Annotated in this window: 122 protein-coding genes and 5 tRNA genes (1 of these 127 only partly in view); 14 read left to right on the forward strand and 113 right to left on the reverse strand. The window is 55.7% G+C overall.

What is annotated here, in order from left to right:
* Positions 1–62: 62 nt before the first annotated feature.
* Genes lpdA through KGZ89_01850 form a run of 4 tightly spaced genes read right to left on the reverse strand, consistent with a single transcriptional unit; the run spans position 63 to position 5,522 of the window.
* Positions 63–1,463 (reverse strand): dihydrolipoyl dehydrogenase, encoded by a 1,401-nt coding sequence (gene lpdA / locus KGZ89_01835; protein ID MBS3973596.1) that lies wholly within the window; start codon positions 1,461–1,463, stop codon positions 63–65.
* 20 nt (positions 1,464–1,483) lie between these two features.
* Positions 1,484–2,362 (reverse strand): methylenetetrahydrofolate reductase, encoded by an 879-nt coding sequence (locus tag KGZ89_01840; protein MBS3973597.1) that lies wholly within the window; start codon positions 2,360–2,362, stop codon positions 1,484–1,486.
* Complete coding sequence (locus KGZ89_01845; GenBank protein MBS3973598.1) at positions 2,359–3,045, reverse strand: methylenetetrahydrofolate reductase C-terminal domain-containing protein; 687 nt, start codon at positions 3,043–3,045, stop codon at positions 2,359–2,361. Before KGZ89_01845 ends, KGZ89_01840 begins: the two co-directional genes overlap by 4 nt.
* Positions 3,042–5,522, reverse strand: coding sequence for a homocysteine S-methyltransferase family protein (locus KGZ89_01850; GenBank protein ID MBS3973599.1), 2,481 nt, complete (start codon positions 5,520–5,522; stop codon positions 3,042–3,044). Before KGZ89_01850 ends, KGZ89_01845 begins: the two co-directional genes overlap by 4 nt.
* Positions 5,523–6,450: 928 nt before the next feature.
* Here KGZ89_01850 and KGZ89_01855 point away from each other — a divergent pair.
* The 4 genes from KGZ89_01855 to KGZ89_01870 all read left to right on the forward strand — a co-directional run bounded on the left by KGZ89_01855 (position 6,451) and on the right by KGZ89_01870 (position 11,402).
* Entirely contained in the window at positions 6,451–8,238 is a 1,788-nt protein-coding gene (locus KGZ89_01855) for an ABC transporter ATP-binding protein (protein MBS3973600.1), read from the forward strand.
* Entirely contained in the window at positions 8,238–10,037 is a 1,800-nt protein-coding gene (locus tag KGZ89_01860; GenBank protein ID MBS3973601.1) for an ABC transporter ATP-binding protein, read from the forward strand. The genes KGZ89_01855 and KGZ89_01860 overlap by 1 nt, the downstream gene beginning before the upstream one ends.
* Before the next feature lie 141 nt (positions 10,038–10,178).
* On the forward strand, positions 10,179–10,736 hold the full coding sequence (locus KGZ89_01865; protein ID MBS3973602.1) for a PadR family transcriptional regulator: 558 nt from the start codon (positions 10,179–10,181) through the stop codon (positions 10,734–10,736).
* A gap of 57 nt (positions 10,737–10,793) precedes the next feature.
* A complete protein-coding gene (locus tag KGZ89_01870) occupies positions 10,794–11,402 on the forward strand; it encodes a flavodoxin family protein (protein MBS3973603.1) in 609 nt (202 codons plus the stop codon).
* Between the two features lie 27 nt (positions 11,403–11,429).
* On the opposite strand, the gene KGZ89_01875 is transcribed toward KGZ89_01870, so the two are convergent.
* A complete protein-coding gene (locus KGZ89_01875) occupies positions 11,430–12,614 on the reverse strand; it encodes a cofactor-independent phosphoglycerate mutase (GenBank protein ID MBS3973604.1) in 1,185 nt (394 codons plus the stop codon).
* 43 nt (positions 12,615–12,657) lie between these two features.
* Here KGZ89_01875 and KGZ89_01880 point away from each other — a divergent pair, with 43 nt between their 5' ends.
* The gene (locus KGZ89_01880) at positions 12,658–14,205 is read left to right on the forward strand and encodes a threonine synthase (GenBank protein MBS3973605.1); all 1,548 of its coding nucleotides are present in this window, start codon (positions 12,658–12,660) and stop codon (positions 14,203–14,205) included.
* Between the two features lie 27 nt (positions 14,206–14,232).
* Here the strand turns inward: KGZ89_01880 and KGZ89_01885 are convergent, their stop codons facing one another.
* Genes KGZ89_01885 through KGZ89_01910 form a run of 6 tightly spaced genes read right to left on the reverse strand, consistent with a single transcriptional unit; the run spans position 14,233 to position 19,574 of the window.
* Complete coding sequence (locus KGZ89_01885) at positions 14,233–15,276, reverse strand: glutathione synthase (GenBank protein MBS3973606.1); 1,044 nt, start codon at positions 15,274–15,276, stop codon at positions 14,233–14,235.
* The gene (locus KGZ89_01890; protein ID MBS3973607.1) at positions 15,273–16,085 is read right to left on the reverse strand and encodes an N-formylglutamate amidohydrolase; all 813 of its coding nucleotides are present in this window, start codon (positions 16,083–16,085) and stop codon (positions 15,273–15,275) included. The genes KGZ89_01885 and KGZ89_01890 overlap by 4 nt, the downstream gene beginning before the upstream one ends.
* A 17-nt stretch (positions 16,086–16,102) precedes the next feature.
* Positions 16,103–16,891, reverse strand: a complete 789-nt coding sequence (pstB, locus tag KGZ89_01895; protein MBS3973608.1) for a phosphate ABC transporter ATP-binding protein — start codon at positions 16,889–16,891, stop codon at positions 16,103–16,105.
* Positions 16,885–17,748 (reverse strand): phosphate ABC transporter permease PstA, encoded by an 864-nt coding sequence (pstA, locus tag KGZ89_01900; protein ID MBS3973609.1) that lies wholly within the window; start codon positions 17,746–17,748, stop codon positions 16,885–16,887. Before pstA ends, pstB begins: the two co-directional genes overlap by 7 nt.
* A complete protein-coding gene (gene pstC / locus KGZ89_01905) occupies positions 17,745–18,671 on the reverse strand; it encodes a phosphate ABC transporter permease subunit PstC (protein ID MBS3973610.1) in 927 nt (308 codons plus the stop codon). The genes pstA and pstC overlap by 4 nt, the downstream gene beginning before the upstream one ends.
* 12 nt (positions 18,672–18,683) lie before the next feature.
* Positions 18,684–19,574 carry a PstS family phosphate ABC transporter substrate-binding protein gene (locus tag KGZ89_01910; protein ID MBS3973611.1) on the reverse strand — a complete coding sequence of 297 codons (891 nt, stop codon included), beginning with the start codon at positions 19,572–19,574 and terminating at the stop codon, positions 18,684–18,686.
* A 202-nt stretch (positions 19,575–19,776) separates the two neighbouring features.
* Here KGZ89_01910 and KGZ89_01915 point away from each other — a divergent pair, with 202 nt between their 5' ends.
* Both KGZ89_01915 and KGZ89_01920 read left to right on the forward strand, forming a co-directional pair.
* Positions 19,777–20,487 carry a response regulator transcription factor gene (locus KGZ89_01915; protein MBS3973612.1) on the forward strand — a complete coding sequence of 237 codons (711 nt, stop codon included), beginning with the start codon at positions 19,777–19,779 and terminating at the stop codon, positions 20,485–20,487.
* A 16-nt stretch (positions 20,488–20,503) separates the two neighbouring features.
* Positions 20,504–22,270, forward strand: coding sequence for a GHKL domain-containing protein (locus tag KGZ89_01920; GenBank protein ID MBS3973613.1), 1,767 nt, complete (start codon positions 20,504–20,506; stop codon positions 22,268–22,270).
* Here the strand turns inward: KGZ89_01920 and KGZ89_01925 are convergent.
* From KGZ89_01925 to KGZ89_01955, 7 genes are all read right to left on the reverse strand, one after another.
* On the reverse strand, positions 22,235–22,924 hold the full coding sequence (locus tag KGZ89_01925) for a phosphatase PAP2 family protein (protein ID MBS3973614.1): 690 nt from the start codon (positions 22,922–22,924) through the stop codon (positions 22,235–22,237). The two genes, KGZ89_01920 and KGZ89_01925, sit on opposite strands and share 36 nt — an antisense overlap.
* An 8-nt stretch (positions 22,925–22,932) precedes the next feature.
* Positions 22,933–24,558, reverse strand: coding sequence for a putative manganese-dependent inorganic diphosphatase (locus KGZ89_01930; GenBank protein MBS3973615.1), 1,626 nt, complete (start codon positions 24,556–24,558; stop codon positions 22,933–22,935).
* Between the two features lie 44 nt (positions 24,559–24,602).
* Complete coding sequence (locus KGZ89_01935) at positions 24,603–26,750, reverse strand: UvrD-helicase domain-containing protein (GenBank protein MBS3973616.1); 2,148 nt, start codon at positions 26,748–26,750, stop codon at positions 24,603–24,605.
* Between the two features lie 327 nt (positions 26,751–27,077).
* Positions 27,078–27,887, reverse strand: a complete 810-nt coding sequence (aroF, locus tag KGZ89_01940) for a 3-deoxy-7-phosphoheptulonate synthase (GenBank protein MBS3973617.1) — start codon at positions 27,885–27,887, stop codon at positions 27,078–27,080.
* Positions 27,884–28,171, reverse strand: coding sequence for a chorismate mutase (locus tag KGZ89_01945; GenBank protein MBS3973618.1), 288 nt, complete (start codon positions 28,169–28,171; stop codon positions 27,884–27,886). The genes aroF and KGZ89_01945 overlap by 4 nt, the downstream gene beginning before the upstream one ends.
* A gap of 82 nt (positions 28,172–28,253) precedes the next feature.
* Positions 28,254–29,804, reverse strand: coding sequence for a glutamine-hydrolyzing GMP synthase (gene guaA / locus KGZ89_01950; GenBank protein MBS3973619.1), 1,551 nt, complete (start codon positions 29,802–29,804; stop codon positions 28,254–28,256).
* A gap of 10 nt (positions 29,805–29,814) precedes the next feature.
* A complete protein-coding gene (locus tag KGZ89_01955) occupies positions 29,815–30,984 on the reverse strand; it encodes a GuaB3 family IMP dehydrogenase-related protein (GenBank protein ID MBS3973620.1) in 1,170 nt (389 codons plus the stop codon).
* 150 nt (positions 30,985–31,134) lie between these two features.
* Between KGZ89_01955 and KGZ89_01960 the strand changes: the two genes are divergently transcribed.
* A complete protein-coding gene (locus KGZ89_01960; protein ID MBS3973621.1) occupies positions 31,135–32,823 on the forward strand; it encodes an N-acetylmuramoyl-L-alanine amidase in 1,689 nt (562 codons plus the stop codon).
* An 8-nt stretch (positions 32,824–32,831) separates the two neighbouring features.
* Here the strand turns inward: KGZ89_01960 and ychF are convergent, their stop codons facing one another.
* Positions 32,832–33,896 (reverse strand): redox-regulated ATPase YchF, encoded by a 1,065-nt coding sequence (gene ychF, locus KGZ89_01965; protein MBS3973622.1) that lies wholly within the window; start codon positions 33,894–33,896, stop codon positions 32,832–32,834.
* 76 nt (positions 33,897–33,972) lie between these two features.
* Here ychF and KGZ89_01970 point away from each other — a divergent pair, with 76 nt between their 5' ends.
* Positions 33,973–35,124 carry a glycosyltransferase gene (locus tag KGZ89_01970; protein ID MBS3973623.1) on the forward strand — a complete coding sequence of 384 codons (1,152 nt, stop codon included), beginning with the start codon at positions 33,973–33,975 and terminating at the stop codon, positions 35,122–35,124.
* A gap of 74 nt (positions 35,125–35,198) precedes the next feature.
* Here KGZ89_01970 and groL read toward each other — a convergent pair whose 3' ends face one another.
* From groL to KGZ89_02010, 8 genes are all read right to left on the reverse strand, one after another.
* A complete protein-coding gene (groL, locus tag KGZ89_01975; GenBank protein MBS3973624.1) occupies positions 35,199–36,827 on the reverse strand; it encodes a chaperonin GroEL in 1,629 nt (542 codons plus the stop codon).
* A 59-nt stretch (positions 36,828–36,886) separates the two neighbouring features.
* A complete protein-coding gene (gene groES, locus KGZ89_01980) occupies positions 36,887–37,180 on the reverse strand; it encodes a co-chaperone GroES (protein ID MBS3973625.1) in 294 nt (97 codons plus the stop codon).
* Positions 37,181–37,431: 251 nt separating this feature from the next.
* Positions 37,432–38,976 carry a cell wall-binding repeat-containing protein gene (locus KGZ89_01985; protein MBS3973626.1) on the reverse strand — a complete coding sequence of 515 codons (1,545 nt, stop codon included), beginning with the start codon at positions 38,974–38,976 and terminating at the stop codon, positions 37,432–37,434.
* Between the two features lie 130 nt (positions 38,977–39,106).
* Positions 39,107–40,663, reverse strand: a complete 1,557-nt coding sequence (gene tsaD / locus KGZ89_01990; GenBank protein MBS3973627.1) for a tRNA (adenosine(37)-N6)-threonylcarbamoyltransferase complex transferase subunit TsaD — start codon at positions 40,661–40,663, stop codon at positions 39,107–39,109.
* On the reverse strand, positions 40,660–41,433 hold the full coding sequence (gene tsaB / locus KGZ89_01995) for a tRNA (adenosine(37)-N6)-threonylcarbamoyltransferase complex dimerization subunit type 1 TsaB (GenBank protein MBS3973628.1): 774 nt from the start codon (positions 41,431–41,433) through the stop codon (positions 40,660–40,662). Before tsaB ends, tsaD begins: the two co-directional genes overlap by 4 nt.
* Complete coding sequence (tsaE, locus tag KGZ89_02000; protein MBS3973629.1) at positions 41,430–41,939, reverse strand: tRNA (adenosine(37)-N6)-threonylcarbamoyltransferase complex ATPase subunit type 1 TsaE; 510 nt, start codon at positions 41,937–41,939, stop codon at positions 41,430–41,432. The genes tsaB and tsaE overlap by 4 nt, the downstream gene beginning before the upstream one ends.
* Positions 41,936–42,544: a uracil-DNA glycosylase gene (locus KGZ89_02005; protein MBS3973630.1), complete on the reverse strand. Its 609-nt coding sequence runs from the start codon at positions 42,542–42,544 to the stop codon at positions 41,936–41,938. Before KGZ89_02005 ends, tsaE begins: the two co-directional genes overlap by 4 nt.
* Before the next feature lie 4 nt (positions 42,545–42,548).
* Positions 42,549–43,064: a nitroreductase family protein gene (locus KGZ89_02010; protein MBS3973631.1), complete on the reverse strand. Its 516-nt coding sequence runs from the start codon at positions 43,062–43,064 to the stop codon at positions 42,549–42,551.
* Between the two features lie 127 nt (positions 43,065–43,191).
* Between KGZ89_02010 and KGZ89_02015 the strand changes: the two genes are divergently transcribed.
* Positions 43,192–43,569 carry a hypothetical protein gene (locus tag KGZ89_02015; protein ID MBS3973632.1) on the forward strand — a complete coding sequence of 126 codons (378 nt, stop codon included), beginning with the start codon at positions 43,192–43,194 and terminating at the stop codon, positions 43,567–43,569.
* On the opposite strand, the gene KGZ89_02020 is transcribed toward KGZ89_02015, so the two are convergent.
* The 14 genes from KGZ89_02020 to glmS all read right to left on the reverse strand — a co-directional run bounded on the left by KGZ89_02020 (position 43,566) and on the right by glmS (position 57,945).
* Positions 43,566–44,213: a V-type ATP synthase subunit D gene (locus KGZ89_02020; GenBank protein ID MBS3973633.1), complete on the reverse strand. Its 648-nt coding sequence runs from the start codon at positions 44,211–44,213 to the stop codon at positions 43,566–43,568. The two genes, KGZ89_02015 and KGZ89_02020, sit on opposite strands and share 4 nt — an antisense overlap.
* A gap of 15 nt (positions 44,214–44,228) precedes the next feature.
* A complete protein-coding gene (locus tag KGZ89_02025) occupies positions 44,229–45,626 on the reverse strand; it encodes a V-type ATP synthase subunit B (protein MBS3973634.1) in 1,398 nt (465 codons plus the stop codon).
* Between the two features lie 37 nt (positions 45,627–45,663).
* Positions 45,664–47,415: a V-type ATP synthase subunit A gene (locus KGZ89_02030; protein MBS3973635.1), complete on the reverse strand. Its 1,752-nt coding sequence runs from the start codon at positions 47,413–47,415 to the stop codon at positions 45,664–45,666.
* Complete coding sequence (locus KGZ89_02035) at positions 47,415–47,747, reverse strand: V-type ATP synthase subunit F (protein ID MBS3973636.1); 333 nt, start codon at positions 47,745–47,747, stop codon at positions 47,415–47,417. The genes KGZ89_02030 and KGZ89_02035 overlap by 1 nt, the downstream gene beginning before the upstream one ends.
* Positions 47,740–48,837, reverse strand: a complete 1,098-nt coding sequence (locus KGZ89_02040; GenBank protein MBS3973637.1) for a V-type ATPase subunit — start codon at positions 48,835–48,837, stop codon at positions 47,740–47,742. Before KGZ89_02040 ends, KGZ89_02035 begins: the two co-directional genes overlap by 8 nt.
* Positions 48,834–49,412: a V-type ATP synthase subunit E gene (locus KGZ89_02045; protein ID MBS3973638.1), complete on the reverse strand. Its 579-nt coding sequence runs from the start codon at positions 49,410–49,412 to the stop codon at positions 48,834–48,836. The genes KGZ89_02040 and KGZ89_02045 overlap by 4 nt, the downstream gene beginning before the upstream one ends.
* A gap of 43 nt (positions 49,413–49,455) precedes the next feature.
* A complete protein-coding gene (locus KGZ89_02050; GenBank protein ID MBS3973639.1) occupies positions 49,456–49,791 on the reverse strand; it encodes a hypothetical protein in 336 nt (111 codons plus the stop codon).
* A complete protein-coding gene (locus KGZ89_02055; protein ID MBS3973640.1) occupies positions 49,788–51,776 on the reverse strand; it encodes a hypothetical protein in 1,989 nt (662 codons plus the stop codon). Before KGZ89_02055 ends, KGZ89_02050 begins: the two co-directional genes overlap by 4 nt.
* Positions 51,777–51,826: 50 nt before the next feature.
* On the reverse strand, positions 51,827–52,195 hold the full coding sequence (locus tag KGZ89_02060) for a hypothetical protein (GenBank protein ID MBS3973641.1): 369 nt from the start codon (positions 52,193–52,195) through the stop codon (positions 51,827–51,829).
* A gap of 135 nt (positions 52,196–52,330) precedes the next feature.
* On the reverse strand, positions 52,331–53,446 hold the full coding sequence (alr, locus tag KGZ89_02065) for an alanine racemase (protein ID MBS3973642.1): 1,116 nt from the start codon (positions 53,444–53,446) through the stop codon (positions 52,331–52,333).
* Positions 53,447–53,455: 9 nt separating this feature from the next.
* A complete protein-coding gene (locus KGZ89_02070; GenBank protein MBS3973643.1) occupies positions 53,456–53,920 on the reverse strand; it encodes a CBS domain-containing protein in 465 nt (154 codons plus the stop codon).
* Positions 53,921–53,940: 20 nt separating this feature from the next.
* On the reverse strand, positions 53,941–55,500 hold the full coding sequence (locus KGZ89_02075) for an NAD(P)H-hydrate dehydratase (protein ID MBS3973644.1): 1,560 nt from the start codon (positions 55,498–55,500) through the stop codon (positions 53,941–53,943).
* 12 nt (positions 55,501–55,512) lie between these two features.
* Positions 55,513–56,097: a holo-ACP synthase gene (gene acpS / locus KGZ89_02080; GenBank protein MBS3973645.1), complete on the reverse strand. Its 585-nt coding sequence runs from the start codon at positions 56,095–56,097 to the stop codon at positions 55,513–55,515.
* Positions 56,098–56,121: 24 nt separating this feature from the next.
* Complete coding sequence (gene glmS, locus KGZ89_02085; GenBank protein MBS3973646.1) at positions 56,122–57,945, reverse strand: glutamine--fructose-6-phosphate transaminase (isomerizing); 1,824 nt, start codon at positions 57,943–57,945, stop codon at positions 56,122–56,124.
* Between the two features lie 270 nt (positions 57,946–58,215).
* On the opposite strand from glmS, the gene KGZ89_02090 reads away from it, so the two are divergent.
* Positions 58,216–58,419, forward strand: a complete 204-nt coding sequence (locus tag KGZ89_02090) for a cold shock domain-containing protein (GenBank protein ID MBS3973647.1) — start codon at positions 58,216–58,218, stop codon at positions 58,417–58,419.
* A gap of 56 nt (positions 58,420–58,475) precedes the next feature.
* On the opposite strand, the gene KGZ89_02095 is transcribed toward KGZ89_02090, so the two are convergent.
* From KGZ89_02095 to rplJ, 46 genes are all read right to left on the reverse strand, one after another.
* Entirely contained in the window at positions 58,476–59,810 is a 1,335-nt protein-coding gene (locus tag KGZ89_02095; GenBank protein ID MBS3973648.1) for a phosphoglucosamine mutase, read from the reverse strand.
* An 88-nt stretch (positions 59,811–59,898) separates the two neighbouring features.
* Complete coding sequence (rpsI, locus tag KGZ89_02100; protein ID MBS3973649.1) at positions 59,899–60,300, reverse strand: 30S ribosomal protein S9; 402 nt, start codon at positions 60,298–60,300, stop codon at positions 59,899–59,901.
* Positions 60,293–60,739 carry a 50S ribosomal protein L13 gene (gene rplM / locus KGZ89_02105; GenBank protein MBS3973650.1) on the reverse strand — a complete coding sequence of 149 codons (447 nt, stop codon included), beginning with the start codon at positions 60,737–60,739 and terminating at the stop codon, positions 60,293–60,295. The genes rpsI and rplM overlap by 8 nt, the downstream gene beginning before the upstream one ends.
* A 162-nt stretch (positions 60,740–60,901) precedes the next feature.
* Positions 60,902–61,690 carry a tRNA pseudouridine(38-40) synthase TruA gene (gene truA, locus KGZ89_02110; GenBank protein MBS3973651.1) on the reverse strand — a complete coding sequence of 263 codons (789 nt, stop codon included), beginning with the start codon at positions 61,688–61,690 and terminating at the stop codon, positions 60,902–60,904.
* A gap of 22 nt (positions 61,691–61,712) precedes the next feature.
* Positions 61,713–62,435 (reverse strand): energy-coupling factor transporter transmembrane protein EcfT, encoded by a 723-nt coding sequence (locus KGZ89_02115; protein MBS3973652.1) that lies wholly within the window; start codon positions 62,433–62,435, stop codon positions 61,713–61,715.
* Between the two features lie 71 nt (positions 62,436–62,506).
* Entirely contained in the window at positions 62,507–63,367 is an 861-nt protein-coding gene (locus KGZ89_02120; GenBank protein ID MBS3973653.1) for an ATP-binding cassette domain-containing protein, read from the reverse strand.
* Complete coding sequence (locus KGZ89_02125) at positions 63,364–64,170, reverse strand: energy-coupling factor transporter ATPase (GenBank protein ID MBS3973654.1); 807 nt, start codon at positions 64,168–64,170, stop codon at positions 63,364–63,366. Before KGZ89_02125 ends, KGZ89_02120 begins: the two co-directional genes overlap by 4 nt.
* Positions 64,171–64,288: 118 nt before the next feature.
* Entirely contained in the window at positions 64,289–64,642 is a 354-nt protein-coding gene (rplQ, locus tag KGZ89_02130; protein ID MBS3973655.1) for a 50S ribosomal protein L17, read from the reverse strand.
* A 13-nt stretch (positions 64,643–64,655) separates the two neighbouring features.
* Positions 64,656–65,594 (reverse strand): DNA-directed RNA polymerase subunit alpha, encoded by a 939-nt coding sequence (locus KGZ89_02135; GenBank protein ID MBS3973656.1) that lies wholly within the window; start codon positions 65,592–65,594, stop codon positions 64,656–64,658.
* Positions 65,595–65,626: 32 nt separating this feature from the next.
* Positions 65,627–66,253, reverse strand: a complete 627-nt coding sequence (gene rpsD / locus KGZ89_02140) for a 30S ribosomal protein S4 (GenBank protein ID MBS3973657.1) — start codon at positions 66,251–66,253, stop codon at positions 65,627–65,629.
* A 20-nt stretch (positions 66,254–66,273) separates the two neighbouring features.
* Positions 66,274–66,675, reverse strand: coding sequence for a 30S ribosomal protein S11 (rpsK, locus tag KGZ89_02145; protein ID MBS3973658.1), 402 nt, complete (start codon positions 66,673–66,675; stop codon positions 66,274–66,276).
* Between the two features lie 3 nt (positions 66,676–66,678).
* Positions 66,679–67,053 (reverse strand): 30S ribosomal protein S13, encoded by a 375-nt coding sequence (gene rpsM / locus KGZ89_02150; GenBank protein ID MBS3973659.1) that lies wholly within the window; start codon positions 67,051–67,053, stop codon positions 66,679–66,681.
* 14 nt (positions 67,054–67,067) lie between these two features.
* Complete coding sequence (rpmJ, locus tag KGZ89_02155; protein MBS3973660.1) at positions 67,068–67,181, reverse strand: 50S ribosomal protein L36; 114 nt, start codon at positions 67,179–67,181, stop codon at positions 67,068–67,070.
* A gap of 58 nt (positions 67,182–67,239) precedes the next feature.
* Positions 67,240–67,461: a translation initiation factor IF-1 gene (gene infA, locus KGZ89_02160; protein ID MBS3973661.1), complete on the reverse strand. Its 222-nt coding sequence runs from the start codon at positions 67,459–67,461 to the stop codon at positions 67,240–67,242.
* 87 nt (positions 67,462–67,548) lie between these two features.
* Positions 67,549–68,295 (reverse strand): type I methionyl aminopeptidase, encoded by a 747-nt coding sequence (map, locus tag KGZ89_02165; protein MBS3973662.1) that lies wholly within the window; start codon positions 68,293–68,295, stop codon positions 67,549–67,551.
* Between the two features lie 9 nt (positions 68,296–68,304).
* Entirely contained in the window at positions 68,305–68,934 is a 630-nt protein-coding gene (locus KGZ89_02170; protein ID MBS3973663.1) for an adenylate kinase, read from the reverse strand.
* Positions 68,935–68,973: 39 nt separating this feature from the next.
* Positions 68,974–70,227, reverse strand: a complete 1,254-nt coding sequence (gene secY, locus KGZ89_02175) for a preprotein translocase subunit SecY (GenBank protein MBS3973664.1) — start codon at positions 70,225–70,227, stop codon at positions 68,974–68,976.
* Entirely contained in the window at positions 70,224–70,670 is a 447-nt protein-coding gene (gene rplO, locus KGZ89_02180) for a 50S ribosomal protein L15 (protein MBS3973665.1), read from the reverse strand. The genes secY and rplO overlap by 4 nt, the downstream gene beginning before the upstream one ends.
* A 41-nt stretch (positions 70,671–70,711) precedes the next feature.
* On the reverse strand, positions 70,712–70,894 hold the full coding sequence (rpmD, locus tag KGZ89_02185; protein MBS3973666.1) for a 50S ribosomal protein L30: 183 nt from the start codon (positions 70,892–70,894) through the stop codon (positions 70,712–70,714).
* A 6-nt stretch (positions 70,895–70,900) separates the two neighbouring features.
* A complete protein-coding gene (gene rpsE, locus KGZ89_02190; protein MBS3973667.1) occupies positions 70,901–71,410 on the reverse strand; it encodes a 30S ribosomal protein S5 in 510 nt (169 codons plus the stop codon).
* A gap of 10 nt (positions 71,411–71,420) precedes the next feature.
* On the reverse strand, positions 71,421–71,789 hold the full coding sequence (rplR, locus tag KGZ89_02195; GenBank protein MBS3973668.1) for a 50S ribosomal protein L18: 369 nt from the start codon (positions 71,787–71,789) through the stop codon (positions 71,421–71,423).
* Between the two features lie 47 nt (positions 71,790–71,836).
* A complete protein-coding gene (rplF, locus tag KGZ89_02200) occupies positions 71,837–72,373 on the reverse strand; it encodes a 50S ribosomal protein L6 (protein MBS3973669.1) in 537 nt (178 codons plus the stop codon).
* 32 nt (positions 72,374–72,405) lie between these two features.
* Positions 72,406–72,804: a 30S ribosomal protein S8 gene (gene rpsH, locus KGZ89_02205; protein MBS3973670.1), complete on the reverse strand. Its 399-nt coding sequence runs from the start codon at positions 72,802–72,804 to the stop codon at positions 72,406–72,408.
* 94 nt (positions 72,805–72,898) lie between these two features.
* Positions 72,899–73,084, reverse strand: coding sequence for a type Z 30S ribosomal protein S14 (locus KGZ89_02210; protein ID MBS3973671.1), 186 nt, complete (start codon positions 73,082–73,084; stop codon positions 72,899–72,901).
* 30 nt (positions 73,085–73,114) lie between these two features.
* The gene (gene rplE / locus KGZ89_02215; GenBank protein ID MBS3973672.1) at positions 73,115–73,669 is read right to left on the reverse strand and encodes a 50S ribosomal protein L5; all 555 of its coding nucleotides are present in this window, start codon (positions 73,667–73,669) and stop codon (positions 73,115–73,117) included.
* Between the two features lie 73 nt (positions 73,670–73,742).
* On the reverse strand, positions 73,743–74,066 hold the full coding sequence (gene rplX, locus KGZ89_02220) for a 50S ribosomal protein L24 (protein MBS3973673.1): 324 nt from the start codon (positions 74,064–74,066) through the stop codon (positions 73,743–73,745).
* 13 nt (positions 74,067–74,079) lie between these two features.
* A complete protein-coding gene (rplN, locus tag KGZ89_02225) occupies positions 74,080–74,448 on the reverse strand; it encodes a 50S ribosomal protein L14 (GenBank protein ID MBS3973674.1) in 369 nt (122 codons plus the stop codon).
* A gap of 73 nt (positions 74,449–74,521) precedes the next feature.
* Positions 74,522–74,797 carry a 30S ribosomal protein S17 gene (gene rpsQ / locus KGZ89_02230; protein MBS3973675.1) on the reverse strand — a complete coding sequence of 92 codons (276 nt, stop codon included), beginning with the start codon at positions 74,795–74,797 and terminating at the stop codon, positions 74,522–74,524.
* Positions 74,798–74,800: 3 nt separating this feature from the next.
* A complete protein-coding gene (gene rpmC / locus KGZ89_02235; GenBank protein MBS3973676.1) occupies positions 74,801–75,016 on the reverse strand; it encodes a 50S ribosomal protein L29 in 216 nt (71 codons plus the stop codon).
* Positions 75,017–75,442, reverse strand: a complete 426-nt coding sequence (gene rplP / locus KGZ89_02240; GenBank protein ID MBS3973677.1) for a 50S ribosomal protein L16 — start codon at positions 75,440–75,442, stop codon at positions 75,017–75,019.
* Complete coding sequence (rpsC, locus tag KGZ89_02245) at positions 75,443–76,147, reverse strand: 30S ribosomal protein S3 (GenBank protein MBS3973678.1); 705 nt, start codon at positions 76,145–76,147, stop codon at positions 75,443–75,445.
* Positions 76,148–76,150: 3 nt separating this feature from the next.
* Entirely contained in the window at positions 76,151–76,492 is a 342-nt protein-coding gene (rplV, locus tag KGZ89_02250; GenBank protein MBS3973679.1) for a 50S ribosomal protein L22, read from the reverse strand.
* A 5-nt stretch (positions 76,493–76,497) separates the two neighbouring features.
* On the reverse strand, positions 76,498–76,773 hold the full coding sequence (gene rpsS / locus KGZ89_02255; protein ID MBS3973680.1) for a 30S ribosomal protein S19: 276 nt from the start codon (positions 76,771–76,773) through the stop codon (positions 76,498–76,500).
* A gap of 30 nt (positions 76,774–76,803) precedes the next feature.
* Entirely contained in the window at positions 76,804–77,634 is an 831-nt protein-coding gene (rplB, locus tag KGZ89_02260) for a 50S ribosomal protein L2 (GenBank protein MBS3973681.1), read from the reverse strand.
* A gap of 141 nt (positions 77,635–77,775) precedes the next feature.
* A complete protein-coding gene (rplW, locus tag KGZ89_02265; GenBank protein MBS3973682.1) occupies positions 77,776–78,063 on the reverse strand; it encodes a 50S ribosomal protein L23 in 288 nt (95 codons plus the stop codon).
* A complete protein-coding gene (gene rplD, locus KGZ89_02270) occupies positions 78,064–78,687 on the reverse strand; it encodes a 50S ribosomal protein L4 (GenBank protein ID MBS3973683.1) in 624 nt (207 codons plus the stop codon).
* Positions 78,688–78,746: 59 nt separating this feature from the next.
* On the reverse strand, positions 78,747–79,364 hold the full coding sequence (rplC, locus tag KGZ89_02275) for a 50S ribosomal protein L3 (GenBank protein MBS3973684.1): 618 nt from the start codon (positions 79,362–79,364) through the stop codon (positions 78,747–78,749).
* A gap of 103 nt (positions 79,365–79,467) precedes the next feature.
* Positions 79,468–79,776 carry a 30S ribosomal protein S10 gene (gene rpsJ / locus KGZ89_02280; GenBank protein MBS3973685.1) on the reverse strand — a complete coding sequence of 103 codons (309 nt, stop codon included), beginning with the start codon at positions 79,774–79,776 and terminating at the stop codon, positions 79,468–79,470.
* A 45-nt stretch (positions 79,777–79,821) separates the two neighbouring features.
* Entirely contained in the window at positions 79,822–81,006 is a 1,185-nt protein-coding gene (gene tuf, locus KGZ89_02285) for an elongation factor Tu (GenBank protein ID MBS3973686.1), read from the reverse strand.
* Positions 81,007–81,011: 5 nt separating this feature from the next.
* Positions 81,012–83,111 (reverse strand): elongation factor G, encoded by a 2,100-nt coding sequence (gene fusA, locus KGZ89_02290; GenBank protein MBS3973687.1) that lies wholly within the window; start codon positions 83,109–83,111, stop codon positions 81,012–81,014.
* 89 nt (positions 83,112–83,200) lie between these two features.
* A complete protein-coding gene (gene rpsG, locus KGZ89_02295; GenBank protein MBS3973688.1) occupies positions 83,201–83,671 on the reverse strand; it encodes a 30S ribosomal protein S7 in 471 nt (156 codons plus the stop codon).
* Between the two features lie 67 nt (positions 83,672–83,738).
* Positions 83,739–84,110 (reverse strand): 30S ribosomal protein S12, encoded by a 372-nt coding sequence (rpsL, locus tag KGZ89_02300; protein MBS3973689.1) that lies wholly within the window; start codon positions 84,108–84,110, stop codon positions 83,739–83,741.
* Positions 84,111–84,303: 193 nt separating this feature from the next.
* Positions 84,304–88,719: a DNA-directed RNA polymerase subunit beta' gene (locus KGZ89_02305; protein ID MBS3973690.1), complete on the reverse strand. Its 4,416-nt coding sequence runs from the start codon at positions 88,717–88,719 to the stop codon at positions 84,304–84,306.
* A gap of 3 nt (positions 88,720–88,722) precedes the next feature.
* The gene (locus KGZ89_02310; GenBank protein MBS3973691.1) at positions 88,723–92,253 is read right to left on the reverse strand and encodes a DNA-directed RNA polymerase subunit beta; all 3,531 of its coding nucleotides are present in this window, start codon (positions 92,251–92,253) and stop codon (positions 88,723–88,725) included.
* Between the two features lie 211 nt (positions 92,254–92,464).
* Positions 92,465–92,848: a 50S ribosomal protein L7/L12 gene (rplL, locus tag KGZ89_02315; protein MBS3973692.1), complete on the reverse strand. Its 384-nt coding sequence runs from the start codon at positions 92,846–92,848 to the stop codon at positions 92,465–92,467.
* A gap of 81 nt (positions 92,849–92,929) precedes the next feature.
* Positions 92,930–93,451, reverse strand: a complete 522-nt coding sequence (rplJ, locus tag KGZ89_02320) for a 50S ribosomal protein L10 (protein ID MBS3973693.1) — start codon at positions 93,449–93,451, stop codon at positions 92,930–92,932.
* A 312-nt stretch (positions 93,452–93,763) separates the two neighbouring features.
* On the opposite strand from rplJ, the gene KGZ89_02325 reads away from it, so the two are divergent.
* The 3 genes from KGZ89_02325 to KGZ89_02335 are packed head-to-tail and all read left to right on the forward strand — an operon-like array spanning position 93,764 to position 96,286.
* On the forward strand, positions 93,764–94,462 hold the full coding sequence (locus KGZ89_02325; GenBank protein MBS3973694.1) for a cobalamin-dependent protein: 699 nt from the start codon (positions 93,764–93,766) through the stop codon (positions 94,460–94,462).
* On the forward strand, positions 94,450–95,589 hold the full coding sequence (locus tag KGZ89_02330; protein MBS3973695.1) for an ABC transporter permease: 1,140 nt from the start codon (positions 94,450–94,452) through the stop codon (positions 95,587–95,589). Before KGZ89_02325 ends, KGZ89_02330 begins: the two co-directional genes overlap by 13 nt.
* Positions 95,582–96,286, forward strand: coding sequence for an ABC transporter ATP-binding protein (locus tag KGZ89_02335; GenBank protein MBS3973696.1), 705 nt, complete (start codon positions 95,582–95,584; stop codon positions 96,284–96,286). Before KGZ89_02330 ends, KGZ89_02335 begins: the two co-directional genes overlap by 8 nt.
* 1 nt (position 96,287) lies before the next feature.
* Here the strand turns inward: KGZ89_02335 and rplA are convergent, their stop codons facing one another.
* The 26 genes from rplA to KGZ89_02465 all read right to left on the reverse strand — a co-directional run.
* Positions 96,288–97,001 (reverse strand): 50S ribosomal protein L1, encoded by a 714-nt coding sequence (gene rplA, locus KGZ89_02340; protein MBS3973697.1) that lies wholly within the window; start codon positions 96,999–97,001, stop codon positions 96,288–96,290.
* Between the two features lie 79 nt (positions 97,002–97,080).
* Complete coding sequence (rplK, locus tag KGZ89_02345) at positions 97,081–97,506, reverse strand: 50S ribosomal protein L11 (protein ID MBS3973698.1); 426 nt, start codon at positions 97,504–97,506, stop codon at positions 97,081–97,083.
* A gap of 72 nt (positions 97,507–97,578) precedes the next feature.
* Positions 97,579–98,109, reverse strand: coding sequence for a transcription termination/antitermination protein NusG (gene nusG, locus KGZ89_02350; protein MBS3973699.1), 531 nt, complete (start codon positions 98,107–98,109; stop codon positions 97,579–97,581).
* A gap of 2 nt (positions 98,110–98,111) precedes the next feature.
* A complete protein-coding gene (gene secE, locus KGZ89_02355) occupies positions 98,112–98,342 on the reverse strand; it encodes a preprotein translocase subunit SecE (protein ID MBS3973700.1) in 231 nt (76 codons plus the stop codon).
* Positions 98,343–98,418: 76 nt separating this feature from the next.
* Positions 98,419–98,496, reverse strand: a tRNA-Trp gene (locus tag KGZ89_02360).
* Positions 98,497–98,519: 23 nt separating this feature from the next.
* Positions 98,520–98,669: a 50S ribosomal protein L33 gene (gene rpmG, locus KGZ89_02365; GenBank protein MBS3973701.1), complete on the reverse strand. Its 150-nt coding sequence runs from the start codon at positions 98,667–98,669 to the stop codon at positions 98,520–98,522.
* 169 nt (positions 98,670–98,838) lie between these two features.
* Positions 98,839–100,023, reverse strand: a complete 1,185-nt coding sequence (tuf, locus tag KGZ89_02370; protein ID MBS3973702.1) for an elongation factor Tu — start codon at positions 100,021–100,023, stop codon at positions 98,839–98,841.
* 130 nt (positions 100,024–100,153) lie between these two features.
* A tRNA-Met gene (locus tag KGZ89_02375) sits at positions 100,154–100,230 on the reverse strand.
* Positions 100,231–100,257: 27 nt separating this feature from the next.
* Positions 100,258–100,333, reverse strand: a tRNA-Thr gene (locus KGZ89_02380).
* Positions 100,334–100,372: 39 nt separating this feature from the next.
* A tRNA-Tyr gene (locus KGZ89_02385) sits at positions 100,373–100,457 on the reverse strand.
* Between the two features lie 194 nt (positions 100,458–100,651).
* A complete protein-coding gene (locus tag KGZ89_02390) occupies positions 100,652–101,278 on the reverse strand; it encodes a hypothetical protein (protein MBS3973703.1) in 627 nt (208 codons plus the stop codon).
* 193 nt (positions 101,279–101,471) lie between these two features.
* Positions 101,472–101,546 (reverse strand) — tRNA-Thr (locus KGZ89_02395).
* Between the two features lie 39 nt (positions 101,547–101,585).
* Positions 101,586–102,233 carry an RNA polymerase sporulation sigma factor SigH gene (gene sigH, locus KGZ89_02400; GenBank protein MBS3973704.1) on the reverse strand — a complete coding sequence of 216 codons (648 nt, stop codon included), beginning with the start codon at positions 102,231–102,233 and terminating at the stop codon, positions 101,586–101,588.
* Between the two features lie 136 nt (positions 102,234–102,369).
* Positions 102,370–102,894 (reverse strand): NYN domain-containing protein, encoded by a 525-nt coding sequence (locus KGZ89_02405; GenBank protein ID MBS3973705.1) that lies wholly within the window; start codon positions 102,892–102,894, stop codon positions 102,370–102,372.
* Positions 102,891–103,628, reverse strand: a complete 738-nt coding sequence (rlmB, locus tag KGZ89_02410) for a 23S rRNA (guanosine(2251)-2'-O)-methyltransferase RlmB (GenBank protein ID MBS3973706.1) — start codon at positions 103,626–103,628, stop codon at positions 102,891–102,893. Before rlmB ends, KGZ89_02405 begins: the two co-directional genes overlap by 4 nt.
* 6 nt (positions 103,629–103,634) lie before the next feature.
* Complete coding sequence (gene cysS / locus KGZ89_02415) at positions 103,635–105,137, reverse strand: cysteine--tRNA ligase (GenBank protein MBS3973707.1); 1,503 nt, start codon at positions 105,135–105,137, stop codon at positions 103,635–103,637.
* Positions 105,134–105,778 (reverse strand): serine O-acetyltransferase, encoded by a 645-nt coding sequence (cysE, locus tag KGZ89_02420; protein ID MBS3973708.1) that lies wholly within the window; start codon positions 105,776–105,778, stop codon positions 105,134–105,136. The genes cysS and cysE overlap by 4 nt, the downstream gene beginning before the upstream one ends.
* Positions 105,778–106,281, reverse strand: a complete 504-nt coding sequence (locus KGZ89_02425) for a 2-C-methyl-D-erythritol 2,4-cyclodiphosphate synthase (protein ID MBS3973709.1) — start codon at positions 106,279–106,281, stop codon at positions 105,778–105,780. The genes cysE and KGZ89_02425 overlap by 1 nt, the downstream gene beginning before the upstream one ends.
* A complete protein-coding gene (ispD, locus tag KGZ89_02430; protein MBS3973710.1) occupies positions 106,278–107,009 on the reverse strand; it encodes a 2-C-methyl-D-erythritol 4-phosphate cytidylyltransferase in 732 nt (243 codons plus the stop codon). Before ispD ends, KGZ89_02425 begins: the two co-directional genes overlap by 4 nt.
* Positions 106,999–108,081 carry a PIN domain nuclease gene (locus tag KGZ89_02435; GenBank protein ID MBS3973711.1) on the reverse strand — a complete coding sequence of 361 codons (1,083 nt, stop codon included), beginning with the start codon at positions 108,079–108,081 and terminating at the stop codon, positions 106,999–107,001. Before KGZ89_02435 ends, ispD begins: the two co-directional genes overlap by 11 nt.
* A complete protein-coding gene (gene disA / locus KGZ89_02440; GenBank protein ID MBS3973712.1) occupies positions 108,078–109,163 on the reverse strand; it encodes a DNA integrity scanning diadenylate cyclase DisA in 1,086 nt (361 codons plus the stop codon). Before disA ends, KGZ89_02435 begins: the two co-directional genes overlap by 4 nt.
* Complete coding sequence (locus tag KGZ89_02445; GenBank protein ID MBS3973713.1) at positions 109,156–111,708, reverse strand: ATP-dependent Clp protease ATP-binding subunit; 2,553 nt, start codon at positions 111,706–111,708, stop codon at positions 109,156–109,158. The genes disA and KGZ89_02445 overlap by 8 nt, the downstream gene beginning before the upstream one ends.
* 100 nt (positions 111,709–111,808) lie before the next feature.
* The gene (gene lysS, locus KGZ89_02450) at positions 111,809–113,335 is read right to left on the reverse strand and encodes a lysine--tRNA ligase (GenBank protein ID MBS3973714.1); all 1,527 of its coding nucleotides are present in this window, start codon (positions 113,333–113,335) and stop codon (positions 111,809–111,811) included.
* Between the two features lie 2 nt (positions 113,336–113,337).
* Positions 113,338–113,811, reverse strand: a complete 474-nt coding sequence (gene greA, locus KGZ89_02455) for a transcription elongation factor GreA (protein ID MBS3973715.1) — start codon at positions 113,809–113,811, stop codon at positions 113,338–113,340.
* 146 nt (positions 113,812–113,957) lie between these two features.
* Complete coding sequence (gene tatA, locus KGZ89_02460) at positions 113,958–114,215, reverse strand: twin-arginine translocase TatA/TatE family subunit (GenBank protein MBS3973716.1); 258 nt, start codon at positions 114,213–114,215, stop codon at positions 113,958–113,960.
* A 106-nt stretch (positions 114,216–114,321) separates the two neighbouring features.
* Positions 114,322–114,333, reverse strand: partial view of a redox-sensing transcriptional repressor Rex gene (locus tag KGZ89_02465; protein ID MBS3973717.1) — the 3' end only. 636 nt of this gene lie beyond the right edge of the window; the window shows 12 of its 648 coding nt (coding positions 637–648); its start codon lies beyond the right edge, outside the window; the stop codon is at positions 114,322–114,324.

Raw genomic sequence — 114,333 nt, forward strand, 5'->3', positions numbered from 1 at the left:
CTCACCTGAGAGCGGGGACCCGCCACGAATGACGATTGAACGCATCGGCTTCCTTTCCACGGTCATATCTTGCTTGAGCAATCGATCGCTGCCACCTTGAGAGCCTCGCTGATCGTCGGATGGGCGTGAACGGTGGCGGCAAGACTTTGTACAGGAAGCCCGTTACGCATGGCAACCGCAATTTCATGGACGATCTCGACCGCGTGTGCTCCCGCTATCTGGGCTCCCACGATCTTGCCGCTCCCCTTCTCGGCAACGATAGCGACAAAACCATAGGGCTCTCCCTCGGCCAGAGCCTTTCCATTCGCTGTCAGTTTGGAGATGGCTTGTACGACATCGATGCCCGATGCCCTGGCTGACTCCCGGGTAACTCCAACAGAAGCGGCCTCCGGGAAGGTGTAAACGCAAGCTGGTATGAAATCCGGCTCGAGCCTCGATGACGGCTCGATACCCTTGAGCGTATCCACGACGTTACGCGCGGCCAAAACGCCTTCTTCCTCGGCGACGTGCGCAAGCATCATTCCGCCGATCAAATCGCCGATTGCCCACACACCCTCAACCGATGTCCGAAAGTACTCGTCGACCTTGAGGGCTCGGCCGCGCATCTCAAGGCCGAGTTGCCCGACACCGGCGGCTGCGATGTCGGGTACGCGCCCAGCCGCATTCAGCACGACATCGGTGAGCAACTCCGAGCCACCCGCGAGTGTGACGCGCACTCGCCCTTCATGGTGCTCCACGAGGCTGACGGACTCCCGCAAGCGAAATGTCACTCCCGCGCGCTCAAGCCCTTCGAGCACAACTCGGGATGCTCGTCTGTCGATCCCGGGGAGGATCTGATCCATCATCTCGACAACGATAACCTTCGAGCCGAAGGCAGCATACGCGCATGCGAACTCGAGACCCACGGCTCCAGCGCCGATAACGACGATGTCTTTGGGGATCTCGGCAAGGTTCAGTGCGTCATCGCTCGTCCACACTCGCGGAAGCGACTGATCGACGCCGGGTAACTCAAAGGGCTTCGATCCCGTCGCCAGGATCACTGCGTCGCCCTCGACACGCTCGAGCGCACCGTTGGCAGAGGCGACTTCAACGCTGTTTGCATCGATCAGCCTGCCTTCGCCGCTAACTATGCGGACTCCCGCGCGCCTTAGCTGCGCTTCGGCCTGCCCGACAAGCTCGTCGACCACCGACTCCTTGCGAGCCCTTAGCCTGTCGACATCAACCCGGGCCGGCGGACAATCCAGGCCGAGCTCCTCAGCGTTGCGCGTATCAGATGCGACCTTCGCGGAGCGCAGAAGCGTCTTCGCCGGTATGCAGCCGCGATTCAGGCAGGTCCCCCCGAGCCGGTCCTTCTCGATCAGGGTGACTTGGGCGCCTGAAGACGCAGCCTCCAGCGCCGCGGCCATGCCGCCGGGACCGCCGCCTATCACTGTGATTCTCATCTTCGCCTTCCCATCCCTCACTGTATATATTCTCCCGAGACCTAACGCCTCTCCTGGCTATCAACGCCGAGAATATCGGGCATCACCGAGTCCAGGCCCAACAACATCACATGCACGCCATCGCATATCTCTCGACACGCAGCGACCTGCTCGGTAGCAAGCGCCACAGCCTCGGTGAGCGGATCTTTTGCGCCCTTGATCCTACGTTCGATGTGCGAAGGAACCATCAGTCCCGCAAGTCTGGCATTGATAAAGTCGATAACCCTCGGGCTTTTCAGTAGTAGTATTCCCGCGATAACCCATGCTCCCTCGCTGCGAAGATCCTCTGTCGCCCTTGCGAGCTTGTCCATATCGAAGATCGCCTGAGTCTGAAAGTAGCGAGCGCCCGCCGCAGCCTTCCGGCGAGCTCGTAGGATCTGCGCCTCGTACGGCTCAGCCTCGGGAAACGCCGCCGCGCCGATGAAAAACCCGGTCCGCCCGGCAATATCGCGTCCCAACATGTCTTGGCCCGCGTTCATCTGGGAAGCGATCTGCAACAACTGGGTGGAGTCCAGGTCAAAGACGCCCTTGGCGTGCGGATGATCGCCACTACGCGGATCGTCGCCCGTCACCACAAGCAGGTTTTCCAGACCCAGTGCCCATGCGGCCAGCAAGTCCGACTGCAGGGCAAGCCTATTGCGATCTCGGCAAGTCTGCTGGAATATCGGCTCGAACCCTAAATCCATCACGAGCTTGGCGGCCACCATCGAGGACATGTGCAGAGTCGCACCCTGGTTGTCGGTGACGTTGAGCGCGTGACAGTAAGGGCCGAGAGCGGCGGCGCTGGCATAGATCGCCGACATGTCCGTGCCCAAAGGCGGCGCCAGCTCTCCGGTGACGACGAAGTGGCCGCTTTCAAGGGCCTGCCGAAGGCGGCTCACCCAAGATCACCCGTCCGCGGAGCCTTGGGTTCACGCCTCGCTCGCGAGATGATCGATCCGGGCTTTAGCTTGTGCGAGAAGTCCTTCGGCGGCAACACGGCAACAGCTTCGCGCTGTTGGCGGGAGAGCCTCTCGATTATTCGGACGTGCACGCACTCACGATCCGAGAGCACCTCGCACTTGTTTTCCCACATGCCGCCGCATGGTCCGTTCAAAATACCCTTTGGGCATGTGGTGACAGGGCAGATGCCAGCGGTCACATCGAGCACACAATCGCCGCACATCTGACAGCGCTCCTCAAAGACTCCGTGCCTTACAACATTGCCGAGAAACACCGACTCCAACCCTGGGAGCACGGCAACATCCACATAATCCGCCACAGCTTGCACTCCGGCTCCGCAGGCGAACACGACAACAGCGTCGGCTTGCTCAATCGCCTCTCTGTGCTTGCGCATGGTCAGCCTGATATCTCCGAGATGACACGCGACCTCTCCGACAATCCATCCGGTGACCTCGATACCGGCGGCCTCCAGCATCGCTTTTGCCGCCAGAACCTCCTTCTCTCCGCCGGTTTCAACCGTGGTGGCGCACTGGCCGCAACCTGTCAGAAACAGCTTGCGCGCGCCAAAAGAGTCGATCGCGTCTGTCAGGCGTTGCCACTCTCGTGGCTTCGTAATAATCATCTGGCGCCACTCTCCTTCCTTGAGGCAAGCACCCTGCGCACCTCGGAAACACACCCCGGCGCGTCAGCGGAGTATCCCGCGCCAATCGAGCGGGCCCACTCGCCGGTGACCACCGCGCCGCCCACCAGTACCGGTACGGCGGCCGCGCGCTCGGCTACAAGCGCAACCGTGCGCTCCATCGCTGAGAGCGTGGTTGTCATCAGGGCTGACAAGCACACCACATCTGCCTGGCTTTCGACAAGCGCCTCTAAAACGCTTTCCGGCTCCACGTCGACTCCCAAGTCAACGACCTGAAAGCCCTGGCTTTCCAAAAGCGATATGCAAATATCCTTGCCGATCGAATGAATGTCGCCTTTGACTGTAGCGAACACGACCTTTCCTTCCGAGGAAAACTCTCCCTCGGGAAGGTGCTCTTTGACGCGCGTCATGGCCGTCTTCATCGCATCCGCCGCCACGAGGAGCTGCGGCAAAAAGACTTCTCCTCGGCCAAACGCGTCGCCTAGGCGCTGAATCGCCGGAGCGAGCAAGGAGAAGATCACCTCGTGCGGCGCAACGCCCCCGTCTATCACAGCGTCGACCAGCGAGGGGGCCTGCTGGGCGTCTCCGCGCCTGACCGCAGCGACGAGTCTTTGCTCGGGCGAGAGCGTCTTTCCACCGTCGTGGCCAGCGGAAACGCCCTCGGACGCTGCCTCGGATCCACCTTCGCCACCTGCGGCGGCTATCACCAGGGCCTGCTCGTACGCGGCATCCCAAGCATCCCATGCCCTGCCGTGGCTTTCGATATCGACTCCCACGCCTCTTGCGATGTTCGCCAGGCGAAGCGTCTCGGTTACCACAGGATCAGAGGGATTCACGATCGCACAGTCCATGTCCGCTGCGGCGGCCACGCCTGCAAATGCGGCGTTGAGCGCCGGGCGCGATGGAAGCCCGTGGCTTACATTACTGACGCCGAGAACTGTCGAAAGCCCCATCGCCTTGACTGCGGCAAGGGCCCCCACGGTAATCCTTGGAGCATCCTTGTCGATAGCGGCGGTCATCACCAGCGTGTCCACGACGAGGTCCGCATCGGTCAGACCGGCGCGATAAGCCTCCTCTCGGACGCGTTCGACCACAGCTACGCGACCCTCCACGGTATCCGGAATGCCCGAGTCGTCCAGCGCCAGAACCACCACAGCCGCACCATATGTCTCGGCCAATGGCAGCACGGTGGCCATAGAATCGGCCCCTCCGTTTACGGAATTGACCAGCGCCCGGCCGGGATAGACCCTCAACGCAGCCTCCAGCGCCTTGGCGTTTGTAGTGTCAAGGACTAGCGGCAGATCACTGCAGGCACTGAGCGCGAGCACCGCTTCCCGCAAAGCTTTCTCCTCGTCGATGCCGGCAACGCCTACGTTGACATCAAGGAGATCGGCACCTGCGGCCGCTTGCTCTTCGGCGAACTGGCGCACCAGGGACATAGAGCCTGATTTCAGCGCTGCGGCCAGCTCCGGCTTGCCCGTCGGATTGATTCTCTCGCCGATCAGGCGCACAGGATGTCCTTCGCCGAGCACTGACACGCCTCTGGGCCCGGCCAGGGCCGTCCCTTTCAGGCCGAGACGAGCGCCTGGCATCGGCACGCTGCGCGCAAAGTCGCTGATGGCTCCGGTAAACGCCGGAGTCGAGCCGCAACATGAGCCGACGAGCGACGCGCCCGCTTCGACAAAGCGCGCCGAGTACTCCCCCATCTCATCCGGAGTGCCCGGGAAAACGGTGACGCCATCGACCACGCGCGGAATGCCGGCGTTGGGCTGCACGATCAGCGGAAGCCGGGTCGCCGCCGCCATCTGCCGAACTAGCGGAAGGGTCTGCTCGGGACCGAGCCCACAGTTGATTCCAACCGCCTCGGCGCCGGCGGCCTCAAGGATGACAGCGGCGGTAGCCGGATCGGTCCCCGAAAGCTCCATGCGCCCGGAAACGCCAAAGGTGCAGGTGACAAAGACCGGTAGATCGCAAACGCTCCGCGCCGCAAGTACCGCACAGCGAGCCTCGGCGATATCGGTCATCGTCTCGATCAATATCGCGTCCGGACCCGCCGAGAAAAGCGCGCTTATCTGTTCGGCAAAGAGCTCGAATGCGTACTCGAAGTCGGCCTCGCCGAGCGGTTGCATCACCAGCCCGGTCGGTCCCACGTCCGCCAACACATGCTGGGCGCCAGACGATTTGGCGATCTGCACGGCGGCTCGGTTCAGCTCCTCGACCTGATCCCCGAGGCCGTATTCGGCGAGCTTGACTCGCGTGCCGCCAAACGAGTTGGTGGTAACGCAATCGGCGCCCGTGATCACAAAATCGTGATGGATTCCCGCCACGATATCTTCAGCGATCACGTTGAGTTGCTCCGGACACTGTCCAGCAATGAACTCGTGCTTGTGAAGCATCGTCCCAAACGCCCCGTCGAGCACGAGTAAATCTCGGCCTAGCCGCATACGAATGTCAGGCATGAAAACCCCTCACGCTATTGATCGAGCAGTTAAATAACGAAAAGCCCAAGCGACTGCCCCTTATTGCCTAGGCACGGAAGCTCCAGACCCGCTAGCTGGTCTTGCAATTCCGATACTTAGAGAGAAGCGTTTCGCTATCGACATAATTTATACCTTCTTCGACAGCGACACGATGGTGAAACGCACATTTTTTGCAGATATGCAATTTGTTTTCATAATCCGGTGAGGGAGATCCGTCGCACAGCGTTCCCGAAATCACCCAGCAGGACCTGCCCCCGTTTTTCCCGCCATTGTGGCCGTCCAGTGACATCGCCGATGCTGAAGGACACATGCTATTGCCAGCAGCATCACCGTTAGGTCCAAACCCGCAACCTTGATACTCCCAGCAATTGAGTCTGCGCATAACCATACGGGCAAGTTCTCCTTCGTGAAGCACGGAGGCTCTGTTGCTCTTATGCAGCCCTGATGAGCACAAATTATGCCAACTTCATTCATCGTTTCTCCATAACCTTTACACATCTACTACTGATTGTTCGTGAATAATGGAGGTGCAAAATAATTTGAAGGGGTGATTCAAATAGCTACCTGGATATCAATAGCACTGCTTCTGTCAGTATTCGCTCTCTTGACCTGGATGGCCGCGCGAACCGTACCCCACCTCGTTTACCCACACACGCCGAGCCGAGCCAAGTCTCCTGCCGAAGGCGCAATCTCTATTGCGAGGAACAGGCTCCTCGCCGGTGAGATAGACCGCAGCGACTTCGAAAGGATCGCAAGGGTTCTGTCCAGCTAAACGACTGAACTTCCCAATCCTCGCCTCCCTTCCCGGGAAACAGGGCTCGCAAGAGCCCTGTTTCTTTTTGAAAGTCTTGGAGTCACATAAAATTCCTGTGGCCACATAAATTGAAGTTGCCTATTCTTGATGCCAATGGGTAAATCACTTCTGCGCTCATTGCGCTTCATGCGTGAGTATCGGCTCGCTGTTATCGGCGCGGTGATGGCCGTACTTGCAGCATCCGCTACAGAACTAGCTGCGCCACAAATCCTAAGACAGCTTGTCGACGAAGGTATCGTTCTCGGAAATACGACCTATATATGGTATGCCTCGGCCGCGCTCGTAACCTTGGCGCTGCTTGGTGGAGCGGCTGGTTTCCTGCAAGGTCACCTGTCCGCAAAGGTCAGTCACAACGCCGCGTTCAACATGCGCAACGAAGTTTTTGGCAAAGTGCAGCGCCTGTCTTTTTCCTATCACGACCGCGCCGAAACCGGCCAGCTCATAACCAGGGTCACTAGCGATGTTGATCTTGTAAGGGATTTCATCGGCGGGGGCCTGATTCAGGTAATAAGCGCGGTTTTGATATTGATTGGGTCGGCAGTTTTTTTGATCTCCATGAACCTAACGCTCGCGATCATCGCGCTCTCGGTTTTTCCAGCCACCATACTCATACTTTACTTTTTTGTCCGGAAGCTCGGGACGATGTTCAGGCGCTTCCAGCAGCAGCTTGCGCGACTAAACACAGTACTGCAGGAAAATGTGGCCGGTGTGCGCGTTGTTCGCTCTTTCGCAAATGAAGAGTTCGAGCACTCCCGTTACCAAGCGGCCAATCAGGAGCTGCTCAACAGCGGCCTTGAGATTCGGCGCTCGATTGCCAACGCCTTTCCGTTGCTGTTCAGCGTAGGGTCATTTGGTCTGGCAGTGGTCGTATGGATCGGAACCCGCCAGATCGTTGAAGGGACCCTTACCGTAGGAGAGCTGGTCGCTTTCGGCTCCTACCTCGCCTTGATGCTTCAGCCGCTCTTCGTCCTTGGCTTTGGGGCGCAGCAGATTGCTCGCGCAGGCGCAGGCGCGCAAAGGCTGTTCGAGATACTCGATGCCGAGATCGAAGTTCAGGAGAAAGCTGACGCCGTACACCTTGAAAAGCTAAACGGCGTTGTCGTATTCGACAACGTCTACCTGCGTTATCCCGGCGATGATCGCGATATCCTCAAAGGAGTCAGTTTTTCAGTGGAGGCAAACACCACAGTCGCGATTGTCGGAGCTACCGGCTCCGGCAAATCCACCCTCGTCAACCTGATCGCACGCTACTACGACGTTTCGCAGGGAGCGGTCCATGTCGACGGGCACGATGTTCGCGACCTTACTTTGAGCTCGCTTCGGCGAAATATAGCCGTGGTGATGCAGGAGCCCGTTCTTTTCAGCGGATCTATCAGGGACAACATCGCGTACGGCAGACCTGATGCCGCTTTGGATGAAGTAGAAACCGCTGCTTCACTAGCCCAAGCCCATGAGTTCATATCGGCGCTGCCAGATGGGTACGCCACCGAGATAGGTGAACGGGGCGTCAAGCTCTCAGGAGGCCAACGGCAAAGGATAGCTATAGCTCGTGCACTGCTGGTAGACCCGAAGATACTGGTTCTCGATGACTCCTCGGCAAGCGTCGACCCAATAACCGAGCGCGCGCTGCAAGAAAGCTTGGAGACACTTGTCGGAGGTCGGACCACGATTGTTATCGCTTCCAGACTGTCATCGGTGCGCCTGGCCGACAGAATAGTGCTGCTCGACGAAGGACAGATCGTCGACCAGGGCACGCACGACGAGCTCCTCGGACGATCGTGCCTTTACGCCGAGATCGCGTCGACCCAGCTTGCTGGTGGCTCTACGGTTGACGCGCCCGCCTACTGCAAGCTCCCGCCCACACCTGAGGGAGAGTCCTGATGTCTGCCCGTAGCGGATTATCATTGCGGACACTGGCCGAGGGAGCGAAGCCCGAATCCGGCATGAAGACTTTTACCCGACTCGCCAGCTATCTCCTTCCGTATAAACGCAGCCTGCTAGTCGCAACTATCTGGCTGATCGTGTCTTCCGCCTCTACTGCAGCGCTACCCGCGCTCATCGGTTTTGCAATTGACGTAGCCGTCGCCCAATCCGCGGGCGCAAGAGACATAACGGCCCTGAATACACCCATTGCGCTGCTGGTAGTCGCAACAATCGCTGGCTGGTATGCCCAGAGGGCCCAAATATTGGCTCTGGGGGCTGTAGGTCAGCAAGCACTCTTTGAGCTACGCGGTGATGTCTTCTCGGCGATTGGCAGGCTACCTGTCGCATACTTCGAATCAGCGCTCTCGGGCGACATCATGAGCAGGCTCATCAACGACGTCGAAACCGTCAACTCCTTTCTCTCGCAGGGTCTGCGGCGGCTGATCAGCTCATTTCTTGCGACCATCGCAACGGTCGCCGGTATGTTCTTTGTCGAGTGGCGCCTAGCTTTGGTCACCTTGGGCGCTGTGCCTTTGATGCTCTTAATTACGCGACTCTTTGCCCATGTATCGCGGAGCGCGTTTCGCAGGCGTCAGCAGACCATCAGCGATGTGAGCTCGGCGCTAAGCGAAGAGATTGCCGGGATAAAGGTCACGCAGGCATTTGATCGAACCGAGGAGAACCGGGAGGCGTTCGATGCCCGCAACGCGGCAAACCGTGACGCCAACGTATCTGCGGCGACGGTCGCTGCGGCTTTCACGCCAACCCTGGCCCTGCTGACAACAATCACAACAGTACTCGTGGTGGCCTATGGTGGATCGCTTGTGTCTATGGGAGTCGTGACCGTTGGTATCGTTGTCGCGTTCATCAGCTACTCTCGACAGTTCTTCAACGCGGTTACCCAGCTATCCAGTCTCTATACCGAAACCCAATCCGCGCTGGCCGGTGGCGAAAGAGTTTTTGCGCTCGTGGATGCTAAAAGCGAAGTTGCCGAGGCAAAAGATTCAATCGACCTCGGGCGTATACGGGGAGAGGTCGAATACAAAGGTGTGCACTTCCAGTACGAGTCTGGGCCTGAGGTTCTCACTGACATCAATCTCACCATAGCGGCAGGACAGACAGCCGCAATTGTCGGAGAGACAGGTGCCGGTAAATCCACATTGATGGATCTGATACCACGCTTTTACGACGTGACCAGGGGTGCCATACTCATCGACGGGATAGATGTTCGCAATATCAACATGAAGTCGCTACGCAAAAATCTCGGAATCGTTGGGCAGGAGCCCTTCCTCTTCGCCGGCACGATCCACGAGAACATTCGCTACGGTCGCCTCGATGCGAGCCATGCCGATGTTGTCTCGGCGGCCAAAGCGGCTGGCGCGCTCGAATTCATTGAGGAGCTTGAAGAAGGTTTTGACACGAAGATACAGGAGCGTGGGCGGACGCTGTCGGCCGGAGAGCGTCAGCTGATCTCCCTGGCAAGGGCCATCCTTTCAGATCCCGCAATGCTGTTGCTAGATGAGGCTACCGCATCTGTGGACACCAGAACCGAGGCGTCCATCCAGTCCGCGCTAAAGCACCTGCTGACCGATCGTACCGCCGTTATAATCGCCCATCGCCTCTCGACGGTTCGCCGTGCCGACATGATCGTGGTTCTCAGCAAGGGTCGAATCATCGAAAGCGGCACCTACGATGAGCTTGTAGCCGCAAACGGACACTTTGCAGCGCTCGCGCTGGCCCAATTCTCCGAAATATAAACACTAAACTCGAACTTGAATCTAATTCGAGGCCTCTACCTGCTCATTTACCCAAAGTCTAATGTTATAGTTCATAGTTGCAATTTATATATGATTTGTCTATTATATGTTTTATCATATACCACTTTTACGGAGAAAACTGTGTCCTTGGATCATGCGATACTCGGTCTCCTCCGAGAAAACGACATGTCTGGATACGACCTGAAAAGACAGGCGTTTGATGGCGGGGTTTCCCACATCTGGAACGCCGATCAGGCCCAAATCTATCGAACACTTGAGCGTCTGAGCGCGCGCAAATTTGTCTCGGCAAAGCGCGTTCGGCAAAGCTCTCGCCCTGATAGAAAAACCTATCGGCTGACCGACAGTGGCCGGAAGGAGCTCGAAAAGTGGTTGGCGACTCACCACTCCCATCCAGCCTCGCGCAACCCGTTTATGCTGCAGATGCGATTTGCGGAAGACCTCCCTGATCAAGCCCTGTCAGAAGTGATCCTCCTCGAAAGAGATGTGCTCCAACGGCGCCTGGACGATTTGCGCGCTATCAAGGCCGATCATGCGCGCATGTCCCCTGAACCCCTCACGCGTCGGCATGTCTTGCATCAGATGACTCTCGACGGTGCAATTGCGCAGATCAGATCGAAGATAGATTGGCTCGATGACTGCATGGAGCTTCTTGGTGGCTCCTGTTTTGATGACCCCTAGTAGAAAGGCTCTTTACAAATAGATTTCCTTCAGCCATCGTACGTGGAAGGAGGCGTCATGAAGATCATCGCGATCGACGCAAGCAGGCGATATGGAAGGATTGCCCGCTCGGTTGAAGCCGCTGCTTCGGCCGCTGAGTCGACCGGCGCTATGGTAGAGCGAGTGCGGCTGTGTGATTTAGACATTCGGACCTGCACAAACTGCCACCTTTGCTACGCCACAGGGGTCTGCAAGATCGAAGACGACCTACCGCAACTGGCCTTTCGCATATCCGAGGCGAACGCCATAATCTTTGGGATACCACTCCGCTCCATTCGCGCCAACGAAACGACTCGGGCCGTTCTTGACAGGCTCGCCGGCTATTTTTCCGATGCCGGACAGATGCACCTTCCCGGACTCGGTCAAAAGGATGTCCCCTGCAGCCCGGCGGCTCGCCGCATCAAGCGCGCCATAGTCATCACGGCATGCCGAACACCCGAGCCTTTTGCGTCCTTCTTCGGCCACTCGGTCGGCCCCATCAAGTCATTACGCGCGGCCCTGGATCAAAGCGGTATACGCACAGTAGGGTCGCTAACGCTTACAAGAGGATGGCAGAGCCAGCAAAATCCCGAGCTGGAACACGGACAGGCCTGCAGTCTGGGGCGGATCCTCGCCGGAAAGATATAGCCGAGCCACCTTGCCACCTTGGATCACTCACCGCTCAAGCAGCAACTCCATGATCTTATGCCCCGGATCGACCATCAATCCACTCTTCTCGGCGGAGGACTCATCGAACCTGTAGTCACCGTTGGGCTCGACGCCAGCCCCCCACAGCAGAAATGGAACTGGCTCTCCGACATGCGTTTTCAGCTCGATTGGGGTCGCATGATCCGGCATCGCCAGGACCCTGACGTCATCGGGGATTTCCCTGATTCTCGAGAGAATTTCGCGATCAATCGCCTCGATCGCCTCAATCTTCGCCGAGAGGTCACCTGCATGACCGGCCTCGTCCGGTGACTCCACGTGAACGACGACGAGCTGATAGTCGCTCAACGCCGAGATAGCCCCGAGCGCCTGAGCACGATAGTCGTTATCGGGTCCATCGGTGACCCCCGCAATGGTCAGGCGATCCATGCCGGTCAACTTGGCAAGGCCGCCGAGCAGGTCAACGCCTGATGTCATCGCCGCTGAAATACCAAAGCGGTCCGAAAACGATGTGAGCTTGCCTGGTTTCATGCCGGGCCAAAATGGCCATACATCCGTGATCTCAAGCTTGCCTTGCGAAGCTCGCAGCTTGTTAGCCTCGCCGCGATGAAGGATTAGCTGAGCGCGCGTCATGTAATCGAGCAGCATCTGCACTCCCGCTCCTTTGGGGAGATACTCCGCAATCGGCTTGTCGGATATGTCGTGCGGAGGCGTATACTCGCAACCGAGCAACTCCGGCCGGCCGCTCACAACAAGGATGTGCCGGTAGGAGACACCAGGATAGAGCCTGAAGCTATCATCATCGAGCTCAGCGGCCAGCTCAGACACGATAGAGTGGGACTCCGCCGTGGAGATGTGCCCGCCGGAATAACTCTTCATCACGCCATCTTCAACAGCAACGAGATTCAATCTCAGCGCGACCTCATCCGGCTGCAGATCAATGCCGAGACTCGCTGCCTCGATTGCTCCTCGGCCAATATACTCGGCCACAGGGTCATACCCCAGTATCGACATACACGCCGCCGAGGAAGAAGGCTCAGTCCCTGAAGGGACGGTACTGGCAAGACCAACGATGCCTTCGCTCGCCATGGAATCGAGGTTCGGTGTTGATGCCGCCTGAAGACAGGTTCGAAAGCCCAGCTCCGGTATCGGCCAGTCGGAAGCGCCGTCCAATATCACCACCATATACCTCATGGATTTAGTCCCATCCGTCGCGACTTTCAGGTACGATGCACACATGAAACATCATACATCTTACCTGGATACACGCGGACTGGACCACTCGCTGCCCGCCTTCTCCCGAGCCGTGCTAAACGGCATCGCTTCCGGTGGCGGACTCTACGTTCCAGAAACGATGCCACAGATGTCACTGGCCGAGATAACCGCGCTTAGCTCTCGCCCGTATTGGCAAAGGGCGGCCGTGGTTTTTTCTCTCTTCGGAATCGACATGGATGCCTCCGTCATCGAAGAGCTTGCGCAGCAGGCCTACGGAGCCCAGTGGGCGAACAGCAGGATCGCACCCGTAGTCGAGGTGCAGCCCGGCACTCACGTTTTAGAGCTTTGGCACGGCCCGACCGGCGCGTTCAAAGATATGGCGCTGCAGTGTATGCCCCTGCTCTTCTCCAAATCCATCCAACTCAGCCGAGAGCGCGGTGAGACCGCCGAGAACTACTTGATATTGGTGGCGACATCCGGTGACACCGGCAAAGCCGCACTTGAGGGCTTTGCGAACCGCGATCACACATGGATAGCTGTTTTCTACCCCGCCGAAGGGGTATCTGACATCCAGCGCAAGCAGATGGTCACTCAACATGGATCCAACGTGTGTGTTTTAGGCGTTCATGGCAACTTCGACGACTGTCAAAATACAGTCAAGGAGCTCTTTGGCGACGAGCACTTCTCAAGTCTTCTGCTCGACAACCACAACCTGAGACTCTCATCGGCAAACTCCATCAACTGGGGACGTCTGATGCCGCAGATCGCCTACTATGTGAGCGCCTACTCGGACATGGTCGCAAGCGGCGGAGTCAAGGCCGGCATGCCGATAGATGTCTGTGTGCCGACAGGAAACTTCGGAAACATCCTGGCTGCATACTACGCCAAGCTCATGGGTGTCCCCATCGACAGGCTCATCTGCGCGAGCAACGAGAACAATGTGCTCTCCGATTTTATCGAAACCGGCATCTATGACATCTCACGGCGCGGCTTCGTGAAGACGCCTTCGCCTTCGATGGATATCCTGATCTCAAGCAATCTTGAGAGGTTACTCTACCACCTGGCAGGCGCCGAGAAGGTCGCACGGTGGATGGATGAGCTCTCCTCGGCGAAGCGCTTCGAGGTCGATCACGCCACGTTTGCCGCAATTCATCAGACGTTTGTATCCGGCTGGGTCGACAATGACACCGCGCTTTCCACGATCAAGCGCGTCTTTGAAGCCCACAAATACCTCATTGACCCCCACACAGCTGTGGCATGGGAGGTCGCGGAGCGCATGCGGGGTGACAACCCCGTGCTTGTGGTTTCCACAGCGGCGTGGGCCAAATTTGGCGACGATGTCCTCAAAGCATTGCTGGAGGTGCCTTATGAGGGCTCTTTGCCCGGCCAATACCGGGGCCTGTCCGGCTTCGAAACGCTTGCTGCCGTAACGTCAATAGCAAAAGGAAGCGCAGAAGTGCCCACCTTCCTGAAAGATCTGGAAAGCGCCGAGGAGAGGTTCCCTGAAACGGTCCCGGCTGAACGCGCCTCAGTCGAGCGCGCTTTAACGAGCTGGCTGAAAGAACAGTGAGCCTGCAAGAAGGTCCTGTCCCGCAGGCTAGAGCGTAGCCATCTGAACGTTGGAGAATCGCCTGCGGTAAGACGCCATATAGTCGACCTTGCGCTCAATAGCCTCAATCACCGCGTTCGAAAAATTCACCTTCTCGAACTTTTGAGCGCTCCCCAATCCGCCCGGGGAAAAGACGTTGACCTCCATGAGCTTGTCACCAACGATGTCCAGCCCCACCAGGAACATTCCGTCAGCCACCAATTTTGGTCGTACGATCTCGGCGATCCGCAGATGCGCGTCGGTTATCTCGGCTGGCGCGATCGTGCCTCCTGCATGAACATTCGAGCGTATGTCATCCCCTGATCTGACACGCCTGAATGCTCCGTACTTGCCCTTGTGGCGCAGTGGCTGCCCGTTCATCATGAAGAGTCGAATGTCCCCCTCCTCGGCGTCGGGCAGATACTCTTGCACTATAACGTAGCCATCCCTGGTGAGCGCATCGATCATCTGGTTGAGGTTGCGCGTGGTGGCATGGTCAACCAGAAAGACCCCCTTGCCGCCTGAGCCTTGAAGGGGCTTTATAATCGCGCGACCATTCTCCTGCTTGATATACTCCTTGATCTCATCGCGATCACGGGTTATCAGCGTGCGTGGGCGAACTTCCTCCGGAAACTGCTGGAAATACATTTTATTCATGGCCTTGCCGAGCCCGTTTGGATCGTTGAGGACTATGACGCCGTGGCGCATTGCCAGACGGCCAAAATCAATACCTGCGTTCTGCTTCCATGGATCCTCGGTATCCTGAGATGGATCGTTCCTCAGCATAAGAACGTCGAGGTCATCAACGGTGATCCTTCGGGTTCGGGCCTTGCTGGAGCGAAGCCCAGCCAAATAGGGCTCACCGGACTTGTACTTGTCTTTCGGAGCATGGCGAGCGCGGGCCCGAATCTTCTCGTCCGGATCGTACGCGAAATCACCTGGAGTCATGACCCATGCCTCGTAGCCCTTGTTTATGGCAGCCATAGCCAGTCTGGTAGTGGTGTAGCCCGCTTGTTCCGTCTCTATGTCGTTGACGAGAAAGCCTATCTTCATTTGGCTGACCGAGCCCTTTCTTTGATCCCGGAGTTCACGGGCTCCATCAAAGCAAGTGTATTTTCTATCGCCCGAGATGCTTGTATTAGAACTTCTTTCCTTCTTTCCAGCTGATGCATATCCACTTTACCCGTCCACTCATCCATAAAAGACTTCTTAAACTCAATCGCCAAAGCGCACGCCCTGCCGGGATACCTTTCGTTTACCCAGGTCGGAAAGTGGCCGCCTTTGAATTTGACGTTTTCCCTGACGTCGAAGCCTGCGTCAGCGAATGTCCGATTAAAAGCGCTTACCACCGAAGCCCATCTCGCACTGTCTACTGAGCGGGTGCCTACATTTACATCCGGGTTTTCAGTCGGATTCGCGGGGGGAGCAAGGATGCCGCCGCGCCGATGATTATAGGAGTGCAGATCAAGCACGACAATACGTCCATGCTTTTCGATTGCGGCGTCTAAAACATTTTCCGCAACTCTATAAAACTCATCGTAAACTTTCATTGACTCTTCGATCATCGATTCGGTCAGTGGCTGACCCCAGATCATCAAACCCCAAGCATCTTCGGGGCCTGAGTAAACAGCGTTTTTGCGATGCCTATTCAGGTCCACCTCGAACCTTGAACGAGACGCCACAATGGTAGTGACGCCCATATCTCCGAGGTAATCGGTGTGGGGGTCTTCTTCACGTCTGCGTTGTTCGGGTTCGAGTATGCAATTCTCTTGCAGCTCATCCCTCAAGTATGAGCCTGCATGCAGGGCGACCGCGATTACGGGCGTGCCCAAGTCCGTGACTTTAGCGATGCCGTTTTCCATAGGTGGCAGCGTGACGACTAACCGAAGCGGCCGGTGATGTAAGCTTCCGTACGACTGTCGGAAGGATTCGTGAACATCACTCGGGTCTCGCCCATCTCGATCAACGATGCGGGTTGCTCCATGCTCTCTCGCAACATAAACGCAGTCTGATCGGAGACCCGGGCGGCTTGCTGCATATTGTGCGTGACGATGACTATGGTTACGGATTCTTTTAGCTGAGCGATAGTGTCTTCGATCTGCTGGGTAGAGATCGGATCCAGTGATGAGGCTGGCTCATCCATAAGAAGCACCTCGGGTTCGGTCGCCAGAGCTCTGGCGATACACAGCCTTTGCTGCTGTCCCCCGGAAAGCTCAAAGGCGTGCTTTCGCAGCAGATCCTTTACTTCCCTCCAAAGCGCGGCACGTTTTAGTGACTCTTCGACGATTTGATCGAGATCCGATTTGCCACGAACTCCGTGTGTCTTTGGACCATAAGCAACGTTGTCGTATATGGTCATGGGAAACGGATTTGGTTTTTGAAATATCTGGCCGACTCGCTTACGTAGCTCGACAGGATCAACCGCGCGACTGTCATAGATGTCGACGCCGTCAAGCAAGATATTCCCGCCAACCGTGACATTGCCGATCTCATCATTCATGCGGTTCAGGCAGCGAATCAAGGTGGACTTGCCGCAGCCTGAAGGACCAATCAAGGCAGTGACCGATTCTGCGGGTATTTGCATGGTGACACCGGCAACAGCCATGTCGTTCCCATAGCTAACCGATACATCGGTCAGCTTAAAAGAACCGAGATTGTTGCTTACCATCTGATCTTTCTCCTCTGATTGGAACGCCAAATCGAAACAACCACATTTAGTATGCTCACACCCGCAACCAAGACAAACGCTGTGCCCCAAACCATGTGTGGAGCATCTTTTGTTGCCTGGGTAGCCATGATAAACAGGTGGTAAGGCAAGGCCATCGTCTGCGACATCGGAGAAGCCGCCAGTGGCGCAAAAAATGCAACTGCGGTGAGCAGTATTGGTGCCGTCTCGCCTGCCGCCCGTGAGAGCCCCAGGATAGAGCCGGTCACGATTCCGGGAGCGGCGGCGGGCAGAACTATGCGCCCAATCGTCCTAAGCTTGGTAGCACCCAAGGCGAGTGACGCTTGGCGCAAATCGGTAGGGATCTGCCTCAGAGCCTCTTCCGTAGCAGTGATGATCACGGGGAGCGTCAAGCATGCAAGAGTGGCGGCCCCCGCCAGGATCGATCGTCCCCAGCCAAACACACTGACGAACATTGCAAAACCAAAGAGCCCGTAGACGATCGAAGGAACGCCTGCCATGTTTGCTATAGCAAGCCGAATAATTCTGGTAGTTCTGTTTCTCGGCGCGTATTCGGAAAGGTATATACCCGCCATCACGCCAATAGGTATCGCGAGAAGCGCGGCGCCCAAAGTGAGATAGAAAGTACCAACAATCGCCGGAAATATACCACCTTCGGTCATGAAAGCCCTTGGTGGTTGGGACAAGAACTCCCAGTTTACGAAGCCGAAACCTCTTACCGAAATGTATCCTACAAAAAGTAGGGCGATCCCGAGCGAAACGCTCGCGCAAATCCCCAATGCAACCTTTGCAATTGCCTCATACGCCCTTGCGCGCCTGATCCGTGCCCTGACCTTCATCTTCGCCACCTCCGACGCTGACGCTCAAGTACAACATCGGCGGCCAAATTGATTAAAAAGGTCACGGTGAAAAGGAAGAAGCCCATGACAAAGAGCGCCGAGAAGTGAAGTCCACCCCTGACGGTCTCTCCCATTTCATTGGCGATGGTCCCTGGAAGCGTTCTCACTGCCATCAGAGGATCCGGGGGGATAATTCCAGCATTTCCGGCAAGCATTAGCACGACCATGGTCTCACCTATCGCCCTACCTAATCCCAGCATCACCGCTGCGAAAATACCCGATGAAGCGGCAGGGATGACTACTTTGAATGTTGTCTGCCAGCGAGTGTTCCCCAATGCGGCCGAGCCCTGGCGAAGCTCGTTTGGCACCGCATGAAGCGCATCCTCGGAGATAGAGATGATCGTCGGAAGGCACATAAATCCAACCATCAGTCCGGCCGTCATCGCGGTGAGCCCGGTCTGAGTTCCAAACGCCTCTTTTACCCAAGGAGCCAGAATCGCGAGTCCTATGAGTCCTAAGACCACAGAGGGGATCGCGGCCATGAACTCAATGATCGATTTGGCGATATCCTTTATGCGTTTGCCGGCAAACTCTGAAATGAACACCGCAGATAGTATTCCAAGCGGAACAGCCACTGTCAGTGCAACCAGAGTCGCCCAGGCTGAGCCAACGATCGCAGGAAGAAAGCCGAACTGCTGATTTTTCGAGGTCGGAAACCAACTCTCTCCAAACAGCATGTTTATCAGGCCGACCTCTTGCATTGCCCGCATTCCGTTTAGAAACAGGAATATGGCGATGCTGGCGAGCACCAATATGGCCGTCCACCCGGAGATACCTATCAATATTTTGATGAAAATCTCGACCGCCTGGGAAGTACCCAGGCGGTCGAGGCGTCGCTTAGCGCGAGCTGTAGAATCGGGCATTAATCTCAATCTCTACTGAACCGACACGAAACCCTGGTCCGTTATGATAGCACTTCCATCTTCACTTAGCACCCAATCCAGGAAAGCCTGGATTACGCCGGTGGGCTGGCCGTTGGTGTACATGTAAAGATAACGAGCGAGCGGGTAGCTCTGATCCATTGCGGTCTCCACGCTGGCCACCACGCCATCGATGGCTAGCACTTTAGTGGCCTCCGTCAAATAGCCAAGACCTACATAGCCAATGGCTGCTTCGTTCTGAGTTACCTCATTGACGATCGCCTGAGTAGAGGGCAACAACATGGCCTCTTTGGCGAACTCGGCATTCTCGTCCTCTACAGCGACAACCTCTTCCTTGAAAAACTCAAACGTCCCTGAAGCACTGTCCCGAGAGACCAGAACGATGTCCAAGTCCGGGCCGCCGACCTCGCTCCAGTTGGTGATCTCTCCACGGTAGATCGCTCCCAACTGCGCAAGCGTCAGCTCGGTCACAGGATTGCTCGAGTGGACAACAACGGCCACACAGTCAACCGCGACAGCATGCTCAACGGGATCCACATTGTTCTCCCTGGCCTGAGCAATCTCTTCGTCCTTCATGCCTCTTGATGCAGTGGCAATGTCGATCGTGCCATTGATCATGGCCGCAATACCGGTACCCGAGCCGCCACCCTTGATCGACAAAACGACATCGGGATTCACACCCATGAACTCCTCGGCTAAAGCCTGAGCCATGTTGACCATGGTGTCAGATCCCTGAATGTTTATCGTTCCAGACAGATCGCTTCCCTGTTCGACTGGCGTACCGCCAGTCCCATCCTGCTCAGGGGCGGCGCAGCCTGCCAGCCCCAGGCCGACAACTGCGAATGCGGTAAGCACCGCAAACATAAATAGCTTGCTGACTTTCATAGCTTCCCTTTCTCGAACGAACCGCCTAAAAGGCTATTGGCCACTCCACAACGCATACGATTCTATAGCGAGCAATCGGTCTATAGGTTGCATAAATGTTAAATATTGCCTGCAAATGTAAAATATATGTGAATCGCACTTGAAATGGATGTTTCGTGTGCAATCATGAGTCGCATTGCAAGCGTTGCAAGGAGGCAATCCGTTGGCAAACATCCTGGTCGTCGAGGATGACCCTGTCATAAGGCAAACGGTAGACTACGCGCTAAGGCGAGCAGGTTTTGAAACTGTCACTAGCGCCAACGGCCTTGAGGCGCTCGAGATCGCCAGAGCTTTCAAGCCCGACCTCATCTTGCTCGATCTCATGCTGCCAGGCATTGACGGGTACATGTTCGCGCAAAACCTGCGAGAAACCAACCGATCCACACCCATAATCATCGTAACGGCGCTGGATCAGGAGACTGACAAGATCAGGGGCCTCGATGCTGGAGCCGACGACTACATAACGAAGCCCTTCTCGATGGAAGAGCTTCTTGCCAGGGTCCGAGCGAACTTGCGCCGGGTTCGGGAGCGTGAGGTACTCAAAGGCAACGCGACTATCGAGGCGGGCGACCTGGTTATCGAGCCGGGCCAACTGAGCGTGCGTGTATCCGGAGCCCCGGTAAAGTTGCGCCTGAAGGAGTTTCAGCTACTTGTGTCTCTCGCTTCGGAGCCAGGCATATTGAAGACCAGACAGCATCTTGCGCAAGAGGTGTGGGGATATGAGTTTCTGCCCTCGTCACGAACGATCGACGTACATATTCGACGACTTCGACAGGCGATAGAGGATCCATCCGAGTTCATTTATGTTCATACTGTCCATGGTGTAGGGTATCGATTCGCTCCGATACCAAAGGTCGAGTCCGCCGAGTGGTAAAAGCTGGTACCAACCGATGAACGCCAAAAACGACAGATTGAACATCCCGAAACGATATCGAACAACCGCGGTCTACATTCTCTTGCTGATTGCACTAGCATCAGTGTGGTCCTTTGCCCTGTTCACTCCGCTGAACTCTGCTTTGGAGGAGAGAGAGGAGCGCCACTTTCTTGCAACGGCTCAAACCGCTTCTCTTGTTGTGGAGAACATCGCTGATCCGGAGCCGGCGCTTGACAGGCTTGCTCGCGACACAGGCCTTCGGATCTCACTTGTCGACTCAACCGGCCAAGTGCTCATCGACACGGCGGGCAAGGATATCCGCGACATACCTAACTCACGTGACCCGGAGATACTCTCGGCCTTACAAGGTCGAATCGGACTGGACCGCCGGGCCGAAGTTGATGCTGACATGGAGGTGCTGCACGTTGCGGTGCCTGTTAGCCACGAGGGGGAGACTGCGGCTCTACGCGTATCCGAGACGCACGATGAAATTACAGCGATACTCGCCTCGGCACAAAATTTCGGTTTATTCCTGCTGGCTGCCGTCATCGTTTCGACTGTCATTCTTGTCATTCGGCTGACGCAGCATCTAAAAGAGCCCTTGGAGAGGTTGACGCTTGCCACAAAGGATATCTCGGCAGGTAACCTCTCTGTTTCCGTACGCAGCGAGGATGCAGAGCTGGCACCGCTCTCTGAGGCATTGGCCGAATTGAAAGAGTATATGAAGATCAGATTCGGAGAACTTCAATCCGAAAGGCAGAACCTTCGCATCGTGCTGGACGGCCTTGCTGACGCAGTGTTCCTGCTCGAGGGAGAGATAATCACCTTTGCGAACAGTGCCGCAGGAAGGATATTCAGGACGCCCGTTGCCGGCTGGGCGGGGCAGAGCATCGCTTCAACACCCTTGCCCACCTCCGTTGTCTCGGCCGTTCTCTCGACCGTTACCTCAGCGACAAAAGAGCACAGCGTTACCGAGTGCGGCCCGGATGCCTCGGGGGCGATACTGAAAGTGTCGGTGACTCCACTACAGCGCATCGGTGAACCGGACAGAACTTTAGTCGTCATCAGCGATATCACCGAGAGAGTTCGAACCGAGCGGTTGCGCAGGGACTTCGTGGCAAACGCCAGTCATGAGCTCAAGACACCGGTGGCCACGATGCAGCTGCTCGCCGAGACGACGCGCGACGCCGCCAAAGATAACGACATCGACCAAGCGCTGGCCTTTGCGGCGCAGATTGCCGATGAGTCCCGCCGCCTGGGGCGTCTCGTAACCGAACTTCTAAACCTTTCGAGGCTTGAGTCGACACCAGCGCCTGATACGGTAACGGACATAAGGCAAGCCGCCTCCAATGCCTTCGCTGGTCACCGGGTTACGGCAGCGCAAAAAGGACTCACGCTAGAGATCGATGATGCCAAGGTCCGCGACGAAGACCTCTACGTTAACGCCGATCCGACCGATCTAGCGATAATCTTCGACAACCTGCTCGACAACGCCGTGAACTACACAATAGAAGGTGGGGTCAAGGTCATCCTGGAGGCCGACAACGCCAACGTGCGAATCTCGTTTATCGACTCCGGGATTGGAATACCGCAGGAAGACATCCCCCGAATATTTGAACGCTTCTATCGAGTCGACAGAGCCCGTTCCCGTGCGACCGGGAGCACGGGCCTAGGTCTTTCCCTAGTGCGAAATGTGGTTGAGCGCTCCAAGGGATCGCTGGAGGTCATCTCCGAGCTTGGCAAAGGCTCAACTTTTGTGGTGATCTTGCCCAGAGTCAACTGACAGCAGCGCAAAGTATCCCGCAAAACACAAGATCGTCCACGAAGCGCCGAAAATCCATGCGGCAATTACGTCGCCTAGCCAATGGACGCCAAGATAGACCTGCGCGTAAGCGACCAAGCCACAGACCAAAGCGCACAAGGCCAGAACCCACACTTTATACGACAGCCTCCTGGCTTCGAGCGCGAAAATCAGCGCGCCGATCCCGAGAAGCAAGAACACCTGCAGGGCATCGCCCGACGGAAAGCCATAGCCCTCAACCGTCAAAACCTTTGCGACCTCGGCGGCGGGCCTCTCGCGTTCGAGCAGGCCGCGAGTTACAGCTCCGAGCACCGATCCCCCGCCGACTCCGAGGGCGAGTAGAAGCGCCTCTGGCAACCGGCTCTTGGCCACCAGTATAAGAGCGGCCACAAGCGTCAATGCTGCCACAATACTTGCATCGCCCAAGCGGGCAACCAGCGTAAAGAAGCCGTCGGCGGCGGGAAAATCTGCGCCTCTAATTGCCGCTGAGAGAGCAACATCGATAGCAACAAGCGGCCGATACAACAACAGGGCGGAGAGTAGTCCGGCAGCTCCGATTGCTGTAACCCCAAAAGCCAAAGTCAGCGTGCCCGGCCTGGGATCACGCCGCCAAAGCTCAACCGGCCGTACTCGCACAAGAACTCCTAACCTGCCACTGCATCAACTAACCGCTCGGCGATCTGCTTCTTCCGAGACAAAACGCCATCGAGCCAGGCGGAGCCATTGGCCAAAGAAACGCCGAGGCCCCGCTCGGCCAGACGTATTTGCCCTACAGCTATTATCTCACTTCCCTCGCGAATCACATCCGTGACCATAAGCAGCACCAAGTCGTATCCATGGACAGCTTTGAGCCCATTCATGGCGGCGGTAATCTCATCGATATGACCCATAACGCTTGTCAGATCGACCGTCTCAATCTGCGCGACGGCGATGCTCTTATCGCCCACCCTGTACTCTTTGAGATCGGCCTTTACTGCCTGCTGAGCCGAGAAAGGCATATCTGCGTCACGAGCCTTGAATACCTGCATGCCAAAGTCGATTGCGTCAACACCAAGACTCTCTGCCAGGCGGCGCGCCACCTGATGATCCACCTCGGTAGTGGTCGGCGATTTTAGCAACACAGTATCGGTCATAATCGCTGAGAGCATTACGGCGGCCATGGAGTCGGGCGGATTGATGCCTAGCTGCTCATAGCGAAGCGCAACGATTGTAGCTGTCGCTCCAACAGGCATGTTCAAGAACAAAATTGGCCCTGCTGTCTGTATGTCTCCAACCCTGTGGTGGTCAACAATCTCGACAACAGCCGCCTCTTCTACACCGGGAGCCGATTGGGATATCTCGTTGTGATCAACGAGGATCACGCGACGACGCAAACCCCTGGCGATATTGGTGCGTGTGAGGATTCCGCTGAAGTGCCCTTTGGAGTCGATCACTGCCAGCGCGCGATTTGGGCTTACCAAAAGATCTTCTGATGCCTCGCTCAACAATGTTTCTGGCTCGACCAATTGAAACGAAGCATCGATGCTGTCTCGTACTTTGTGCGAAAGGTTGACGAGACGTGCGGTCGCATATGAATCATAAGCTGTCGAAATAATCGCTGCCCCATGCCGAGAAGCCAGCTGGATCACCTTCTCATCGGGCTTCGTCCCGCCCGTCAATATCAGGCATGCAACGCCAGCTTCGATGGCCATGGGCTGTGACCTCTTGCGATCACCTACGATCAACGTGTCTCCCGGCGAGATATAACCCACCATGGTTGACGGCTCCATCGCCGCAATAAGAACGTTGCCCTTGAGCTCGAGGTCCCTGTCGCCGACGAGCAGCTCGCCGTGCACAGCGGCAACCAGTTGAGCAACCGATACGTGGCGCATAAGAAACCCGCGTATCTCAATCTCATCGAGGTACATTTCGGCCAAGGTCGACTGTGTCACGAATCCACGAAACGACTCCCCCTCCAGCACCGGCAGTACGCGAATCTTGTGCTCCCTCATCAAACGCCCAGCTTCAAGCATGCTCTGATCGGCAGAAATACTGATAACGTTCCTGGACATAACATCACTGACCCGAGTCCTGACGTGTCCAAGCTCCATCGGGGGCTCCACGCCAAACTTCGCAAAGAGCCATGCGGTTTCCGGTGGCATCGGGCCGAGGCGGGCAGGAACATAGACATTCGCCGAGTCGGTAACGTTTTTCAGGTGGGCGTACGCCACAGCCGAACATATCGAATCATTATCGGGTCGCCTGTGCCCGAAAACTATGATAGGACCCATCGCTTCACTCCTTGCCACATCGGCACCAGGCGCCACAGCCTGACTCAATCACTTCCGCCTGTCTGAACCTTACGCAAGGGGGCAAAGTCTTTCAAAAGGTTCTTTCTACCCAAACCCTTGAAGTCCACCGTGACCTTTTCCCCAGCTACATCAACTATAACCCCAACTCCAAAAACCTTATGCTCCACTACTTCGCCGGTCAAATACTGTGCGCCCGCCACAGGAGTCCGCACTGCAGTTTTTGGCGGAGTGACAAACCCGCCGCTTAGATGCTCCTGCGGGATCTCGGCAATGAATCTGCTCGGGGCGTTATAGTTGGTAGTGCCGTAGAGCGAACGTGACCGGGCATGGGTAAGGTAGAGTCGCTCGCGCGCTCTTGTTATCGCCACATACGCCAGGCGCCGCTCTTCTTCGAGGCCTGATGAATCGAACATAGAGTTTGCGTGAGGAAATATGCTGTCCTCCAAGCCGGCGATGAAAACTACCGGAAACTCAAGTCCTTTTGCGGTATGGATTGTCATCAGTGTCACCGTCTCGCTGCCCTCGGCCACAGAGTCCAGATCACTCCTGAGCGCGAGCCACTCCATGAAGCCTGGAAGTCCTACGGGGGCCTCCTCTTCCGAGAACGCACGCGCCGATGCGTATTCATCTACTACCCCGAGAAACTCCCGGATGTTTTCGATCCTTCCGCTTGACTCAAAGGTGTTTTCCGACTGAAGCTCGCCGATAAGCCCTGTGCGCTCGATGGCAGCTTCGATCTGATCGCGCAAGGTCGCTGCTGCACTGGCCCGAAGCTCATCGAGGAGCTCCACAAACGGTCCGACCTTGGCCGCCGGCCCACTGCCGTACTCTCCAGCGGCGCACCGCCTCAAGACAGCCTCGAAGGGCTCAGCCCTTGAAATCGCTTCGGCCTCCAGGCGCTCGACCGTAGTCTTACCTATACCCCTGCGAGGCTTGTTGATTATGCGCTTGAGCGATATCTCATCCGCTGCGTTCACCATGACCTTCAGATACGCCATCACGTCCCGGATCTCGGCGCGCTCAAAGAACTTTGTGCCTCCGACAATCTGGTAAGGCGTCCCGGATCGCAGGAGTGCGTCTTCTATAACTCGGCTCTGAGCGTTGGTTCGATAGAAGATCGCAAAGTCAGAGTAGCCGCGGTTCTCATCGCGCAAAAGGCGCTCTATCTCACTGGCGATGAAACGGCCTTCGTCTCTCTCATCTTCGGCGCGATAACGCGTAATAGACTCGCCTCCAGCGTTCGCGGTCCAAAGTGTCTTGGGTTTTCGGCCCGAATTGTTGGCGACTACCGCATTGGCGGCGGCCAGAATCGTCGCACTCGAGCGATAGTTTTGCTCGAGGCGAACAACAGCCGCTTCGGGATAATCTTTCTCAAACTCCAGTATGTTGCTGATATCGGCGCCTCGCCATGAGTATATTGACTGGTCATCATCGCCGACGACCATAAGGTTTCGCCTCTTTGAAGCTAGCAGATTCACTATGCGGTACTGCGCATGGTTAGTGTCCTGGTATTCGTCGACCATAATGTAGATGAAGCGCTCCTGGTAAGCCTCGAGCGCCTCCGGACAGCTGGTCAACAAGGTGTGCGTTTCCACAAGCAGATCATCGAAATCCATCGCGTTGGAGTCGCGCATTCGGCGTTTATAGCGAGCGAACACTTTCGCTGCGGCCTTATCGATTGGAGTCACTGCGGAAGAGGCTAGCTCTGCAGGGCCGATTAGCTCATTTTTTGCCAGGGAGACACGGCTGGCTATCCCGGGTACGGGGTAGCGCTTCTCGTCAAGCCCTATGCTCTTCATGACCTCCTTTATCATCCTTTTGCTGTCGTCAGCGTCGTAGATGGTAAAGGAGCGGTCAAAACCGATTAGATCCGAATGCGCCCGAAGCATCCGCACGCACATCGCATGAAACGTCATCACCCACATAGCGCGCGACTTTGCAGCACACAGCTGCGCAAGCCGGTGCTTCATCTCGGAGGCGGACTTGTTGGTAAACGTAATCGCCAGAATCTGATGAGGTGATGCGAGGCCATTCTCTACTATATGGGCAATCCGATGCGTCAGCACCCTGGTCTTGCCGGAGCCGGCGCCAGCCAGAACGAGCAAAGGGCCCTCGGTGCTGGTCGCTGCATCGTGTTGCGCGGGGTTGAGATCTGAAAGTCGCATGATCATGGGGGTATAGTTTACATGCGCCAGGGTCGAACTATCCAGAAAAATCAAATCAGGACACACTTATTTCTTGAACTTTATCATCGAGAAAGAGTCCCCTGTTTTCGGCAAGCACTTGTGGTGAGTGACCTTAAGGTCTCCTTGCGTGTGTTGAATGTTGCCGCACCTCTCGCAAGCTGGCAGATTACATACGACGCAGCGGCCGATCCGAGTAGAATCCGCAGCTCCGCAATACAGACAACAACGCAATCCCAGCCGTGTCAACTGCCTGCCCCCATATGATGCTTTTTTGTTTTTACCTGATCATCGATGCGGAGCTTGCAAGTCGAGCTATCGGATATTCCTGTTTACCGCTCCCGCCACCAACTTTAATTCGCCAACAAGTTTAGTTAATCCTTCTAAATCTAAAGATTGGGCCCCATCGCATAAAGCCTCCCGCGGATTTGGGTGCACTTCGACCATCAAGCCATCAGCGCCTACCGCTACAGCCGCGCGTGAAACCGCAGGAACAAAGTCGGCTGAACCGGTAGGATGAGATACATCGATGACGATCGGCAGCAATGACAGCTTCTTGACGACAGGCACCGCGGTGATATCGAGAGTAAAGCGTGTAGCCGTCTCAAACGTCCGGATTCCCCGCTCACACAAGATAACGTTCTCGTTACCCTGCATGGTGATGTAATTGCTGGCCTGAAGCCACTCCTCGATTGTGGCAGCCATTCCACGCTTGAACAGTACGGGCTTGCGGGACTCGGCCGTTATCACACCGATCTTTTTAAGCAAACTGAAATTCGCCATATTCCGGGTGCCGATCTGCAACATATCCGAGTACTCGTCGACCAACTCCGCATTGGCTGAGTCGGTGACTTCGGTTACAACCAGCAGATCGAACTCATCGGCAACCTCACGCAGTATCTGCAGACCCTTTTCTTCCAGGCCCTGAAAGGAGAATGGCGAAGTCCTTGGCTTGTACGCTCCTCCCCGCATTACTCGAATGCCGAGCTGCTTTAAAGTAGCAGCCACTTCACGCATCTGCTCTAGGCTTTCAACCGAGCAAGGACCAGCGATGATCGTCACATCACCATCACGCGAGACGGCGGGAATCGCATTGGAAGGCTTGTCGCTCTCGCCCGCAATCATTGATCCCTCAGCTCCTTCATCACGTGCAAAACCGTCTCGTAGATTTCCCTGAGATTTTCGGTGTAGAGTGGCCCCTCGTTGCACCGCGAGATATTGCCAAAAATCTCCTCTTCACGCTTTGGATCGTACAAGCCCCAGTGAACCTGGGGTTTCAGCTCTCGAATGGCAAGCGCTTCTGCCGCTCGCTCATTGAGCAACCTTACGATCTGACAGTCGATCGCATCGATGCGACTGCGATGGTGCGCTATCTTATCGGCGACCTGCATATCTTCCGGTGTAGCCATGGTTCCACCTCCGCTGGCATCACATATGTCGGCACATGCCGACATCACGGACGCCTGTAAACAAAATACGACATTTACCGCACTATTCCCACTCGATTGTGCCGGGAGGCTTGCTGGTCACGTCATACGCCACCCGATTGACCCCCTCCACCTCATTGATGATCCTGTTACTGATGGTAGCCAAAAGCTCGTGCGGGAGGCGCGCCCAGTCCGCGGTCATTGCATCCGCCGAGGCAACCGCCCTGATTATGACAGGCCGACCATATGTTCTCTCGTCGCCCATCACCCCGACACTTCGGATGTCGGGCAGCACCCCGAAGTACTGCCACACGGTGCGCTCCGTATCCCACGCTGAAATCTCTTCACGGATGATGGCGTCTGCCGCTCTGAGCGTGTCGAGCTTCTCCCGATCAACACCCCCGATGATCCGAACCGCCAATCCCGGTCCCGGAAACGGCTGACGATGCACGATCTCATCAGGAAGCCCGAGCTCTAATCCCACTGCCCGGACCTCGTCCTTGAATAGAGAGGTCAACGGCTCGATAAGCTCGAAATGCACCCCTGGTGGAAATGGAATCAAGTTGTGATGGCTCTTGATTTTGGCTGCTGTTTTGTTGCCGGATTCAATGACGTCGGGATACAAAGTGCCCTGCGCAAGCCAGCGCACACCTTCGAGCTTCTCGGCTTCCTCGAAAAATACCTTCCAAAACTCCTCGCCGATCAATCGGCGCTTCTCCTCCGGGTCGGTAACTCCGGAAAGCACACTCAAGAATCTGTCCGCAGCGTCTACCGCGATGAGGTCTACATGGAACTGATCGCGGAATACACGGACGACCTCCTTCGCCTCATTGAGGCGCAGCATACCGTGATCGACGAACACGCAGGTGAGCTGATCCCCTATCGCCCTGTGCAGTAAAGCAGCTACAACGGCCGAATCTACTCCTCCCGAAAGCCCGCAGATTACCCGGCCGGCGCCCACTTTCTCCCGGACCTTCTCCACCGTCTCCTCGACGATGTTGAGCATGGTCCATGATGGGGGAATATTCGCGATATCGTAGAGGAAGTTCCGAATGATGGTTTGGCCATACTCCGTATGCGCGACTTCGGGATGAAACTGCGTGGCATAGAGGTTGCGTGAAACGTCCTCCATCGCGGCGACATCCGTGGTCTTTGTTCGGGCAGTCACCACAAATCCTTCAGGAGGAACCGTGACACAGTCACGATGACTCATCCAGCACTGCGATGTCTGCGGAACACCTTTGAGCAGCTTGCTATCGGGCGCAATAAGCTCAAGCTCCGCAAAACCGTATTCGCCGATCCCCGTGTTCGGGATTTTCCCGCCAAGTTGCATGGCGATCTCTTGAATGCCATAGCAGAAACCCAACACGGGTATGCCCATATCGAGGATCGCCGGGTCCATGTGAGGAGCGGCATCCGAAAAAACACTGGCGGGACCACCAGAGAGAATTATTGCAGCGGGTTTACGCCGGGCTATCTCATCTGCCGAGATATCGTAGGCCACAATCTCACTGTAAACTCGCGCTTCACGCACTCGGCGCGCGATTAATTGTGCGTACTGGGCGCCAAAGTCCAATACGAATACAACCGGCTGCTGCTCATGATATGACGTCACAGTCAAAGACCTAACCCATGCCAACACCCTGCGCCTGCTGGAGGGACTTGCCCTCAGTCTGCAGGGCGGGCGCGATCATTACTTCGGCTTTCTGGAAAGCCTTCAAGTTCTCATAGCCACAAGTTGCCATCGAGGTCTTCAGGGCGCCTGCCAGGTTCAAAGTCCCGTCGTTCTCACGAGCCGGGCCGACTAAGATCTCTTGCAGGGTACCTTTGACGCCGGTGCGCACGCGGGTTCCGCGCGGCAACTCCGAATGAAATGTCGCCATCCCCCAATGAGATCCGCGACCTGGCGCTTCAGCCGCGGCCGCCAGCGGAGAGCCTATCATTACTGCGTCAGCCCCAACTGCAATGGCCTTCGCAATATCCCCACCGGTACGCATGCCACCATCGGCAATAACATGGGCGTATGACCCCGTTTCCTCCAGAAAGCGAGTGCGTGCGGCAGCAGCGTCAGCGATTGCCGTGCACTGAGGAACGCCTATCCCCAGCACTGCTCGACTCGTACACGCATGGCCTGGACCCACTCCAACAAGGACCCCTATGGCACCCGCCCGCATAAGATGCAATGCCCCTTGATAGCTGCAACAACCGCCGATAATGCAAGGTATGCCGAGGTCGCGAACGAACGTATTTAAATCCAGCGGCTCGTCATAGCTTGACTTATGCTCTGCGGACACAACGGTGCCCTGGATCACCAGGATATCAAGTCCTCCAGCCAGCGCGGCCTCTATGTATCGGTCGACGTTTTGCGGAGTGAGTGAGGCGGCTGCGATAACGCCACCTTCCTTGATCTGGCGCACCCTTTCTGTAATCAACTCGGGCTTGATAGGCTCGCGGTAGATGTCCTGCATTTTCGCGGTAGCTTCCTCTTTCGAGAAAGCCGCAATTGCCTCGAGCTTTGGAGCTGGATCTTCATAGCGGGTCTGAATACCCTCCAAATTCAGCACCGCCAGACCACCAAGCTTGCCCATCCCGATTGCGAAATCGACATCAACTACGCCATCCATCGCCGATGCAATTAAGGGCATAGGAAACGAGTACTCCCTGTCTCGAAATGCAAAGGACCACGAGATGTCGATATCCCGAGGATCCCGGGTTCGGCGAGAAGGCACGATGGCGATATCGTCGAATCCGTAAGCCCGTCGGCCTGTCTTGCCTCGCCCAATCTCTAACTCCATCAGCAGACGCCTCCTCAAATAACATTCGTGGTGTTGGTATTGTAGGGGTTTTCTTTATCTGATTGAACCTTCTTAGCTATAATCAATCAAGGATATCGGAAACTTTTCCGATTATATTTTCACAACCCACCGGAAGGTCGACACGTAGCCATGAATCGAAGCCGACGACTTTACCAAGTCACCCTGGCCATAATCCCCATTCTAGCCATCGTGTGCAGCCTAGTCGCATCGCCCGCTCTGGCGCCTGCTTCAGGGACCTCGGGAGGAGGCAGGGTATTTCTCGATCCTGGACATGGCGGTTCTTTTCCGGGGGCTGTACGGCAGGGTATCGAGGAAGCGGACATAAACCTTGCTTTCGCGCAAGAGATACAGGCGACCTTGCGAGCCAAAGGTCATGCAACGATGCTCAGCCGCACCACTGACGCCAATGTAATCAGGGTGGACATCCCAACGTGGTCACAAGCTACTGACGGAACCTTGCGCTATGCCACTAGTGGAGCGTTCACCGTTCACGACGACCTTCAAGCACGATGTGATCTGGCCAACGCCTGGGGTGCGGACGTTTTTATCTCTATACATGCCAATGCCGCGACCTCCTCTTCGGCTAATGGAGCCGAGACCTTCTGGCGCAACACAAGCACCACCGATCGCCTGTTGTCACAACAACTCGCCTCCTTCATTCAGCAAGAGTACATCTTGGAGACCGGATTGAGAAACCGGGGAGTCAAGGAGGGCGCGTTTTACGTGTTGCGCTGGTCCAACATGCCTGCGGTACTGGTAGAGACAGGGTTCATGAGCAACTCGACTGAGCTTGCCAAGCTCGTAAACCCAAACTTCCAGCGTGACGGCGCACGCGCTATAGCAAGAGGGATCGATCGATTTCTTGACACCAATCCGTTTGACCCTGTTTACCCAAGACTGGCAGGCAGGGACCGTTTTGAAACAGCAGCGAGTGTTGCCGCATCAGGCTGGCCGGGTCAAGGAGAAAATATCATACTGGCGTCCGGCTCCGACTGGCCGGACTCACTGGTTGGATCAACGCTCTCGCGCAGGACAAACGCTCCCATGCTGCTAACTAACCCCGCCTCGCTCACGCCTGTCGCACGGTCGACGATCGCTGCGCGAAGGCCATCTCGAATACTGGTTCTTGGTGGCGAAGGAGCAGTCTCCTCGGCTACAGCAAGTGCGGCGGCAAGCGCAACCGGGCGGCCGACAGGCTCCGTCACTATCCAGCGTTTCGCCGGAATCAACCGCTTCGAGACCGCCGCTCAAATCGCACACTTCCTTGGGATCCCGACAACCGGGCGGATAAAAGTCGTCTCGGGTGAGGACTTTCCGGACGCGCTTTCCGTAGGGTCGTTCGCAGGCGCATCAGGCACTCCGATCCTGATGACGAAACGCGGCTCGATCCCAACGGCTACAATCGAGTTTCTGGAAACGCACAATGCCGCTATCCGACACATCGACATCATAGGCGGCACAGGCGTCATCGATGAGCAGGTAAGAGCCGAACTAAGCGGATACGGCACCGTAAGGCGCATTGCAGGCCCAAATCGGTTCCGCACGAATCTCGAAGTCATCAGGACCTACTCCGGCACAGGGACACTAAGTCCGCTTGTGGTAAACGCCGAAGCGTATCCGGATGCACTGTCAGCCGCTGCTTTAGGATCCCTGACCGGACGCCCTGTAATTCTGGTTGGTGAAAGATTCTTGCCGGCACACACCCGTGAGTTTCTCGTAAACAACCGCACGCGCATCAGCAACCCGACTCTTGTGGGCGGTACCGGTGTGCTTCCTAATCAGATGGAGTGGATGCTCAGAAAAGGTCTAGAACACTAAGTTCGACGCTAGACGTTGAACCGAAAGTGCACGACATCTCCATCCGCCATGACATAGTCCTTTCCTTCTATACGCAACTTTCCTGCTTCACGAGCCTGCTTTTCTCCGCCAAGCGCAATATAGTCGTCGTAAGCGATGACCTCCGCCTTGATGAAGCCCCTTTCGAAATCAGAGTGGATGGCGCCTGCCGCCTGCGGTGCTTTGGCGCCGATAGGAATCGCCCATGCCCGGACCTCCTTCTCGCCGGCGGTAAAGAAACTCTGGAGTCCCAGCAGCCTGTACGCCTCCCGGATCACCCTATTGAGTCCAGCTTCCTCCAGCCCGATCGCGGCCATATACTCCGAGGCGTCCTCGCGCGACAACTCGGCCAGGTCAGCTTCGATTTTTCCGCAGATCACTATCGGCGTGATTCCGTCTATGACACCGGGGTCGCCATCTAGCGCACTTTCGTCGACGTTTGCCAGATATAGCATCGGCTTCATCGTCAACAGATGAAGGTCTGCAAGCATCTCTCGCTCAAGATCACTCATCTCCATCTTGCGCGCACGATGACCTTGCGCCAGCCACTCGGCAACTCTTTTGACCAAGGTGAACTTCTCGGCGAGCCCCTTGTCGCGCTTGATATCCTTTTCGAGTCTCACCAGGACCTTTTCCGCAGTAGCCAGGTCCGCAAGCACAAGCTCTGTCCTGATAGACTCCGCGTCACTGACAGGATCTATCCTGCCGTCAACGTGCACGACGTTTGGATCGGCAAAGTATCTGATGACTTCGCACAGCGCGTCGGTCTCCCTGATGTGCGAGAGGAACTGATTACCCAGCCCCTCGCCCTGATGTGCGCCCCGGACCAGGCCGGCAATGTCCACGAACTCGACAGCGGCGGGAAGCACCCGCTGCGGAAGTACGATTCGCGCCAATCGATCGAGGCGCCCATCGGGCACAGGAACAACCCCGACATTGGGATCGATCGTCGCAAACGGATAGTTGGCAGCTACAACAGCTTTTCTGGTCAACGCTGTAAAGAGCGTGGACTTGCCGACATTAGGCAAGCCGACAATTCCTATGGAAAGGGACATTTATTGATCCTTCGAAATAGCGGACAATATCCAGACACTGTAACAGGAATTTCGTCGGCAAAAAGGAGATATATTGATGCGGATTGGTATGTTTGCCGACATGTATAAGCCGCATATCAGCGGCGTGACCAACTACATCAGCCTCTACAAGTCGAGGTTCGAGGAGCTTGGCCACGAGGTGTTTGTGTTTACCTTCGGCGACAACTCTTACGAAGACAGCGAACCCAATGTCATTCGCTCATCAGGAATCCCATGGGGAAAAACAGGCTGGCAGATGGGTATGCTGCTCTCCGCCGAGGCAAAGCGGATTATTCCGACGATAGATGTAGCTCACGTGCACCACCCCTTTGTCTCCGGCCAGATTGCCTTGCGCAAGTGCGAGCCGCACGGAATTCCTGTGGTGTTCACGAATCACTCACGTTATGACATCTTTGCTGACACCTACGCCGGCTTTGTCCCCAGGTTCGCGCGAAGAGCGATGCTGCAAAAGTATTTGAAGGGCTTTGCATCCAGAGTTGACATGTATATTGCACCTTCGGCGGGCATTCAGGGGTGGCTTGCCGAGTGGGGGGTCACTGACAGGGCGGTCGTACACAACAATGCAATCGATACAGCATCTTTCTTTAGCCCGGATAATCCGCGATCCCGTATGGATTTCGGCTGGTCCGACGAGGAGGTCGTTCTTTGCCACCTCGGACGTCTTGGGCCTGAAAAGAACGTGGTGATGCTGATCGAGTCTTTCATTGCAATTGCAGGCGACGCACCTTCGGCAAGATTGCTGGTCATAGGCGATGGACCTATGCGGGAATCTATGGAGGGCCTACTGGCTGCTCACTCAATGAGAGACAAGGCGCACTTTACCGGAGCTGCATCCTACGATGAAGTTCCGGGAATGCTCCGCGCGGCGGATGTTTTTGTTACCGCTTCGGTCTCGGAGACCTTCCCTCTCGTGGTGATGGAGGCTTTGGCCGCGGAATTGCCGGCGGTAGGCGTAAGGTCAGCGGGAGTGGGCGAGGTGATCGACGACGGCGTAACCGGACTTCTCGCCGAGAACAACGTCACTGATCTCGCCGAGAAGCTGATGCTCATCACTCAAGACCAGGCATTGCGGCTGCGCATGAAAGAGGCTGCGAAGATCGCGGCTTCAGATTTTGATATCCGCCCGATGGCTGACAGACTGCTGTCACACTACGAGAAGCTCATAGACAGCAAGCGAAAGCTTGCCTGAAAAACAACGAGGCCCCGTCTCTCAAGGAGCGGGGCCTCATCGTGTGGTTCCTTCTCAGGCAGTTAGCCGGGTGACTACATCATCCCGCCCATGCCGCCCATGCCAGGCATCCCGCCGCCAGGACCCTCATCCTTCGAGGGGGCGTCGGTAATTGCGGCCTCGGTGATGAGAATCAGCGAAGCGATTGATGCTGCATTCTGCAGTGCCGAACGGGTGACCTTGACAGGATCGATAACCCCCATCTTGAGAAGGTCTCCGTATTCGCCGGTCATTGCATTGAGACCCTCGCCTTTGCCGAGAGTCTTGACCTTCTCGACCACGACAGATCCCTCGAAGCCAGCATTTCCAGCGATGGTCTTCAGTGGCTCTACCAAAGCTTTTCTGATGATCGAAACACCGATCATCTCCTCGGCATCGAGATCGAGAGAGTCAAGCGCGGGCAGTGCGTCGACAAGAGCAACTCCTCCGCCGGCGACAATACCCTCCTCAACCGCAGCACGAGTCGCCTGAAGCGCGTCCTCGATGCGATGCTTCTTCTCCTTGAGCTCGACCTCGGTGGCGGCTCCGACTTTGATTACAGCGACTCCGCCTGAAAGCTTGGCGAGTCTCTCCTGCAGCTTTTCGCGATCGAAGTCAGAATCGGAGTTCTCGATCTCGACCTTGATCTGATTGATGCGGGCGGCGATAGTCTCCTCGGTGCCTGCGCCGTCAACGATCGTGGTGGCGTCTTTCGTCACCTTGATGGTCTTGGCGCGACCAAGCATGTCCAAAGTGGCGCCGTCGAGCTTCACGCCCAACTCCTCGGAGATGACCTGACCACCTGTTACAACAGCGATATCCTCAAGCATACGCTTGCGGCGGTCGCCGAAGCCCGGAGCCTTGACCGCTACGCAGTTAAAGGTGCCGCGCAGCTTGTTGACGACCAGGGTGGCGAGCGCCTCTCCCTCTACGTCCTCGGCAATAATCAGAAGTGCCTTGCCAGCCTGGATGACCTTCTCAAGCACCGGCAAGAGATCCTGAACGCTGCCGATCTTCTGATTGGCAATGAGGATAAGCGGGTCGTTGAGTACAGCCTCCATGCGATCCGAATCGGTGATCATGTACGGAGAGATGTAGCCCTTATCGAACTGCATGCCCTCTACAGTCTCGATTTCGATGCCGAATGTCTGAGACTCTTCGACAGTGATGACTCCGTCCTTGCCGACAACCTCCATCGCTTCCGCGATCTTGTTGCCGATTCTGTCATCAGCGGCCGAGATGGAGCCAACATTGGCGATCTCTTCCCTGTCTTCGATCTCCTTCGCGTTAGCCTTGATTGTCTCAACGACAGCGTCGACAGACTTCTCGATACCACGCTTGATCGCAAGCGGATTAGCCCCTGCAGCCACATTGCGCAGCCCTTCGCGAACGATGACCTGAGCAAGCAGAGTAGCGGTGGTGGTGCCGTCTCCGGCGATATCGTTGGTCTTGGTTGCGACCTCTTTTACCAGCTGGGCGCCCATGTTCTCCAAGGCGTCCTCGAGCTCAATCTCCTTGGCGATCGTAACGCCATCATTGGTGATCGTAGGCGCGCCGAACTTCTTGTCGAGCACGACATAGCGGCCCTTAGGACCCAAGGTCACCTTCACAGCATCGGCCAGCTTGTTTACGCCGGCCTCAAGACCGCGGCGAGCGGTCTCATCAAAACGAATATCCTTAGCCATCTAAGGTATCTCCTCCTTCAAAATAGTCTGGCAATCAAACAACCTGAAAAACAACTGCTTTAGTCAACAACAACGGCGATGATATCCCGCTCGGCGTCGAGAATCTTGTATTCAACGCCGTCGATTTTGACCTCACTACCACCGTACTTGCTAAAGATCACGGTGTCCCCGACTTTCACGTCGATCGCCACCCTGGTGCCATCTTCCTTGAGCTTGCCATCTCCCACAGCAACTACCTCGCCGCGCTGCGGCTTTTCCTTGGCGGTGTCCGGGATGAACAGACCGCTCTGTGTCTTTTCCTCGGCATCCGCCGGCTTGACGATCACGCGATCGCCCAACGGCTTCAAATTCATGTGCTGCCCTCCTGTTTCGATATCTGACATGACCAGAAAGCCCGGCAAGTCAGGTGAAGGTCGACTGGCGAGTTCCCGCCAGTTCATACCTCGAATTTTCGCACCCGAAAGCCGAACCTGCTAGCACTCTTTGTCTTTGAGTGCCAGCAGGAACGAATTATACCTTGCGCCGACGTGAGGTTCAATACTCTTTACCAGCTACTTTGCAACTGATATTGAGTCTGACGCGCTTAGATTATTGGTGGACGCTACTAGTCTACATTCACCGTTTTCCACAGGTCACGGAATTGCTCGTAGGTATAGGCGCTGATGACTCCGGTGCCGCCGATAACATAGCAGCCTGTGCCGTCCAAGCCCCAAGTGTTATGCCCTACACTTCCGCTTTCAGCAAAATACGCATTGACCTGCGGGTGCAACGATCCACTCGGGGTCAGTAAAATCGGGGCGCCCGCCCAATATGCAAGTGACGCCGCAGCAAACCCATCGGCGAATGCATTGCCCGAGACAATGGTAGCCAAGCTGTCAGTCATCCCTAGGTCATTGACCCCGTGTAGCGCAACATTTTTGGAAGTCTCGAATCTGTTTTCACCGGTGATTCGCGTTGCGCCAAACTCGGCATCAAGTTGATCGAGCAACGCATCACTTATAACACCCGATCCACCTACAACCATCAAATTGGTGATTCCATTGTCACGCAACCAGGTGACGGTGGTGGTCGGCACCGAATCTTTATTTGTCATCAGAATCGGCGAGGAATCCCATCCGGCAACCGGCGCCGCCGAGAGGGCGTCCGGGTAGGCGTTCCCATTGACAATGTATGCCGTTTGTGTGCCTATAAGGCTAGCCATCTCGTCAGCGATTGCTACCGCGGTATGGAAGCGATTGATGCCGCCAAGTCGCTTTACTGAGGTAACCCCCCTCATCTCCTGCAGCTTGGAAAACACATCCTCGCTGACAGCTGATCTGCCGCCTATGACATACAGATCAAGCTCATCTTCATCCCAAAACAACGATTCTGTGATGCGCGTTATCTCCGCTTTGGTTTCCCACGGCAGGGAGTCCCTGTGGGTCAGAAGTAAAACGCCGCCGCGCGATCCCGCCAGGGTCGCACCAGCGGACATGTCTGCTGGGCTGTGTCCATTCGCAATAACAATCGTATTGGGGCCATATCCGGTACCATAGTAGGAGTTTTCCGTGTTGTCCCACTGCAGGCGAGATATTGCTGCTGCGGTGGCAAACCTGTTGGGTCCCGATATGCGTCGAGCATTGCCTAATGTGATGTGCAGCTCATACGCGAACGGATAGTCTGAGATGCCCTCGATTCCCAGATAATAGGTACCGGGGAAAGTTGCCGGGTACCACAGTGATTCACTGTAGGTGGAGTCGAAATATGCATGATCGTCAACGGTTCCGAGAAGCACCATATCCTCGTCGTAAAGCCTGAGATAAGTATCCGACCAGCCTGCCACATACATCGTCTCAACCCAAATTGGCGTGCCTGTCTCGGTAATGGTTATTTTGACAAAATCAACTTCGTCCTCTTCAAGGTTGTTGGTGCCATGAAAGGTACGCTTCGACGAAAAAGTGTTGCCGTGAACAGTTGGGTTATAAACCATAGCCGTTTGTGTAGTATCGTCCGGTTCGAACCTGTCTTGATCGAACCGCGCGATCTGAGCCGTAACCCCTTGGCCGGAAACACCACCCTTGGCCGAAACTGCGGCTAACGGCAGTACGGCAACCATTACTAAAACCAGTACCATTAGAATGGAAACTTTCGAGCGTAAAGAGTAGTTCATAAACCCCACTCCTCTCCCTCTAAGCAGGTGAACCTGCTTGGCTGAGAATGCCGATCCCTCACCCCGGCGCAATATCGACAATACTCCTGTAATGCATAGAATACAATGCCTTAAAGTGGCTTAATTCGGCCTACCCCAACCTCATGTCAGGCATCACATCGGCGCTTAGTAAAAGCCTCTCGCCGCGCAAAAACCGAAATGTCCCCGCGACGCCTATCATCACCGCATTGTCAGTACACAAAGCCAGTGGCGGCACTGACACGGACACCCCTGCCCGGCCAAGCTCTTCGGAAAGGGCGTGGCGTAATTCCCGGTTCGCCGCGACACCGCCTCCCAGCACAAATCTCTTCACGTCATACTTTTTCACGGCCCGAAGGGTCTTGGCGACCTGCACGTCGTTGACGGCCGCCTGGAATGAGGCCGCCAAATCAGGCAGGTTCAGCTGACGACCAGCCTCCCTTTCATGGCGGACGTAATTGACCACCGCTGTCTTGAGCCCGGACAATGAAAACGAGTAGTTCTTTGAGTGCATCATCGCCCGGGGAAAATCGATAGCGTCCCGATCCCCTTCTTCGGCAAGCGCCGAGAGGATCGGCCCACCGGGATAGCCTAATCCAAGCAGCTTCGCCACCTTGTCGAAAGCCTCCCCCACGGCATCGTCAAGAGTCTCTCCTAAGATCTTGTAAGTACCCCATTTGGGAACATAGGCCAAAAAAGTGTGCCCACCACTAAGCACCAGCGCGATAAATGGTGGCTCGATCTCCGAATCAGCCATTCGCGCGGCAAAAATATGTCCCTCGAGGTGATTGACGCCTACCATCGGCACGCCGGAAGCAAGCGAAAGCCCCTTGGCGTATGCAAGGCCGACGACCAGCGCCCCAACAAGCCCCGGTCCCTGGGTGACAGCGATGGCATCGAGGTCCTTGTACGCGAGCTGCACTCCTATTCTCTCGCTTGCGAGCTTCATCGCCTCATCCACTGTCGAGACGATCGCCTCCGTGTGCTTGCGACTGGCAATCTCCGGAACTACCCCGCCGAAACGTGAGTGAAACTCGGTCTGACTGGCAACCACACTGGATAGCACGGTGCTGCCAGAAGAGAGCACGGCAGCTGCGGTCTCGTCACAAGATGTCTCAATCGCAAGCACGATGGGGCCGAGAATGTCCGGGAAAGCACCAAGCATGCTCAGCGTTGACTCCGCCTCACGCGCTAAAGCTTTAAAGCGAGTGGCCTCTTGAGATGAATCGAGTTCCCCTGACGACATAGTCAAAGCATCTTCTCCACTCTCGGAGTAATACTGCGGCCTGAGTCCTGCGACGATAAAACCTGCCGACTCGCACAGGGCGATCGCCCCAGCGTTGCCCTCCCTGACCTCAAGGGTCATGCGATTGACTCCTCGCTGTGACATGACGCTGTATAACGCGGCTAGCAATGCCTTTGCGAGACCCCGTCTTCTCCAGTCGTGGGCCACGGCAAGATTGAGAATGTGCGACTCATACTCGGCAAAACACGCCCCGATGTAACCGGAGACGCGGCCGCTACATACCGCAACCAGCCATACCCTGTCATCCAGACAGAGTTCAGAGCGAAATATCCCACGGCTCCATGGGTGCGCAAAACTTCGCTCCTCGATGGCGAGCACGTCGTCTACGTCCGATGCAACCATGTTCCTTACGTAAGCGCTCATGCGGGATGCCCCCCGCCTGTACCGCCCGCTCGCCTGCGCGAGGCGCTGTTCCGCTCGTTTTCCTCGGCATCCGAGAGGCGCGTGTAGATCGGCAAGACTCCTGCTGCGTCGCCGTCCCCGATCTCTCCCGTCTCACAGTGCGCACTGTGCGCCATCAGCAAGGAGGCGCCTGAAGGAAGCCACAGATGCTCTTCGGCGATCCATGCCGAGGAGTTGAATTCTGCACGGAAAATATCGGCGTACTTTACCAGGCCGTTGCCGGTAAGAAGCACCGGTTTGCCGAGTGTGGCCCATCGCTTCGCAGCCACATCCGGCTTGCTGACAGTGTCGTGGTCCAGCCTGCGAACCTCAAGCGGTCCGACACGGAACAAGGCCGGATAAACCTCGCCCCGCATGGCATCGCCGACTACCCCGACCAGGGCATCCTCCGATGCAAGGGCAGCGATTCTCCACGCGACTGCATCGGCGGTACCGAGTTCATACAGCGGCACTCCAAGGGCACTCGCCAGCCCTTTTGCAAGCGCGACGCCGATGCGCACGCCTGTAAAAGATCCAGGCCCCAAGCCAACGACAACTCGATCCACGTCGCCGAAGGATAATCCTGCCTGCTCAAGCAGCGCCGATACTCTAGGTGCACTCTCAGAGAGAGCCGCGCGAGGTGAGTAGGTATCATCGCTTGCAATGATATGCACTCGATTTTCTTGCATCTGCCCGACGCCGATAGCAACTACCTCGGTGGCGGTGTCGATTCCCAGCACCGTGCGCTTCATCGATGCACCTCAACCCCGGACAGGCTGGAGCAGGCATCTACCCAGGACTCGATAATCGCCGCTCCCCTCGGGCCCCTGGCCATAAGTGACATCTCCCTGACTTCGTCTTCGATTATCCTTATATCGACAGCGACATAGGAGTCTGGCTGGCTCTCGGCAAAGCGATCTCCCCACTCGACAACGGCAACGCCGCCGGAGTCAAGGGCGTCGTAGTATCCAACATCTTCCAACTGCGCTGCAGAGTCCAACCTGTAAAGATCAATATGGTAGAGGGTGAGCCTGCCTTCATGAACCTTCATAACGTTGAAGGTCGGACTTGTCACTCCCTCGTCTACTCCCAGCCCTGCCGCGATCCCTTTTGCCAGCGCGGTCTTGCCCGCCCCAAGGTCGCCAGAGAGCAGTATCGTGTCGCCGGGAACCAGTAGCCCTGCCGCTGCCACTCCGACCGCATGCGTCGATCGCTCACTGTAAGTGTATATCTCGAAGCGATGCCCCTGGTCTCTCATTTGCGCAAGTCCCCACACCCATCTTCTTTATCGCTTGACGGTCGCTCGGCATTCAGCAATTCACCAATCACCGAAAAATCAGCCAACAGTGTTTCCCGCTTGGTCACATCGTATATCGCTGCGGCGGGGTGATACACCGGAATCACTGTTAGAAACCCTTTGTGCTGCGGAATTCCTCGCTGCTTTGTAATGGTTTCAGTCGTCTTGAGGACAAATCGCGTCGAGAAGTTGCCGAGTGTAACGAGAATCTTCGGATGCACCAAAGCCACTTGCCGGCGAAGGAGGTTTGCGCACGCCGCTATCTCGGCCGGCGTCGGGTTCCTGTTGCCTGGCGGACGGCACTTGAGCAGGTTCGTGATGTACACATCACTTCTATCCAGGTGAATAGAGCGCAGCAACTCATCGAAGAATTTCCCTGCGGCTCCCACGAAGGGTTCTCCGCGTAAATCCTCATTACGACCAGGGGCCTCGCCCACGAACATCAGGTTCGCGCAGGGATCACCAAACCCGAAAACCACACGATTCCTGGTAGTGCTCAAAGGGCACTCGCGACATTCTTCGGCTTGTCGGCGAAGCTCATCCAAGGTATCAAAAACAGTGCTCACGACGCTACAGCCACACAGTCAGCTCGTCCACAGGCCTTCTTGCGGGACGCGCTGAAGACTCTGCCGAGTAACCAATCGGCAATATGGCAACTGGAGTGATCGGTGCGGTTATATCGAGTGCGTCTCGAATGGCGCCCTCATCGAACGCCCCGATCCAGCATGACGACAGCCCCCTATCGACCGCGGCCAATAAGATGTTTTGGATTGCCGCGGCGGTATCCTGGATTGCGTAGAGCATCTCCCCTCGGCCACCGTACCTTGCCGCACAGGGCCTGGGGTCCACTGAAACAACGATTATCACGGGCGCAGGCGCAACCCATCTCTGGCGCAGAGCCTCGATCAGGCGCTCCTTCGCCGCCGCACTTCGAACCACAGTGAAACGCCAAGGCTGGATGTTGCCCGCCGAAGGCGCTGTTATCGCAGCGGCCAGCAGCGCTTGAACATCATCATCGCTGACAGCAACTTTGGTCTTGAAATGGCGAACGCTCCTGCGCTTGGCAAGAACATCGGTAAACTCCATATGCTTCCTTCCAGCTTGAGTTTTTCTGTACAAGCTATTCTAGACCAGCAGCTCGAAATTCGGAGATCGGATAAAGGAAAATCGAATCGGTTGCCGAACTGATAGGTAAACCCAAGGAGGTAGCGCCATGCCGATGAGACGCCCTGGCGTAACGAACGAAGATATCGGAATGCGAGCGTTTCAGATCCGCAAAGCCAAAGCGGTTGAACGGGCCATGGATCGCGTTCGCCACTCACACAAAAAGGAGTGGCATTCGATAACCAGCTCGCAGGTAGAAGAGATCGAGTGGGTACTCGGTGAGTTATGGGCGTACGTCGCTCGTGACGAGTGGAACGACCTGCGCTTTGGGCATCTTGGTATTCCCGATCTGCACGAGATATTGAAGCTAGGCCGAGAACTCCGCCAGCACTCTCGTAACGCGGTAGAGATATTGATGGACGTCAACGCCATAATCGTCAGGAAGGGCAAAGAAGTGGCGCCGAGCGATTCCGCCACTGAAGACTAGGGCCGCTGCGAGGCTTTGGCTCGCTCGATCTTCTTCTTTACCTTCTTGAGCCTGAACAGATCTTCCCGAGCGCGCTCATCAAGCGTCTGGCGAATATATGTTACTTGCTCCCTGAGCTGCGGGATCGTCACTTGCTCAAGCGCATTGACCCTTCGATTCGTTTTCTGAATCTCATCGCCGAGTCGTTTGAGTCGGGTTTCTATATCGGCATACTCAATGATTACATCGAGTATTCGCTCGAATCTGTCGGCGGTCTCGTCAACCCTGCTTGAGATCCCTGTAACCGAGTAGCCGCGAGTGAAAGAAGATCTGATCGGGCTCTCGCCCTTGGTCACCACGGGAACGGGTACGCCCATGATGCGGGTTCCTGACATCTCAACAACGACATCGCCTTTGGTTGCCATTCCTGCGGAACGCAACGCTACCGTGCCGTCAACCGCTTTTGCAACGGCAAGCGAATACTGCGCGTCCGAAACAGCCTTTTGTAAGGCTTCGGACAACCGTAAGGTTTCATCCATCACACCCATGAACTCGATGAGTAGGGCATCGCGCTTTTGCTTGAGCAGGTCCATGCCCTGCTCCGCCAGCTTGATTTGCCCTCGGCGTTCAAGAAGCTCAGAGCGCGTAGGTCGTACTTCTTCCAAGATACTCGCACCTCACTATATGTCGCCCTTGACTTCAGGATTAGGATGATATTTCTCGATGAAGTCGCGTACTCGCTTGAGCTCGCTCATTGGTAGCCCGCTCATCAGATCCCAGGCAATCTCCAAGGTCTCCTCCACGGATCGCCCTTCCTCGCCCTGTCCGACGATGCGCGACTCGAAGTCATCAGCAAAACGCAGGTAGCGTCTGTCGGTCTCGGACAATGCCTCCTCGCCAACGATCGCAACAAGCTTGCGAAGATCGCGTCCTTGAGCGTAGGCCGCGTAGAGCTGATTGGCTACTGCCCGATGATCTTCTCGGGTTTTCCCCTCACCGATACCTAAATTCATCAGTCGCGACAGGCAAGGAAGCGTATCAATCGGGGGATAGATGCCGCGCCGGTGCAGATGCCTTGAGAGCACTATCTGCCCCTCAGTGATATATCCAGTTAGATCCGGGATGGGATGCGTGATGTCGTCATCGGGCATAGACAGGATGGGAAGCTGCGTAACCGAACCTTTGCGGCCTTTAATCCTTCCCGCACGTTCGTAGATTGCTGCAAGATCGGTGTACATATATCCCGGAAATCCACGGCGGCCCGGTACCTCTTCCCGCGCGGTAGAAACCTCCCGCAGCGCCTCACAGTAGTTTGTCATATCCGATAGAACCACAAGCACCTGCATGTCCTTCTCAAACGCGAGGAACTCGGCAACTGTGAGTGCGCACTTGGGGGTAAGGAGCCTCTCGACGGTAGGATCGTCGGCAAGATTCTGAAAGAAAACGACTCGAACCAGCGCGCCCGTCTCCTCGAACTGCGACATGAAGAAGCTGGCCTCGCGATGCGTGATGCCCATCGCCCCGAAAACTATCGCGAACTCCTCACCGCTTTTTACTCGTGCCTGACGGATTATCTGTGCCGCCAACTCGTTTGCAGGCAGGCCGGATCCGGAAAAGATGGGAAGCTTCTGGCCTCGGACAAGTGTGTTCAAGCCATCTATGGCGCTAATCCCGGTTTCAATAAAGTCAGCAGGCTTTTCCCGAGAGTATGGGTTGATCGGCGAGCCCATTATGTCGAGACGAGCCTCGGGAATGATCGGGGGGCCGCCATCGATCGGCTTTCCGGTCCCATTCAGGACTCTTCCGAGCATCTCGGTAGAGACATCGATCTTTGCAACCTCTTCGAGAAAGCGAATCTCCGTGGAACTGACGTCGATACCCTGTGTCCCCTCAAAGACCTGGATCACAGCGATGTCGCCCGATATCTCCAGGACCTGCCCGGTCCTGATCGCGCCATCCGGCATTCGAATGGTCACCATCTCGTTGTACGCGACATCCTGAACGCTATCCACAAATACCAGCGGTCCCGTGACATACGAAATTGTTCGGTAGTCCGTGGATACAAGCGATAGCTTCATCTTTTGCTCAGGCGCACCTGTCGTTGAGATCGTCACTTCAGTACACCTCGATTCCCGCGATATCTTCTACCAGTTGATCTGCAAACTTGGGTATCTGCTCAAGCGCTTCGTCGTGTGGCATCGTTTTCATTTGGGCGATTCGATCGCGAATGGGCATATCCAGCACTTGGCGAAGAGACACCCCCCTGTTTAGAGCTGCAACGGCAGCATCATAGAACGATAAGATGACTTTCAGCATTTCGTATGCTTTATTTGGAGGACAGTAGGCATCTACCTCGTCGAAAGCAAACTGCTGAAGGAAATCCTCCCTCAACATTCTAGCGACTTCCAATATAACCTTCTCTGACTCAGGAAGCGCATCGGGCCCAACGAGTTGCACAATCTCTTGCAGTTCTGTCTCTTTTTGCAAGATAAACATCGCCCTGTCCCGCTTCTCCTGCCAGTCCGATGCGACATTCTCTTCGTACCAACTACGAATCTGCGAGCCGTAAAGTGTGTAGGATTTAGTCCAGGAAATCGCCGGGAAGTGCCTGCGATGAGCCAACGATGTGTCAAGGGCCCAGAATGCCCCAGTGACTCGCAGTGAGTTCTGGGTCATAGGCTCCGACATATCGCCGCCGGCCGGAGATACCGCTCCGACCATGGTGACTGAGCCAACCCTGCCGTCAGAACCCAAGGCCCTGACTCGACCGGATCGCTCATAGTAAGCGGCCAAGCGGGTCGCAAGATATGCTGGGTAACCCTCCTCGCCTGGCATTTCCTCAAGTCGACCAGAAACCTCTCGCAACGCCTCACCCCATCTGGATGTAGAGTCGGCCATCATTGCAACGTTGTATCCCATGTCTCGGTAATATTCAGCCAGAGTGGCCCCAACGTATATGGATGCCTCGCGAGCCGCTACCGGCATATTGGAGGTATTGGCCACAAGAATCGTTCTGTCCATAAGCGGGGCGCCGGTTCGAGGATCCTCGAGCTCAGGGAACTCCTCCAATACCTCGGTCATCTCGTTGCCGCGCTCACCGCAGCCCACGTAAACGATGATGTCAACATCGGCCCATTTGGCCAGTGACTGCTGGGTTACGGTCTTCCCGGTCCCGAAGCCTCCGGGGATGATGGCGTTACCTCCCAAGGCAATCGGGAAAAACGTATCCAGTATGCGCATGCCAGTAGTAAATGGATGATCGGGGTCGAGCTTTATATCATAGGGACGGCCCTGGCGAACAGGCCATAACTGACTCATTCTTATTTCTGTTCCGCCCTCAAGCGTGGCAAGAACGTCTTTTATTGTGTAGGCACCGCCAGGCTTCACGCTTTCAACAACACCTGACACATCCGGGGGAACCATTATCTTGTGAACGATAGTTTGCCCTTCTGGGACCGTTCCAACGACATCGCCAGGCTTCAGCGCGTGGCCAACTTCGACAGCAGGCGTGAAGTCCCAGGCGCGCTCGACATCAAGAGCCGCAGCAACCGTGCCTCGCTCAATGAAGTCTCCAATTTGGTCGGCAATCACCGGCAAGGGCCGCTGGACTCCGTCGTATATCGAGGAAAGCAATCCGGGGCCCAGCTCAATCATCAATGGTCCCTCGGTAGACTCGGCAATATCGCCGACTTTCAGTCCGGATGTATCTTCATATACCTGAATTGTTGCGAGATCCGCCTCGAGGCGAATGATCTCTCCCATTAGCCCTTCCTGGCCCACTCGCACTATGTCGTACATCTTGGCCCCGCGCATCCCTTGCGCTACAACAACCGGGCCTGTGATCTTGAGTATCGTTCCGAGTATCATCAGCCTCGCCTCAATGTTATGTCGAATCCAATAGCTCTTCGTATAAGCCGTGCCAGATATGCCCGATGATCCTCTCCGACCTCAAGGTATTCCTTGATAGGCAACGAGATCACTATCGGACGGTATATCGAATCTATCTTGCGCTGGGTTCGCTCATCGATCTCTGCCATCAGTTTTTCGTTGACAGCTATAATGCCACTGGTCTCGTCATCCAACAGCGCGTTCAGTTGAGCTCTGGCCATTTCCGGCGTGTCTGCAACAACAACGCTGACCCCGGAAAGCCGAAACCCGTCGGCGGTATCAGCGTCCGTGAGAACCACAAGGCTATACAAGGATCAGCTCCTTTCTCACGCGCTCAATCGGCATGCCGACGGTCTTTCCTTTCGCAATGATCCGGATATTGGTAATCTCATTTTGCTTGGCCCAAAGGTAGGAGATGGTAACTCCGATTCCGAGCAAGTCCCCTCGCGCCAGGGATACTGCATGCCGAGCAAGCTTATCCTCTAGCGCACGTTCAAAGACAGAAATGCTGTTGTGCTCCAAGTAAAGCATGGCTACATCATTGAGAGCTGATCCATAGGGTGTTTTCTTGAGACGGCTCAAAACCTCATCGATATCCGACATCCTTGACAGTTCGTTATAGAGCTTCTGGCTTATAATCAAGCCACCGGGAAGGAAAAAGGATTCGGCTACAGGCGCATCGACATTGGCATATTGCAGCCGAAAAACCATGACCAAATTGCTTACGTCCATCTGTATGGCCAGAATCTTGCGTGCTGTCCTGATGTTAGCTCGACGTTTGCGCAATCGCTGGCCAGCCCACGATGCATAGTACTTGTCCAGCGCGAGCTCCATTGCTGCAAGCTCACCCTTTTCAGTGAACTCAGCAAATCCCTCTCTGAGAGGGGCCGCGAAAGGGAGCTCCCAGGTCACAATGGTGTCGATTACCGCCTTCAAATCCTCGAGGCCAGCAAGTGCTCCAACATCAATTGGCCCGAGCGATCCTACAGGAAGTACGCCCTGAAGAATGTCTTTCGCGTCAAGTCCGAGATGCTTGGCTCTGAGAATGGTCTTGATGTTAAAGACATCCCACCTTCCTAGCAAAGTCGCCACCAAGTAGCGAGCTTCAGGATTCAGAAAGTCAATAACCCTTCCATACGTCCGAACCATATTGTTTGTTAATGCAATATCTACGTTGGTCGCATCCAGTCCGTGGATTGCAATCTCATTCAGATCGGGCCCATACTCAGTTCCGGACAGACTTTGAACAAGTCCTCTTATATCCGAAATACCTAAAAGGCCTTCGATGAATTGACGGCTGAGTAACCTTGAGTGCATAGCCCGGATTCGGGTGTTCCCATACCCGTAATCACCTGATCTGGGGGGACGAATCGCTATTTTGGTGCGACCGAGCTGGATCATGAGAACAGTATCTCCACAACTGTCGCCTGTGCCTGCTGTTTCGCCTTTTGCAATCGATCCTCTACCGTGTTGCGTCGAAGAATCCGGCCATCCCCGAACACGACCATCACGCCGCCGTTCGTAGTAATTTCAGGCCGGATCTCCCCATCACGCCCACTCGCGTCAACTATCGTTTGCGCCAGCTCCCTGTCACGTGGATCGACAAGTATTGTTGGGATCCCCCTCGCTCCATCGAGAGCCTCCTCCAACAGCACCTTAAACAACGTCTCATATCCATCGGCTTGACGTATTGAGCTCAGCTCGTTGGCAGCTTCCTCGAATACCCTTGTAATCGCGGCCTCCTTGGTCATCGCCAGACGCTTTTGTGCTGCAACCCTGGCTGCGTTGCGCTTTTTTGATGCGGCGACTCGCATATTTTGGCCTGCTGCTTCAACGCACTGGACGCAAATCGCCTTTTCCTGCTCTGCCGCCTCCCCGATAATAGAGTCCGCCTGAGCACCCGCTGTTTTCAAGAGCTCGTCGCAGTCGTTATTTGCCTGTTCCTCTAAAGCTCGGAAAATATCTTCTAGGGCCATATGCCAGACCTCTCTACGGGTAATCCACCTGCTTTTCTGCTATTTATTGAGCAGGAGGCGGTACCGGCATATTCACGATCATGATTGAAGCGACAAAGCCCAGAAGTACGATGATCTCCGGGAGTGCCTGGAGAACGACAACCCAGACCGCAGCATCAGGCCGTTCGGCCAACGTCCCTGCACCTGCAACACCGATCTTTGACTGTGCATATCCCGCGGCAACAGCAGAAACACTCATTGCCACACATGCGGCAATGGCCTTGGCGACGTGAGCTTCTACCTCACCCCCGGGCTCGGCAGCGAATGCTGCTGCCGGAATCGACAACACAAGCAAGAACGTTAGGCTAAAAACCCTTTTTGCAAGCCTACTGTTGATCATGCGCTCTTTCCTCCTCCAGTTTTTGTGAACGGACTATACGGCTGCTTGCCTGTTTCGTAAAACTTGCCGAAAAACTCGAGCAAGTTTAGACGCAAAGCATGAATAAGGGGACTGAAGGCGGCGATGACTACATGAACGCCATGAAGTATAACCCCCATCAATATGCCGATAATCGGATGCCCCATAACAGTCATCATATGATTGATCGCGTCGGCAAAGAGGGCCCCCGCCAACCCTACAGCCATAATACGTATATAGCTTGCCATATGAGCCACGGTCTCAAGGGTTTCGATGACGCCCATGACTCCACCACCCTTGATTGCGTACACCAGTCCGCCAATGGCGATAGCCGCAATGACAAACTGGGTTACCATCTGCCCTGTTTCGCCTATCGTTTCGGGCACAATAGCAAGTTGACCGATGCCAACTATGGCCAATATAGCCAGAATCATTGTCAAAATACCGCCGCGTTCGTAAGCGTGCTTCTTGTGCTTCGTTTTTATAGCGTTGATGATCCCCAGAGTAATTCCAAAGAGTATATGGATCACGCCGACGGCTATAGCTATGATCATATAAGGCACGATTTCGTCTACTCGATGGAAGATCGGTATGACGCCGAACCACTCATAAACACCAGTGGCATAATCCTTGGCTACCCATCCCGCACGCAGGGGCATATCTCCAAATCCCTCGCCATACATAAAGCCAAACACTATTACCATGGTTGCGGCAGGGCCCAGGATGGTTGTGGCGACCTGAATTAATTCGACTTCTCGAAACTTGAATCGAAGCCAAACCACCACGGCCAGGATGATTGCTCCATACCCAAAGTCACCGACTATCATCCCGTAGAGCAAAGGGAAAAAGATGAAGAGCAGCCATGTGGGATCAAGGGTTCCATACTTCGGAACGCCCCTCACGTTAGCTAGCAGCCCAAATGGAGCCACCAGTCTGGTGTTCTGAACCGCCACCGGGGTCTCGGCGAACATGTCCTCACGGATATCAATTTTGGTTACAATGATCTCGTTTCCCCACCTCTGCCGGATCTCACGATCCAGCTCATCAAACTCTTTCTCCGGAATCCATCCCCCAACTACGAATGCATACTCTGTGCGACCAAACTTTGGAATCGCTCCCAGCTCAGCAATCCGATCAGCCAGCACGTCCCGGATTGCAACCAGGCGCGTCTCCCACAACAAAGACATCCGCTCCAGCTCAGCAACAACCATTTTTAGTTCATCTGGAAGACTCCGGCGCCTGCTTGTCAGCTCCTCATAGGCGATATCGAACGGCATATCCTCAAAAGTGCTCGGGAGTCTGATCTGATTGACGTTCTCAACAGCGAGAAACTTGTGAACTGGATCCGAATAGACTTTGTTGAACACAATTATTGCCGCGGTTGTATCCTCGTCGATATCCGTAGAGACTATCTCGCACTGCTTATGGGTAATCTTGTCGAGCTCAGTGTTCAACTGCTCCAAAGCGCTTTTGTATCGACGCTCAACGAGTAGCGCGACAGACGCATATGCGCCTGTCGTTACAATCTGCTTCGCAAGGGGCTGGATTTTCTGCAAGATTGGCTCATAGCGAGCGAGCAAGGCCATTTCGCTCTCGAGAGAGGCGTGCTGCGCCGCCAAAGAGGCGGTTTTTTCCTCGACCTCCTCTACCACTTTCTCTATCTCGCGAGCCAGCTGCTCTGCATCAAGTGCGTAAAGCTGCTCATATTCCTTGCATTTTTCGGCATCGTCGATCCGTACTTCACCTTTGTTCATCGCCTGCAGTATCGCGCGCACCCTGATGAGAAGCTCTTCCATCCTCTCAAGATCAGCCTGTTGTCGCTGATGCAACTCCATGCACTCCAGGGGAACCTCGCCCGCCTCGATCTTGCTGGTCAAATCCTCGATGTGAAGGCGTCCATGCTCGTGAATCATGCTCACTACGTCGAAAAACAAGTTCTTCGGACCGATTATCTCGACCTTGGTCATTGGAACAAGCACTCTTCACACCCCCAATACTTAACTCTACGGTAAAATCGCTAAACTTTTGTCAGCGCCTTTACTACAAAATCAACAGCATCATCAATACGCTCAGCAACCCTTGCCTCCAGTGCCTCAACCTCTGCCGCTGTCTGCTCCTCAATCGCGGCAATCTCGGACTCGAGCTCTTTCTGCACGGCTTTTTCATGTTCTTTGGCCATCTTCTGACCCTGGGCCTCGGCAAGGCGCCTTATCTCGGCTGCCCTCTTCCGAGCATCAGCGACTATCTCCTCGGCGTGCTTTCTTGTTGCGAGGATTCTTCCGGATATCTCCAGCTCCTTCTCGCGAATGAGGTACAGCGGGGAGTTCGTCTCCGGCCCGACGATCTGCTGATGAAATTTGAGTTCCTGCAAAACCTTGTCATCCACGTTCTTGGTCCCCCGTCCTGAACAGGCTCCCGCCTCACAGACGCGTTGAACAACGATAAACTGCTGGTAAACTTCGACGACTGTGATGGGTGCTCCTGCTAAAATTTTCCCCAATACTTCAGAATTCTAAAAAGCTTACACGTACCGCCGAGGAAGTCGCAGCCCGAAAGCACAAGCAAGTTCATAGTTGATCGTTTCCGCGGAGTGAGCTAGCTCCTCCATGTCTATGCGCTCATCCCCCTGTACTCCGACGATTACAACCTCGTCGCCGATAGCTGCGCCACTCCCCCGGGGCAGCGCTACCATCATTTGATCCATGCAGATACGGCCGACTTGAGGGCATCTTGCCGAGGCAAGAAGCACCTGCATCTTGTCTGAGGCCGCTCTGTGAACCCCATCGGCGTATCCCAGTGGCAGCGTAACGATCGTACTCGGCTCAACAGCTCGCCAGGTAAAACCATAGCTCACACCTTCGCCCATGCCGATCCGCTTGACAAACGACACCTTCGCCCGCACCGACATCGCGGGTGAAAGCTTCACTACCTCACGCGCTTGGGGTGAGGGATACATCCCGAAAATACCTAGCCCACACCTGACCATTCCGAAGTGAGACTCTGGTTGAAAGATAGTTGCTGCGCTGTTTGCAGCGTGCACGATTCCCGGATCAATACCTTCGTCACGGAGCGACTCCAGTGCATCTAAAAACCGGCGCATCTGCCTTTGAAAGTCCCAGTCTTCAGGTATATCCGCAGTGGCGAAGTGCGTGAATACGCCCTCCATGCTCAACCCAGGAAAATCCGAGAGCGACCGAAGAAACTCCGCGGACTCCTCGGCGCGCACACCGATGCGATTCATCCCGGTATCTATCTCCAAATGGTATCTGGCTTTCCGACCCGCCGAGGCTGCCTCCATGCCGAGCTTGACCGCAAAATCCCTGGTGGTCACCGTAGGTATCAACTCGTACTTGAGTAGATCAGGCACCGCGGATTGAGGTGGCTCGGACAGAATATGGATCTCCTGGTCGATCTCCGCCGTACGCAGCGAGATTGCCTCCTCGACAGTGGCAACTCCGAGGCGATCCGCCCCGGCATCGATCGCTCGTCTGGCAACCGGAACCGCGCCGTGCCCGTAAGCGTCACTCTTTACGACCGCCATAAATAGCGTGCCTGGAGCGGTAAGACCCTTCAGCGTGGAAACATTATGGGCTATCGCCGAGAGATCCACCGTAACCCAGGCGCCGCGCTGGTACATTACCCGACCTCACTCCTGCTCAAGCAGTAACGATCGTACGACATCGGATTTGCTGATTATTCCAACCAGGCGGTCTCCGTCGAGCACCGGAAGGCGACTGACGTCCTTTTCAACCAGCAAGGTCGCGACTTCCTCCAGGGAAGCGTCTACCCGTACCGTAACGGGATTTTCCGTCATCACGGCTCGAACGTTAGCTGCTACCGCCTTCTTTAGCTCACTTTCGAACCTAGCGGTCGCGGGCGGGTACATAATGAATCCATCGAGAAGATGAAGATAGGTCGGAAACTCCAGCTTGACGTCTTGCATGATCAGATCGCCTTCGGTGACTATCCCGATAAGCTTGCCGTTCTCGATCACTGGCAGCGCCCCTATGCGCTCCTCGACCATTAACCTAGCCGCATCGGTCACCGAGGCATCAGGGGCTATCGTCAAAGGATCTTTCGACATCACGTTGGCTACAGTAAGTTCAGACATTATGGTGCTCCTCTCATGCACTAAAACTCGATAGTATCTGATTGTGTATTACTTCCGCCGAGCAACTCAGCGAACGCTTTCGGGAGAAAGCAGAAGATATCCTCGGCTCTCATGCACCTTTCGGTCAACTCTCTTGCGCCGAGAACGGCAGCTCGTCCATGTAAGTATGCCCCAAGTGCGCCGGCATTCAATGGCTCAACTTTCTGTGCGAGCAGCGTGCCGGCTATACCAGCAAGAATGTCTCCCGTCCCAGCGGTTGCAAGCTCAGGCCCACCGGGCAGGTTTAGAACCTGCCTGCCGTTGCAGCTTGTCACCGTTCTAGCCCCTTTAAGTACACAAGCGGTGTGGGCGCTGGCCAACTTTGCGGCAAAGCCGGGTCTGTCGGCCTGGATTTGGGAAGGCGTCACCCGAAGCAACCTTGCGAGCTCGCCGGGATGCGGAGTAATGACCTTCGGCGTCTGGAGGTGCTCCAGGAGATGAGCCTCATCCACCAAGATATTGAGCCCATCGGCATCGATCACCATCGGCATGTCAAGTGAGGTGAGCAATCGCTTTGTCAGAAGCGCGGCGCCACGGGAAACCGTCATCCCAGGCCCGATGACCACAGAGTCGAACTCTCTTACCATCTCCACTATTTCGGCCTCGGCTTTTGGGGAAAACGTCTTCGATCCCTCTTCGGCGACTCCGGCCACGACAATCGAAGGAGACATCACCTGCGCGATCGGGAGTATCGATTCGGGAACGATCAACAGCACATATCCCGCACCTGCCCGCTGTGCAGCGGCAGCCGCAAGAACCGCGGCCCCAGGATACGCCCCCGAGCCGGCGATGACTGCCACTCTTCCTCGGCTGTTCTTGTGCGTGTCCCAGCCATAGACCGGCAAGACCGCCGCATAATCCTGCACGTCCCACACTTCCATGGATTGGCGCAAGGCTTCCCCACTGACGGGAACACCAATATCGCATGTGAGCACAGTGCCAGAGCAGGCGGCGCCGGGATAAACGAGCGAGCCGATCTTGGGCGTGCCGAGAGCAATCGTAGTGTCCGCCTTGACCGCTTCCGCAGCAACCGCTCCGGTATCCGCGTCGACGCCAGAGGCTATATCCACTGCGATCACGGGCGCCGGCGAATCATTGATAGCGGCAATCCATGATCTGTAAGGCTCGGATATCTGCCCTGCCCGATAGCCGATTCCAAAGATCGCATCGACCAGCACGCTAGCGCTGCTGGCCGCCGATAAATCCACCCCAACGTCAGCCACAACGCTACGTACGCCCTCCGCGCAAGCCCTTCGCGCCGCCTCGCCGGCGATGCCCTGTAGCGAAGCCGGATCCGCCGAGCAATAAACCGTCACGTCCCGGCCAGTCGCAACGAGATGTCGGGCTGCAACCCAACCGTCACCGCCATTATTTCCGGCGCCTGCAAAAACTATCACCGAGCCTTCGGGAGAAAATGCTGTAACCTCGGATGCCACTGCAGCTCCCGCGCGCTCCATAAGAGCGGACAGCGAGACTCCTTTGGCACGCACCGCTTCCTCCTCGGCGAAGAGCACCCCTTTGCGAGTCAACGCAAACCGCACCGATGTGCCCCCTTATGAATCGTCTGGCCTAGCTCCAATGAAAGCTTCTTCGTTGAGCGGGGCGTCATCTGTCTCGTCATCCTCGCTGTCAGCCAGACTCATCTCGTGAAGCATCAGGCGCGCCTCCCGAAACGAGGCCTCCAGCCGGGCCCGGGGATCGATCGGTGGACTCTCGGGCTTCGGGCGATGGGCGCCGGTGATAGCAACTGCCGAGGCAACAGCGGTGCTATGCGTAAACGACAGTGACAGGTGCAGCTCTATCACACCACTCTCAGCCGCCACCTCGGCGGCCCTGCCATGCAGTACGGGCTCGGGGCGCCCGTGCTTGTCCCTGACGACCTCCACATCGCAAAAGCGCATCCCGCTAAAACCAGTGCCGATCGCCTTGAGGACGGCCTCTTTCGCGGCAAATCGCATGGCGTAGTGGATTTCAGGCCTGTTGCGCTTCTCGCAGTAGTCCCTCTCGGCTTCCGAAAACAGTCTTTCCTTCAGCCTTGGCCTGCGAGCCAACGCTTGCCGCATGCGGTCGATCTCGACGATGTCAACACCCAGGCCTCGAACCCCCGATGGCGCAGGCTGAATATCAGTCGATCCCATGGGAAGGGCCTTTCCTTCCACGATTCACTCTACCGTTACGGATTTAGCTAGGTTGCGGGGCTGATCGACATTGCAGCCACGCATCTTTGCTATGCGATAAGAGAGTAGCTGCATCGGAATTATCGCCGGAATCGCCGAGAGAACCTCTGACGTGGCCGGGATGTAAAACACGTGCTCGGCATGCTTGGCGATCTCCGAGTCACCATGGGTTGCCACGGCAATCACTTCCGCGCCGCGAGCCCGAACCTCTTCGACATTGCTGACTACCTTCTCGTAGGTGTGTCCCTGAGTAGCCACTGCAACCACCGGTACCTCATCGCTGATCAGCGCGATCGGGCCGTGCTTCATCTCGCCTGCCGGGTAGGCCTCGGCGTGAATGTAGCTTATCTCTTTTAGCTTGAGCGCCCCCTCCATCGCTACGGGAACGCCCATTCCTCTTCCGAGGAAAAGCGTCGAATAGACGCCATTATACGCAGCGGCGCACTCCTCGATCGCGCTCAGGTCCTCAAGGATAGCCTCGATGATATCGGGAATGTTCGAGAGCTCCAGCCAGAGCGCTTCGACTCTTTCCGAAGACAAGGTTCCCTTGACTTGCGCAAGCTTGAGGGCAAATACCGTCAGAACCGCGATCTGCGAGGTGAAGGTTTTGGTGGCAGCGACGCCCACCTCGGGTCCTGCGTGCGTATAAAGAACGCCATCGGATTCCCTGGTGATTCTTGAACCGACAACATTGGTGACAGCAATGACCTTGGCACCTCTTTCGCGTGCCTCGCGAACGCCCGCAAGCGTATCAGCGGTCTCGCCCGACTGAGTGATTGCGACAACTATTGTTTGCTCATCAACGATAGGGTCAGAGTAGCGAAACTCACTTGAGACCTGAACTTCCACCGGCAGGCGGGCCCACTTCTCGATCAATAGCTTGGCGACTATACCTGCATGGTAGCTTGTTCCACAGGCTATGATGAAAACCCTGTCGACCGCGACTACCTGCTGGTCGGTCATTCCGAGCTCAGGCATGCTTATCTCGCCTTCGCTCATTCGCCCACTCAGGGTCTGTCGAATAGCTTTCGGCTGCTCATAGATCTCCTTGAGCATGAAATCTTCGAACCCGCCCTTTTCGGCAGCTTCAAGATCCCACTCCACATAGAGTCTTTCGGGCTCTACCCGAACTCCAGATCCGTTCGTGACGACAACGTCTTCACTCGTTATGGTAGCGATCTGGCCGTCAGACAGGACGATGACGTCCCTCGTGTACTCAAGCACCGCACAGATATCACTGGCCAGTATGTTCTCTCCCTCGCCAATACCGATGATAAGTGGCGAATCCTGTCGGGCAGCCACGAGTACATTCGGCTCGTCGAGGTGCACACAACCAAGCGCGTAGGCGCCGTGCAGTCTGGCAATCGCTTTAGCCATAGCCTCAGCAAGATCACCTTGGTAGTAGGCCTCCACAAGATGAGCTACGACCTCGGTATCAGTTTCACTGCGGAGTATGTGGCCGTTTTGCGCGAGCTCTTCGCGTAGCTGCGAGTAGTTCTCGATAATCCCGTTGTGAACAACGGCTATCCGGCCCGTGCAGTCCTTGTGCGGATGAGCATTCTCCTCACTTGGCCGACCGTGAGTTGCCCAGCGCGTATGCCCGATTCCAACTTGGCCGACAACAGGACGGCCTGCCAGAGCCTCAGCGAGATTTACGAGCTTTCCTACTCGGCGCGTTATATTGACTTTTCCATTGTCGATCACCGCTATACCAGCCGAATCATACCCCCGATACTCCAGCCGAGCCAATCCTCCGAGCAACACATCACTTGCTTGACGAACTCCTGTATATCCTACGATTCCACACATTCTCTTATCAGAACCTTTCTCAAAAATTGACCACCGCCCGCGCTGGCAGGCACATATGGTTTCCGATTAGTGATTATACCAGCTGCCCCTTGATGTAATGCCCTGAGGCGAAATATCACAATACCTCTATGTAGAATAGCCCAGGTATGGTATCCTTTCAAACTGGTGGGTCATAAGGACTCATGAAGATCGCGGCTTTGGGATTTCACAGTAAGTGATATCCGGCGTCGCACTGTTTTTGCCCCAGTAGGGGTGGAAGGATGGATTAGCATGGCAGAAGGTACGGTAAAGTGGTTCAATGCAGAAAAAGGTTATGGCTTCATCGAGCGCGAGGGTGGAGACGACCTCTTCGTGCACTTCTCGGAGATCCAATCTGACGGATTCAAGACTCTCGATGAAGGTCAGGCAGTAACATTCGAGGAGGCCACTGGCCGCAACGGTAAGCCGCAGGCTACAAAGGTCTACGCTCGTTAGATCTTGACCGCTCAAAAAAATTGCGGCGGCTCCATTTCGGGGCCGCCGCAAAATATTTAACCCAGCTCGTTCTTCACGATCCTGGCGAGATGATCCGCGGTTCTTAGCGCCACGTCCTCATCGGCCGCTTCAACCATAACGCGCACCAGAGGCTCAGTCCCTGAAGCTCGAACCAAAACTCGGCCTTCCTCGCCCATCTCCCTAGTCGCAACAGCGATGGCATCACTGAGGGCAACACTGGTAGACATCAAAGCCTTGTCCTTGACCCGCACGTTTTTCAACACCTGCGGGTAGCGGGTCATGATAGCAGCCAAGCTCGACAGCGGCTGCCGACTTTGCTTTATCACCGAGGCGAGTTGCAGCGCGGCGATAAGGCCATCGCCGGTAGTGTTGTGCTGCATAAAGATGATATGCCCCGACTGCTCACCGCCCAAAACCGCCCCGCTAGCCTGCATCTGCTCCAGTACATACCTGTCCCCAACTTTGGTCCTTATGACCTGTATTCCGGAGTGCTTCATTGCTACATCAAAGCCAAGGTTGCTCATCACTGTGCCAACCACAGTGGCGTTCGGCAAATCCCCGCGAGAGTGCAAGTGCGCTGCGCAGATAGCTATTATGGTATCGCCATCGATTGTTTCCCCTTTTTCATCGAGCACCAGCACCCGATCTGCATCACCATCGTGCGCAACGCCGAAGTCAACATCGTGGCTAAGCACAAGCTCTCTGAGTTGCGATAGATCCGTCGAGCCACACTTGACGTTTATCTTCGCGCCATCGAAATCACAGTTCAGTGGAATCACCTTCGCGCCGAGCTCTTTTAGCGCGGTTATGGTGGTAACCGATGCGGCGCCGTGGCCGCAGTCGACCGCTATCGTCATGCCCTCAAGATCAACCTCAATGGTATCCACGGCATGAGAGATATAACGGGCGTTCGCATCATCTACCCGCCGAACCACACCTATCGCCGATCCCGTAGGTCGACTCCAGCCCCCGCCTCCCTTGACGTACTCCTCGATTTCATCCTCAAGCTCATCGGTAAGCTTGAAGCCATCTCTGCTGAAAAATTTGACGCCGTTGTACTCTGGTGGATTATGAGAAGCGCTAATAACTACACCGCCATCGGCATCCATGGCCTTAGTAAGGTAGGCCACCGCCGGGGTCGGCACAACTCCACATACAAAAGCATCCGCCCCACCGGAGCAGATTCCTGCAACCAGAGCAGCTTCAAGCATATCGCCGCTAAGTCTGGAGTCCCTACCAACAACCAGTCTGCCGCGTCCCTTGTCTGCAAGAAAATGCCCGGCTGCTTCCCCTAACCGAAACACTAACTCAGGCGTAAGCTCACTATTTGCGACTCCACGAACTCCGTCGGTTCCAAACAGTCGACCCATATTTACCTCGATCCGTTCTCGCAAAACAACACACAAGACCCGCCCAAGGATAGGCGGGTCTTGATTTGATCGAAAAACTCCCTGCGGCCTAGCGCTTGGAGAACTGTGGACGCTTACGGGCTTTCTTCAAGCCGTACTTCTTGCGCTCAACCATTCTCGGATCACGTCGCAGATGACCAGCTCGCTTCAGCTCGCCTCTGTACTCCTCGCCAGCGTCGAGCAGGGCGCGAGCGATACCATGACGAAGCGCGCCGGCCTGGCCGCTAATTCCGCCACCGTGGATCTTTGCGATGACATCGAATCGATCGCTTGTCTCGGTAGTCTTGAAGGGCGCCTGGACGAAGGTGATTAGCGCCTCGCGGCCAAAGTATTCAATGCCAGGGCGGCCATTTACAGTTATAACCCCGGTCCCCGGGATCAACATGACGCGGGCGACTGAAGTTTTGCGCCTGCCTGTCCCACGATAAACTGCCTTGGTGTTATCAGCCATTGATTCGACCCTCCAGCGTAATCTGGCGCGGATTCTGGGCCGCATGGGGATGTTCGGGTCCTGCATAAACCTTCAACTTCTTGCCCATCGCTCGCCCGAGGGTGTTCTTGGGCAGCATGCCCTTGACCGCACGCGTTATGACCCTGTCGGGGTGACGCTCAAGCATGCGAGATATCGGGGTGGCTTTCAGGCCACTATTATATCCGCTGTGCCTGTAGGCGATCTTTGTCGCCATCTTGTTTCCGGTGAGCTGAATCTTCTCAGCGTTGATGACAACGACGAAATCGCCGGTGTCAACATGGGGAGTGTACTGCGGCTTGTTCTTGCCTTTCAGGATCTGAGCGATCTGACTTGCAAGACGACCCAGCACCATGTCTTTGGCGTCGACGAGCAGCCACTCGCGCTCAATCTCCCCCGGTTTGGCATGGTAGGTCTTCACTTGTCCTCCAATTTCAAATAATTTCAATTTCGAATAACGCTCGGTCACTGTTCGTATAAGATCACGGGGCTCAAACGAACCCCTAAACTATAGCCATCGACCTAGGCCGAGTCAATAACCGAAGTGCCTCAAAGTTGCCTATGCCTGCAAACGGCTATGCGCTCAGAGCGAATCCTCCAGCCAGCAACTCGAAGGGTACTCGACGCGCCACAAAGTAAGACCGTGCGGCGGGGCGGTCGGACCAGCAGCCGCGCGGTCACGACTTGCCAGCACCTTATGCAACCAATCAACGTCTCGCCGACCCAACCCTGTCTCGACCAGACTTCCCACAAGTATCCTCACCATCGAGTGCAAGAATGCGTCTCCGACGACCCTTATGGTCACCTCTCGCTCCTCCCGGAAGCACTCCTCGGTAATCTCCACAACCTCAAGCGCCCTGTGAGTGTTTATGCCAATCGCCGAATCTCTGACACAGAAGGCCGAGAAATCGTGCTCGCCGAGGAGCGCCAGTGCGGCCTCCTGCATTACGCCAAGGTCAAGCTCCTTCTTTACCCACCAAGCGTATCCAGAGCTGAAGAGCGGCGGGACCGGGCCTGTGCAAATGGCATAACGGTACTCGCGAGTGTGCGCATCGAATCTTGCCGAGAACCCCTTGGCGCAGCGCCTTGCGCCCCGGATAACGATACCGGGTCCACACAAAGCGTTCAGGGACCTGGTCAAGCGCATTAGATCCGGAGCCGAAGAAACCGGCGTATCGAAGCTTACGACCTGACCCAAAGCGTGAACTCCAGCGTCTGTCCTGCCTGCGCCGGTGGTTCCGACAGCGGTCCCGAATATCGTGTGCAGCGCCGATTCGATGGTTCCCTGGATCGTCGGTATGCCAGGTTGACGCGCAAAGCCGTGAAAGTCGGATCCGTCGTAAGACACCAGCAAGGCGATGCAATCGCTCATCGAAAGCCTCCATCACGATTGATCACAGTGTCACTCCTACAGCAAGCAGAAGAGTGCCGACTGACACCATGACGATCATATCCCTTACGCCAAGCCGACTTTCATTGAGCCGCGTGCGCCCATGTCCACCGTGATAGCACCTGGCCTCCATTGCGACAGCGAGTTCCTCGGAGCGCTTGAATAGACCGACAAACAGCGGTATCAGAACGGGAATATACGCCCGAGCTCGTGCCAGCGGCCAGCGCTGATCAAATCTAGCGCCGCGGGCGATCTGGGCGACGACGATCTTCTCGGCTTCCTCGGCGGTTGTGGGTATAAATCGCAGCGCGATCGTCAATATCATAGCGATTTCCCCCACTGGGACCCGGATCCGTTCGAGTGGGCGCATCAGGCGAGTCAAGCCATCGGTCAACTCCACTGGCGAGGTCGTGAGAGTCAAAAGCGAACTGCCTATCACCAGCAACATAATGCGCGCCGAGAAGAAGATGCCTCTGCCGAGTCCGTCAGGGTCGACGGCCAAAGGGCCTACCCGAATCAGCGCCACAGTTGCCGGCTCCCAGCGCAACGAATGCGCCAACAAGGTGAACAGCAGCAACAGCGTCACGGCCTTCAGGCCGCGCACGACGATCCGCCAGGAAACCTTAGAGAGCACAACGGCGATAACAGCGAGTGCCCCAATGAGCACCAGGCCAGAGAATCGCTCGATCATAAAGAGCACGATCGCAAAGACAAATATCAGGATCATTTTTGCTCGCGCCTCGAGCGTATGGATAGGCGAATCCACCGGCACATACTGACCAAATGGCACTGGCGGTCTCACGGTGACCACACCTGATCCCGGCCCCGACGCACGGCGTCAAAGATGATCTCCGCAGCGCGAATCGGGTCCAACGTAAACTCGCCCAATCGATAACCCGCCGCAACTGCCGCAAGCTGCGTTCTTAGCACCTCTGGGGGCAAAATACCCGCTTTGGCGAAGTATTGGGGGTCTTGGACCAGCGCGGCTGCTTCGCCGTAATACACGGCCTTGCCCTGATCGAGCAGAAGCGCCTTGTCGGCTATGCCGAGGAACTCCTCGGCGTCGTGGGTTACGATTAGAAGCGCACACTCTTGCTTCACCTCGCCGATAATGCGTCGCATAACCCGGCGACCATCGATATCGAGTCCAGCAGTGGGTTCGTCCAGGAGTAGATACCGAGGTTGCATAGCAAGAACGCCGGCCAGCGCGACCCGTCGAGCCTCTCCGCCGGATAGCGTAAACGGCGATCTGTGCGCAAACTGCTCGGTGAAAAGGCCGACCGACTCAAGCGCACTGCGCGCCAGGTCGATGGCTTCGGGGTGCGAGAAACCTTGGTTCATAGGGCCAAAGGCCACGTCGTCCAGCACGCTATCGGCAAAAAGCTGGGTCTCTGGATTCTGAAACACCAGGCCCAGCCGACCCGAGCTACCAAACATCGGGCCGGTCACAGGACGGCCCTCGATCTCTATCGATCCCTCAGTAGGTGGAAGTAAGCCAGCTATCATGCGCAGCAGCGTTGACTTTCCAGAACCCGTCGGGCCAAGAACCACAAGACTCTCTCCTCGGTCGACCTCAAAGGAGACACCCTCAAGCGCGCGATGGGCGAAGCTCATTCCGCTGGCGTATACGTATCCCGCGCCATCTACCCGCAGGCTCATAGGACGCTCACGACCGCATCGGCATCCATTGCCAGCGCAGGAACCGGCAGGCCCAGGTGCCTGAGCCTCGATGTCATCTCGTACACGGGCGGAACTGTCAGCCCAAAACTCTCAAGCAAGCCCTCTTCTTCCAAGAGCTTGGAGGGAGTACCAAGAAAGGCGATTCGCCCATCACGAAGAACGAGAACCCTATCGGCAGCCGAGAGGTCAGAAACGTGATGTGTAATGTGAACAACGCCAGTACCCTCATCCCGAAGCCTGGCGATAATCTCCAACACATCGCTTCGGCCAGATGGATCGAGCATCGCTGTCGGCTCATCCAGAATGATATACCTGGGTTGCAGTGCGAGTACTCCGGCGATCGCCAACCTCTGCTTCTGCCCCCCTGACAGCAGATGCGGCTCCCTTCTCTCCAGCCCCGACAATCCCACACTCTGCAGTGCCGCATCGACGCGCACCCGCAGCTCCTCGGGTGGAACGCCGAGATTTTCAGGACCGAAAGCAACATCCTCCTCCACCACGGTGCCCACGATCTGTGCGTCCGGATTTTGAAAAACAACACCCACCCGGCTGCGAACCTCCCATATTGACGCGGGATCTGCAGCAGAGAGCCCATCGACGACGACAGAGCCCTCATCCGGAAGCAAAAGGCCATTCATGAGCAACGCCAACGTTGATTTCCCGGAGCCATTGGGGCCAAAGACTGCAAGCGTCTGCCCGGGAAAAATTTCCAGGGTTACCTCACTGATGGCCTGTCGAATTGAGCCAGGATAAGTAAAGCTGATTTCTCTAAGGCTGATCACAGCGCCTCCATGCTAACCAGGCAGATATCCGACTCTCACGCAAAGAGCCTCGCAAGAAGTGCGAGGCTCTCTCGATAGCTTGTACCAGGCTTGAAAGCCCTCCTGCCGTCATGCCGAATTAATCGACAAGCTCCATTATCACCATCGGCGCAGAGTCGCCTTTCCTGGGGCCCAACTTCAGTATCCTTGTGTACCCGCCGTTCCTGTTTTCAAAACGAGGGGCTATATCGGCGAAAACTTTGTGCACGAGCTCCTTGTCGCCAAGCTTGCCCATAGCGAGCCTTCTCGAGTGCACGTCACCTTTTTTGCCCCACGTGATGATGCCCTCTACCAACGACCGAACTTCCTTCGCCTTTGCCTCGGTAGTCTTTATTCTCTCATTGATAAACAGGGCGGTTGCAAGGTTCTTCAGGATGGCGTCAGTATGACTTGCATCCGTGCCAAGCTTACGACCCTTCTTCTGATGTCTCATGATTTACTGTCTCCTACGCTTTCAGGCCGAGGCCTACTTGTTGCAGCTTGTCCTTTACCTCTTCAATCGACTTCGCACCAAAGTTGCGAATATTGAGAAGGTCATTCTCGCTGCACTCGGTTAGTTGACCAATGGTGTTGACCCCTTGGCGCCTAAGGCAATTGTATGAGCGAACCGAAAGATCCAGGTCCTCGATTGGCCTGTCGAGATCACCTTCGGAGTCATCCTCCGATACACGGAAGATTCCCTCATCCGGTAGCGCGGATACCGCCTGATCGGCAAATACCAGCATGTGCTCATTGATTATCTGCCCTGCACGGGCCACAGCATCACTCGGCTCTATCGCACCGTTGGTCTCAACTTCCAAAATAAGCTTGTCGTAGTCGGTTCGCTGTCCGACTCGAGTGTTCTCTACCACATATGTGCACCGCGAAACTGGAGAGAATAGTGAATCGATCAGGATGGTATCTACGGAGTCGTCCACTGGCCTGTTCTTGTCGGCGGCAATATAACCGCGCCCGACACGAATGCCGACTCTCATTTCCAGAGTCGCACCTTTCGCCAGATGGGCGATAACAGCATCTGGATTCACGATATCAAACTCTGCGGGAATCTCGAGGTCGGCAGCTGTGACAACACCCGGTCCGGATTTCACAAGAGTAGCAACCGCGCTATCGCCCTCGATGCCTGTCGACCGAAATATCAGCGACTTCACGTTGAGTACGATATCAGTGACATCCTCACGAACTCCATCCAGGGAAGCAAACTCATGATGGACTCCGGAGATCCGTATGGAGCAGGCAGCAGCTCCCTGTAGGGAAGACAAGAGCGTGCGGCGCATGCAGTTCCCGAGCGTGTAACCAAAGCCTCTCTCGAGGGGCTCCATGGTATATCGAGCTAGGCAGTCGCCGATCTGCTCTACATTGACACTTGGTCTCATAAACTCTGTCACTTTTTTAGCCCTCCTCGGCTAGTCCATCTGCCCTACTTCGAGTACAACTCAACGATGAGCTGCTCGCGGACGGGGGCATCAATCTGATCACGCACAGGCAGTGATAGCACTTTCCCGGACAGTTTCTCGATGTCAACCTCAAGCCAACCTGGAACTTCGACTCTTTCAGACGAGATCAGCGAAGTCTTGATAACCAACAGATCCCTGGACTTCGAGGCAACGGCGATCGTATCGCCGGTCCGAACCCTGTAGGATGGAATGTTAACCCTGCGACCGTTGACCGTGATATGTCCGTGACGAACAACCTGACGGGCCTCATCTCGGGACTTCGCAAAACCCAGCCTGTAGACAACGTTGTCCAGGCGGCTCTCCAGCAACCGGAGCAAGTTCTCGCCGGTCACTCCAAGCTGCCTCGTAGCAAGAGCGTAATAGCCCCTGAACTGCTTTTCCAAAAGGCCATACATCCTCTTGGTCTTTTGCTTCTCGCGAAGCTGGATTCGATACTCGGAATCACGTGGACGGCGCTTGCCGGCCATTCCGGGAGCGTACGGACGGCGCTCGATTGCGCACTTGTCCGAATAGCACCTATCGCCCTTCAGAAATAATTTAGTACCTTCGCGGCGGCACAATCTGCAGTCCGCACCGGTATAGCGAGCCATAATCTATTTCCTTCCGTAAACTAAACTCGGCGGCGCTTGCGCGGCCGACAGCCATTGTGCGGGACCGGTGTGCAATCCTGGATAGCAGCGATCTCCAGGCCTGCGGCCTGCAGCGAACGCACTGCTGTCTCTCTGCCTGAACCGGGGCCTTTCACAAACACGGATACCTTACGCATGCCATGCTCCATGGCTGCCCGGGCACAAGCCTCAGCAGCCATCTGGGCGGCAAAGGGGGTAGACTTGCGAGACCCCTTGAATCCCACGGTTCCGGCTGACTGCCAGGCAATCACGTTTCCTTGTGGGTCAGTGATCGTTATAACCGTGTTATTGAATGTGCTCTTGATGTGCGCCTGCCCAACAGCAATATTTTTGCGTTCGGAGCGACGCACCCGAGTTGTAACGTTCTTCTTCTTGGCGACCATGTACTACTTGCCCTTCTTCTTGGCGCCGATTTGACGACGGGGGCCCTTACGAGTGCGCGCGTTGGTGTGAGTCCTCTGCCCGCGCACGGGAAGGCCACGACGATGGCGCAATCCACGGTAGCAACCTATCTCCATAAGACGCTTGATATTCTGGCTGACCTCTCTTCGAAGATCACCCTCTATGCTCAGGGTCTTGTCGATATACTCTCTGAGCTTTACGACCTCCTCCTCAGTAAGGTCGCGAACCCGAGTGTCACCCGAGATCCCAGTATCTCGCAGGATCAACTGGCTAGTCGTCAAACCTATACCGAAAATGTAGGTCAGGCCCGTCTCGACACGCTTTTCGCGCGGTAAGTCGATACCTGCAATTCTGGCCACTCGCCGTACCTCCTCTAACCTTGTCGCTGCTTGTGGCGCGGGTTCTCACATATAACAAGGACCCTGCCGTGACGGCGAATAATTTTACATTTGTCACACATCTGCTTGACGGAAGGTCTTACCTTCATCGCTCTCCCTTTCGGTAATACACATCTATATTCACGCCCAGCCGCAGGCGCGTACTTTCTACTTATACCTGTAAGTGATTCTGCCTCGTGTCAGATCGTAGGGCGAAAGCTCTACTACGACTCGATCACCTGGGAGAATACGGATGTAGTGCATTCTCATCTTCCCGGAAATATGCGCTAAAACCTTGTGCCCATTGTCTAGCTCAACCCGGAACATAGCGTTTGGCAGCGGCTCACTAACCGTACCTTCCATCTCTATGGACTCTTCACGCTTCGCCACCAGCTATAATCTCCTCACCTCGGCTTCAGCCGCAAATGGTCAGTATACCTATTTCTTTTATAGTAGTCCACATCATTTTTATATCTTTCAGGGAAGTGTAAGAATCAACGGGCCATCTCGATGTATGGCGATTGTATGCTCAAAGTGTGCCGATAAGGAGCGGTCGAGAGTTGAAACTGTCCAGCCATCCGAGAGTCCCTCGACCTCAGCTCCGCCGGCATTGACCATTGGCTCGATAGCTAGCACCATGCCCTCGGCAAGAGTAGGGCCTTTTCCTGCAACTCCAAAGTTCGGGACCTGCGGCTCTTCATGCATAGAGCGTCCGATCCCATGCCCTACATACTCTCTGACGACTCCAAATCCGGCCTCATCTGCCGCGCCTTGAATGGCCGCCGATATGTCCGAAACCCTGCCTCCGACAACCGCCTTGGATATCCCAAGATCGAGTGAGCGCCTGGTGACCTTTATTAGCTCTTCGGCCAACGCACTGACCTCACCAACTGGAAAGGTCATGGCGCTGTCCGCGTAGTATCCCTCAACGATCGCACCTACATCGACAGAGAGTATGTCTCCCTGCTCCAGTCTACGGGATGACGGAATGCCGTGTACGACCTCATGATTTATGGATGCACAGATAGTAGCAGGAAACCCATGGTAGCCCTTGAAGGCTGGCATTGCTCCCGCGGTGCGAATAAGCTCCTCGGCTATGGCGTCGAGCCTTAGCGTTGTAACCCCTGGGCGGACGTGCTCACCAATCGCCTGCAGCGCCTGTGCGGTTATCCTTCCCGCTTGGCGCATGATTTCGATTTCTGTGGATGACTTCCTTATGATCACGGTAAAAAGCTATTTTCCGAGAGCGGATTTGATGCTCTCCCAAACTTCGTTTACCGATCTAGAACCATCGATCTCCCTAAGGACTCCGCGCGAGCGGTAGTAGTTGATGAGCGGGGCGGTGGCTCTGTCATACACTGCGAGACGGTTTCTTACGGTTGCCTCGTTGTCGTCTGAGCGCTGAATAAGGGCGGCCCCGCATGAGACACAGTTGCTACCCTCGGATGCGCTCGTAATCCTTCCGCACGCTTCGCAAGCACGTCGCGTCGTCAAGCGCTGGACAATTAGATCCCGCGGCACGTCGATATTGATCACCGCGTCCAGAGACACGCCCATATCTTCCAACTCTCGATCGAGAGCTGCGGCCTGACTTTCATTGCGAGGAAAGCCGTCGAGAACGAACCCCTTGCTCATGCCCGATTCCATAATCCGAGATTTCACAAGTCCAATTACTATGAAGTCCGGAACGAGTTCGCCTGAATCCATATAGCTCTTGGCCTGCACTCCCAAAGGAGTCTCAGCAGCAACCGCCTGGCGCAATATGTCTCCGGTGGAGATATGCGCCAGGCCCCACTCTGAAACAATCCTGGCCGACTGGGTGCCTTTTCCAACTCCCGGAGCGCCGAGCAATACGGTGTTCATCATCCCTCTTTCCTAAAATCCGTCTGTTTCAAATATCACTTACTTGAAAAACCCATCGTAGTGACGCATCTTCAGCTGACTCTCCAGCTGAGTCATTGTCTCCAAAGCAACTCCGACCATGATCAATATCGATGCCCCGCCGAACTGCTCCAGAACAGTCATATCAGTTGCCCGGAAAAGTATCGTTGGGAGAATTGCGATACCTGCAAGGAATACCGCCCCTGGCAAGGTGATGCGATTCATCACGCCCTCAATATAGCTGACAGTCGCCTTCCCGGGGCGCACCCCTGGGATGAAGCCTCCGTTCTTGCGAAGGTTGTCTCCAAGATCGATCGGATTGAACACCAGAGCCGAGTAGAAGTACGCAAAGAATACGATCAATACCGAGAAGAACGCGTAATACAACCAGCCCTCGGATAGAGCATTGCCGACTCCGGTAAGAAACGCATTCCCCGTCATCGTCGCGAGCTGAGCGGGAAAGAATAACACCGCCGAGGCGAAAATTATGGGGATTACGCCCGATCCGTTCACCTTCAAGGGAATATACGTGCCGGATCCGCCATAAACCTTGCGGCCTATAACGCGCTTGGCGTACTGAACGGGAATCCTGCGCTGCCCCCGCTCCATCATCACCACGAAAGCAACGACTGCCAGGAAGATCACGATGGTCACCACGAACATGAGCACATTCCCAAGCTGGAGGGCTTGCCACATCGCCACAGGAAAGCGCGCAACGATACTGGCAAAGATGATCAAAGACATCCCGTTACCGATACCTCTTTGAGTAATGAGCTCGCCCATCCACATGACCAAAATCGCACCGGCCACAAGTGAGATAACGATTACCGCGTTTGTGACCACTCCAAAGCCAACACCCGATCCGGCAAGCGCGTCTCTGAACACCGTAAGCAATCCAAGGGCGTTCAGCACGGCAATACCGAGCGTTAGGTAGCGAGTCCATTGTGTAATCTTTCGCTGTCCCGTCTCGCCCTCTTTCGACCAGCGCTCCAGCGTCGGGACCACCGCTCTCAAGAGCTGCATAATGATCGAGGCGGTAATGTATGGCATGATGCCGAGAGAAAACACTGCAAACGTCTCGAGTGCGCCACCGGAAAACAGGTTGAGCAGCCCAAGCACTGCCTGCCCTTCGACAAGGGCTCTAACCGCCTCAATATCGACTCCTGGCACAGGAATATGCGCGCCGATCCGGTATAGCCCAAGCACAACCAGAGTGAAGATGATCTTTCGCCTTAGCTCGGGAACGCGCAAAGCGTTGGCGATTGCGGTAATCACGGGGTTTCTACCTTTCCGCCGGCTGCAGCGATCTTGGTTGCAGCAGCAGCAGAGACCTTGTCGACCTTGACCGTCAAGGCTTTGGTGATTTCACCGTCTCCGAGTACTTTGACCGCCACTTGTCTTGACTTAATCATTCCGCTGGCAAACAAGGCATCGACATCAACGACATCTCCCGCCGAGAATTTCTCATCCAGACGTCCGACATTCACCACAGCATATGCTATGCGGAAGGGGTTTTTGAATCCCGGCAACTTCGGCAGTCGCATATGTAGCGGGTTCTGACCACCCTCGAAGCCGGGGCCCTTGCCGCCGCCCGCACGCGACAGCTGACCCTTGTTACCCTTGCCCGATCGTCCGCCGTGCCCACTGCCGTGACCGCGCCCGACTCTCTTGCGGTTCTTGCGCGACCCAGGGGCCGGAAACAGATCATGAATCTGCATTCTAATTCTCCTTCGTCCTTGTTGGCACAAGGTTTTGTTCGTTAAAATTCCTCAACCTTGAGCAGGTGTTTCACCTTGAATATCATACCGCGGATTACGGGTGTATCATCGTGCTCAACAACATGATTGAGCCTTTTCAGTCCTAACGCCTTGACTGTGGACTTTTGATCCTGTGCAAAACCAATTGTGCTACGTACCTGGGTGACTCTAAGCCTCTTGGCCATTGGATACTAATCCTCCAAACCATATATCTGACCGACGGATTTTCCGCGCTTACGAGCGACTTCCTCGGCGCTGGTAAGCGACTTCAATCCTTCGGCTGCAGCCTTGACCATATTCAAGGCATTGTTTGTCCCGAGCGACTTCGAGAGCACATCACTGACACCCGCCAGAACCAGCAGTGCTCGGACCGGACCACCTGCGATCACACCGGTACCAGGGGCAGCGGGTTTGAGGAGAACCTGTCCTGCGCCATAGTTACCAATTATCGCGTGCGGTATTGTGCCATTGGTCAGCGGAACCTTGAACATATTTTTCTTGGCGTCTTCGATGCCCTTCTTGATCGCGATCGGAACCTCCTGGGACTTACCCATTCCGATTCCCACGTTCCCAGCGCCATCTCCAACCACTACCAGCGCAGTCAGAGCAAAACGCCGGCCACCTTTGACCACCTTGGAAACCCTGTTGATAAAGACTACCTTTTCTTGCAGCTCCGAAACCGGAGCCTCCCTACGCGCCATACTTGGCCTCCTAAAACTTCAGTCCGGCGCTTCTAGCGCCTTCAGCCAGCGACTTGACCCGGCCATGATACAAACGTCCCGAACGATCGAACACAACTTCCGATATACCTTTTTCAAGAGCTCGCCGGCCGAGAAGCTCCCCTATGATCCTGGCTGCATCGACGTTTCCGCCGCCCTTCAGCGATATGCTGACCTGGTTGTCCAGAGATGAGCAGGCGACTAGAGTCTGTCCGGCGACATCGTCGATCAGCTGAGCGTAAATATGCATATTGGTACGCGTCACGCATAGACGGGGCCTCTGCGCCGTTCCTGAAACCTTCCCGCGCACCCGAGTCTTCCTCCTGGCGAGTCCGGCTCGCTTTGTTTTTAGCCTATCCATGGCTCACTGCACTCCTTGAGATTGATATGCCCATCATAATTTCAGTTTTACTTAGCCGTCTTGCCCAGTTTGCGGCGAACCCGCTCGCCTTCATACCTGATTCCTTTGCCCTTATACGGCTCCGGCGAACGCCACCGTCGAATTTCTGCAGCAATCTGCCCGACTCGCTGCTTGTCGATTCCACGAACGGTAATTCTGGTCGGGGTCGGAACCTCAAAAGATATGTTCTCCTCGGCCTTTACGATAACCGGGTGCGAAAACCCAAGCTGCATCTCAAGATCCTCGCCGTTCATCGCTGCACGATATCCGACACCTACAATCTCGAGATTCTTGGAAAAGCCTTCCGAGACACCAGCCACCATGTTCGCGACAAGCGTACGCGTAAGGCCATGCAGCGCGCGGTTATCCCTCGTGTCATCAGGACGGGAGACGGTAACTACGCCCTCCTCGACCTCTATAATCAGAGCCTCGTTGAACTGCTGCGAGAGCTGACCTTTAGGACCCTTGACCGTAACCCTGTTGTTTTCATTCTTTACCTCTACCCCGGAAGGGACCGGGATGGGCTGTTTGCCGATACGAGACACGGCGATGCTCCTTTCCTTTCAGTCCAGTCCGACTACCAGATGTAAGCGATGACTTCTCCGCCAACGCCCGCTTTACGGGCCTCGCGATCGGTCATCACTCCGCTTGACGTTGAAACCACGGCAATACCAAGACCGCCGAGAACCCTCGGAAGATCTTCCTTTTTCGCGTACACGCGCAATCCGGGCTTCGATATTCTGCGAATACCGGTGATTGTACGCTGCCTTCTGGGTCCATACTTTAACGCTATCTCAAGCGTGTCCTGCGGATCGCCCGACACGACAGTATAGTCGTCGATGTATCCCTCATGCTTCATAACCCTTGCTATCTCTACCAACTTCTTAGAAGCCGGCATCGTCACCGAGGATTTAAACGCCGAGTTAGCGTTTCTCACCCTCGTCAACATGTCTGCTATTGGATCCGTCATGCTCATTATTTCAACCTCCTATGGTTCAAATCCATTCCTCGCGCCGGTTCGCACTCACCCGTGGTGAATGCGCCTTCTCGCCAGGTCCTTCACACAAAAGCTACCAGCTAGCCTTGCGAACTCCGGGTAGCTCACCGCGACTTGCAAGCACTCTCAGGCATATCCTGCACAATCCAAACTGTCTGTAGAAACCTCTTGGGCGTCCGCAGCGCATACAACGATTCACGGCACGAACTGCAAACCGCGGTGTCCTCTTGGCTTTGGCTATCATAGACTTCTTGGCCACTACTAACCTCCTTGTGGGCGACGAGGCGCCTTACATTCCCTTTTTTCTCTTGAACGGAAAGGCGAATGCCTGAAGCAAGGCCCTCGCCTCATCATCACTGCTTGCAGTGGTGACAAAGGTGATATCCATTCCTCTAACCCTATCGATCTTGTCGTAGTCGATCTCAGGGAAAACCAGCTGCTCAGTCAATCCCATGGAGTAGTTGCCGGAACCGTCAAAGGAGTTTGGATTTAGTCCGCGAAAGTCCCTGACCCGCGGTATAGCCGTGGTCACGAGGCGATCAAAAAACTCCCACATTCTGGCTCCGCGCAGGGTAACCTTTGCACCGATCGGCATTCCCTGGCGAATCTTGAAGCCAGCGATCGATTTTCTGGCCCGATTGAGCTTGGGCTTCTGACCGGTGATGATCGCGAGATCCCGCATTGCCGCATCGAGTGCCTTGGCATCTTGGGCCGCCTCGCCAACACCCATGTTAACTACGATCTTCTCGAGTCTGGGGACCTGATGAATATTGCTGTACCCAAGCTCACTCATCAGCTTGCCGGCGACTTCTTCCCTGTACCTGGTCTTGAATCTTGGTTCCATCTAAAACTTCCTCCGTGTCGTGTTTATGCGCAGGATTTCCGACCCCACGCAATCACCTTTAGACCCCTGCGGGTCACTTGTCTATATCTGCGCCACACTTCTTGCAAACCCGAATTCGCTTTCCTTCATCCCGGCGCCGTCCAGCCCTTGTAGCCTGAGAGCAACTGGGGCAAATCAGCATAATATTGCTTATGTGGATGGTGCCTTCCATTTCAAGGATGCCCCCCTGGGGCTGAGTCCTCGTAGGGCGGCGATGCTTCTTGATCATATTCACATGCTCAACGACAAGTCGACGCTTCTCCGGGTTTACAGCCAGCACACGGCTTTCCTTGCCTTTATCCTTGCCGGCTATAACCTTTACCTTGTCGCCTTTGCGAACAAACAATGAGCGGGACATTCTTACTCTCCTTCTATAGAACCTCAGGGGCGAGCGACACTATTTTCATATAACGCCGATCGCGCAGCTCACGAGCGACCGGGCCGAAAATACGTGTGCCCCTCGGGTTACCCTGATGATCGATGACTACAGCGGCGTTCTCATCAAACTTGATGTAGCTGCCATCCTTGCGCCGGATCTCCTTCTTTGTGCGAACCACAACGGCGCGAACTACATCTCCCTTTTTGACTGTTCCATTGGGAATCGCCTCTTTTACAGCACAGACGATCACATCGCCCACATACGCATAGCGACGCTTGGATCCACCCAGGACCTTGATGCACGCCACTTTGCGGGCTCCCGAGTTGTCAGCTACCTTTAATCGCGTTTCTGCCTGAATCATTTACTTCCTCCGTCGGCATACGGCAAACCAGAGGTGCGAAAGCCAGCGGCATCGCACATACTTTGCCAGGTTACTAACGTGCCTTCTCTACAATCTCGACCAAACGCCATCTCTTCAACCTAGACAGCGGACGGGTCTCCATGATCAGAACGGTGTCGCCGATTGCGCACTCATTGTTCTCATCATGGGCGTGATATTTCTTGCTACGGGTGATCATCTTTCCATAAAGCGGATGCCGCTTTCTGTCCGAGATACTCACGACGCAAGTCTTATCACCGGATGCGGAGACTACCACTCCCTGCCGCACCTTTCTGCTGTTGCGCTCTTCTGTCACCTTATCCTCCAACATCTCTTACGAGGCGGCGCTCTCGCGCTGGGCGCGGAGCTCCCTCATACGAAGCTCAGTATGCAAGCGCGCGATCTCCCTCTTAATGGTCTTGATCCGCGCAGGATTATCCAGTCTTCCTGTGGCCAGCTGAAATCTCAGGTTGAACAGTTCGGTCCTGGTCTCCTTGATCTTTTCAGCAACCTCCGAGTCGGACATTTTTGTTATCTCAGTAACCTTCATCTATCTCTCACCACCAGTATCAGCGCGCGCGACAAATTTGGTCTTGATGGGAAGCTTGTGCCGCGCAAGACGAATCGCTTCTCGCGCAATCTCCTCGGAAACGCCTGACAGCTCAAACATCACCCTGCCGGGCTTTACCACAGCAACCCACTTCTCCGGATTCCCTTTCCCTGAGCCCATACGTGTCTCGGCGGGCTTCTGGGTTATGGGCTTGTCCGGAAAGATGTTGATCCAGACCTTACCTCCACGCTTCATGTAACGTGTCATCGCGATACGGGCGGATTCGATCTGGCGATTGGTGATCCAGCCGGCCTCTAGGGCCTTGATCCCGTAATCGCCGAAGTTGATCTCCGTGCCACCCTTTGCGAAGCCCTTTCGTGAGCCCCGCTGCACCTTGCGATGTTTGACTCTTTTTGGCAGAAGCATCTAGCGCCTCCTTTGGCCTTCGTTACGAGCAGGCCTGGAAGGACGGCCACGCTCATTCAAGGGCTCCTGTCGAGATTGACCCGGAAGCACCTCGTACCTGTATATCCAAACCTTGACGCCGATAACACCCATCGTTGTGTGTGCCTCGGCGATGCCGTAATCAATCTTGGCTCTAAGTGTGTGCAACGGAACCCGGCCCTCGCGGTACCACTCTCGACGGCTCATCTCAGCGCCGCCGAGGCATCCCGAACACTGAATACGAATACCGAGCGCGCCGCCCTTCATGGCGGAAGTAACCGCCTTGCGCATCGCGCGGCGGAATGCGACTCTACCCACGAGCTGCTCGGCAACGCCCTGGGCAACAAGCACTGCGTCGAGCTCCGGTCGGGTGATTTCAACGATATTGACAGCGACCTGTCCACCCGTGATCTGCTCGATATCCTTTCTCAAGGTATCTACTTCCGTGCCTTTTTTACCGATCACGATTCCTGGGCGCGCTGTCCACAAAGTCACTGCGGATTTGTCGCCTTTGCGCTCTATCTCGACACGCGACAAGGCCGCTCGGCGCAAGCGCTTGAACAGCAGTTCGCGAATCTTGAGATCCTGGGCAAGCGTCTCACTGTAGCCCTTGCCCTGGTACCACCTTGAACGCCAGTCCTCGGTAATCCCAAGCCTAATTCCGATAGGATATACCTTCTGTCCCATGCCCTACGCCTCCTTTCCTTGCTTGAGAATGATTGTTACGTGACTTGTACGCTTGTTGATACGAAAAGCACGACCCCGAGCACGAGGGCTTACTCTTTTCAGCGTTGGGCCCTCATCAACATAGGTAGCCGCAACGTACAAGCCATCCGCCTTGAGCTTAAGATTCTTCTCGGCGTTCGCTACGGCGCTATTCAGCAATTTCTCGACGACTTCCGCAGCGGCGCGCGGAGTAAACTTTAGAATTGCGGCCGCATCTGCGACTGACTTGCCGCGAATCAAGTCCACCACGAGTCGAGCCTTACGCGGACTTACCCGCACATATCGTGCAACAGCTCTTGCTTCCATCTTTCCTACCTCTTGCCTTTCTTGTCGGCCGCATGGCCGCGGAACGTGCGGGTCGGGGAGAATTCGCCGAGCTTATGTCCCACCATCGACTCAGTAACATACACGGGGACGTGCTTGCGCCCATCGTGTACCGCAATGGTGTGGCCGACCATCTCGGGAAATATGGTCGAAGCGCGCGACCAGGTCTTGACGACCCTCTTCTCGCCGGTCTCGTTCATCTGCTGTATTCGAGCGAGCAAGCGTGCTTGCACGAATGGGCCCTTCTTGAGACTCCTGCTCATGATCTTCTTTCAGCTCCCTTGCGCTAATCGTTATTTCTTGCGCCGACGAATGATAAGGCGATTGGATAACTTGCCTTTCGCACGCGTGCGATGACCTTTGGTCGGAACGCCCCAGGGTGATACCGGGTGACGCCCTGCGGTTTTGTTCTTGCCTTCACCACCACCGTGAGGGTGATCGACAGGGTTCATTGCGGTGCCTCTGACCGTGGGACGAATACCCTTCCAGCGAGCTCTTCCGGCCTTGCCTACAGTGATATTGCCATGATCCGAGTTGCCGACCTCACCAACGGTGGCGCGACAAATAAGGAGCACGCGGCGCATTTCGCTAGAGGGCATGCGCAATATTGCATAGTCGCCCTCCTTGCCCATCAACTGGATGGATGTCCCCGCCGAACGAGCCATGGCGGCACCCTTGCCCGGATGAAGCTCCACAGCGTGAACCACGGTTCCGGTCGGAATATCCTTGAGCATCAATGCGTTACCGGGCTTGATATCAGCTTCCGGACCACTGACCACAGTAGTGCCGACCTGAAGGCCCTTCGGCGCGAGAATATAGCGCTTCTCGCCATCGGCGTAGTGAAGCAGCGCAATACGAGCCGAGCGATTCGGGTCATACTCGATAGACGCCACTCGCGAAGGAACGCTGTCCTTCGATCGCTTGAAGTCAATTCTGCGATACCGACGCTTGTGTCCACCGCCCTGATGGCGTGTCGTAATACGTCCATAGTTGTTTCGACCGCCCTTTTTGTGCAGCGGCTCCAGCAACGACTTCTCCGGCTCCGACTTGGTTATCTCGGAAAAGTCCGATACCGACTGGAATCGGCGGCCCGGTGATGTCGGTCTGTATTTCTTTATTCCCATCGTTTCTCCTTCCAGTCCGATTGCCGCTACTGCTTGTGACCGTCGAGTTGAACCTCGACTGACAGTATCGACGCCGGACTACCACGGTGCCGGGCGGCTCCATTGCTGGCCCGGAACCACTAATAGCACTTTCAGTGACGCCTAGGGCGCCGCGAAAAACTCTATCGTGTCGCCCTCTTTGAGAGTGACGATCGCCTTCTTCCACGAACGGGTAAGCCCCTTGCGATTACGCAACCGACGAGGCTTGCCAGAGACATTCATGGTATTCACACTCAAAACGGTAACGCCAAAAACCTCTGTTACCGCAGTAGCAATCTGCGGTTTTGTCGCAGTTTTGGCAACCTCGAAAGAATACCTGTTATCGGCGATCATTTCATATGATTTCTCAGAAACAATCGGCCTGATGATGACACTGTGAGAGATCGGCATTTACAAAAGCACCCCCTCGAGTGAGCTCAAAGTGTTGCTGTCTATCAGCACGGCATTATTGTTTACAAGATCGTAGGTGTTTGCCTGTCCCACGGTTATCACCTGAACTTTGGGAATATTGCGAAAAGACAGAGCAGTTTCAAAATCGTCGTTGGCTACAACAACGGTTACGCGACCCTCTATACCTAAGTTCCTAAGGGTCTCTGCGGCTCTCTTGGTAGATGGCTCAGCAAAGCCAAAATTCTCGACTACCACAAGTGCACCCTCGGCAGTTTTTGCAGAAAGCGCACTGCGCATAGCAAGTTTTATCATCTTACCGGGAATCCTGAATGCGTAGCTGCGCGGAGTGGGGCCGAAGACGACTCCTCCGCCTTTCCACTGGGGCGCCCTTATGGTTCCTTGACGAGCACGTCCCGTACCCTTCTGGCGCCAAGGCTTGCTTCCACCGCCGGAAACCTCACTGCGGCCTTTTGTGCTGTGAGTTCCAGAGCGCCATGCGGCCCGCTGGCTTCGCACCACCTGGTGCATCGCGAAAGTATGCGGCTCGATAGCGAAAACGCCGTCCGCCACATCTTTTACACCAACCTTCTTTCCAGATATGTCTTTGATGTCTATCGTTGCCATCGTCTTAGCACTCCTCGTGTATGCAATCAAACCGCTGCCAGGCGGCTACCGCCTGCTGGTTACGCCTTGCGAATCGTCAACAATGCGCCTTTTCCACCAGGAACAGCGCCTTTTACGATCAATAGATTTCGCTCTGGATCAATACGAACGATCTCCAGATTACGAACGGTCACACTCTCTCCACCCATCCGCCCGGGCATCTTGGTTCCTTTGAGAACGCGAGCTGGGGTAGCGCACATTCCTATGGAGCCCGGGGCACGATGGAAGTGTGAGCCATGTCCACCTGGACCACCGCGGAAGTTGTGCCGCTTCATGACTCCGGCAAATCCTTTACCCTTGCTCGTGCCGCTCACATGAACACTCTGGCCCGCTTCGAAGCTCTCAACCGTGAGCACATCGCCAGCCTTGACCGAGTGGCCTTCATCGAGAGCGACTTCGGCTAGATGGCGCTTGGGCTCAACCTTGGCCTTTTCAAAGTGGCCTTTCATTGGCTTGTTGACAGCAGACTCCTTGATATGACCAAAGGCGATTTGCGCCGCCGAATAGCCATCATTCTGCGGTGTCTTTACCTGGACTACCGCACAGGGACCAGCCTCAATGACAGTCACGGGAATGAGATTATCGCTCTCACTCCAGAGCTGGGTCATCCCCAGTTTTCTACCTAAAATTGTGTTCATACTCATCAAGCTCCACTTCTACTCGCAGTCTTGGGGCCTCAGTGCACACCTTTTGTGCATCTTCCAGAGGACTGCACCACAGCCGGAAATACCGGCATCTGACCTATAATTTAATCTCAATATCAACTCCGGCGGGCAGATCCAGCCTCATCAACGAATCGACCGTCTTTGCTGTAGGCTCAAGGATGTCGATTAGCCGCTTGTGGGTCTTCATCTCAAAGTGCTCACGGCTGTCCTTGTTGACGTGCGGCGAGCGGATCACGCAGTAAAGGTTACGCTCGGTTGGCAAAGGTATCGGACCAGAAACCTTTGCACCCGTTTTCTGGGCCGTGTCAACGATCATCTTTGTCGACTGATCTACGATCTCATGATCGTAACCCTTCAGTCGAATTCTTATCTTTTGGTTCTGCAACTCTCTGCCCTCCGTCGTAAACGAGAGATCTGATCTCGGCTAAATCTACTTCAAAATCTTTGTTACTCGTCCCGAGCCTACGGTTCTTCCGCCTTCGCGGATGGCAAATCTCAAGCCATCCTCCATCGCGATCGGAGCGATGAGCTCGCCGCGGATCTCCACGTTGTCACCGGGCATTACCATCTCGGTGCCCTCGGGCAGGTGAGCGATGCCGGTCACGTCTGTGGTACGGAAGTAAAACTGCGGGCGATATCCATCGAAAAACGGAGTGTGACGTCCGCCTTCTTCTTTGGTAAGCACGTAGACTTGGCCTAGGAACTCGGTGTGAGGGGTGATCGAGCCGGGCTTGCAAAGCACCTGGCCGCGCTCGATATCGGTACGCGAGACACCGCGCAAAAGCACGCCCACGTTATCTCCGGCCTGAGCCTCATCGAGGAGCTTGCGAAACATCTCCACACCGGTAACGACGGTCTTGTGGGTATCGCGGATACCGACTATCTCGACGTCGTCTCCGACCTTTACCACGCCTCTTTCAACGCGGCCTGTGGCTACCGTACCGCGACCTGTGATGGTAAAGACGTCCTCTACCGCCATGAGGAATGGCTTGTCGATCTCGCGTACGGGAATCGGAACGTGGCTGTCTACCGCTGCGATAAGCTCAAAGATCGCTTCTTTGGCCGACTCGTCGCCCTCTAGCGCCTTTAGTGCCGAGCCCTTGATTACAGGTGTGTCATCGCCCGGAAACTCGTACTCGTTTAGCAGCTCGCGAATCTCAAGCTCTACAAGCTCGAGAAGTTCGGGATCATCGACCATGTCAACCTTGTTCAAGAAGACCACGATGTGCGGAACGCCAACCTGACGGGCGAGCAGGATATGCTCGCGTGTCTGGGGCATAGGGCCATCCGCTGCCGAGACAACTAGGATAGCGCCGTCCATCTGCGCGGCACCGGTGATCATGTTCTTGACGTAGTCAGCGTGACCCGGGCAGTCGACGTGAGCGTAGTGACGAGATTCGGACTCGTACTCTACGTGTGCGATAGCGATAGTGATACCGCGCTCACGCTCTTCGGGGGCTTTATCGATCTGGTCGAAGGGGGTGAAATCAGCCCACCCTTTTTCGGCAAGTGTCTTGGTGATAGCGGCAGTCAGCGTGGTCTTACCATGGTCGACGTGACCGATAGTGCCGATGTTGACGTGCGGCTTGGTGCGCTCAAACTTTTTCTTGGCCATGATTCCTATCCTCGGCTCACTTCGCCGCCAACTTTGGCGACGATCTCTTCGGCTACGGACTTGGGTACCTGCTCATAAGCGTGGAACTGCATTGTGTACGACGCGCGGCCCTGGGTGCGACTGCGAAGGTCCGTCGCATAGCCGAACATCTCAGACAAAGGCACTTTGGCACGTACTATCTGGGCTCCTCCGCGAGGCTCTATGCCTTCGATCTGGCCTCGACGACTCGAGAGATCGCCCATGACATCTCCCATGAAGTCTTCCGGTGTGGCGACCTCTACCGCCATCATCGGCTCAAGAAGTTTGGGGGTTGCCTTGCGCAGCCCATCTTTGATCGCCATGGAGCCGGCTATTTTGAAGGCCATCTCCGAGGAGTCAACCTCGTGATAGGAGCCGTCTACAAGCTCAACCTTGACATCAACTACTGGGTATCCGGCAAGAACGCCTGAGCCAAGGGCCTCCTGGATGCCCTTGTCAACTGCGGGAATGTACTCTTTTGGAACAGCGCCGCCGACGATTTTGCTCGCAAACTCGTATCCGACTCCAGCCTCTTGCGGCACAACATTTATGACTACGTGACCATACTGACCTCGCCCGCCCGTTTGCCGAGCGAATTTCATGTCGACACCGTCGACCCGCTTGCCGACTGTCTCGCGATACGCGACTTGCGGCTTACCGACGTTGGCCTCGACCTTGAATTCACGCAACAGTCTGTCGACAATGACCTCTAGGTGCAACTCGCCCATCCCGGCGATGATGGTCTGGCCTGTCTCCTCATCGGAGCGCACCCTGAATGTGGGATCCTCCTCAGCGAGCCTGGCCAGAGACTGACCGAGCTTCTCCTGGTCCACCTTGGTCTTGGGCTCAATTGCGATATCGATAACCGGGTCAGGAAACTCCATCGACTCAAGCACAACTGGTTGGCTATCCGAGCAAAGCGTGTCACCGGTCGTCGTGTTCTTCAATCCGACCGCAGCAACGATATCACCCGCCGAGACATCGGTGATGTCTTCGCGGTGATTGGCATGCATCTCGAGCAGGCGGCCGATACGCTCCTTGTGTCCCTTGGTAGAGTTGAGAACATACGATCCTGCGGACATGGAGCCCGAATAAACTCGGAAGTAGGTCAGCTTACCAACGTATGGATCGGTCATGACCTTGAATGCGAGAGCGGCAAATGGTGCTTTCCCATCGGCCTCACGAACGATTTCCTCATCTGTGCGGACATCTTTGCCCCGGATGGCAGGAATGTCTACGGGAGATGGAAGATAGTCGATGATCGCATCGAGTAGCGCCTGAACTCCCTTGTTCTTGAAGGAGGCCCCGCAGACAACAGGCGTAATCGCACAGTCAATAGTGGCCTGACGGAGTGCGGCCTGCAGTTCGCCGATTTCGATATCCTCTTCGGCGAGGAACTTTTCGAGAAGCGCGTCGTCGTACTCGGCAGCAGCCTCAACCAGCTCAGCCCTGTAAAGCTCCGCATCATCAGCAAGCTCGGCAGGAATCTCGCCGGTGGAAGGATTGATACCTTTGTCATCTTCATTGAAGAAGATCGCATTCATCGCCAGCAAATCGATAATCCCGGTAAAGCGGTCCTCTGAGCCAATGGGCAGCTGCAGTAGCACCGGGCGTGTATTCAGGCGATCCTTCATCATCCGAATAACATTGAAGAAGTCTGCACCGGTCCGGTCCATCTTGTTGATGTAAGCCATACGGGGAACCTTGTAGTTGTCAGCCTGGCGCCAGACGGTCTCGGACTGTGGCTCGACACCCCCTACCGCACAGAATACAGCGCAGGCGCCGTCGAGCACCCTCAGCGAGCGTTCCACCTCAACGGTAAAGTCCACGTGCCCGGGAGTATCGATAATCTGAATGCGATGATCTCTCCAAAAACACGTGGTCGCAGCGGATGTGATTGTGATACCGCGCTCCTGCTCCTGGATCATCCAGTCCATGGCGGCAGCACCATCATGGACCTCACCGATCTTGTGAGACTTTCCGGTATAGAACAAAATCCGCTCGGTAGTGGTCGTCTTCCCGGCGTCTATGTGGGCCATGATCCCGATGTTTCGGGTCTTGGATATTGGGTATTTCTTCTGAGCCATGAACTGTACTTTCCTCTACTATCCTCGTGTTTTACCCATCGTCTCTTGGCAAAGTGTTCTAAGGTTCGATCGGCAGAAACTTGCGCTGGCTACCAACGGTAATGGCTAAAGGCCCTGTTGGACTCGGCCATCTTGTAAAGATCCTCACGCTTCTTGACCGATGCGCCAGTTCCGTTAGAGGCATCGAGTATCTCATTGGCAATGCGCTCGGACATCGTCTTCTCTCTCCTCTTGCGGGCAAAGTTGACCATCCAGCGAATCGCTAGTGTAGTGGAGCGTCGTGAGTTCACTTCGATAGGAACCTGGTATGTGGCACCGCCAACCCGCTTTGGACGAACCTCAAGGGTGGGCCGCACATTGTCCATGGCCTTCTTGAACGTGGCCAAAGGATCGGCTCCGGACCGGCTCTCAATGAGCGCAAATGCGTCATACACCATGCGCTCGGCAATAGAGCGCTTGCCGTGGAGGAGAACCTTGTTGATCAACTGGGTGATCAACTTGTTGTTGTATTGTATGTCCCCGACTATTTCACGTCGGGTTGCTGCAGCACGCCTTGGCATTCTTCACTCCTCGGGTTGTAGCAAACCGCGAAAGACACTCTCCCGCGATCAGCTTTCCATCCATCGACTATTTCGGCTTCTTGGCTCCATACCGGGACCTTGCCTGAACCCTGTTATTGACACCCGCAGCGTCAAGCGTTCCCCGAATTACCTTGTACCTGACTCCAGGAAGATCTTTTACGCGGCCACCCCGAACCAGGACTATGGAGTGCTCCTGAAGGTTGTGTCCGATTCCCGGAATGTACGCCGTGATCTCCATCTGATTGACCAGGCGGACCCTGGCAACCTTTCTCAAAGCCGAGTTAGGCTTCTTGGGCGTGGTTGTATAAACACGAGTGCAAACCCCACGCTTTTGGGGATTTCCCTTGAGGGCCGGAGTAGAGCTTTTCGTAGCTTTGGCCTTACGGCCCTTGCGGACCAGCTGATTGATAGTGGGCAACGCTTCTCTCCTTCATTCGTACGATATTTATGGCTACTGGCGCAATCTGACACCAAGTAAAACCACAACTGGGGACTGTATCAGTCGACACTAAGGATGTCAAACGCCACGTACCCGGGCGTGTCCATGCTTGTCTCCTGAAGCAAACCGCAAAAGCCGGCACCGCAGGGTCTCTGCGACGCCGGCTCCTAAATCACGCGAGGGTATGTCCTGCCGACTCGAGTCGAGCGCGTATCTCGCTTATAGACTTTGCTCCCAGTCCTTCAATTGAGAGCAGGCCGTTGCTTCCCTTGTTCAGAAGCTCGCCGATGCTCATTACTCCAGCGCTGATCAAAGCTCTTTCAACTCTGACCGGAAGGCCAAGCTCTATAACCCCGGCATCTGTTGAAAGCGCCTCCTGGCCATCCGACTGAGGTATGGGGCTGTCATCGGCCTCAGGATTCGGGCTCACCTCCATGGCATCAAGGGGCTGTGAGGCACCCTCTTCGGCACTTTGGCCTTTACCCTCGTCCTCGACCTCGGGCTCAAATACTTTATCCGAGAAACCCGACACATCGGCAAAAATATCATCGCCGCCAGCGCTGTCAAAGTCAGCGAAGAACTGTGATGTGTCTCCTCCGAGGAGCTCTGCACTCTCTGACCGCAACGACGGCTTGGGAAGCATGGCATGTAGCTCGCGAAGGTCATCGGGGGCAAACTGTGGTAGCGGATCTTCGGTAGCAGCATCCCACTCTGCCTTTTGGCCCTTATAGGTAAGAGTTACGCCTCGATACCGCTTCATTCCAGTCGCGGCCGGAATAAGCTTCCCGATAATCACGTTCTCTTTCAATCCGAGCAGGCTATCCTCTTTACCCGCAATGGCTGCGTCGGTAAGAACCCGAGTCGTCTCCTGGAAAGAAGCAGCTGACAGATAGCTATCCGTTGCAAGAGAGGCCTTGGTAATCCCAAGGAGAACGGGAGAAGCTGCGCCGGGAGTCCCTCCGTTTGCCATCACCCCTCGGTTCGCCGTCTCAAAGATAAAGCGATCGACAAGCTGTCCAGGCAGGAACTCTGTGTCGCCTGCTTCAATAACAGTGACTCTCTTCAGCATCTGGCGGGCGATCACCTCAATATGCTTATCATTGATATCGACTCCCTGGCTACGATAGACCGCCTGCACCTCATCGACCAGGTAACGAAGCACATCTCCGGATCCCTTTAGGCGAAGCAGCTCATGAATGTTGACGGCGCCCTCCGTGAGCCTGTCACCAACTGCAACTTTAGATCCCGTAACCAATCCATGACGTATACGAGCCCTGGGAACCTGATAGCTTTCCAGGCGCGAACCATCTTGCTTGGTGGTGTCGAGGATGATCAACCTGCAGATGTCGCCTTCTTGCTCGACACTCAACTCACCGGCGACAGATGACAGAACCGCTGCACCCTTGGGATTCTTCCGGGCCTCGAACAACTCTGTCACGCGAGGGAGTCCGTGAGCAGCGCCTTCCTTGTAGTACAGAACGGCTCCCTGCCACTCCAACATATTGCGCTCGGCGCCCGTTATGTCTTTTTCGCCTAATCCTCCAGTATGGAACGTTCTCATGGTCAACTGCGTGCCCGGCTCGCCGATAGACTGAGCAGCTATGATTCCAACTGCGGTACCGATTTCGACCGGAGCACTGCTTGCCAGATCCCATCCGTAGCACTTCTGGCATATGCCGTGCTTCGCGTGACACGTCATCACTGCTCTGACTTCTACGGCCTCTACACCTGCGGCCATAATGGCATCAACATCACTCGGGCGGAGATAGTCTCCACTATCCGCTATGATCTCGCCGGTTGCCGGATCAGCAACTGGACGCAGCAGGCAGCGGCCAACCAGATTACTATCGCCTCGGGCTTCATCCGACTCGAGTTCGAGCGCGATTACAAGCCCTTCATCTGTACCGCAATCTGTCTCCCGGACGATTACGTCTTGTGCTACATCAACGAGCTTCCTTGTTAGATAACCTGAGTCCGCGGTTCTGAGTGCGGTATCGGCCAATCCCTTTCTGGCACCATGCGCAGACAGGTAGTACTCCAGGACCGGCAGTCCCTCTCGGAAGTTGGAAGCAATCGGTCGTTCGACGATAAATCCATTGGATTTGGCCATCAATCCCCGCATTCCAGCAAGCTGACGAATCTGCTTGATGTTTCCGCGGGCTCCAGAGTTAGCCATCATATAGATTGGATTGAACCTGTCGAAACTGGCGGCCATCGCTTCGCCGACATCATCAGTGGCCATCGTCCATATCTCGACGATTTGCCGGTGTCTCTCTCCGCCGGTTATCAATCCTCGATCATACTTTTGGTTGATGTCCTCTACTTTGGAGCGGGCCTTATCAAGAATACCCTGCTTTGCATCGGGTATCTTGGCGTCGTAAACAGAAACGGTCAGTCCCGCACGAGTCGCGTAGTGGAAGCCCAGGCGCTTGAGTTCATCGAGTATGCCAACCATGATATTGGTGGAGTACCGGTTCGCGCAGCCTTCAACTATCTTGGAGATGGCCTTCTTGTCTACATCGTAGTTGATGAAGGGGTGATCCTCGGGCAAGGCGCGGTTGAAGAACACCCGACCCACAGAGGTCTCAAGCCGCTCCCCCGCCTTACGCTCGAAAGCGACGATCTGCTTGCCTTCCCTGCGCTCCTCGACAACGTCTCTGCGCAAACGGACTGAGATCGAGGCCTGCAAATCAAGGCCACTGCGTGCGTCATAGGCCAAAGTGGCCTCGTGCGGACTTGCAAATACCCTGCCTTCCCCAGGCATGCCTTCCCTGGTAGACGTAAGGTAAAAAAGTCCGATGATCATATCTTGCGTAGGCGTGACCACTGGCCGCCCAGTAGCAGGCGACTTGATATTGTTGGTTGACAGCATGAGCACTCTTGCCTCCGCCTGTGCCTCGGCGGAGATGGGCACATGAACCGCCATCTGATCACCGTCGAAGTCAGCGTTGAATGCAGTACAAACCATCGGGTGAATTCTTATAGCCTTGCCCTCCACCAGTACAGGCTCGAATGCCTGTATGCCGAGGCGGTGCAGGGTTGGTGCACGGTTGAGCATGACCGGATGGTCCCGGATCACCTCTTCGAGGACATCCCAAATTACGGGCCTGCCTCTATCCACCATGCGCTTCGCGCTCTTGATATTCTGCGCATAGTCCAGATCGACAAGACGCTTCATGACGAAGGGCTTGAATAGTTCGAGTGCCATGGTCTTCGGCAAGCCGCATTGGTGCAACTTCAGTTCGGGACCGACAACAATAACCGAGCGGCCAGAATAGTCGACCCTCTTTCCGAGAAGGTTTTGCCTAAAGCGCCCTTGCTTGCCCTTGAGCATATCGGCAATCGACTTCAGCGGACGGTTGCCTGGACCGGTTACGGGACGGCCGCGGCGACCATTGTCGAAAAGCGCGTCTACCGCTTCTTGCAACATCCTCTTCTCGTTGTTGACGATGATCTCAGGTGCACCCAAATCAAGGAGGCGCTTGAGACGATTGTTGCGGTTTATAACCCTACGATACAGGTCGTTCAGGTCACTTGTAGCGAAACGGCCGCCATCGAGCTGAACCATGGGCCTGAGATCCGGTGGGATAACTGGAATCGCATCCAGTATCATCCAGCTTGGATGATTGCTTGAGCCCTTCAGGGCGGCAACCACCTTGAGCCTTTTGGTTGCCCTCTCTTTTGCTTGGCCCTTACCTTCCGCGATTATCGTGCGCAGTCCGGCAGCCAACTCCTCCAGATTGATCTGATCGAGGAGATCTCTGATAGCCTCAGCGCCCATTCCCCCACGGAAGTAGTCACCATAACGGGACTTCATCTCCCTATACAATGCCTCGTTTGGAATTAGCATCTTTGGGGTCAACTTCTGGAACGTCTCGAAAGCCTTGCTGTAAAGGTCGCGACGATCCTCGTAGTCCTCGGTAATGTCGCGAATCTCCTGCTCGCACTCTTTTTCAAGCTTTTTGATGCTATCAGCGCCAAGAGGTTCGCCGTCAACATGATCGCCATCCTCGGGATCAACCTCTCCCTTGGCTCTGGCAATCATTTTGTCCCGGTTTTCAATCGTGGCTGCAATTTCCTGTTGCATCTCAGCCTCAAGGCTATCCATATCCGCCGCGAGCTCGTCCCTGAGAACGGGCATGTCAGCCTCACGGTCATCTTCATTTACGCTCGTGATGATGGAGGCAGCGAAATAGAGAACCTTCTCAAGATCCTTAGGAGCTATATCGAGCAAGTAGCCGAGCCTGCTCGGCACGCCTTTGAAGTACCAGATATGGCTTACCGGAGCCGCAAGCTCAATGTGGCCCATCCGATCTCTACGAACCTTCGCCCTTGTGACCTCGACGCCGCAGCGCTCGCACACGATGCCCTTGAAGCGCACGCGCTTATACTTGCCGCAGTGGCACTCCCAGTCCTTAGTGGGACCAAATATCTTTTCGCAAAACAGTCCGTCCTTTTCGGGCTTGAGCGTGCGATAGTTGATAGTTTCGGCCTTTTTGACCTCGCCTTTCGACCACTGCCGGACCTTTTTTGACGATGCCAGTCCAATCCGTAAACGGTCGAAGTTGTTCACGTCTATATCAAGCACGTGCTACTCCTCCTCAGTGAGGTCGTCGGGCAAATCCAGTGCACAAACGTCACTCTCGATCAGTCTCTCCAGATCCACAGTGGAAATCTGTTCCGCCTCAAGCGGGTCCTCGGTTCCCAAATCAAGTCCAAGCTCCTGTGCAGTCTGGAAGATATCGTCCGTATCCTCTTTCAGCCCAATCGCTCCGCCGTCCTCTGACAGAACCTCGACGTCAAGACAGAGTGACTGCATCTCTTTCACAAGCACCTTGAAGGACTCGGGTATCCCGGGTTCGGGTATATTGTCGCCCTTCACTATGCTCTCGTATGCTTTCACCCTACCAAGCACGTCATCAGATTTGATGGTGAGTATCTCCTGCAAGAGGTAGGCCGCGCCATACGCGTACAGCGCCCAAACTTCCATCTCGCCAAAGCGCTGTCCGCCGAATTGCGCCTTACCTCCGAGAGGCTGCTGCGTTATCAGGGAGTATGGGCCCGTAGAACGAGCGTGAATCTTGTCATCTACCAGGTGCAGCAGCTTGAGAATATAAATCTGACCTACGGTTACAGGCTCCCTGAACGGCTCTCCTGTTCGACCGTCAAAGAGGGGCGCCTTGCCCTCTGGAGTCAAGCGAGGAACTGAGCTCTCGATGACCTTGTCGCCATAGCGAGCCTTGGCTTTCATCAGCATGTTGTTATTGGCCGCTCCTAGAACCCTCGATATCTCTTCTTCTTTTGCCCCGTCGAAAACCGGAGTAGAAACGAAGTTCGGGCCCTCTACCGGCTCCTTCTGCTTTTCGTCATCGGACCAGCCCACAAACGAAGCCCACCCAAGGTGGGTTTCGAGTAGCTGCCCGATGTTCATTCGGCTAGGCACACCCAGCGGATTGAGGATGACATCCACTGGCGTTCCGTCCGCAAGGAAAGGCATATCTTCCACCGGGAGTATCTTCGAGATTACACCTTTGTTGCCGTGTCGACCGGCGAGCTTGTCGCCCTCGGAGATCTTTCGCTTCTGGGCGACCTTGACACGGACTAGCTCGTTTACGCCAGGCGACAGATCATCTCCGGCAGCACGACTGAACTTCCTGATACCGATTACACGCCCAGTCTCGCCGTGCGGTACTCGAAGTGAGGTGTCCCTGACTTCACGTGCTTTTTCGCCGAAAATCGCTCGAAGCAGCCGCTCCTCGGCGGTAAGCTCCGTGTCACCCTTCGGCGTGACCTTACCTACAAGTACATCTCCGGGGAATACCTCCGCGCCGATGCGGATGACCCCATCCTCATCGAGATCTGCAAGAATCTCTTCGCCCACGTTGGGGATTTCCCGAGTGATGTCCTCGGGTCCCAACTTGGTATCGCGCGCTTCGACCTCGTACTCCTCTATATGGATGGAGGTCAGGAGATCCTCTTTCACCAAGCGCTCAGAGAGAATAATGGCATCTTCGTAGTTGTACCCCTCCCAGGGCATAAACGCCACGAGAAGGTTCTGTCCCAAGGCTAGCTCGCCCTGATCACTTGATGGTCCGTCAGCCAATACCTCGCCCGCCGAGACCGTCTGTCCCTCGGCGACTATAGGCCGATGATTGATGCAGGTACCCTGGTTTGAGCGAACGAACTTCGGCATGAAGTACTCGTCGGCGCCCTTGCCATCAGCGGCACGAACAACAATCTTATTGGCGTCGGCATACTCCACAACGCCATCCCGGTGAGCCAGCAGAACCTCGCCGGTGTCAGTCAGGGCGCGATGCTCAAGGCCGGTGCCGACCAGCGGCGCCGAGGTGCGTAGCAGTGGAACGGCTTGACGCTGCATGTTCGAGCCCATGAGCGCTCTGTTTGCGTCGTCGTGCTCCAAAAACGGAATCAGCGCCGTCGCCACCGAGACCATCTGCCTAGGCGAGACGTCCATATACTGGACGTTGGCGGGCTCGACCTCTTCCGGGTCACCGCCCCGCATACGGCAAAGAACCCTGGCGCCGAAGAACTTGCCCGTCTTCGGATCAAATCGCTCGCTTGCCTGGGCGATTACGAACTTTTCCTCGATGTCCGCGGTCAAATACTCAATCTCATCTGTAACCTTGCCGTTCACAACCTTGCGATACGGAGTTTCGATGAATCCGTACGCATTGATGCGAGCAAACGTTGCCAGTGAGCCTATAAGACCGATGTTCGGTCCTTCAGGAGTCTCGATCGGGCACATCCGCCCATAGTGGCTGGGGTGGACGTCCCTGACCTCAAATCCGGCTCGCTCACGCGTAAGTCCCTTCGGGCCAAGGGCCGAGAGTCTGCGCTTATGAGTCAAGCCAGCAAGCGGGTTGGTCTGATCCATGAACTGCGAAAGCTGCGATGAGCCGAAGAATTCCTTTATGGCCGCAACGATGGGCCGTATGTTGACCAGTGATTGCGGGGTGATTTCCTCCACGTTTTGAGTGGTCATGCGCTCCCGAATGACACGCTCCATTCGAGCCAACCCGATCTTGAATTGATTCTGAATCAGCTCACCCACACTGCGAATACGTCGATTGCCAAAGTGATCGACATCGTCAACGTAGTAGCCCTCTTCTCCCTCAAGGAGCTTAACGAGGTACTGCGTGGCGGCCAAAATATCATCGTTTGTAAGAGTTGACTGGGTATCAGGCAGATCCAGTCCCAGCTTCTTGTTGATCTTGTATCGGCCAACCTTGCCAAGATCATACTTTTGCGGATTGAAGAACAGCTCGTGCAAAAGATCTTGACCGGCCTTTGCCGTTGACTGCTCGCCTGGCCGCAGCTTTTCGTGTATTGCCTTCAATGCCTCTTCCCGAGTATCCGGCGGACGCTTACCCTTGTCCAGGGTGCGAAGGATGCACTCCGAGTTGTCGAACAGCTCGAGAATCTCTTCGCGAGTCTCGGCGATTCCCAAAGCCTTGATTAGCAACGTCGCAGACATTCTGTGCTTGCGGTCTATGCGAACCAGGATGTCCTTGTGCCTGCGATTGCCCTCCAGCTCGAGCCACGCACCCCTCACGGGGATTACCTTGGTGCTGTAGCGGATTCGATCGGCAGGGCTCGTGTAGTCGGCGGGCTTGGTTCGACTGGAAGATGATGTGAAGTCCTTGACGGCGCCAGCATAGTATATGCCGGGCGAGCGAAGTAGCGACGAAACCACAACTCGCTCAGTGCCATTAATGACGAAGGTTCCGCGATCGGACATCAGCGGAATGTCGCCCATGAACACCTGCTGCTCTTTTACCTCACCGGTATCTTTGTTGATGAGTTGGATCTCAACGAAAAGAGGCGCCTGATATGAGAGATCCTTGTCCTTGCACTCTTCGACTGAGTACTTAGGATCACCAAACTCATGACCGACAAACCTGACGGCCAACGTGCCAGTGAAGTCTTCGATCGGCGAAATCTCCGCGAATGCGTCCCTCAATCCATCCTCAAGGAACCAATCAAAGCTGTGTTTCTGAATCGCTATCAAATTCGGAAGTTCCAGCACCTCTGGAATTTTTGCAAACGTACGGCGCTGGCGTTTACCAACATTACCGGCGAGGGAACCTTGTCCGCTGAGCACCAGGCAATTCCTCCTTCAAGGATGAGCTTGTGACAAATAATCGCAAACTACGATATTACCTAAGGTGTATTAGATATGCAATAAGAAAGTTGGATTATTCTCAATTTCTTCCGAAAGCAAAGAACGGCTGGTCCGTGAGTTGGATGCCAGCCGTTCTCGTACCTCCCAAAAAATGGCTCTCGGAGAAAAAGAGACTCCTAAACCTGAGGTGCTAGGCAAGCTCTACAGTGGCTCCAGCCTCTTCGAGCTTGGCTTTGGCCTCATCGGCACGCTCTTTGTTCACTCCGGACAGAACTGCCTTCGGAGCCGAATCAACGACCTCCTTGGCCTCTTTCAGGCCGAGGCTACCGTCAAGCTCACGTACTACCTTGATTACCTGGATCTTCTTGTCGCCAGCGTGGGTGAGGACAACGTCGAAGCTGTCCTTCTCCTCGGCGACGGCTTCACCACCAGCTGGCGCAGCGACCATGGCCGCTACGGGAGCTGCCGCAGAAACCCCAAAAACGTCTTCCATCTCTTTTACCAGCTCAGCGAGCTCGAGCGCCGGAGCGTTCTTTACCCACTCCAATACTTCTTCACGAGTAATGTTTGACATCTTCAACTGTCTCCTTCTTCTCTTTCACTTCGGCGTCCGCCGAGAAGCGGCGCCCCCAATACCAACATTTTCACTTCAAAATCACGCAGCGGCCTTTTGATCGGCGACTGCCTTGATAACGCGCGCAAACGCGCCGGCCGGTGCATTTGCCATGGCCATAAAGCCACGAACCGGGCTGACCATCGCGCCCATCAGCTTTGCAATCAGCTCTTCGCGAGAAGGCAACATAGCAATCGCCATGATCCCGCTTGCATCCATCAATGCGTTCTGAACAAATCCGCCCTTGATCTCCAGCGCGGCGTGGGCCTTCGCGAATTCGGATAGAGCTTTAGCAGGGGCGGCCGGATCCGCGTCAACGAACACAAGAACGGTAGGTCCGGACAGAAGATCACTCATGTCCGGAAACGCGATTTCTCGCATTGCGATCTCCGTCAGTGTGTTTTTGAACACTTTCACCTGGGCACCAGAGGCGTTCACCTTTATACGCAGCTCTTGCATCTCCTTGACCGACAGGCCTCGGTAGTCAGCCATTATGACTCCAGTTGAGTCGGTTAGCCTCTCTTTGATCTCGGCTACCGCAAGTGTCTTTGGTCCTTTGGGCATCTACTTCCCTCCTTTCATGGTGCGCGCAATCATACTCGCGCGGACCATGCAGTTATAAATAAGCATGGCCCCCGCCAAAATCAGCGGAGGCCACGAAAACTCGGATACTTGTCGCACCGAATCAATGTCACTCGTAGGCTTCCACCTCGGCAGGCGGATCAATATTCAATCGATCCATTAGGCGAAAAAGTTGCACCTGCTGTCTTGGGCGGTCTAAGTTGCACACACATATATAGTTTTGAAGCTCCGACAGTATCGGGCAGGGAGCGAAGAAATGCAAGTATCGTTTATGGTTCGGGTACAATAAAGGACATGGAACTCGATGTACCGCCTCATGGTAAATCGGCTCGCTCCGAAGATATATCGGAGGTCAGAGCCGCTCTCGACAACGCTCTACTCTCTCGCGATCGGGCCACTGCGCTTGCGGTCACAGCTGAAGCTCTAGACCGAGGTACGATTTCCATTCCCGAGCTTTACACACTCGTGCTCGGGCCTCTGATGACCGACACTGGCACTGCATGGCAGTCCGGCATCACTCGTATCTGGGAGGAGCATTATGCATCGGCGATTGTGCGCACTATCGTCGAATCCTTGGCCACCCGTGTCCTGACAGAGGCTGCCTGCAGGCCTAGCAAGGGCGAAACCGTGCTACTGGCATGCCCGCCCGACGAATACCACGACCTTGGGCTGAGGATGTTTCTGGATCGCATGCTTCTCGCCGGATACGATGCGCACTTCCTCGGCGCGGACACACCGATCGCCGAGATACTCGATGCCGCCGTACGTCTCAACACGTCCCTCGTCATCCTTTCGGTCTCGACCCACTTTCATCGTGTGAGATTGCGTGAAACTATCGCCGTACTATCCAAGAGCCTGCCTGCTGGAACTCGCATTGCCGTAGGTGGACCCGCCTGCGCGAAAAATGCATCGGGCATCGAAGCCTACCTGCTCGACGAGGCTAAACTCGGCTTGGAGGAAGTTCGAGGAGGACCGCCGGAATGCTCTCCCTGAGAATTGCGGTCCGCTTTCTACGCACAAGCCCCGTCCAGTCTGCGCTCATAGTGGCTGGGATCGCTGTCGGCATCGCCACACAGGTCTTTGTGGGCTCGCTCATAACAAGCTTGCAGACCAACCTCGTGAACACGACTATTGGATCAAGCCCACATATTACAATCAGCGCTCGAGAAGACGAAGAACCGGTCGTTTTCAGTGAGCAGCTTAGCTCGCTAATAACCAAAGACGCGCGAGTTGAGCCCGGAACGGTTGTGCCCGTACGAACATCCTCGGCGCTCTTCACCGACGGCGAAAGCAGTGCGCCTCTAAGCTTAACTGCTGGCCGCCTTGGCGAGCTCGATCGTATCTACGCCCTAACCGAGCGTACGCAGAGTGGAGTCCCAAGCCTTGATACAGGTGAGGCCATCGTTGGTATTGACTTTGCGAAGAATAACGGTCTTTCACCGGATGATTACATCTCTATTGTCTTCGCCGAAGGAGGCGGGGCTCGCCTTAAAGTTACCGCGTTCGTCGATTTGGGATCTGCAGCTGCAAACGAGCGGACAGCATTCATAGGGCCCGGACTCTTGCGCGACCTGAAGGGATGGTCATCTGACGAGTACTCGGTCGTTCAAGTCCAGGTGCTCGAGCCCTTCGACGCCGCTACGGTAGCCTCCGAATGGCGCAGAGCACTACCTGGGGTCTCAATATCGGATTGGCAGGCAGAAAACGCTGACCTTCTCACAGCTTTGCAGAGTCAATCAGCATCCTCCTACATGATCCAAGCATTTGTTCTCGTCGCGGTAGCGCTTGGAATCGCTTCGACGCTGGCAATCAGCGCCGTGCAAAAGACGCGACAGATTGGCATCTTGAAAGCGATGGGACTTTCCGACAGGCGCTCCGGAAACATCTTCCTTTGGCAAGCAGCAATACTCGGGTTGAGCGGAACAGCTAGCGGCGTCGCTTCGGGGTATGCGCTAATCTGGGGCTTCTCCTTTGCCCCTGTGCCATTTAGCATCACGCCGGAACCCGGGTTCATCGCGCTATCCTCATCGATAGGCGTTCTGGTGGCACTGCTATCCTCGATCATCCCAACGCGCAAGACATCGCGTCTCGATCCAATCGAGGTGATCCAAAGTGGCTGATCGGCTCCTTCTCGCCGAAGGGCTAAGCAAGGTTTACGGCAGCGGCGAAGCCTCCACAAGGGCGCTCGATGACGTGTCTTTCGAGTTTAGCGAGGGCGAGTTTGCTGCAATCATCGGTCAATCGGGTTCGGGGAAATCCACCCTTTTAAACCTACTCGGCCTTCTTGACACGCCAACATCAGGTAAGGTGCGCTACCGAGATCACGAAACAGGGTCGCTCGGCGCAAAAGCCCGCGCCGAACTGCGAAACGAGCTGATCGGCTTCGTCTTCCAATTCCATCACCTGCTACCGGAGTTCACTGTTTTCGAGAACATTGCCATGCCCGCACTCATTCGCGGCAAGCTATCCATCGCTGACATCCGGGAACGCGCCGAGGAGACACTCGGCCTCCTCGGACTCTCAGGCGTTGAAGAGAAGAGCGCAAACGCTCTGTCGGGAGGCCAGAAGCAACGCGTGGCTATCGCGCGAGCACTCATGAACCGCCCGGCGTTAGTGCTAGCCGACGAGCCGACCGGCAATCTCGATACGACCAACACCGAGCTCGTCTATGAGCTCTTCAGGAAGGTAAGCTCCGAGACGGGCACCGCGTTCCTCATTGTGACACACGATCGAAAAGTCGCCCAACGCACCGACCGGATCCTCGAGGTGCTCGACGGCAAACTAGTGTCAGACGAGCGCAACCTGTATCTGGACTGAGTTAGTCCTGATCCTCTTCGGTGAGGTTTTTTGTCTTACTCGTGTCCACCTTGATTCCAGGACCCATCGTAGAAGATATTGTTATCGACTTCAGATACCTGCCCTTTGCAACGGCCGGCTTCGCCCGAAGAATCTCATCGAGCACTGCCGCATAGTTTTCCACCAAGGCAGAAACCTCAAAGCTGGCCTTGCCGATACCAACATGCGCAATACCGAATTTATCGGCGCGGTATTCTACGCGACCGGCCTTGAGCTCACCGACTACACGTCCAACATCCATCGTGACGGTTCCCAGTTTTGGGTTGGGCATAAGGCCACGAGTACCAAGTATCTTGCCTAGTCTTCCGACCTTACCCATCATATCCGGCGTGGCGATCGTCGCATCAAAGTCGAGAAAGCCCCCTTGAATCTTCTCGATGAGGTCATCGCTTCCTACAAATTCGGCCCCTGCAGCCTCGGCCTCGCGAGCCTTATCGCCTTCGGCGAAAACCAGCACACGAACCACCTTTCCGGTGCCGTGCGGCAAAGAGACACTGCCCCTTACCTGCTGATCAGCTTGGCGAGTATCGACACCTAACCGGAAGTGAGCCTCGACTGTCTCATCAAACTTCGCGGTACTCAACTCTTTCGCCAACCCCACTGCCGCCATAGGGCTGTACAACTTTGAGCGATCAACCGCTGTGGCCGCCTCTTGCATACGCTTGCTTCTTTTCATAGTTCCTCCTTGTGGTCACTGGGTCCATTCAGAACCCTCCCACGCCTGGGTAAGCCTCTCGCCGAGATAAGTTGCGAGGCTATTCCTCTACAGTCACGCCCATCGAGCGCGCTGTACCTTCAACGATCTTCATCGCCGCATCTATGTCATTAGCGTTGAGATCCACCATCTTGGTCTGGGCTATGTCTCTGAGCTGCGCACGAGACAGCTCGGCTACCTTGGTGCGATTAGGGGTCGCCGAGCCAGACTGTATGCCAACCGCCTGCTTGATAAGAACTGCGGCCGGAGGAGTTTTGAGGACATAGGTAAAACTCCGATCCTCATATACGGTAATTTCAACAGGGATAATCGTGCCGACCTTATCCTGGGTATCAGCATTAAAGGCCTGACAGAATTGCATGATGTTCACCTGATGCTGACCTAGTGCAGGTCCAACAGGGGGGGCAGGATTGGCCTGTCCGCCCGTGATTTGCAACTTTATGAAACCAACGACTTTTTTAGGCATTTGTTCTCGTCACGTCCTTACTTTTACAACAATAGCTCTAGCAAAATGGTCGAGTGCGTCTCGCAAAAACCGTTACACCTTGGATACCTGATCGAAACCAAGCTCTACCGGAGTCTCCCGACCAAAGATCGAAACCATTACCTTGATTTTTGCCTGATCGACGTTGACCTCGGAGATGACCCCATCAAACTCGGCAAGGGGTCCGCTATTCACCTTCACTGTCATTCCAGCCGCAAAATCGGTTGAAGTCTTCGGCTTGACCCCAGCTTCGGTTCGCTTGACGATCCGACGGTATTCGTCGCGTGAAAGTGCGACTGGCTTACCCTCGGACCCGACAAACCCAGTGACCCCGGGAGTGTTCCTGACCGCATACCAAGAGTCGTCGGTCAGTTCCATCTCAACCAATATATATCCCGGAAAGACCTTCTTCTCGCTGGTTACTCGCCTTCCACCTTCTTTGATATCGGTTACTGTCTCCTTTGGGATGAGGACCTGAAATATCCTGTCCTCCATGCCCATGGAATTAATGCGATGCTCAAGATTGGTTTTGACTTTGTTCTCATACCCGGAATAGGTGTGGATGACATACCATTTCTTCGTCATTCTCAGCCGCCTAACCTGGCAATAAGTGATACAACGTACACGGAAGCCTGATCAACCAAAAACGTAAATGCCACGAAGAAAAGAAGTGTGACGATTACGACCATGCTCAGGTTCATGACCTCAGGACGAGTCGGCCAAACAACGCGCTTGAGCTCACCGATTACGTCACCAAAGTAACCAGATATGCGCTGAAAGATATTGCGTTTAGCTTTCTTTTCTTTGGACTTGGCCATCTACTACTTCCCAACCGCTACGTGACATTCACTGACTGTTAAACCGGGTCTACATAAATATGGGCCCGCTGGATTCTGGCAGGCCAGGAGGGACTCGAACCCCCAACATCCGGTTTTGGAGACCGGCGCTCTAACCAATTGGAGCTACTGGCCTGAATCACCTTTACGCCCTTAAGGCTACCTCGTCTCCTTGTGCATAGTGTGAGTCCTGCACCACTTGCAGTATTTCTTGAATTCAATCCGCTCGGGATTGTTCTGCTTGTTCTTTTTTGTCGTGTAATTTCGGCGTTTACACTCAGCGCACGCCAGTGTTACCAAAGTTCTCATTATTCCTCCTACCGGCTACTCGCCAGGCAGATCAGACGCCAGGATGCGGGAGGGTAATGTAGCACCCTGGTTTCCGCAATGTCAATGTGGTTACACATCCAGCTCACACCAGACGGGGCCTGGGGATAAAACGGTTCCCAGACCCCGGCCGGGTCAAATAGTACTAAATCTACTTCAAAATCTTTGTTACTCGTCCCGAGCCTACGGTTCTTCCGCCTTCGCGGATCGCAAATCTCAAGCCATCCTCCATCGCGATCGGGGCGATAAGCTCGCCGCGGATCTCCACGTTGTCACCGGGCATTACCATCTCAGTGCCCTCAGGCAGGTGAGCGATACCGGTCACGTCTGTAGTACGGAAGTAAAACTGCGGGCGATACCCATCGAAAAACGGAGTGTGACGTCCGCCTTCTTCTTTGGTAAGCACGTAGACTTGGCCTAGGAACTCGGTGTGAGGAGTGATCGAGCCGGGCTTGCAAAGTACCTGGCCGCGCTCGATATCGGTGCGCGAGACGCCGCGCAAAAGCACGCCCACGTTATCTCCGGCCTGAGCCTCATCGAGGAGCTTGCGAAACATCTCCACACCGGTAACGACGGTCTTGTGGGTATCGCGGATACCGACTATCTCGACGTCGTCTCCGACCTTTACCACGCCTCTTTCAACGCGGCCTGTAGCTACCGTACCGCGACCTGTGATGGTAAAGACGTCCTCTACCGCCATGAGGAATGGCTTGTCGATCTCGCGTACGGGAATCGGAACGTGGCTGTCTACCGCTGCGATAAGCTCAAAGATCGCCTCTTTGGCCGACTCGTCGCCCTCTAGCGCCTTTAGTGCCGAGCCCTTGATGACGGGTGTGTCATCGCCAGGAAACTCGTACTCGTTTAGCAGCTCGCGAATCTCAAGCTCTACAAGCTCGAGAAGTTCGGGATCATCGACCATGTCTACCTTGTTCAAGAAGACCACGATGTGCGGAACGCCAACCTGACGGGCGAGCAGGATATGCTCGCGTGTCTGGGGCATGGGGCCATCCGCTGCCGAGACAACTAAGATAGCGCCGTCCATCTGCGCGGCACCGGTGATCATGTTCTTGACATAGTCAGCGTGACCCGGGCAGTCAACGTGAGCGTAGTGACGGGATTCAGACTCGTACTCTACGTGTGCGATAGCGATAGTGATACCGCGCTCACGCTCTTCGGGGGCTTTATCGATCTGGTCGAAGGGGGTGAAATCAGCCCACCCTTTTTCGGCAAGTGTCTTGGTGATAGCGGCAGTCAGCGTGGTCTTACCATGGTCGACGTGACCGATAGTGCCGATGTTGACGTGCGGCTTGGTGCGCTCAAACTTTTTCTTGGCCATTCAAGTCCTCCTAACGAGACTCGTCGCGGACGCCTGCCGAACCATCCGACAGTATACCGCTGCTTTCAAACCAATCCTTGGCTTCCATTACAACATACATCCAACGCGTATAACCGCGTATTGAGCTTCCTGGTAGCGGTGGCTGGACTCGAACCAGCGACTCCACGGGTATGAACCGTGTGCTCTAACCAGCTGAGCTACACCGCCGTTATCGTCGGAAAACAACGATATTCATGGAGCCCACAACCGGACTTGAACCGGTGACCTCTTCCTTACCAAGGAAGTGCTCTGCCGACTGAGCTATGTGGGCAGACTGCAGGCCAGGTCTCCCTGGCGAAAACCTGATGTGTGGTGGGGGCGCCAGGATTCGAACCTGGGTAGGCGTAGCCAACGGGTTTACAGCCCGTCCCCTTTAGCCACTCGGGCACACCCCCACAAAAAAATAAGCCCTCTTGTACTCTTTTCAAGTTGCGAAAGTCATACATTCAGGGCAGGCATAAGTATCCCGCCTGAAGCACTCGGATAATACTGTATCGGTTTCTCAAGTGTCAATGACAACAACGGTGCCGGGAGTATCTATTCCCGCCGCAACCATGAAGCGAAGGCGCGGTAATCTAACTCTTTAGTACTATGTATTCCCCTTTGCTCTCGAAAATACAGGTGAGACTGTTGTCACGGAGGCAATGGCGCTACTTACCTCCACTCGTGGGATAAGTCGAAACCACGCCGAATGATCTCCGCTTGCCACCGGCCGAGGCGTAAAAGATTCGAAGTTTTCTTCAAACCATCGGCGCAGCTCTAAAAGGGGCAATATGTGCAGCTCGTCTCTTTCAACCTGAAGTTCGGAAAAAAATACTTCGTCTGGCTCCGTGTAAAGGGCCGATATCTCCTGCTCCGTCTGAGCGAGAGCTACGAAGTAGTAATACAGCTGATCCGCCTGTGAGTTGAACATCCAGCCCGGCTCACGGGTTAAATTGTTCGATATCGCCTCAAACGCATAGTGCGACGCATCGGGTCGATAAAAACTCAGCGACCTGTCGATGATCTTTACAGGATCTACACCGAAGTAAGGATCCGGCTTGACCTTGATGCGCACTGCCTGGCTGGCACTGGTATAAGTCAGGTCAACCCCAAAGCTTTTTCCGCCCTCATTGCCCGGCATAATTTTTCTGGCATCGGAGTGCCCTGAGTGACGCAAAAACCCAAGAAGAATACGCTCAGAAACTGCCTGCAATAATGGTGCCCCAAATAGCACAAACGCCTCCTGTCCTCCGTTTGCCGTACGCCACCAAACCTCAATGCTTACCGACCAGCCTGTCTAGCGCCGATTAGCACCAGGAACATAATATCAGTATCCTGAAGAAAGCCGGAATTGGCCAAGTTTGACGTACTTGATAAAGCGACGTACTCGCAGCAACATGGAGTTGCGACTAGCGGCACTTCGACAGTGGAGCTGGCGACAGGAGTCGAACCTGCAACCTACGGTTTACAAAACCGTTGCTCTGCCATTGAGCTACGCCAGCGTGACCGAGGACCTATTGTATCCGCGTCACTGGCTGAACTCAACATGCATTACACCTATCCAGCTGAACCCTGACTTTACGCTTGATCCGCTGTAAGGCGTTGTCGATGGATTTCGTATGACGCCCCAGCCGTCTGGCAATCTCCTGGTACGAGCATCCCCCGACGTAGAGGCGCAATACCTTCACCTCAAACTCGGAAAGCGAATCACTCAAGCCCCGTCGAACGATATCGCCCTCCCAGGCCGATATAACCAGCTCGGCCGGATCACAAATCTCCCTGACCGCCAGTATATCTGTGAGCAAACGCTCGCCATTCTCCTCATACGTCGCGGGGCGATTTAGCGATATGTAGGAGTTCAACGGAGAGTGCTTGCGCCTCGTGGCGGTCTTTACTGCTGTGATCATCTGCCGAGTCACGCACAACTCGGCAAAGCTTCGAAAACTCGTTTGTCTCTGCGGATCATAATCCCGGATCGCCTTGTACAGGCCTATCATGCCCTCCTGAATGATGTCGTCTCGATCCCCGCTTGTAATAAAGTATGACCTGGCCTTACAGCGAACAAGGCCCCGATACTTCTGAATAAGCTGCGAAGATGCGTTTTCATTCCCGGCCTTTGCTGCCCTAACCAAAATCAATTCTGCTCTCCTGCGTTCTCCCGGTGCGATCAATGCGTCTGATGCAGGCATGCAAACTCCCCCTAGCTCCAGCATATCCCTACTGGAAAATTATTCCCCTTACCCCAAGAGAAACAATTCACTATCGACCTTACGAATATCTATCTTCGTATGTCAACAGAATGCCACAATCCTGAAGAAACCTGATTTAACCTGTTTTTTTATTTCTACCGAAGATCTGCTCAAGCAAGTCCTTGACCCTCGGCTCGATACGATCTTCAATACGGGAGGCCATGTGCTGCTGATGCTGATCGCCCATCACATCAGCTTGAGTGATCGCGACCTCTTTGCCAAACTGCTCGGCGGAGATTCGCGTGACACGCCTGCCCAAAGTCACCCATTGCGTCTGCGAGTCCGACGTAACCACAACGATATCAAAACCCTGGTCGCGGCGGCCTGAAACGATGCTCTCGACTGTGGCGTCTGCCTCCTCGCCATATGGAGAGTAGATCACCGATATACCAAGCACATGCTGGACCTCGCCTGTTGACTCAGGGCTTGCCCCTGCATCAAAAACCAGGTAGACATCGTCATCGTCTCTTCGCCACTGAGCCACATCATTGATTAGCTTTTCACGAGCAGATTCGATATCGCGATCCATGTGCGCTCGATACCTGCTGGAACCCCATAGCATGTTATAGCCGTCTATCACCACCAGTCGCACACGATTCACCGGCCTTTCGCTTGCCTCCGCCGAACTTCGTAGGCCAAAGCCGTGACAGCCTGTGCGACGTTCAAAGACTCGACTTTCCCGCACACAGGCAGCGAAACCAGAAAGTCGCACTTCTCTCGGACCAGCCGCGACAAGCCTTTGCCTTCCGAGCCGAAAACCAGCACGAGCCTGCCTTCGAGTGGGGCCTCCCATGCGCTGGCCTTAGCACTGGCATCCGCGCCACCCACCCAAAAGCCGGCCTTTTTCAGCGAGTCGAGTCCTCTGGCCAGGTTATCCTGCACAACAGGAATCCATGCCAGAGCCCCTGCCGAGGACTTGTACGCCGCAGGTCCTATCGCAGCCGTGCGCCGCTTAGGCACCAGCAACGCCTTCGCGCCGAAAACTTCGGCGGAACGCGCGATAGCACCGAGATTGCCTGGGTCAGTCACCTGATCCAACGCGATGATAAGACAGTGCGGCGCGTCCCCAACCTCCGAGATAATGCGGCTAAGCGAGGTGAAGCGATACTCCTCGGCATGTAATATCACCCCTTGATGGGCGCCTCTCTCGCTGCGCTGGTCGAGAATCCTCTTCGGTACCCGGCGCACAGGCACGTTCTGGCTGTGAGCCAGCATCTCGATCTCCTGGATCGACGGGGCCTCTTGCAGATCCTCGGAAAGAAGCAGCGTGTGTCCGGGCACTCCTGAGCGCAAGGCCTCCAGCACGGCGTTGCGGCCTTCAACAAAAAGTGTCACAGAAGATCACCGCCCCGAGATGCGCTTGATTCTGGCGCCATGACGAGTGTCTTCGATTGCATAGCCGAGCGTTTCCAGCCCCGCGCGGACCGCATCGGCAGCTGAGTAGTTGCGCTCGGTTCGAGCTGCGTTGCGAGCCGAGAGAAGAGCGGCTACGGCTTCTTGTGGATCGGTACCCATATAGCCCGCAAGACGCTCGGCCATAGGCACAAACTCAGTTGGGTAGGAGCTGCCTGTATCGGTGCGAATCTCTATGCCCAGCGCTCCGAGCATCTCGAGGATCCCGTCACGAGCCTGCCTGAGAACAGGGATATTCTCCCCCTCGACGCCAGGGCCAAAGTGCGACAAGAACCGATTCACGTCACGCACAAGGTCAAATACCGCCGCCAGCGCGCCGGCCGTGTTGAAGTCGTCGTCCATCTCGGCGGTGAATCTTTGTGTCGCACTCTCAACAGCCTCAACCAGCTGGGTTCGGTCCTCTGTGGTCACGCTACCCGATGCCCACAAGGACTCCTGGCCCAGAAGCTCGGTGATCGTTCGAATCGGCTCAATGAGGCGGTCGTATGCCTGCCTCGCCTCCTCCAGGCGGCTTTCAGAGAACTCGAGCGGACTTCTGTAGTGGGTCTGCAGCATCATGACCCTGACAACGGGTGCCTCATGCTCGGCTAAGACGTCCTTGAGAAGCATGAAGTTGCCCAGCGACTTGCTCATCTTCTCCTTGTTTACCCGCAGCAATCCGCCGTGTAGCCAGTAATTGGCGAGCGGAGCGCTCGTCGCAGCTTCGGATTGGGCAATCTCGTTTTCATGATGGGGGAAAATAAGGTCGCTCGCACCTCCGTGGATGTCAAACGTCACACCCAGCTCCTTCTCGGACATGACCGAACACTCAAGATGCCATCCCGGACGCCCCTCCCCCCACGGCGAAGCCCAGTGAGGCTCGCCAGGCTTTGCGGACTTCCACAATGCGAAGTCCAAGGGATCCTTCTTGCGCTCGTCGATCTCGACGCGAGCCCCGGACTCCATCTGCTCGATATCCCGTCCGGACAGCTTCCCGTAACCCGGAAAGGAGCGGACCGAGAAGAAGACGTCACCGCCCACCTCGTAGGCGTGGCCCATCGAGATGAGGCGCTGCGCCAACTCGATCATCTCGGCGATCATCTCGGTAGCTTTAGGCGCCACCGTAGGATCCGCGATGCCCAATTCCCTCATCGCCTGCTTGAAAGAGATCGTGTAATCGCTAGCCACCTCGGCCGCCGTGCGGTCTTCCTCCTTCGCCCTGAGAATGATCTTGTCATCGATGTCCGTTATGTTCTGAACGAATGTGACGTCATAGCCACGGTGCTGCAAGTAGCGGCGGATGACGTCGAAGGACAGAAAGGTCCTCGCGTTTCCGATGTGAATATGGTTATACACCGTAGGCCCGCACAGATAGATGGAGACTTTACCCTCTTCTCTTGGGCGAAACTCCTCCTTGCGACGGGTCATCGAGTTATAAACGCGTATGCTCATTTGTCGCGCTCCAGTTCGGCTACCCGCTCGGTCAATCGATCGATCCTGTTTTGCATCTGCCTGAACATGTCCACCACAGGATCGGGCAGGTCTTCGTGGTGAAGGTCGATCACATCAACCTTGTTGCCCTCTCTCACAACGACCCTTCCCGGGATCCCGACGACCGTGCAGTTGGGAGGCACATCGCTGACTACAACTGCTCCTCCACCCACACGACTACCGCGCCCTATTGTGATGTTGCCGAGAACCGCAGCTCCGACTCCCACCACGACGCAATCTTCAAGGGTGGGGTGCCTTTTCCCGGACTCCTTGCCTGTACCGCCCAGGGTTACACCCTGATAGAGAGTCACATCGTCTCCGATTACCGAAGTCTCCCCGATGACGACACCCATACCATGATCGATAAAAAATCTCTCCCCGATTTTTGCGGCCGGATGTATCTCAATCCCTGTGAAGAATCTAGCGATCTGGGAGATGAAGCGCGAAAGCCCACGATGTCCTTTCCCCCAAAGCCAGTGATTGACTCTATGAAACCACAAGGCGTGAATGCCCGGGTAGTTCAAAAGAACCGAAAGGGTTGTCGTAGCGGCAGGGTCGCGCTCCTTGACGGCCTGAACGTCTGCCTTGATCCGATCAAGCATCACTTTTCCCCCTCAGCGGCTGATGCAGATTCCAGCAACACTACCGCCTGTGCCGCGACTCCCTCGCCTCGACCGACAAAGCCCAAGCGCTCGGTGGTTGTCGCTTTCACTCCAATCTGGTCGATGCTTACACCCATTCGCAAAGCCAGCTCCCTTCGCATCTCATCGCGATACTCGGAGACCTTTGGCGCCTCGAGCAAGATGACACAATCAGCATCCACTATACGCCAGCCCTGATGACGGACTATATCTACGGTGCGCTCAAGTAAAATCATGCTTGAGGCCCCCTTGTACGCAGTGTCACTGTCGGGAAAATGGTATCCGATGTCCTGGCTTCTCGCAGCGCCCAAAAGTGCGTCCATCAATGCGTGAGCAAGAACATCTGCATCGGAGTGGCCGTCCAGCCCGAGCTCAGAAGGTATCTTCACACCGCCGAGGATAAAGTCCCTCCCGTGGACAAAACGGTGCACATCGTAGCCTATGCCGACTCTAAACCGACTCATTCGCGCTCTTTTCGGGCTCGCAAGATTGACTCTATGATCATGAGGTCCTCCGCCACAGTGACCTTGATGTTTTCTCTCGACCCCAACAGCACACCCAGCTGATGGCCGGCTTCCTCCATCAGCGACGCATCATCCGTAGTCACCCTGGCGCTTGCGAGAGCCTCAATGTGCGCATCGTGAAGCGCCGTGCGAAAGAATACCTGGGGGGTCTGCGCAACCCACAAGGCACCCCTATCCACGGTCCCGAGAACCTTGTCCCCCGCGACGCTTTTTATCGTATCGTAAACGGGGTGTCCAACCACAAGACCCTGAATGCCCTCGGCGGCAAGCAGATGTGCAACGGCAGAGTCGATTACTTCCGGGGAAACCAGAGGGCGGGCGCCATCGTGGACGACGACCACGTCCTCCGTTCTACCTTCGGCGATTGCCATCAATCCATTTCGGACTGAGTCCTGGCGCGTCACTCCGCCTGCCACAAGCTCGAACTCTGTTGATCTCGCGTAAGGCTCCACGGCCCTGCTGCCGTACTCCTGGACGCGATCGGGGTCGCACACCACAACGATTAGGCTGATGCTGCTGGCGCGATCAAACGCACGAACGGCATGGCTCAGCAATGGCTGCCCGGCAACCTCGGCAAGCTGCTTGCCGCCGAACGCTCCAAATCGCTGCCCGACTCCACCCGCCACGATTATCGCGACTGCGCCCGAGCCTTTGTGTTCACTGGTCAATGCTGTCACCTGCAGGCTGAGCTGCGGCCCGACGCTGGACGAACATCATCCTGCCGCCCCCGGTCTGAAGAACCGATGTGACCTGGGCAACGATCTCCTTTCCGATGAAGTCGGCTGAATCAATAGCGATCACCATTGTGCCATCGTCCAGATAGCCAACCCCTTGATCCTGCTCTTTGCCGGGCTTCACAAGACGAACCTTTATTTCCTCGCCGGGAAGATACGATGGCCGCAGTGCAAGCGCGATTTCGTTGATGTTGAGGACCTCGATATCGCGAACACGCGCGACTTTCGTCAGGTTCATGTCGAGAGTCATAATTGCAGCGCCGGTTTCTAAAGCCAGCTCCATAAGCTTGCTATCGGTTTCGGTCAGATCGGGCACATCCGCCTCGAAAACCTCGACCATGCGTTCCGCGTCGTGAAGTCTGGCGACAAGATCAAGGCCACGCCGCCCACGAGCCCTTTTGATGTCATCCGCAGAGTCGGCAAGCGTCTGTAACTCCGCGAGCACAAATCGCGGGACACGCAGCCAATAATCCAGATATCCCATCGAGTGCAGCTCCACGAAGCGACCATCGATCAGCGCCGATGTGTCGAGAAGCAGCATCTTTTCTCGGCTGGTATCCGCAGCCGAGAAGCCTGCCTTTCCGAACAGAATCCTGGCGACCTCATCACGCTTGAGTAGCGCAACTCTGACCGCCACGTATCCGAATAGCAGTGAGATGTTGACGGCCAGCAAGACCGCCACCCACGCTGGCTCGACCAGCCGCAGCGGCCACGCGATGATGAGCGACGCGAGTAAGCCGATGAACAGCCCTACAGCCGACAAAGCGAGATCCATCGCCGAGAGACGACTCAATCGGGTCTCGATATCGAGGATAACTCGACTCAGCTCGCGGCCAACTATTCCGCCGATTACATACCCTATCGACCAGCCAAGAACCACCGAAACGAGGGTCAGGAGATTCTCGGACAAACCCGTGATCTCGACCCAATCGGCCATGCGCAAGATCGAAAGTCCGCTAATTACTCCGAGAGCAACCGAAATAAATCTTGTTACGTGAACAATCATCGCCCGCACCAGGATGAAGCGGCCACGGAGCCCACTCGACTCCTCACGCGAGCCAGCCCGTCGCTTATCGTCTTTGCGCGCCTGAGCCCGACACCGTCGACCCTGTCGAGATCTTCAGCCGATGCACTCAATAGCGCCTGGAGCGGCCCTAGGGTATCCACGACGCCATCGATAACAAAGCCGGGCAACGAGCGAATCTGGCTGAGGATTCGCAGCCCCCTGGGTCGAACGGCTTCTTCCGCCGAGTCCATGGCTCCGGCAAGCCCCAAAACTTCCAATACCCCGGTGGGTTCCTGAAGCGACTCCCTGGTCTTGCGAGCTAGCGCCTTTAGCGCCTTTTGTGCGTTCTCTCGGCCGGAATCCAAGGCATAGTCCCTGATGACCAGGGAGTAGTTCGTCTCCAGGCCAGAGGTCAACTCTGAGAGCTGCATTCGAATCAGCCTGCCCTCGGTACCAAGCTGAAGTCCAAAGCGCGAGACCTCCTCAGACATACGGCGGACTTCTTCGAACTTGGCGATAATCTCGGCAAGATCCGCAAGGGTTACAAGGTCTTCAAGCTCCAGGAAGGTGAGTTGCTCGAGCATCTCGTCGAGTTTCGAGCGAGATCTATGAAGCGCCTGGAGTGCGGCATCAGCTTTTGCGAGGATGACCTCAATGTCCTCGAGGGTAATCTTGTGGCCTTTGAAGTAGAGGCTGACAACATTCCTTCTCTGCGAAATGGAGATCACGAGCGCGTCGGTCTGCCTGCTGACACGCTCGGCTGTCCTGTGCCGCATGCCGGTTTCCTCGGTGGGTAAACCAGAGTCGGGAACCAAGTGCACATTAGCCAGCCTAATCACCGACGCGTCGTCGCTGAGGATGATCGCGCCGTCCATCTTGGCTAGCTCGGAGAGTCGCTGGGCGGTCAGCGGCATGTTGATGGCGAACCCGCCATCACAAATATCGGCCAGACCGGAAGCATCTCCCAACGTAATGAGCGCTCCGGTTCTAGCCGAGAGAATCTGTTCCACCCCGTCGTGCAGTGGAGTGCCGGGCGCTATGCTCCGGAGGCGAGTGCGAATAGCTTCTGACTCCCTAGACACCCTCTGCTCCACCGAGTGCGGAGTCACCACGCCTACTCCGGGGCTTCTTCTTCGGAGGCGTCGCCTTCGATGCGCCGCCATCAGCCGGAATCACAACCGTAGCGGGCGAGCCGTCGGCCACTTTACGAAAAACGATCTCTTTTCCTTTGACCGCTACCTCGATCACATCACCCGCGCTCCACTGACCGGCGAGAATCTGCTCGGAGAGCGGATCCTCCAACAGTCGCTGTATCGCGCGGCGCAAGGGGCGCGCACCCTGAGTTTGATCGTAGCCGCTTTCAGCGAGCAGCTCGCGAGACTCGGCGGTCAACGTCAAACCGATGCCGTGATGCGCGAGGCGGTCGCGAAGATGCGCCACCATAAGATCGACGATGGCTCTGATCTCCTCGGCGGTAAGGTCGTGAAAGACGATTACCTCGTCGACGCGGTTGAGAAACTCCGGGCGGAAGAGTTTTTTGAGCTCGTCTGTCACCCTGGTCTTTATGTCCGCATAATCGATGCCCGTTTTTTCGCTGCCGGTAAAGCCCAGACTCTGCCCTTTCACGATATCGCGAGCGCCGACGTTGCTTGTCATTATCACCACGGTGTTCTTGAAGTCCACCTTGTGGCCCTGGGCATCGGTCAGGCGGCCTTCCTCAAGAATTTGCAGCAGCACGTTGAAAACGTCAGGATGCGCCTTCTCGATCTCGTCGAACAAAATGACGCTGTACGGACGCCTGCGCACGAGCTCGGTCAACTGTCCGCCCTCGTCAAAGCCGACATAGCCTGGCGGCGAGCCGATCAGCCGGGATACTGTGTGCTTTTCCATGTACTCGCTCATGTCGAGCTGCAACAGAGCTTCCTCACTGCCGAAGATAAACGCTGCAAGCGCCTTGGAAAGCTCTGTCTTACCTACCCCACTAGGTCCGAGGAAGATGAAAGACCCCGCAGGCCGGCGTGGATCCTTGAGTCCCGCACGGGCGCGCCTGATCGACTTGGAAACCGCCGATACTGCCTCATCCTGTCCAACTATGCGCTCATGAAGAGAGGACTCCATACGAAGCAACTTCTCCGTCTCCTCCTCCGTAAGCGCGGTTACCGGAACTCCGGTCCACATCGAGACTATGTCGGCTATCTCGTTTTCGGTGACCTCTATGATTCGCCGATTGTCCGGTTTTAGCCACTCCTCTTCCATCGCGCGCTTCTCTCCGAGAACCTGCTTTTCCTTGTCGCGCAGATTCGCGGCTTTCTCGAACTCCTGAGCCTCGATGGCGGCTTCCTTCTCAGCGCGCACTCTACGCAGGCGATCTTCGACTTCTTTGATGCCCGGAGGCGCGGTCATCATCTTGATGCGCATCTTGGAGCCGGCCTCATCGACCAGGTCGATAGCCTTATCGGGCAAGAAGCGATCGGAAATATAGCGATCCGCCAGAACCGCCGCCGCCTCGATGGCCGCATCGGTTATGCTGACCCGGTGGTGCGCCTCGTAGCGGTCACGCAGGCCCTTGAGTATCTCGACGGTCTCGGCCACACTGGGCTCGCCGACCATGATGGGCTGAAAGCGCCTTTCGAGCGCCGAGTCCCTCTCGACATACTTGCGGTACTCATCAAGCGTGGTTGCGCCTATGGTCTGGAGCTCTCCCCTGGCAAGCGCAGGCTTTATGATGCTCGCGGCGTCGATCGCGCCTTCCGCGGCGCCAGCTCCCACAAGCGTGTGCATCTCATCGACGAAAAGGATGATGTTGCCCCTCTCGCGAATCTCCTTCATCACCTTTTTCAGCCGGTCCTCGAACTCGCCCCTGTACTTGCTTCCCGCGACAAGAGCGGCCAGGTCGAGCATGTAAAGCTGCTTTGCCTTGATCGTCTCCGGGACCTCATCAGCCGCGATGGCCTGCGCCAAACCCTCGGCGACAGCGGTCTTTCCGACTCCAGGCTCGCCAATAAGCACTGGATTGTTCTTTGTGCGCCGAGAAAGTATCTGCATGACGCGCTCGATCTCGGCGTGCCTGCCGATAACAGGGTCGAGCTTCCCCTCCTCGGCGGCTCGCGTCAGATTCCGCCCAAACTCGTCGAGCAGAGCTCCCGATGCGCCAGACCTTCTCTCTTCGCCAGATTCGGAGTGCTTGCCGTAGTGCCCGGAGAGCAGCTGGATTACCGCGGAGCGCACCCGCTCCAGGTCAGCGCCGAGATTGAGCAGCACCTGAGCGGCGACGCCCTCTCCTTCCCGGATCAGGCCGAGGAGTACATGCTCGGTGCCGATGTAGTTGTGGCCCAGCTGGAGAGCTTCGCGCAACGACAGCTCCAGGACCTTCTTCGCCCTGGGAGTAAACGGTATGTGTCCCGTCGGGACGAATGTACCCCTGCCGATGAGATCCTCTACCTGCTGGTGGACATCCTCAAGAGAGATGTTGAGGGACTCCAGAGCCTTGGCTGCAATCCCGTCCTGCTCCCTTATGAGGCCGAGCAACAGATGCTCGGTGCCGATGTAGTTTTGATTGAGCATCCGGGCCTCTTCCTGGGCGTACACTATCACCCGGCGGGCCTTCTCGGTGAATCGTTCAAACATTTACACACCCCTTATACAGATCGGCAGCAAGTTCGTGCCGTAGACTTTCAAATACGCGCCTGGGTACAGTATACCCGCGAATCGCCTTCCGGTGCGATGCTTACTCGCTTGGACGGGCCTCAGGACGCATGTGCGGAAAGAGCAGGACGTCGCGGATCGAGGCTGAATCCGTCAAGAGCATCACCAGGCGATCGACTCCGATGCCTAAACCTCCAGCAGGTGGCATGCCATACTCCATCGCGCGAAGGTAATCTTCGTCGACAGGCATCGCCTCCACATCACCCGCGGCCTTGGCGGCTGCCTGCTCGGCGAATCTAGCCCGCTGATCGATCGGGTCGACCAGCTCAGAAAATGCGTTGGCGATCTCGCGGCCCATCACAATCAGCTCAAAGCGATCGGTAAGCTGTGGTTCGCCGTCGCGCCTACGCGCAAGCGGAGAGGTCTCGGCAGGATACCCTGTTACGAAAACGGGACCCGCTAAATTAGGCTCGACCAGCTTCTCGAACAGCTCGGTGATGAGCTTGCCCTTTCCCCACTCAGGCTGCGTCGGTACCGAGTGCACGGCACATATTTGCCTCACTTTTTCAGCAGGCAACGCGAAGGATACTTCCTCGCCCGCTACCTCGCTGACCAAATCAAGCAGCTCACGCCTGCTCCACGGCGACGTCAAGTCAATCTTTGAGCCCTGGTAATCAAGTACAAGATCGCCGAGCACCTCTTTGGTGACGTGAACGATCATCGACTCGGTGAGCTCCATCATGCCGTCGATGTTGGTGAACGCCTGGTAAGCTTCGAGCATCGTGAACTCGGGGTTGTGCCGAGGGGACATACCTTCGTTGCGAAAGCTGCGGTTGATCTCGAAGACCCGCTCGAATCCGCCGACCAGCAATCGCTTGAGATACAACTCCGGCGCGATTCGAAGGTACAGGTTCATGTCGAGCGCATTGTGGTTGGTCACAAAGGGGCGGGCAGCAGCCCCGCCGGCAATCGGGTGCAGCATCGGGGTCTCCACCTCAAGAAACCCTCTGCCCTCCATAAAGCGCCTGATCGAAGAGAGTATGCGGAACCTGATCTCGAAAACTTCCCGTACCTCGGGATTGGCTATCAGGTCGACATATCGCTGCCGATAGCGCGTCTCAATGTCTGTAAGCCCATGGTACTTCTCGGGCATGGGGCGCAACGACTTTGAGAGCAGCGTAACTGCCGATGGATGAACAGACAGCTCGCCTCGGCGCGTGCGCATGACGTTCCCCTCGGCGCCGACCCAATCTCCGGGATCTAGCGCAGAGATAAAATCGAACGCCTCCTGCCCGACGGTATCGACTCGGCAGAAAAGCTGAATTTCGCCTGAGCCGTCACGAATGACAAGAAAGGCGATCTTACCCTGGTCGCGCTTGGCAACGATTCTGCCGGCAACCCGCACCGTCTCAGCCACTTCGGAGCCCGCAGCCAGTTCTGAGTGTTCTTCGGCCAGCTGCAGGGCTGTTGCCGTGACATCGAAGCTGTCGGGATACGGGCTGATTCCCGCATCCATCAGTGATTGCAGCTTTAGCCGGCGCACCTGTACAGGGTCGTCCTCAGGTGGCTTGACATGACCCGAGTCCTCAATGCCGTCTGAGTCGCGCATGGCTATTTGGATATCTTCAATATCCGGTACTCGATTATCCTGCCCGAAGGTGTCGATACCTTCACGAGTTCACCCTTCTTCGAGCCTATGATAGCGTGCCCGACCGGCGACTCATTGGAGATGCGATCGTTGTCGGGATCGGCTTCCGCCGAGCCCACCAGCCTGTACTTATGAACCTCTTCGGTTTCAAGATCCTGAAGCTCAACGAGGCTTCCCAGGCTCACGCAATCACACTTCTTTGGTATTGCAATGATTATCGCATTTGAAAGAATCAGATTGATCTCCGCGATACGGCCTTCTACCCAGGCTTGTTCGTTTTTGGCATCATCGTACTCCGAGTTCTCGGAGATGTCCCCGAACTCCTTGGCCTCCTTGATACGATCGCCAACCTCCCGGCGGCGAACCTTCTCAAGGTATCGAAGTTCTTCTTCGAGCTTTTCAGCCCCTTCGCGGGTAAGCGCAATTTCCCTTTGCATCGCGCGGACTCCTATTTACCTAGCCGACCACTTTGCCCAGTTCCGGGAGAGCGACCGTAAGCGGACGGGCCGCCTAAACAATGGCAGCCCGAAAGTTCCACGAAAGTATACCCGAAATTAGAAATCAGGCAAGATGTTTATTGAGATTATCCGTCCTTCCTGGACGAACCCTCTGAAGTCTCCTCGGAGTTCTCTACATCCTGCTTGCTGGCGTTGGCGACAGTGGTATCTTCTTCGCCCTTGTCACCTTTGTCGCCCTTACCTTCAACTCCATCACGGATAGCTCTGACCGTCTTTCCGAGAGATTTCCCAAGCTGCGGTAGTCTTTTAGGGCCAAACAGCAGCAACACGATCACAAGCACAACCGCAAGTTCCATAGGTCCAAAGCCAGGAATAAGCGCCATTTCCGCTCCTCTTACACTAGTAGTACACTTTCCCGATTATCCAAATGCCGGTCAAATTCTCACCAATGATACACAACACGCTTCAAGACTATCACCACGTTGAATCTTACGCTACACC

The sequence above is a fragment of the Actinomycetota bacterium genome (assembly GCA_018334075.1).
GTDB lineage: Bacteria > Actinomycetota > Coriobacteriia > Anaerosomatales > UBA912 > JAGXSC01.

What these genes read in the sequence shown, in the direction of transcription:
- KGZ89_01845 (MBS3973598.1), bottom strand. Translation starts at nt 3,045, where the DNA reads ATGATTATTACGAAGCCACGAGAGTGGCAACGCCTGACAGACGCGATC.
- KGZ89_01850 (MBS3973599.1), bottom strand. Translation starts at nt 5,522, where the DNA reads ATGCCTGACATTCGTATGCGGCTAGGCCGAGATTTACTCGTGCTCGAC.
- KGZ89_01855 (MBS3973600.1), top strand. Translation starts at nt 6,451, where the DNA reads ATGGGTAAATCACTTCTGCGCTCATTGCGCTTCATGCGTGAGTATCGG.
- KGZ89_01860 (MBS3973601.1), top strand. Translation starts at nt 8,238, where the DNA reads ATGTCTGCCCGTAGCGGATTATCATTGCGGACACTGGCCGAGGGAGCG.
- KGZ89_01870 (MBS3973603.1), top strand. Translation starts at nt 10,794, where the DNA reads ATGAAGATCATCGCGATCGACGCAAGCAGGCGATATGGAAGGATTGCC.
- KGZ89_01875 (MBS3973604.1), bottom strand. Translation starts at nt 12,614, where the DNA reads ATGAGGTATATGGTGGTGATATTGGACGGCGCTTCCGACTGGCCGATA.
- KGZ89_01880 (MBS3973605.1), top strand. Translation starts at nt 12,658, where the DNA reads ATGAAACATCATACATCTTACCTGGATACACGCGGACTGGACCACTCG.
- KGZ89_01885 (MBS3973606.1), bottom strand. Translation starts at nt 15,276, where the DNA reads ATGAAGATAGGCTTTCTCGTCAACGACATAGAGACGGAACAAGCGGGC.
- KGZ89_01890 (MBS3973607.1), bottom strand. Translation starts at nt 16,085, where the DNA reads ATGGAAAACGGCATCGCTAAAGTCACGGACTTGGGCACGCCCGTAATC.
- pstB (MBS3973608.1), bottom strand. Translation starts at nt 16,891, where the DNA reads ATGGTAAGCAACAATCTCGGTTCTTTTAAGCTGACCGATGTATCGGTT.
- pstA (MBS3973609.1), bottom strand. Translation starts at nt 17,748, where the DNA reads ATGAAGGTCAGGGCACGGATCAGGCGCGCAAGGGCGTATGAGGCAATT.
- pstC (MBS3973610.1), bottom strand. Translation starts at nt 18,671, where the DNA reads ATGCCCGATTCTACAGCTCGCGCTAAGCGACGCCTCGACCGCCTGGGT.
- KGZ89_01910 (MBS3973611.1), bottom strand. Translation starts at nt 19,574, where the DNA reads ATGAAAGTCAGCAAGCTATTTATGTTTGCGGTGCTTACCGCATTCGCA.
- KGZ89_01920 (MBS3973613.1), top strand. Translation starts at nt 20,504, where the DNA reads ATGAACGCCAAAAACGACAGATTGAACATCCCGAAACGATATCGAACA.
- KGZ89_01930 (MBS3973615.1), bottom strand. Translation starts at nt 24,558, where the DNA reads ATGGGTCCTATCATAGTTTTCGGGCACAGGCGACCCGATAATGATTCG.
- KGZ89_01935 (MBS3973616.1), bottom strand. Translation starts at nt 26,750, where the DNA reads ATGATCATGCGACTTTCAGATCTCAACCCCGCGCAACACGATGCAGCG.
- aroF (MBS3973617.1), bottom strand. Translation starts at nt 27,887, where the DNA reads ATGATTGCGGGCGAGAGCGACAAGCCTTCCAATGCGATTCCCGCCGTC.
- KGZ89_01945 (MBS3973618.1), bottom strand. Translation starts at nt 28,171, where the DNA reads ATGGCTACACCGGAAGATATGCAGGTCGCCGATAAGATAGCGCACCAT.
- KGZ89_01955 (MBS3973620.1), bottom strand. Translation starts at nt 30,984, where the DNA reads ATGGAGTTAGAGATTGGGCGAGGCAAGACAGGCCGACGGGCTTACGGA.
- KGZ89_01960 (MBS3973621.1), top strand. Translation starts at nt 31,135, where the DNA reads ATGAATCGAAGCCGACGACTTTACCAAGTCACCCTGGCCATAATCCCC.
- ychF (MBS3973622.1), bottom strand. Translation starts at nt 33,896, where the DNA reads ATGTCCCTTTCCATAGGAATTGTCGGCTTGCCTAATGTCGGCAAGTCC.
- KGZ89_01970 (MBS3973623.1), top strand. Translation starts at nt 33,973, where the DNA reads ATGCGGATTGGTATGTTTGCCGACATGTATAAGCCGCATATCAGCGGC.
- groL (MBS3973624.1), bottom strand. Translation starts at nt 36,827, where the DNA reads ATGGCTAAGGATATTCGTTTTGATGAGACCGCTCGCCGCGGTCTTGAG.
- groES (MBS3973625.1), bottom strand. Translation starts at nt 37,180, where the DNA reads ATGAATTTGAAGCCGTTGGGCGATCGCGTGATCGTCAAGCCGGCGGAT.
- KGZ89_01985 (MBS3973626.1), bottom strand. Translation starts at nt 38,976, where the DNA reads ATGAACTACTCTTTACGCTCGAAAGTTTCCATTCTAATGGTACTGGTT.
- tsaD (MBS3973627.1), bottom strand. Translation starts at nt 40,663, where the DNA reads ATGAGCGCTTACGTAAGGAACATGGTTGCATCGGACGTAGACGACGTG.
- tsaB (MBS3973628.1), bottom strand. Translation starts at nt 41,433, where the DNA reads ATGAAGCGCACGGTGCTGGGAATCGACACCGCCACCGAGGTAGTTGCT.
- tsaE (MBS3973629.1), bottom strand. Translation starts at nt 41,939, where the DNA reads ATGAGAGACCAGGGGCATCGCTTCGAGATATACACTTACAGTGAGCGA.
- KGZ89_02010 (MBS3973631.1), bottom strand. Translation starts at nt 43,064, where the DNA reads ATGGAGTTTACCGATGTTCTTGCCAAGCGCAGGAGCGTTCGCCATTTC.
- KGZ89_02015 (MBS3973632.1), top strand. Translation starts at nt 43,192, where the DNA reads ATGCCGATGAGACGCCCTGGCGTAACGAACGAAGATATCGGAATGCGA.
- KGZ89_02025 (MBS3973634.1), bottom strand. Translation starts at nt 45,626, where the DNA reads ATGAAGCTATCGCTTGTATCCACGGACTACCGAACAATTTCGTATGTC.
- KGZ89_02030 (MBS3973635.1), bottom strand. Translation starts at nt 47,415, where the DNA reads ATGATACTCGGAACGATACTCAAGATCACAGGCCCGGTTGTTGTAGCG.
- KGZ89_02040 (MBS3973637.1), bottom strand. Translation starts at nt 48,837, where the DNA reads ATGATCCAGCTCGGTCGCACCAAAATAGCGATTCGTCCCCCCAGATCA.
- KGZ89_02045 (MBS3973638.1), bottom strand. Translation starts at nt 49,412, where the DNA reads ATGGCCCTAGAAGATATTTTCCGAGCTTTAGAGGAACAGGCAAATAAC.
- KGZ89_02050 (MBS3973639.1), bottom strand. Translation starts at nt 49,791, where the DNA reads ATGATCAACAGTAGGCTTGCAAAAAGGGTTTTTAGCCTAACGTTCTTG.
- KGZ89_02055 (MBS3973640.1), bottom strand. Translation starts at nt 51,776, where the DNA reads ATGACCAAGGTCGAGATAATCGGTCCGAAGAACTTGTTTTTCGACGTA.
- alr (MBS3973642.1), bottom strand. Translation starts at nt 53,446, where the DNA reads ATGTACCAGCGCGGCGCCTGGGTTACGGTGGATCTCTCGGCGATAGCC.
- KGZ89_02070 (MBS3973643.1), bottom strand. Translation starts at nt 53,920, where the DNA reads ATGTCTGAACTTACTGTAGCCAACGTGATGTCGAAAGATCCTTTGACG.
- acpS (MBS3973645.1), bottom strand. Translation starts at nt 56,097, where the DNA reads ATGGGATCGACTGATATTCAGCCTGCGCCATCGGGGGTTCGAGGCCTG.
- glmS (MBS3973646.1), bottom strand. Translation starts at nt 57,945, where the DNA reads ATGTGTGGAATCGTAGGATATACAGGAGTTCGTCAAGCAAGTGATGTG.
- KGZ89_02090 (MBS3973647.1), top strand. Translation starts at nt 58,216, where the DNA reads ATGGCAGAAGGTACGGTAAAGTGGTTCAATGCAGAAAAAGGTTATGGC.
- KGZ89_02095 (MBS3973648.1), bottom strand. Translation starts at nt 59,810, where the DNA reads ATGGGTCGACTGTTTGGAACCGACGGAGTTCGTGGAGTCGCAAATAGT.
- rpsI (MBS3973649.1), bottom strand. Translation starts at nt 60,300, where the DNA reads ATGGCTGATAACACCAAGGCAGTTTATCGTGGGACAGGCAGGCGCAAA.
- truA (MBS3973651.1), bottom strand. Translation starts at nt 61,690, where the DNA reads ATGAGCGATTGCATCGCCTTGCTGGTGTCTTACGACGGATCCGACTTT.
- KGZ89_02115 (MBS3973652.1), bottom strand. Translation starts at nt 62,435, where the DNA reads ATGATCCTGATATTTGTCTTTGCGATCGTGCTCTTTATGATCGAGCGA.
- KGZ89_02120 (MBS3973653.1), bottom strand. Translation starts at nt 63,367, where the DNA reads ATGAGCCTGCGGGTAGATGGCGCGGGATACGTATACGCCAGCGGAATG.
- rplQ (MBS3973655.1), bottom strand. Translation starts at nt 64,642, where the DNA reads ATGAGACATCAGAAGAAGGGTCGTAAGCTTGGCACGGATGCAAGTCAT.
- rpsD (MBS3973657.1), bottom strand. Translation starts at nt 66,253, where the DNA reads ATGGCTCGCTATACCGGTGCGGACTGCAGATTGTGCCGCCGCGAAGGT.
- rpsK (MBS3973658.1), bottom strand. Translation starts at nt 66,675, where the DNA reads ATGGTCGCCAAGAAGAAGAACGTTACAACTCGGGTGCGTCGCTCCGAA.
- rpmJ (MBS3973660.1), bottom strand. Translation starts at nt 67,181, where the DNA reads ATGAAGGTAAGACCTTCCGTCAAGCAGATGTGTGACAAATGTAAAATT.
- KGZ89_02170 (MBS3973663.1), bottom strand. Translation starts at nt 68,934, where the DNA reads ATGAACACCGTATTGCTCGGCGCTCCGGGAGTTGGAAAAGGCACCCAG.
- rplO (MBS3973665.1), bottom strand. Translation starts at nt 70,670, where the DNA reads ATGCAGATTCATGATCTGTTTCCGGCCCCTGGGTCGCGCAAGAACCGC.
- rpmD (MBS3973666.1), bottom strand. Translation starts at nt 70,894, where the DNA reads ATGGCCAAGAGGCTTAGAGTCACCCAGGTACGTAGCACAATTGGTTTT.
- rpsE (MBS3973667.1), bottom strand. Translation starts at nt 71,410, where the DNA reads ATGGCGCGTAGGGAGGCTCCGGTTTCGGAGCTGCAAGAAAAGGTAGTC.
- rplR (MBS3973668.1), bottom strand. Translation starts at nt 71,789, where the DNA reads ATGGATAGGCTAAAAACAAAGCGAGCCGGACTCGCCAGGAGGAAGACT.
- rpsH (MBS3973670.1), bottom strand. Translation starts at nt 72,804, where the DNA reads ATGAGCATGACGGATCCAATAGCAGACATGTTGACGAGGGTGAGAAAC.
- rplE (MBS3973672.1), bottom strand. Translation starts at nt 73,669, where the DNA reads ATGGAACCAAGATTCAAGACCAGGTACAGGGAAGAAGTCGCCGGCAAG.
- rplX (MBS3973673.1), bottom strand. Translation starts at nt 74,066, where the DNA reads ATGTCCCGCTCATTGTTTGTTCGCAAAGGCGACAAGGTAAAGGTTATA.
- rplN (MBS3973674.1), bottom strand. Translation starts at nt 74,448, where the DNA reads ATGATTCAGGCAGAAACGCGATTAAAGGTAGCTGACAACTCGGGAGCC.
- rpsQ (MBS3973675.1), bottom strand. Translation starts at nt 74,797, where the DNA reads ATGTTGGAGGATAAGGTGACAGAAGAGCGCAACAGCAGAAAGGTGCGG.
- rpmC (MBS3973676.1), bottom strand. Translation starts at nt 75,016, where the DNA reads ATGAAGGTTACTGAGATAACAAAAATGTCCGACTCGGAGGTTGCTGAA.
- rplP (MBS3973677.1), bottom strand. Translation starts at nt 75,442, where the DNA reads ATGCTTCTGCCAAAAAGAGTCAAACATCGCAAGGTGCAGCGGGGCTCA.
- rpsC (MBS3973678.1), bottom strand. Translation starts at nt 76,147, where the DNA reads ATGGGACAGAAGGTATATCCTATCGGAATTAGGCTTGGGATTACCGAG.
- rplV (MBS3973679.1), bottom strand. Translation starts at nt 76,492, where the DNA reads ATGGAAGCAAGAGCTGTTGCACGATATGTGCGGGTAAGTCCGCGTAAG.
- rpsS (MBS3973680.1), bottom strand. Translation starts at nt 76,773, where the DNA reads ATGAGCAGGAGTCTCAAGAAGGGCCCATTCGTGCAAGCACGCTTGCTC.
- rplB (MBS3973681.1), bottom strand. Translation starts at nt 77,634, where the DNA reads ATGGGAATAAAGAAATACAGACCGACATCACCGGGCCGCCGATTCCAG.
- rplW (MBS3973682.1), bottom strand. Translation starts at nt 78,063, where the DNA reads ATGCCGATCTCTCACAGTGTCATCATCAGGCCGATTGTTTCTGAGAAA.
- rplD (MBS3973683.1), bottom strand. Translation starts at nt 78,687, where the DNA reads ATGGCAACGATAGACATCAAAGACATATCTGGAAAGAAGGTTGGTGTA.
- rplC (MBS3973684.1), bottom strand. Translation starts at nt 79,364, where the DNA reads ATGAACACAATTTTAGGTAGAAAACTGGGGATGACCCAGCTCTGGAGT.
- tuf (MBS3973686.1), bottom strand. Translation starts at nt 81,006, where the DNA reads ATGGCCAAGAAAAAGTTTGAGCGCACCAAGCCGCACGTCAACATCGGC.
- fusA (MBS3973687.1), bottom strand. Translation starts at nt 83,111, where the DNA reads ATGGCTCAGAAGAAATACCCAATATCCAAGACCCGAAACATCGGGATC.
- rpsG (MBS3973688.1), bottom strand. Translation starts at nt 83,671, where the DNA reads ATGCCAAGGCGTGCTGCAGCAACCCGACGTGAAATAGTCGGGGACATA.
- rplL (MBS3973692.1), bottom strand. Translation starts at nt 92,848, where the DNA reads ATGTCAAACATTACTCGTGAAGAAGTATTGGAGTGGGTAAAGAACGCT.
- rplJ (MBS3973693.1), bottom strand. Translation starts at nt 93,451, where the DNA reads ATGCCCAAAGGACCAAAGACACTTGCGGTAGCCGAGATCAAAGAGAGG.
- KGZ89_02325 (MBS3973694.1), top strand. Translation starts at nt 93,764, where the DNA reads ATGGAACTCGATGTACCGCCTCATGGTAAATCGGCTCGCTCCGAAGAT.
- KGZ89_02330 (MBS3973695.1), top strand. Translation starts at nt 94,450, where the DNA reads ATGCTCTCCCTGAGAATTGCGGTCCGCTTTCTACGCACAAGCCCCGTC.
- rplA (MBS3973697.1), bottom strand. Translation starts at nt 97,001, where the DNA reads ATGAAAAGAAGCAAGCGTATGCAAGAGGCGGCCACAGCGGTTGATCGC.
- rplK (MBS3973698.1), bottom strand. Translation starts at nt 97,506, where the DNA reads ATGCCTAAAAAAGTCGTTGGTTTCATAAAGTTGCAAATCACGGGCGGA.
- nusG (MBS3973699.1), bottom strand. Translation starts at nt 98,109, where the DNA reads ATGACGAAGAAATGGTATGTCATCCACACCTATTCCGGGTATGAGAAC.
- secE (MBS3973700.1), bottom strand. Translation starts at nt 98,342, where the DNA reads ATGGCCAAGTCCAAAGAAAAGAAAGCTAAACGCAATATCTTTCAGCGC.
- rpmG (MBS3973701.1), bottom strand. Translation starts at nt 98,669, where the DNA reads ATGAGAACTTTGGTAACACTGGCGTGCGCTGAGTGTAAACGCCGAAAT.
- tuf (MBS3973702.1), bottom strand. Translation starts at nt 100,023, where the DNA reads ATGGCCAAGAAAAAGTTTGAGCGCACCAAGCCGCACGTCAACATCGGC.
- sigH (MBS3973704.1), bottom strand. Translation starts at nt 102,233, where the DNA reads ATGCCTGCATCAGACGCATTGATCGCACCGGGAGAACGCAGGAGAGCA.
- cysS (MBS3973707.1), bottom strand. Translation starts at nt 105,137, where the DNA reads ATGAGCATACGCGTTTATAACTCGATGACCCGTCGCAAGGAGGAGTTT.
- cysE (MBS3973708.1), bottom strand. Translation starts at nt 105,778, where the DNA reads ATGCTTGATCGGATCAAGGCAGACGTTCAGGCCGTCAAGGAGCGCGAC.
- KGZ89_02425 (MBS3973709.1), bottom strand. Translation starts at nt 106,281, where the DNA reads ATGAGTCGGTTTAGAGTCGGCATAGGCTACGATGTGCACCGTTTTGTC.
- KGZ89_02435 (MBS3973711.1), bottom strand. Translation starts at nt 108,081, where the DNA reads ATGATTGTTCACGTAACAAGATTTATTTCGGTTGCTCTCGGAGTAATT.
- KGZ89_02445 (MBS3973713.1), bottom strand. Translation starts at nt 111,708, where the DNA reads ATGTTTGAACGATTCACCGAGAAGGCCCGCCGGGTGATAGTGTACGCC.
- lysS (MBS3973714.1), bottom strand. Translation starts at nt 113,335, where the DNA reads ATGCGCGACTCAGACGGCATTGAGGACTCGGGTCATGTCAAGCCACCT.
- greA (MBS3973715.1), bottom strand. Translation starts at nt 113,811, where the DNA reads ATGCAAAGGGAAATTGCGCTTACCCGCGAAGGGGCTGAAAAGCTCGAA.
- tatA (MBS3973716.1), bottom strand. Translation starts at nt 114,215, where the DNA reads ATGGCGCTTATTCCTGGCTTTGGACCTATGGAACTTGCGGTTGTGCTT.